Consider the following 115,343-nt stretch of genomic DNA (forward strand, 5'->3'; position numbering starts at 1 on the left):
AAGTTCGAGCAACTGACGCTGGATAAAACCCAGGTCAGCACCGAAGTTACCGACGAGCCAGGTTCGGGTACCCCGGGGACGGGTAACCAAGGCGATTTGGTGCTGGTCACTATTACTGCTGACCAGAACTCCGTTGCTGAGAACGTCAAGCCGACGTTCACTGTTCAGATCAACAAGGCTCTGGCCAACGACCTGGTCGTTACTCTGAGCAACAACGCTCAAGTCACCATCAAAGCCGGCCAGACTGCTGTTTCCTATGAGCATGCCGCTCAAGGCGACGACGTCTACAAAGACTCGGGCGAAATCAGCCTAGGTATCAAATCGGCAGCCGATGCAGGCGGTCGTACTTTCGAAAATCTGCAACTGGGCAACGATGCTTCGGTCAAAGTGACCGATACCATCGACGAAGTTGTAGCCAAGCTCACCGCCACCGATTCGGTCACCGAAGGTGGTCAGATCACCTACACCGTGACCCTGACCAACAAAGACGGCTTGCCGATCGACAAACACGGTGCTCTGACCTTCACGCTGGACGACGGCAAGACCGTCATCACCATCCCAGCCAACGGCACTACCGGTTCGGTCACTGTAACCGCGCCAGACAACGACTATGTCGGTGCTAACGATCCGGTCGTGAAATCGATCGCCTCCGTCACTGGCGCAGATGTTGGCAAGTTCGAGCAACTGACGCTGGACAAGACTCCAGTCAGCACCCAAGTTAGCGACGAGCCAGGCTCGGGTACTCCAGGCACGGGCAACCAGGGCGACCAAGTGCTGGTCACCATCACCGCTGACCAGACATCTGTTGCCGAGAACGTTAAACCAACGTTCACCGTCCAGATCAACAAAGCCCTGGCTAACGACCTAGTCGTGACTCTGAGCAACAATGAAAAGGTCACCATCAAGGCCGGCGAAACCAGCGCTCAGTACACCCACGCGGCACAAGGTGACGACGTCTACAAAGACTCGGGCGAAATCAGCCTGGGTATCAAGTCGGCAGCAGACGCTGGCGGCCGCACGTTCGAAAACCTGCAACTGGGCGGCGAGGCCTCGGTGAAAGTCACCGATACCATCGACGAAGTTGTAGCCAAGCTCACCGCGACTGATTCGGTTACCGAAGGCGGTCAGATCACTTACACCGTGACCCTGACCAACAAAGACGGCTTGCCGATCGACAAACACGGCGCGCTGACCTTCACGCTGGACGATGGCAAGACCACCATCACCATCCCGGCGAACGGCACCACTGGTTCTGTCACCGTAACTGCCCCGAACAACGTTTACGTCGGCGCGAACGACCCAGTGGTCAAGGCTATTGCGACCGTCACTGGTGCTGATGTTGGTAAGTTCGAAAAGCTGACCTTGGACACTACTCCGGTTAGCACTGCTGTCACTGACGAGCCAGGTTCGGGCACGCCAGGCACCGGTAACCAAGGTGATTTGGTCCAGGTGACAATCACTGCCGACCAGACTTCCGTAGCCGAGAACGTCAAACCAACGTTCACCGTGCAGATCAACAAGGCCCTGGCCAACGACCTGGTCGTGACCCTGAGCAACAATGCTCAAGTCACCATCAAAGCCGGCCAGACTGCTGTTTCCTACGAGCACGCGGCGCAAGGCGACGACGTTTATAAAGACTCTGGCGAAATCAGCCTGGGCATCAAGTCGGCAGCAGACGCTGGCGGTCGCACCTTCGAAAATCTGCAGTTGGGCAATGATGCCTCGGTCAAAGTCACCGACACCATCGACGAAGTCGTGGCCAAGCTGACTGCTACCGATTCGGTCACCGAAGGCGGTCAGATCACCTATACCGTGACCCTGACCAACAAAGACGGCTTGCCGATCGACAAACACGGTGCGCTGACCTTCACGCTGGACGACGGCAAGACCGTCATCACCATCCCAGCCAACGGCACTACCGGTTCGGTCACTGTAACCGCGCCAGACAACGACTATGTCGGTGCTAACGATCCGGTCGTGAAATCGATCGCCTCCGTCACTGGCGCAGATGTTGGCAAGTTCGAGCAACTGACGCTGGACAAGACTCCAGTCAGCACCCAAGTTACCGACGAGCCAGGCTCGGGTACTCCAGGCACCGGTAACCAAGGTGATTTGGTCCAGGTGACAATCACTGCTGACCAGACTTCCGTAGCCGAGAACGTTAAACCAACGTTCACCGTCCAGATCAACAAAGCCCTGGCTAACGACCTGGTCGTGACCCTGAGCAACAATGCTCAAGTCACCATCAAAGCCGGCCAGACTGCTGTTTCCTACGAGCACGCAGCGCAGGGCGACGACGTTTATAAAGACTCCGGCGAAATCAGCCTGGGCATCAAGTCGGCAGCCGATGCTGGCGGTCGCACCTTCGAAAATCTGCAGCTGGGCGGCGAGGCCTCGGTGAAAGTCACCGATACCATCGACGAAGTTGTAGCCAAGCTCACCGCCACCGATTCCGTCACCGAAGGTGGGCAGATCACCTACACCGTGACCCTGACCAACAAAGATGGCTTGCCGATCGACAAACACGGTGCGCTGACCTTCACGCTGGACGACGGCAAGACCGTCATCACCATCCCAGCCAACGGCACTACCGGTTCGGTTACTGTGACCGCGCCTGACAACGACTATGTCGGTGCTAACGATCCGGTCGTTAAATCGATCGCCTCCGTTGCCGGTGCAGACGTTGGCAAGTTTGAACAGCTCACTTTGGACAAAACGCCGGTCAGCACCCAGGTTACCGACGAGCCAGGTTCGGGCACTCCGGGCACTGGCAACCAGGGCGACCAAGTTCTGGTCACCATTGCGGCGGATCAGACTTCTGTTGCTGAAAACATCAAGCCGACGTTCACCGTCCAGATCAACAAAGCCCTGGCTAACGACCTGGTCGTGACCCTGAGCAACAACGCTCAAGTCACCATCAAGGCTGGTCAGACTGCTGTTTCCTACGAGCACGCAGCGCAAGGCGACGACGTTTACAAAGACTCCGGCGAAATCAGCCTGGGCATCAAGTTGGCAGCGGACGCTGGCGGCCGTACCTTCGAAAACCTGCAGCTGGGCGGCGAGGCCTCGGTGAAAGTCACCGATACCATCGACGAAGTTGTAGCCAAGCTCACCGCCACCGATTCGGTTACCGAAGGTGGTCAGATCACCTACACCGTGACCCTGACCAACAAAGATGGCTTGCCGATCGACAAGCATGGCGCGCTGACCTTCACGCTGGACGATGGCAAGACTGTCATCACCATCCCGGCCAACGGCACTACCGGTTCGGTCACTGTGACCGCGCCAGACAACGACTATGTCGGTGCTAACGATCCGGTCGTTAAATCGATCGCCTCCGTTGCCGGTGCAGACGTTGGCAAGTTTGAACAGCTCACTCTGGACAAGACTCCGGTCAGCACCGTCGTGACCGACGAACCAGGTTCGGGCACTCCAGGTACAGGCAACCAAGGCGACCAAGTGCTGGTCACCATCACCGCTGACCAGACTTCTGTTGCTGAAAACGTTAAGCCGACGTTCACCGTTCAGATCAACAAGGCTCTGGCCAACGACCTGGTCGTGACCCTGAGCAACAACGCTCAAGTCACCATCAAAGCCGGTCAGACTGCTGTTTCCTACGAACACGCAGCACAGGGCGACGATGTCTACAAAGACTCCGGCGAAATCAGCTTGGGCATCAAGTCGGCAGCGGACGCTGGCGGCCGTACCTTCGAAAACCTGCAGCTGGGCGGCGAGGCCTCGGTGAAAGTCACCGATACCATCGACGAAGTTGTAGCCAAGCTCACCGCTACCGACTCGGTCACCGAAGGCGGTCAGATCACTTACACCGTGACCCTGACCAACAAAGACGGCTTGCCGATCGACAAACACGGTGCGCTGACCTTCACGCTGGACGACGGCAAGACCGTCATCACCATCCCAGCCAACGGCACTACCGGTTCGGTCACTGTAACCGCGCCAGACAACGATTATGTCGGTGCTAACGATCCGGTCGTGAAATCGATCGCCTCCGTCACTGGCGCAGATGTTGGCAAGTTCGAGCAACTGACGCTGGACAAGACTCCAGTCAGCACCCAAGTTACCGACGAGCCAGGTTCGGGCACTCCGGGCACTGGCAACCAGGGCGACCAAGTTCTGGTCACCATCACTGCCGACCAAACTTCTGTTGCCGAGAACGTCAAACCAACGTTTACCGTGCAGATCAACAAAGCCCTAGCTAACGACTTGGTCGTGACCCTGAGCAACAATGCTCAAGTCACCATCAAAGCCGGCCAGACCGCTGTTTCCTACGAACATGCCGCTCAAGGCGACGATGTCTACAAAGACTCGGGCGAAATCAGCTTGGGTATCAAGTCGGCAGCAGACGCTGGCGGCCGCACGTTCGAAAATCTGCAGTTGGGCAACGATGCCTCGGTCAAAGTGACTGACACCATCGACGAAGTTGTAGCCAAGCTCACTGCAACCGACTCGGTCACTGAAGGCGGTCAGATCACCTATACCGTGACTCTGACCAACAAAGATGGCTTGCCGATCGACAAGCATGGCGCGCTGACCTTCACACTGGATGATGGCAAGACTGTCATCACTATCCCAGCCAACGGCACTACTGGTTCGATCACTGTAACCGCGCCAGACAACGACTATGTCGGTGCTAACGATCCGGTCGTTAAATCGATCGCCAGTGTTGCTGGCGCTGATGTTGGCAAGTTCGAGCAACTGACTCTGGACAAGACGCCAGTCAGCACTCAAGTTATCGACGAGCCAGGTTCGGGCACTCCGGGCACTGGCAACCAGGGCGACCAAGTTCTGGTCACCATCACTGCCGACCAGACTTCTGTTGCTGAAAACGTTAAGCCAACGTTCACTGTTCAGATCAACAAGGCCCTGGCCAACGACCTGGTCGTGACCCTGAGCAACAACGCTCAGGTCACCATCAAAGCCGGCCAGACCGCTGTTTCCTACGAGCATGCCGCTCAAGGCGACGACGTCTACAAAGACTCGGGCGAAATCAGCTTGGGCATCAAGTCGGCAGCAGACGCTGGCGGCCGCACCTTCGAAAACCTGCAGCTGGGTAACGATGCATCGGTGAAAGTCACCGACACCATCGACGAAGTTGTAGCCAAGCTCACCGCTACCGATTCGGTCACCGAAGGCGGTCAGATCACTTACACTGTGACCCTGACCAACAAAGATGGCCTGCCAATCGACAAGCACGGCGCGCTGACCTTCACGCTGGACGACGGCAAGACTGTCATCACCATCCCGGCCAACGGCACTACCGGTTCGGTCACTGTGACCGCACCAGACAACGACTACGTCGGTGCCAACGACCCGGTCGTTAAATCGATCGCCAGTGTTGCTGGCGCTGATGTTGGCAAGTTCGAGCAACTGACTCTGGACAAGACGCCAGTCAGCACTCAAGTTATCGACGAGCCAGGTTCGGGCACTCCGGGCACTGGCAACCAGGGCGACCAAGTTCTGGTCACCATCACTGCCGACCAGACTTCTGTTGCTGAAAACGTTAAGCCAACGTTCACTGTTCAGATCAACAAGGCCCTGGCCAACGACTTGGTCGTGACCCTGAGCAACAACGCTCAAGTCACCATCAAGGCCGGCCAGACTGCTGTTTCCTACGAGCACGCAGCGCAGGGCGACGACGTTTACAAAGACTCGGGTGAAATCAGCCTGGGTATCAAGTCGGCAGCAGACGCTGGCGGCCGCACGTTCGAAAATCTGCAGTTGGGCAACGATGCCTCGGTCAAAGTGACCGATACCATCGACGAAGTTGTAGCCAAGCTCACCGCCACCGATTCCGTCACCGAAGGCGGTCAGATCACCTACACCGTGACTCTGACCAACAAAGATGGCTTGCCGATCAACAAGCATGGCGCGCTGACCTTCACGCTGGACGACGGCAAGACCGTCATCACCATCCCAGCCAACGGCACTACCGGTTCGGTAACCGTTACAGCGCCAGACAACGACTACGTCGGTGCTAACGATCCGGTCGTGAAATCGATCGCCTCCGTTGCCGGTGCAGACGTTGGCAAGTTTGAACAGCTCACTTTGGACAAAACGCCGGTCAGCACCCAAGTTACCGACGAGCCAGGTTCGGGTACTCCTGGCACTGGCAACCAAGGCGACCAAGTGCTGGTCACCATCACCGCTGACCAGACTTCTGTTGCTGAAAACGTTAAGCCGACGTTCACCGTTCAGATCAACAAAGCCCTGGCTAACGACCTGGTCGTGACCCTGAGCAACAATGAAAAGGTTACCATCAAGGCCGGCGAAACCAGCGCTCAGTACACCCACGCGGCACAAGGTGACGACGTCTACAAAGACTCCGGCGAAATCAGCTTGGGCATCAAGTCGGCAGCAGACGCTGGCGGTCGCACGTTCGAAAACCTGCAACTGGGCGGCGAGGCCTCGGTGAAAGTCACCGATACCATCGACGAAGTTGTAGCCAAGCTCACCGCCACCGATTCGGTTACCGAAGGCGGTCAGATCACTTACACCGTGACCCTGACCAACAAAGATGGCTTGCCGATCGACAAGCATGGCGCGCTGACCTTCACACTGGATGATGGCAAGACCACCATCACCATCCCGGCGAACGGCACCACTGGTTCTGTCACCGTAACTGCCCCGAACAACGTTTACGTCGGCGCGAACGACCCAGTGGTCAAGGCTATTGCGACCGTCACTGGTGCTGATGTTGGTAAGTTCGAAAAGCTGACCTTGGACACTACTCCGGTTAGCACTGCTGTCACTGACGAGCCAGGTTCGGGTACGCCAGGTACCGGTAACGAAGGTGATTTGGTCCAGGTGACAATCACTGCCGACCAGACTTCCGTAGCCGAGAACGTTAAACCAACGTTCATCGTCCAGATCAACAAAGCGCTGGCCAACGATTTGGTAGTGACCCTGAGCAACAACGCTCAAGTCACCATCAAAGCCGGCCAGACCGCTGTTTCCTACGAGCACGCGGCGCAAGGCGACGACGTTTACAAAGACTCGGGCGAAATCAGCTTGGGCATCAAGTCGGCAGCAGACGCTGGCGGTCGCACCTTCGAAAATCTGCAGCTGGGTAACGATGCCTCGGTGAAAGTCACCGATACCATCGACGAAGTCGTGGCCAAGCTGACTGCTACTGACTCGGTTACCGAAGGCGGTCAGATCACCTACACCGTGACCCTGACCAACAAAGATGGCTTGCCGATCGACAAACACGGTGCGCTGACCTTCACGCTGGACGACGGCAAGACCGTCATCACCATCCCAGCCAACGGCACTACCGGTTCGGTTACTGTGACCGCGCCTGACAACGACTATGTCGGTGCTAACGATCCGGTCGTGAAATCGATCGCCTCCGTTGCCGGTGCAGACGTTGGCAAGTTTGAACAGCTCACTTTGGACAAAACGCCGGTCAGCACCCAGGTTACCGACGAGCCAGGCTCGGGTACTCCAGGCACGGGCAACCAGGGCAACCAGGTGTTGGTCACCATTACGGCCGACCAAACTTCTGTTGCCGAGAACGTTAAACCAACGTTCACCGTTCAGATCAACAAAGCCCTGGCCAACGACCTGGTCGTGACCCTGAGCAACAATGCTCAAGTCACCATCAAAGCCGGCCAGACTGCTGTTTCCTACGAGCACGCAGCGCAAGGCGACGACGTTTATAAAGACTCGGGCGAAATCAGCCTGGGCATCAAGTCGGCAGCCGATGCTGGCGGTCGTACCTTCGAAAACCTGCAGCTGGGTAACGATGCCTCGGTCAAAGTGACTGACACCATCGACGAAGTTGTAGCCAAGCTGACTGCTACTGACTCGGTTACCGAAGGTGGCCAGATCACTTACACCGTGACCCTGACCAACAAAGACGGCTTGCCGATCGACAAGCATGGTGCGCTGACCTTCACGCTGGATGATGGCAAGACCACCATCACTATCCCAGCCAACGGCACTACCGGTTCGGTCACTGTGACCGCGCCAGACAACGACTACGTCGGTGCCAACGATCCGGTTGTGAAATCGATCGCCTCCGTCACTGGCGCAGATGTTGGCAAGTTCGAGCTACTGACGCTGGACAAGACTCCAGTCAGCACCCAAGTTACCGACGAGCCAGGCTCGGGTACTCCAGGCACGGACAACCAGGGCAACCAAGTTCTGGTCACCATTGCGGCGGATCAGACTTCTGTTGCTGAAAACGTCAAGCCGACGTTCACCGTTCAGATCAACAAAGCACTGGCCAACGACTTGGTCGTGACCCTGAGCAACAATGAAAAGGTCACCATCAAGGCCGGCGAAACCAGCGCTCAGTACACCCACGCGGCACAAGGCGACGACGTCTACAAAGACTCCGGCGAAATCAGCTTGGGCATCAAGTCGGCAGCCGATGCTGGCGGCCGTACCTTCGAGAACCTGCAGCTGGGTAATGATGCTTCGGTCAAAGTGACCGACACCATCGATGAAGTCGTGGCTAAGTTGACCGCGACCACTTCGGTTGCCGAAGGTGGCGAGATCACCTACACCGTGACGCTGACCAACAAAGACGGTCTGCCGATCAACAACCACGCTGAGCTGTACTTCCACCTGAAAGACGGCACCACCGTGGTGGTTCCTGCCAACAGCACCGTAGGTTCGGCCACCGCTACTGCGCCGGACAACGTTTATGTGGGCACGAACCCTGCCGTCGTGAACTCGATCGAATCGGTCAGCGGTGCGGATGCCTGGAAGTTCGAGCAACTGACGCTGGATAAAACCCAAGTCAGCACCGAAGTTACCGACGAGCCAGGTTCGGGCACCCCAGGCACGGGTAACCAAGGCGACTTGGTGTTGGTCACCATTACGGCTGACCAGACCTCTGTTGCCGAGGACGTCAAACCGACGTTCACCGTCCAGATCAACAAAGCCCTGGCCAACGACCTGGTCGTTACTCTGAGCAACAACGCTCAAGTCACCATCAAAGCCGGCCAGACTGCTGTTTCCTATGAGCATGCCGCTCAAGGCGACGACGTCTACAAAGACTCGGGCGAAATCAGCCTGGGCATCAAGTCGGCAGCAGACGCTGGCGGTCGCACCTTCGAGAACCTGCAGCTGGGTAACGATGCTTCGGTCAAAGTGACCGATACCATCGACGAAGTTGTAGCCAAGCTCACCGCCACCGATTCGGTCACCGAAGGCGGTCAGATCACGTACACCGTGACCCTGACCAACAAAGACGGCTTGCCGATCGACAAACACGGCGCGCTGACCTTCACGCTGGACGATGGCAAGACCACCATCACCATCCCTGCCAACGGCACCACTGGTTCTGTCACCGTAACTGCCCCGAACAACGTTTACGTCGGCGCGAACGACCCAGTGGTCAAGGCTATTGCGACCGTCACTGGTGCTGATGTTGGTAAGTTCGAAAAGCTGACCTTGGACACTACTCCGGTTAGCACTGCTGTCACTGACGAGCCAGGTTCGGGTACGCCAGGCACCGGTAACCAAGGTGATTTGGTCCAGGTGACAATCACTGCCGACCAGACTTCCGTAGCCGAGAACGTCAAACCAACGTTCACCGTGCAGATCAACAAGGCCCTGGCCAACGACCTGGTCGTGACCCTGAGCAACAACGCTCAAGTCACTATCAAAGCCGGCCAGACCGCTGTTTCCTACGAGCATGCCGCTCAAGGCGACGACGTCTACAAAGACTCGGGCGAAATCAGCTTGGGCATCAAGTCGGCAGCAGACGCTGGCGGCCGCACCTTCGAAAACCTGCAGCTGGGTAACGATGCCTCGGTGAAAGTCACCGACACCATCGACGAAGTTGTAGCCAAGCTCACCGCTACCGATTCGGTCACCGAAGGCGGTCAGATCACTTACACCGTGACGCTGACCAACAAAGATGGCCTGCCAATCGACAAGCATGGCGCGCTGACCTTCACGCTGGACGATGGCAAGACCGTCATCACCATCCCAGCCAACGGCACTACCGGTTCGGTTACCGTCACAGCGCCTGACAACGTCTATGTCGGTGCGAATGACCCGGTCGTCAAATCGATCGCCTCGGTTGCCGGCGCAGATGTTGGCAAGTTCGAGCAGCTGACGCTCGACAAAACGCCTGTCACCACCCAAGTTACCGACGAGCCAGGCTCGGGAGTCCCTGGCACTGGCAACCAGGGCGACCTGGTCCACGTGACCATCACGGCCGACCAGACCTCTGTCGCCGAGAACGTCAAGCCGACGTTCACTGTGCACGTGAATACCGCACTGGCCAATGATCTGGTCGTGACCCTGAGCAACAACGAGAAGGTCACTATCAAGGCCGGCGAAACCAGCGCCCAGTACACCCACGCAGCGCAAGGCGACGACGTTTACAAAGACTCGGGTGAAATCAGCCTGGGCATCAAGTCGGCAGCCGACGCTGGCGGTCGCACCTTCGAGAACCTGCAACTGGGTAACGAGGCGTCGGTCAAAGTCACCGACACCATCGATGAAGTAGTCGCGAAACTGACTGCGACCGACTCCGTGGCCGAAGGCGGTCAGATCACCTACACCGTGACCCTGACCAACAAGGACGGCCTGCCAATCGACAAGCACGGCGCGCTGACCTTCACCCTGGACGATGGCAAAACCACCATCACCATCCCGGCCAATGGTACGACCGGCTCGGTCACCGTCATCGCACCTGACAACGTCTACATCGGCGCCAACGACCCGGTCGTCAAGTCGATCGCGGCGGTCAGCGGTCCGGATGTCTGGAAATTCGAGCAGCTGACCTTGGACAAGACCCCGGTCAGCACCGCAGTCACCGACGAGCCAGGCTCGGGTACGCCAGGCAATGACAACCAGGGTGATCTGGTTCTGGTTAACATCGTGGCCAATCAGGTCTCGGTCAACGAGGCCACGCCACCCCTGTTCACCCTGACCCTGAACCGCGTGCTGGACAAGGATCTCACCGTCACCCTGAGCAACAACGCCACTGTTGTGTTCAAGGCCGGCGAGACCAGCAAGTCCTATGTCGCACCTGCCCAGGGTGATGACGTCTTCAAGGACGAAGGCAAGATCCAGATCGGCATCGTCAAGGCCGAAGTGCCGAACGCTACCTTCGAGAACCTGGTGCTAGGCGCACCTGCATCGGTCGATGTCACCGACACCATCAGCAAAGTCACGGCTGTGCTGGCTGTGGATAACACCTCGGTTGTCGAAGGCGGGAAGATCACCTACACCGTGACCTTGATCAGCGAAGACAGCGACCTGCCGGTGACTGGCCACGGCGGCGTGACCGTTACCTTGACCGGTGGCACCCAGGTGTTCATCGCCGCTGGCTCTGCCACGGGTACCGTCACCATCAATGCCCCGGATGACGTGTACGTGGGCGGCCAGCCTGCGGTCACCAAGTCGATTACCGACATCACGGTCGCAGGCGCCAAGCAATTCGAAAACCTGGTGGCGGACAAGTCGCCGGTCACCACCACCGTGCACGACGAACCTGCCGGCCAGGGCGACCTGGTGCAGGTCAATATCGTCGCCAACCAGGTGTCGGTGAACGAAGCCACGGCACCGACCTTCACCCTGAGCCTGAACCGTGCACTGGACAAGGACCTGACCGTTACCCTGAGCAACAACGCTACCGTTGTGTTCAAGGCTGGCGAGATGACCAAGACCTACACCGCCGCTGCGCAGGGCGATGACGTGTTCAAGGACGAAGGCAAGATCGAGGTCGGCATCGTCAAGGCAGAGGTGCCGAACGCCACCTTCGAGAACCTGGTCATTGGCGGCCCGGCTTCGGTCAACGTTACCGACACGATCAGCAAGGTTACTGCGGTACTGGCTGTGGATAACACCACCGTGACCGAAGGCGGCAAGATCACCTACACCGTGACCTTGGTCAGCGAAGACAACAACCTGCCAGTGACCGGCCATGGTGGCGTGACCGTCACCCTGACCGGTGGCACGCAGGTGTTCATCGCCGCCGGGTCTGCCAGCGGTACCGTCAGCATCAACGCACCGGATGACGTATACGTCGGCGGCCAGCCTGCAATCACCAAAGCCATCACGGATATCAGTGTGGCCGGTGACAAGCAGTTCGAGAACCTGGTGGCCAACAAGTCGCCAGTGACCACCACCGTGACTGACGAACCTGCTGGCCAGGGCGACCTGGTGCAGGTGAACATCGTTGCGGATCAAGCGTCGGTCAACGAAGCCACGGCCCCAACCTTCACCCTGAGCCTGAACCGTGCGTTGGACAAGGACCTGACTGTCACCCTGAGCAACAACGCTACCGTTGTGTTCAAGGCTGGCGAGATGACCAAGACCTACACCGCCGCGGCGCAGGGCGACGACGTGTTCAAGGACGAGGGCAAGCTGGAGATCGGCATCGCCAAGGCCGAGGTGCCGAACGCCAAGTTCGAGAACCTGGTGCTGGGTGCTCCTGCCTCGGTCAACATCACCGACACCATCAGCAAGGTCACCGCTGTGCTGGCTGTGGATAACACCACTGTGGCTGAAGGCGGCAAGATCACCTACACCGTGACCTTGGTCAGTGAAGACAACAACCTGCCGGTCACCGGCCATGGTGGCGTGACCGTCACCCTGACCGGCGGCACCCAGGTGTTCATCGCCGCCGGGTCTGCCAGCGGCACCGTCACCATTAATGCGCCGGACGACGTGTACGTCGGCGGCCAGCCTGCAATCACCAAGGCCATCACGGATATCACCGTTGCCGGTGACAAGCAGTTCGAGAACCTGGTGGCCAGCAAGGTGGCAGTCACGACCACCGTCACCGACGAGCCGGCTGGTCAGGGCGACCTGGTGCAGGTGAACATCGCTGCAGACCAAGTGTCGGTCAACGAAGCCACTGCGCCGACCTTCACCCTGAGCCTGAACCGTGCGCTGGACAAGGACCTGACCGTCACCCTGAGCAACAACGCTACCGTTGTGTTCAAGGCTGGCGAGATGACCAAGACCTACACCGCCGCGGCGCAGGGCGATGACGTGTTCAAGGACGAGGGCAAGCTGGAGATCGGCATCGCCAAGGCCGAGGTGCCGAACGCCAAGTTCGAGAACCTGGTGCTGGGTGCTCCTGCCTCGGTCAACATCACCGACACCATCAGCAAGGTCACCGCTGTGCTGGCTGTGGATAACACCACTGTGGCTGAAGGCGGCAAGATCACCTACACCGTGACCTTGGTCAGTGAAGACAACAACCTGCCGGTCACCGGCCATGGTGGCGTGACCGTCACCCTGACCGGCGGCACCCAGTTGTTCATCGCCGCCGGTTCTGCCAGCGGCACCGTTACCATCAATGCGCCGGACGACGTGTATGTCGGTGGCCAGCCTGCAATCACCAAGGCCATCACTGACCTCACCGTCGCCGGTGACAAGCAGTTCGAGAACCTGGTGGCGAGCAAGAACACGGTCACCACCGCGGTGACCGATGAGCCGGCCGGCCAGGGTGACCTGGTACTGGTCAACATCGTGGCCAACCAGGCCTCGGTCAATGAAGCCACGCCGCCTCTGTTCACCCTGACCTTGAACCGCGTGCTGGACAAAGACCTCACCGTCACCCTGAGCAACAACGCCACCGTTGTGTTCAAGGCCGGGGAGACCAGCAAGTCCTACGTCGCGCCAGCTCAGGGTGATGACGTGTTCAAGGACGAGGGCAAGCTGGAGATCGGCATCACCAAGGCCGAAGTACCAAACGCCAAGTTCGAGAACCTGGTGCTGGGCGCGCCTGCCTCGGTCAACATCACTGACACCATCAGCAAGGTCACTGCTGTGCTGGCTGTGGATAACACCACCGTCGTCGAGGGTGGCAAGATCACCTACACCGTGACGCTGGTCAGTGAAGACACCAGCCTGCCTGTGACAGGCCACGGCGGCGTGACCGTGACCCTGACCGGTGGCACGCAAGTGTTCATTGCGGCGGGTTCCGCAAGCGGTACGGTCAGCATCAATGCGCCGGATGACGTGTACGTCGGTGGCCAGCCTGCAATCACCAAGGCCATCACCGACATCAGCGTTGCCGGTGACAAGCAGTTCGAGAGCCTGGTGGGCAGCAAGACTGCCGTGACCACGACCGTGACCGACGAGCCGAGCGGCCAGGGCGACGTGACCACCGTCGGTATCAGTGGCACCACCTCGCTCACCGAAGGCGAGACGGCGCACTACACCTTAACGTTGAGCAACCCGTCCCAGTCCGAAGTAACTGTGACCCTCAGCTACTCGGGCACGGCCAAGAACGGCGAAGACTTCACGGGTGTCACCACCGTGAAAATCCCGGCCAACAGCTCCGGCGTGACCTTCGATGTGCCGACGATCGACGACAAGCTGGTCGAAGGCACCGAGAACTTCACGGTCAAGATCGAAAGCGCCACCGGTGGCAACTTCGAGAACCTGCAGGTAAACGGCAGCAAAGGCAGCGTCACCACCGCCATCCTCGACAACGACAACCTGCCGGTATCTCAAGGCGGTGCCGTGTATGGCGTGGAAGACACCGACTACGTATTCGCCTGGGGTGACTTCAAGGTCACCGACCCGGATGGCAATACCGGTCTGGCCGTGACCATCACCTCGCTGCCGGCTGCAGGCAGCCTCAAGTACTTCAACGGCAGCAGCTGGACCAACGTTACTGTCGGCCAGGTGATCAGCCAGGCCGATATCGCCGCCAGCAAACTGAAGTTCGTGCCGCTGCTCAACCAGTCCGGCGCTGATGGCTACGGTGGCACCGGCGTTGGCAACCAGCAGGCTGACTACGCGCAGTTCAAGTACAAGCCCAACGACGGGACCAACCTGGGTACCGAAACGACCATGAAGGTCGACATCAGCCCTGTGGCAGACATGCCGACGCTGGCCATCGGCAGCGCCGATGTAGTGTCCAAAGGCTTGAACAAGGAAGTGTGGACCAGCCTGAAGGACCTGGGCACCAACGGCAATGGCATCACCGGTGATGCACTGAAGACGGTCTTTGCCAACTCCGGCAGCGCCACCTCCAGTGCCACCACCACCAACGTCCAGTCCGACGGCAGCGTGAATGGAGGCAGCGGTTCGAAGACCTCCGGCCTGATCTACCTGGAAGCTGGCAAGACCTACACCTTCAGTGGTACTGCCGACGACAGCTTCCTGGTCAATATCGGTGGCAAGACCGTGGTCACGGCCACGTGGGGCGGCGGCGGCCAGGTGACGGGGTCGTTCACGCCTACGGCGACCGGCTACTACCCGATCGAGGTCTACCACGCCAACCAGTCCGGCCCGGGCAGCTACGACCTGAATATCCAGGTGGGCGCTGGCAACCCAGTGGACCTGAGTAGCTCGAACATCCGCATGTATCAGAACGTGACCGAGATGGCCAACGCCGGCCTGACCGTGTCCGACGTGCACACGGTCAATGGTCAAACCTACTACGATGGCTACAAGCTCAACGAAGGCCAAGAGAACGGTACGGTGAAACTGGTCGGTATCTCGACTGCCCTGACCGATACCGACGGTTCCGAGACGCTGAAAGTGACGTTGGGTGGCTTACCAAAAGGAACGGTGGTAACTGACAATGCAGGCCATACGGCTACAGTCAGCGATGGGCCGATCAACGTAACAGGGTGGAAACTCAGTGGCTTGACCCTTACCCCCCCTGCCTACTTCAAAGGCTCGTTTGACATAACGGTCACTTCAACTGCTACTGAAAGTCTGGGTGACTCCGCCAGCACCGTGGGCCGTATTCCGGTTACGGTTTATGGCGGCGTTTACAAAGCCAGTGTTGGTACATCGGGCAGCGACGTACTGAATGGCAGTGAAGGTCACGACATCATCGTGGCGGATGTATCTGGCCTGAACGTGGTGGCCGGTAAAAACTACAATATTGCATTCATTGTCGACAGCTCCGGCAGTATGACCGACGACTCAGTGGCTGCTGCGAAGACACAGCTGGAGTCTGTATTCAAGACACTCAAAGCGAGCGTGGGGGCCGACACGTCGGGAACGGTTAATCTCTTCCTGGTAGATTTCGATACTCAGGTAAACCAAAATATAGCCGTCAATCTATCGGACGCGGATGCTTTGAGCCAACTTCAGAATGTTCTGAATTCCATGCAAGGCGGCGACTACGGCGGCGGTACTAATTATGAGGATGCGTTTAAAACTACAGCCAACTTCTTCAAGAGCAAGATGGCGGTGGGCAACACGAACGCTGAGAATCTGACGTACTTCATTACCGATGGTAAGCCGACCTTTTACCAGCGTGGCGAGCAGACCGATGCTCGACTGTGGACGAATGGCAAAATGCTGGATGAGGTTGTTAATGTTAACAACTACAAGGTTGGTACCACGTTCAGTGAGTGGGCTGACTCAACTCACAGGGTTGACATAAACAGTGCTGGACAACTAAAAGTCACAACGTACGGCTACAATTTTTGGGGTTCACTTGTTGCCATTTCCTCAAACACTATCGGGACAATACATGCCCAAGGGGATGGCACCTACGAGTTGTCCAGTTTGGGCGGCACTGGCAAGAATTCATCCACTAATTGGAGCGATTCGGCCACAAATACAACTGATAGTTTCATGTTGCTCGGTGGTAGTTCTACCGTACCTGGACTGAGTAAGGTGCAGGCTATTGGATTGAATTCTGAGGTCAGCCTCGCTGATCTCAAGCCGTACGACACGGCGGGCAAACCGCAGATCAATATAGATCCATCCAAACTGGCAAGCGCTATCCTTGGACATACTGAGGCGACGTTGCCTGGTGCCGATACTGTCGACGGTGGAAATGGCAACGACATCATCTTTGGTGACTTGATTACCTTGAACGGTGTTGTCAGCGAGGGCTATCAAGCCTTGCAAACGTATGTCGCCCAGAAAACAGGGGTAGATGCCAGTGCTGTCACGACTAGTAATGTCCACCAATACATCGCTGAGCACTACACCGAGTTCGATATTTCCGGGCCCAACGGCGGCAACGACATCCTGTCGGGCGGCAACGGTAACGACATCCTGTTCGGTCAGGGCGGTAACGACATCCTCGATGGCGGCAAAGGCAATGACATCCTGTTGGGTGGCTCAGGCAACGACACACTCATCGGCGGCCCGGGTAACGACATCCTGATCGGCGGCAGCGGTGCCGATACCTTCGTCTGGAAGGCCGGCGATTATGGCAATGACGTCATCAAGGACTTCAACCGCTCCGAAGGTGACCGCATCGACCTCAAGGACCTGTTGCAAGGCGAGAAAGGCAGCACCATCGACAACTACCTCAAGCTGTCGACCGTGGAGGGCACCACGACGCTGCAGGTCAGCAGCGAAGGCAAGCTCAACACCGATGGCGGGCTGGCCAATGCTGACGTCACCATCAAGCTTGAAGGTGTGAACTGGTCCAACCAGACGATCAACTCGTTGATCAGCGGTGCCGACCCGACCATCATCATCCACAACAAAGACAGCTGATGGCCCATCACCGGGGCAACCGTAAAAGGTTGCCCCGGTATGCCTTGACCTGGCGCAACTGCCTGGGCAGGCCTTCCCGCCACGCACTCCCACAGCGCATACTTTCGCGCCGCATCCACGCGTGCGGCGCTTTTTGCCTATGCTGCTGTCTACCCTGAAGGAATCCATGTGACGAGGGACATCGCCATGTTCTACGTGCAACGCGACGCCGCTGGCCAGTTGCAGCGAGTGGAAGCTGCTGCGTTCGACGAATTTACCGAAACGCTTCCGGCCGACCATGCCGACATCCAGGAATGGTTTGCCGATGACGTCGTGGAAAATAGCCTCAATCAGCTCAAGCAAAGCGACCTGGACATGATCCGGGTGCTTGAAGACCTGATCGATGTCCTGACCGCCAAAGGCGTGTTCAAGATCACCGATCTGCCACCTGGCGCCCAGGCCAAACTGCTCAACCGTTCGACGGCGCGCAAGGCGCTGAGCAGCCTCAACAACCTGATAGAGGAAGAAGAAGAGGGTGGCCTGATCTGACACCCAGCCCATGCACCGGCCGGACTATGGTTATGCTTTAAAGGTATTTAAAATATCTTTCTTATGACCTTATAGTTCACCCACTGCGTACCCGTCGACCAATCGATGCGCCGCACGACTCGAACCCACACGGGAGTCCCCCGTGCGTTTCCGATCGTCGCGCGTCATGAAGTCGCGCACTGCGTGGGAGTGAAACATGCCAGCCGCCTTGAACGCCCTGTCGCTCATCGATAGCGCGCCGTCACAACTTTTTGAAGTCCACCCGTTCGCCGGCGCCGTCGGCGCTGAAGTCATCGGCCTCGACCTTTCCAGGCCGCTCAATGCCCAAGACTTCGCGCGTATTCATCGCGCTCACCTCGATCATCATGTTCTGGTTTTTCGCGATCAGCGCATCACGCCTGAGCAGCAAATCGCGTTCAGCCGCCGCTTTGGCGAACTGCAGATTCATGTGCTCAAGCAGTTCCTGCTCCAGGGGCACCCTGAAATCCTGATTGTTTCCAACATCATCGAGAACGGCCAGAACATCGGCCTGGGCGATGCGGGCAAGTTCTGGCACTCGGACCTCTCCTACAAGGCACTGCCCAGCTTGGGCTCGATGCTGCATGCCCAGGAACTCCCTGACGAGGGCGGGGACACGTTGTTCGCCGACATGCACAAGGCCTGGGACGCAGTACCCGCTGCGCTACGCACGCTGATAGCCGGGCGCAGTGCCGCTCATTCCTACACCGCCCGCTATGCCGAAACCCGATTCGAAGGCAATTGGCGCCCTGCACTGACAGCCGAGCAACTGGCTCAGGTGCAGGAAGTCATCCACCCCATCGTGCGTACCCACCCCGAAACCGGTCGCCAGGCATTGTTCGTCAGTGAAGGGTTCACCACCCGCATCGTCGGGTTGCCGGAGGACGAAAGCCGGGATGTCCTGCAGCAGCTGTATGCCTTGAGCGTGCTGGAGCACAACGTCTACCGCCATCAATGGCAGCCCCACGACCTGGTGTTCTGGGATAACCGCTCCTTGATCCACTTGGCTGCCGGTTGCCCTGCACACCTGCGGCGCAAGCTCTACCGCACCACCATCCAGGGCGATGCCCCGTTCTGACGACAAGGATTCCATCATGCGCAAATCCATCAGCCGCCTGGCGGCAAGCATCGGGCTGGGCGCAAGCCTCGTCATTGGCAGTCTCGCGGCCCCCGCCGCCGCCCAGGCAGAAGGCAAGATTCGTATCGCCGAACAGTTCGGCATCGTCTACCTGCTGCTCAATGTGGTGCGTGACCAGCACTTGATCGAAAAGCACGGCAAGGCGCAGGGCATCGACATCGACGTCGAGTGGGCACAGCTTTCCGGTGGCTCGGCCATCAACGACGCATTGCTGTCCGGCTCGGTGGATATCGCAGGTGCTGGCGTAGGCCCGCTGCTCACCGTCTGGGATCGAACCCACGGGCGACAGAACGTCAAGGCCGTGGCTTCGCTGGGCAACTTCCCGTATTACCTGGTCAGCAGCAATCCGGCTGTGAAGACCATTGCGGATCTTTCCGACAAGGACCGCATCGCCGTGCCGGCGGTGGGGGTGTCCGTGCAGTCGCGCTTGCTGCAATACGCCGCGGCGCAGCAATGGGGAGACAAGCAATACAACCGCCTGGACAAGTACACCCTGGCGGTTCCTCATCCTGATGCGACGGCCGCCTTGCTGGCAGGCGGTACCGAACTCAACGGGCACTTCTCAAACCCGCCGTTCCAGGACCAGGCGCTGGCCAACAAGAACGTGCACATCGTGCTCGACAGCTACGACTTGCTCGGGCCGAATTCGCCCACGCTGCTGTTTGCCACCGAAAAATTCCGCAAGGACAACCCCAAGACGTACAAAGCCTTCGTCGATGCCATCGCCGAAGCGGCCACGTTTGCCCAGAACGACAAGGCAGCCGCCGCCGATACCTACATCCGGGTGACCAACGCCAAGATCGACCGCGCAAGCCTCATCAAGCTGATCGACAACCCTCGGTACGAATTTACCGTCACGCCAAAGAACACCTACAAGCTCGCCGAATTCCTCTACAGGGTCGGCGCGATCAAGCACAAGCCAGCGTCGTGGAAGGATTATTTCTTCCAGGATGAACGCCCGCTGCAGGGGAGCTGAGCCATGACTGCGCCATTGCCAGGCCACACGGTCAGCACCTTGAGCCATCCCATAGCACCGCCGTTGTTGAACGTGCAGGGCCTTACCCTTGAATACCGGACCCGGGAACGGGTGGTACGCGCTACCCATCAGGTCAGTTTCGAGGTGGATCAGGCTGATCGCTTCGTCCTGCTGGGGCCATCCGGTTGTGGCAAGTCAACCTTGCTCAAAGCTGTGGCCGGCTTCATCGAACCTCGTGAAGGGCAGATCCTGCTTCAGGGGCAACCCGTCAGCGGCCCGGGGCCGGACCGCATCGTGGTGTTCCAGGAATTCGACCAGTTGCCGCCTTGGAAGACGGTCAAGCACAACGTCATGTTTCCACTGTTGGTATCGGGCCAATTGAAGCGGGCCGACGCTGAAGAACGGGCGCTTCACTACCTGGAGAAAGTCGGTCTTGCAGCCTTTGCCGATGCCTACCCGCATACGCTGTCAGGCGGCATGAAAGCGCGCGTGGCGATTGCCAGGGCCTTGGCCACGCAGCCGAAGATATTGCTGATGGACGAACCGTTCGCCGCCCTTGATGCACTTACCCGGCGCAAGATGCAGGAAGAGTTGCTGCTGCTGTGGGAGGAAGTACGCTTCACCTTGCTGTTCGTCACCCACTCCATCGAAGAGGCCTTGGTGGTGGGCAACCGCATCTTGCTGCTCTCGCCTCACCCCGGCCGGGTACGCGCCGAGGTGCACAGCCACCAATATGACCTGGGCAGCCTGGGGGGCAGCGATTTCCAGGCCAGTGCCCGGCGCATACACCGTTTGCTGTTCGATGAAGCGGCCGACCCCGCTCAAGTCGATGACATTGGTTTCAACGACATCCGCATTGCCTACTGATCAGGAGCTTGAGCCATGACCACAACCCCTGTGCGCCAGGAATACGAGGTGCAGCTGGAGCCTTTGCTCAGCGTGTCTGTGGAACGCGACCTGTCGTTGAGTCAGCGCCTCTGGCAGCACGGTTGGCTGCGCAAGGCCGTCATCCTGATAGTTATCGCATTGCTGTGGGAAGCCGTCGCCCGTTATCAAGACAACGACCTGCTGCTACCGACCTTCCTGCAGACCGCTGCCGCGCTGTGGGAAGGCCTGGTCAGTGGAGAGCTGCCGGCCAAGGTCGGCGTGTCGCTGGTGATCTTGCTCAAGGGCTACCTGCTAGGGATTATCCTGGCCTTTGGTCTCACCAGCCTGGCCGTCTCCACCCAGCTTGGGCGCGACCTGCTGAGCACCTTGACCTCGATGTTCAACCCCCTGCCTGCCATCGCCCTGTTGCCATTGGCCTTGCTGTGGTTCGGTCTAGGCGACAACAGCCTGATCTTCGTCCTGGTGCATTCGGTGCTCTGGGCCCTGGCGCTCAATACCTATGCAGGGTTCCAGGGTGTTTCCGACACCCTGCGCATGGCCGGGCGCAACTACGGCCTCAAAGGGCTACGGCTGGTGATGCACATCCTGGTGCCGGCGGCGTTGCCCTCGATTCTGTCCGGGCTCAAGATCGGCTGGGCGTTCGCCTGGCGCACGCTGATCGCCGCAGAACTGGTCTTTGGTGCCAGCAGCGGCAAAGGTGGCCTGGGTTGGTACATCTTTCAGAACCGCAACGAACTCTATACCGACAAGGTGTTCGCAGGCCTTGCGGTGGTCATCCTGATCGGGCTGCTGGTTGAGGGGCTAGTCTTCAACACCCTGGAGCGCCTGACGGTCAAGCGCTGGGGCATGCAGCGCTGAGCTTGCAAGCGCCGGCGTTGGCCGGTCGCCATTGGCCAAGGCCAATGCGAGCGTCCCTGGTCATGGCGTTAGATACTGGGCTGCGGCGTTGCTGAGAATCTTGCCGATCTCTTCGCGCAACTGCGCAGGCTGCTCGACCACCAGTTCGTCCCCACGGCTCAAAAGCCACCAGCGCAACGAGCTCCCGTCGCTCACCGTGGCCCGCAGCCGATGCCCCTGGTCATGGGCGGTCAACTGCATGTCGCTGCTCAGTGGAGCCTCTCTGAGCTGGCGCGCCAGTGGGTCACTGATGCGCGCCACCAATTCAATGCCTTCGCCCGGTGGCGCTTGCAGCGCTTCTCCTTTGAGATGCGCCAGCAGATCGGTGGTGCCGCGCAGCTCGCTCACAACGCTCGCGGCCCAGTGCCACCCGTAGGGAATGCTCTTGTCATTGCGCTCCAGCGGGAAGATCAACGACAGGTCATTGAGGTCGCGCTCCACGGTGCGCTTGCTGACGGTAAAACCCAGGTCTCGTAGCCGACAAGCCAGCTCGGAACTGGTGAGGCCTGGAGAACGGCCCGGTAGCTGGCGCAGCAGCGCCCACTGACGGCTGAGGGTGGCGCGAGTGGTGGCGAACGGCAAAAGGTAACGTCCTTGTCTAGGCTTGCCGCTCTAGGATGGCGGCACGCGAGGGGCATGGCAATTGGCCACGGACCGCTCAGATCAAGTAAGTGACGGTTGGTTGCCTGCCGCCGAATCGTTCGCGACAGGTTTTGACGTCCTGTTGCGCAGAATCACGCCTCATCACAGCCGAAGGTTGAGGTTGTGCGTCGTTCAATGAGGATGAACATGTCTGCTGTCGGCAATATCCATTCGCTGCTCGCCCGCCTGCTTCCGCCACAGGTGATCGTTCCGCCCGCTGTCGCCCGACGCCAGCGGCTGTTTGCAGGTGTCGGCATGCCCAGTCAACGGACGATGCTGGTCAGCCGCCTGGACGAAGCCAGTGACTTGCAAGCGGTCTACCAGGATCTGCGCCTGCAAGCCCTGCAGGGGAATGTGGCAGCGCTGAACGACCTGGGTTGGATCTGGCTCAATGGCAAGTACTGGCGTGCTGATACCGTGTTGGCCGGGCACCTTCTGCGCATGGCGGCATTGCAGGGCAGTGCCGTGGCCTGGTTCAACCTGGGGCAGCAGCACTACTTCGGCAAAGGTGTGGATCGTTCCTACACGCAGGCCGCCGAATGCTACCGCCAGGCGTTCGAGCGAGGCATGCCGCATGCGGCCGCTGCGCTGGGAGACTTGTACGAAGAAGAAGTGTGCGACGGCCGTATGCAATGGCAGATCGATCCGCAGCTTGCCTACCGATGGTTCCTGCAGGGTGCCGAACAGGGTGAGGCACGCTGTCGTTTCGAGGTTGGCTACCGGCTGATTCACGGCCTGAATGTGCAACCGGAGCTCAAGCCGGCATTGTACTGGCTCGAACTGGCGGCCGCTGCGGGTGTGGTGCAGGCGGCAGAAGAACTGGCCGTGCACTTCAGTCGACGCGATCAGGAGCGGTATCAGCAATGGCGCGATCGCGCCGTGCAGATGGGCAGTACCTTGGCCCTGACCATGAAGCTGGAAGATCAGGTTCAGCCTTGAAGTAGTAGCGTGGGTAGCGTTTGGTATGGCCGTGTGAACAAGATTTCATGCAGGCGCTTCGTCGCCCCCGGTTGACGGAAGGGGGAGCACCAGGCGTATATTGATAGTTAGCAAACTATGAATATATGTGATTCCCATGTCCCTTGATCTTCTGCGTCTTCAGGTCAGCAGTGGCCTGGTCGTTGCCGCTCGGCACTGGCGCCGCATCTGCCACATGGCACTGACCGGCTACGGCATTTCCGAAGCCTGTGCCGCGCCACTGCTGATGATCGTGCGCCTGGGCGATGGCGTGCACCAGGTGGCGGTCGCCCAGGCGGCCGGGCTGGAAAGCCCGTCCCTGGTGCGCTTGCTCGACCAGCTGTGCAGGGCCGGGTTGGTGTTGCGTAGCGAAGATCCGATGGACAGGCGCGCCAAGGCCCTGAGCCTTACGGCTGAAGGGCGCGTGCTGGCCGAGGCCATCGAGGCGGAGTTGGTGAGGGTGCGCGGTGATGTGCTGAGTCGGCTCGACCCAGAGGACCTGCAGGCCACGCTGCGTGTACTGCGCGCATTCGAAGCAGCCGGGCTGGGCAGCACGGGCGGGGTCGCATGAACGGCTTCTTCAGCTCGGTGCCACCGGCGCGCGATTGGTTCTACGGCGTGCGCACATTCGCCGCCTCCATGATCGCGCTGTATATCGCCCTGCTCATGCAGTTGCCGCGTCCTTACTGGGCCATGGCGACCGTCTACATCGTTTCCAGCCCCTTCCTGGGGCCTACCAGCTCCAAGGCGTTGTACCGCGCCCTGGGCACCTTGCTGGGCGCCGCTGGGGCAGTGCTGCTGGTACCGCCCCTGGTGCAGTCGCCGCTGCTGCTGAGCATCGCAGTGGCCCTGTGGACGGGGACGTTGCTGTTCCTCTCGCTGAATGTGCGCACGGCCAACAACTACGTGTTCATGCTGGCCGGGTATACCTTGCCGATGATCGCCCTGGCAGTGGTCGATAACCCATTGGCCGTGTTCGACGTGGCTTCCTCGCGGGCCCAGGAAATCTGCCTGGGGATCGTCTGCGCAGCCGTAGTTGGGGCCATTTTCTGGCCACGACGGCTCGCGCCTGTGGTGGTAGGGGCGACCGGCAACTGGTTCAACGATGCCATTCGCTACAGCGACAGCTATCTCGCCCGGCAGCAGAGCGCGGTCGATGTCGGTGGCATGCGCGGGGCGATGGTGGCGACCTTCAACTCACTGGAGTTGATGATCGGCCAGCTCGGCCATGAAGGTACCGGCCCCCATACCTTGAAAAACGCCCGCGAGCTGCGTGGGCGCATGATCCACCTGCTGCCGGTCATCGACGCGCTGGACGATGCATTGGCGGCCTTGCAAGGGCGCGCTGCGCAGCAATTTGAACACATCCTGCCTGTGCTTGATGCTGCACGTGAATGGCTCAAGGGCACCGCAGACAGCCCCTCTGTCCAGCGGTGGGCAGCTCTGCATCAAAGGATCGACGACCTGCGCCCGGATGCGGCTGCACTGGACCAACGGGCCGAGCTGTTGCTGTCCAACGCGCTCTATCGGCTTACCGAATGGGTAGACCTGTGGCAGGACTGCTGTACCTTGCAGCATGCCCTGCGTACCGACGACGCCACCCCCTGGCGCGCCGTTTACCGGCACTGGCGCCTGGCGCGCTTGCGGCCATTCTTCGATCGGGGCCTGATGCTCTACTCGGTCACCTCCACCGTCCTGGCCATCATCGTTGCCTGCGGCCTGTGGATCGGCCTGGGCTGGAATGATGGCGCCAGTGCGGTGATCCTGGCGGCCGTCTCCTGCAGCTTCTTCGCGGCAATGGACGACCCGGCCCCACAGATCTACCGTTTTTTCTTCTGGACCCTGCTGTCGGTCATTTTCTCGAGCCTGTATTTGTTCCTCGTGCTGCCCAACCTGCATGACTTCCCGATGCTGGTACTGGCCTTCGCCGTGCCTTTCATCTGCATCGGCACGTTGACGGTACAGCCACGCTTTTACTTAGGGACATTGCTGACCATCGTCAACACCTCGACCTTCATCAGCATCCAGGGTGCCTACGACGCCGATTTCTTCACCTTCCTCAATTCCAACCTCGCCGGCCCTGTTGGCCTGCTCTTCGCGTTCATCTGGACTCTGGTCATGCGCCCCTTCGGTGTGGAGCTGGCCGCCAAGCGCATGACCCGTTTCGCCTGGCGCGACATCGTCGAGGTGACCGAGCACGCAACCTTGGCCGAGCATCGCAAGGTGGGTGTAAAAATGCTCGATCGCCTGATGCAGCATTTACCTCGCCTGTCGCAAACCGGCCAGGACAGCAGCGTGGCGCTACGGGACTTGCGTGTTGGGCTGAACCTGCTCGACTTGCTGGCGTACATGCCGCGTGCTGGTCAGGTCGCCCGCGAGCGACTGGCCCTGGTGATCGCTGAAGTGGGTGCCCATTACGCGGCCTGCCTGCGCGCCGGTGAGCGGCTGCACGCGCCACCTGCACTCTTGCGCAACATGGAAAGGGCCCGGCTGGCGCTCAGTCTCGATGAGCCCTGCGAACGCCTCGACGCCCGCCCGCATTTGTTGCATGCGCTGGCTGGCCTGCGCCTGGCGCTGCTGCCAGGCGTCGAGGTCATGCTCGAGCCTGCGGAGCAACTGCAACTACCGTCTGGCCTGGATGGAGCACCCCTGTGATCGGTGAACTGGATATCAGTGGGGTATTCCTGCCCACGCTGCTGGTGATGATGATTGGAACCTACTTGCTGTTTCTGGGTGTCCACGCCGTACTGGTGCGTGCGCACTTCTATCGCCTGGTCTGGCACCGGGCATTGTTCAACGTTGCCCTCTACGCCGTGCTGCTCGGTGCGGTGGACCACTTCTGTCGAAGCCTGATGCTGCCATGAAAAAACCTTTGCTGACCCTGGGCCGTGTGGTCCTTACTCTGTTGGTCGTGACATTTGCCGCCGTACTCGTCTGGCAAATGGTTGTGTACTACCTGTTCGCACCCTGGACGCGCGATGGCCACATTCGCGCCGATGTGATCCAGATCGCCCCGGACGTATCCGGGTTGATCCAGAAGGTCGAGGTGCGCGACAACCAGACCGTCAAGCGTGGCGATGTGCTGTTCACCATCGACCAGGACCGTTTCACCCTGGCGCTGCGTCAGGCCAAGGCCACGCTCGGCGAGCGTCAGGAAACCTTGGCCCAGGCCTCGCGGGAGGTGAACCGTAATCGCAAGTTGGGCAACCTGGTCGCGGCCGAACAGCTCGAAGAAAGCCAGTCGCGCCAAGCGCGCGCCCGCTCGGCGGTCAGCGAGGCGCAGGTGGCTGTCGACAGTGCCCAGTTGAACCTGGATCGCTCGGTGGTGCGCAGCCCCGTGGACGGTTATCTCAACGATCGCGCGCCGCGCAACCATGAGTTCGTAACCGCCGGGCGACCGGTGCTGTCAGTGGTCGACAGTGCCTCTTATCACGTCGATGGCTATTTCGAGGAAACCAAGCTGGGGGGCATTCACATCGGGGACGTGGTGGATATTCGTGTGATGGGCGACAACACCCGCCTGCGTGGGCATGTGGAAAGCTTTGCAGCCGGCATCGAGGACCGCGACCGCAGCAGCGGCACCAACCTGCTGCCCAACGTCAACCCTGCCTTCAGCTGGGTGCGGCTGGCCCAGCGGATTCCGGTGCGGATCGCCTTTGACGAAGTCCCGCAGGATTTCCGCATGATTGCCGGGCGAACCGCCACCGTCTCGATCGTCGAGGACATGCACCCATGAAACGGCTGATGCTCGCAGGGCTATGCCTGTCGCTCGGCGCCTGCATGACGGTCGGGCCAGACTACGAGCTGCCCAAAGAAGCGGCAATCCAGCGCACTGACCTCAATGGCCCCCTGCGCCAAGATGCCGACAGCGTAGTGTCGGCACCGGTGCCGGAAGATTGGTGGCAGCTGTATCACGACCCGCGGTTGAACGCGCTGGTACGCCAGGCTCTGAGTGCCAATACCGAGTTGCGGGTGGCTGCGGCGAACATCGCCAAGGCCCGTGCGCAGGTCGACATCGCTGAATCTCAAGGGGGCTTCGACGGTGGGGTGAAGCTAGGTGCCCAGCGCCTGCAGGAATCTGGGGAGGCTTTCTTGCAGCCCGAGAAGGTGCCTGTGGCGAACATCGGCGAGGCGATCATAAGCGCGTCCTACCAGTTCGACCTGTGGGGCACCTTCAAACGCGGTACGGAGGCTGCCAGGGCCAGTGCCGATGCGGTACAGGCCGCAGCGGACACGGCGCGGATCACGCTGGTGGCGGATGTGGTCAAGGCCTACACCCAGGTGTGCTCGGCCAACGAGGAATACCACATTGCCCGTGAATCGCTCGATTTACAGGCGCAAAGCGTCAAGCTCAGCCAGCGCCTGCGCGATGCGGGGCGGGGTGATGAAACTCAGGTGACGCGGTCGCAAACCCAGTTCAAGTCGTTGGGCGCCGAGCTGCCGCGATTCAAGGCCGAACGTGAGACAGGCCTGTATACCCTGGCCGCATTGCTGGCGGTCCCCGTGCAGAAGCTGCCAGCAGGAACTGCCGATTGCTCTGAACTGCCGCAGCTGACCCAGTTAGTGCCGGTGGGCGATGGCGCCGCGTTGCTCAAACGTCGCCCCGACGTACGCCAGGCAGAGCGCCAATTGGCGGCTGCCACCGCCAATATCGGTGTAGCGACCGGCGCGCTTTATCCACAGATCAGCATCGGCGCGCAGGTCGGGACCATCGGCATCCTGGACAACCTGGGCGAGCCTGCGACCAACCGCTGGGGCTTCGGCCCGCAGATCAGCTGGAGCATCCCCACCAACGGCACGCGGGCCCGAATTCGCGCAGCTGAAGCATCTACCCAAGCAGCCTTGGCGAATTTCGATGGCGTAGTACTCAATGCCATACGCGAAACCCAGACACGGCTGGCTCAATACAGCGCATTGCTGGACCGGCGCGATGCACTGGCCGAGGCAGAGAAGTCTGCTCGGGAAGCGGCCGACCAGACGCACCGGTACTACCAGGCTGGGCGTGCGTCGTTCCTGGCGGACTTGCAGGCGACGCGGACCTATACCGACATGCGTGCGCAGTTGGCGGCTGCGAACAGCCAGGTTGCAATGGGACAGGTTGGCGTGTTTCTGGCGCTTGGAGGCGGTTGGAAGCGTCCCATCGAGCACTGAGGGGAAAATAAAGTCTGTGTGAAAAGTATCGAGACAAGAGTCAGGCAAAGCGCGCGCAGCCGAGAAAACAGAGTTTACGGCTTGTGAATGAGCGTTCCGCGGCCAATGTACAGCAGGGGCTGCAGCGCAGCCCCAGCAATGACAAGGTCAGGCCGGCTGAGGCGCTCTCAGAATGTTCTGCAGTAACTGAACACTTTCGACCGCATCGTGACCCAGGCTGGTCAGGTAGCCACCGTCGGGTTGATCGGTCAGGCCTTTTTCGTGCAGCCGCTGCGCGGCGGCGATGAGCGTCGGGGATGCGGTGTTGTGAATCTTGATGCCTTCCTGGCTGCTGTCGAGATTGAACAGTGCAAGCACTTCCAGTTCAGCGATCAGTTCGGGTGAAAAGGACATGGCGACTCCTGACTTCCAGACGAGGATAGCGGCACCGCGGGGGTGCCTGAATCTGGAGTGTAGCCGGGTTATTCGCCGTCGCCTTGATCCATCTCAGGAGGCAGTTCGGGTAGCGCGCGCAAGGCGTTTTCATACCACTGGCTATCGAAGGCTCGGTCCTGCGCCAGCATGTTGTCGATCTCGAAGGCCAGCACGTGGGCCATCAGGTTGAGGATATCCTCGCGCTCATACCCGACCAGTGTCAGCTTGTTGAACGTAGCCTTCGCCGCAGCCGGCTCGCCGCTTTCAATCTGGTTTTCGATGGCCTGGGTCAGCGTGGCTTCGGCGAACGCTTCATCGTCATTGTCGATATCGGTGGGCTCGCTCATGGGTTTACTCCTGTCGTGGGCGCTACAGTTTGCCACGTCCGTGGTGGCAATGCCTGGTCATCGACCAGGTGCATGACGCTGGTCAGCCGATGGCCAAAGGGCTATAACAGCCCTGCCATTCCCATACGGCCCGGAGGCTGTCGAACCATGCTCAAGCTCCACGGATTCCCTGTCAGCAACTACTACAACATGGTCAAATTGGCCTTGTTGGAAAAGGGCGCGCCTTTCGAAGAAGTCCTGTTCTTCAGCGGTCAGACGCCTCAGGTGCTGGAAGTCAGCCCACGGGGCAAGGTGCCGGTACTGCAGACCGAGCACGGCTTTCTCAGCGAAACCACGGTGATCCTCGACTACATCGAGCAGACCCAGGGCGGCAAGGCGCTGCTTCCCGCTGATCCGTACGCAAAGGCGAAGGTGCATGAGTTGGTCAAGGAGATCGAGCTGTACATCGAGCTCCCTGCGCGTACATGCTACGCCGAAGCATTCTTTGGCATGCCCGTGGAACCATTGGTCAAGGAAAAGGCGCGCACTGAGCTTCTGGCAGGTTTCGCCACGCTCAAGCGCAACGGGCGTTTTGCACCTTACGTGGCAGGCGAGCAATTGACCCTGGCCGACCTGATGTTCTGCTTCTCGGTCGACCTGGCATGCGCCGTAGGCAAGAAAGTGCTCAACATCGACTTCCTTGAAGATTTCCCTCAGGCCAAGGCATTGCTAGAACTGATGGGGCAGAACCCCCACATGGCGAAAATCGTCGCAGACAAGGAAGCGGCAATGCCGTCATTCCTGGAAATGATGCGCAACAGGCGCTGAGGCGGCGGGCTAGTCCGACCGGATTGGGGCTTGTGTTACAGCCCCGTCAACCTGAGTATTTTTGGCAAAGCGACGGGGCAGGGTGGCCCTCGCCCCGTCACTCAGCGCCGTTAGCGTGCGGCCAGCAACGCCTTGCCGCGCGCCACCGCTGCACGTACCTGCGCCGGTGCCGTACCACCGATGTGATCACGGGCATTTACCGAGCCTTCCAGCGTAAGGACGGTGAATACGTCCTGTTCGATCTGGTCACTGAATTGACGCAGCTCTTCCAGGCTCATCTCTGCCAGGTCCTTGCCGCTATCGACCCCGTACTTCACCGCGTGGCCCACGATTTCGTGGCAGTCACGGAACGGCAGGCCACGGCGCACCAGGTAGTCGGCCAGGTCCGTTGCGGTCGAGAACCCGCGCAAGGCGGCCTCGCGCATGATGGCATGCTTGGGTTTGATGGCCGGGATCATGTCGGCGAAGGCACGCAGCGAATCGCGCAGCGTGTCTGCGGCATCGAACAGCGGTTCCTTGTCTTCCTGGTTGTCCTTGTTGTAGGCCAGCGGCTGGCCTTTCATCAGGGTCAGCAAACCGGTCAGTGCACCGAAGACGCGCCCGCTCTTGCCACGCACCAGCTCGGGCACGTCCGGGTTCTTTTTCTGCGGCATGATCGAGCTGCCGGTGCAGAATCGGTCGGGCAGGTCGATGAACTGGAACTGGGCACTGGTCCACAGCACCAGTTCTTCGGAGAAGCGCGAGAGGTGCATCATCGCCACACTGGCGGCGGCGCAGAATTCAATGGCGAAGTCACGGTCCGACACGCCGTCCAGGGAGTTGCCTGCCACGGCTTCGAAGCCCAGCAGTTTGCAGGTCAGCTCACGGTCGATCGGGTAGGTCGTGCCGGCCAGCGCAGCACTGCCCAATGGCATCCGGTTGGTACGCTTGCGGCAGTCGACCAGGCGTTCATGGTCGCGGCTGAGCATTTCGAACCAGGCCAGCAGGTGGTGGCCGAAGGTGACCGGCTGCGCGGTCTGCAGGTGCGTGAAGCCAGGCATGATGGTTTCGGCTTCGCGTTCGGCCTGTTCCAGCAGCCCTTCTTGCAGGCGGGTGATTTCGGCCAGAATCAGGTCGATTTCGTCACGCAGCCACAGGCGAATGTCGGTCGCGACCTGGTCGTTGCGGCTACGGCCGGTGTGCAGTTTCTTGCCGGTGATACCAATGCGGTCGGTCAGGCGCGCTTCGATGTTCATGTGCACGTCTTCCAGGTCGACACGCCAGTCGAAGGTGCCAGCCTCGATTTCGCCCTGGATGGTCTTGAGCCCATCGATGATGGTGTCGCGCTCGGCATCGCTGAGCACACCGACTTGCGCCAGCATGGTGGCATGAGCGATGGAGCCCATGATGTCGTGGCGGTACAGGCGCTTGTCGAAATCGACCGAGGCCGTGAAACGGGCAACGAAGGCGTCTACGGGTTCACTGAAGCGGCCGCCCCAGGACTGATTGGTCTTGTCAGTGCTCATGGTTTCACTCATTGCAGGCGTGAACGAAAAATTGCCGCGATGATAACAGGGTTAGGGCTAGTGCCGCAGGGCGCCTGCAGGGTGGACGCGAGGAAAAGGCATAGCGCGGTGTAGGCAACGGAGATTTCACGGATTGAACGGCAGTGTTCCATGGACCGTCTACAGTTTGACAGAGGCGGGCAGCTAATCTGCCAGCCACAGTGAATCTTTGGCTATCGCACCGGTCTAGAGCGTGACACGCAGCGTCGCTTCAAACACAGCTGTCTACGCTTTTAACCGTGCGAGACTCACTCAGGAATCCAGCGCAATTATGAATGTCCTGATCGTTGATGACGAACCCCAAGGCCGCGAGCGCCTAAGCCGAATGTTCGGTGAACTCGAGGGTTATACCGTGCTGGAGCCAAGTGCCACCAATGGTGAAGAGGCCCTTGCGCTGATCGAAAGCCTGAAACCCGACATCGTCCTGTTGGATATCGGAATGCCTGGCCTCGATGGTCTGCAGGTCGCCGCCCGACTGTGCGAGCGTGAGGCGCCGCCTGCGCTCGTGTTCTGTACCGGTGATGACGAGTATGGGGAAGATGCCTTCAAGGAAACCCCCCTCAGCTACGTGACCAAGCCTGTTCACGGGCAGGCGCTTCGCGAGGCACTGCGCAGGGCCGACCGGCCCAACCGCAGCCAGCTGGCCGCGCTCACGCGTCCAGGCCACGAGGGCAGTGGCCCCCGCAGCCATATCAGCGCCAGAACCCGCAAGGGCATCGAGCTGATCCCTATCGCTCAGATCATCTATTTCATTGCCGATCACAAGTACGTGACCCTGCGCCATGAAACGGGCGAAGTGTTGCTCGACGAGCCGCTCAAGGCGCTCGAGGATGAATTTGGCGACCGTTTTGTGCGTATCCACCGCAATGCGCTGGTTGCGCGGGAACGGATCGAACGCCTGCAACGTACACCTCTGGGGCATTTCCAACTGTACCTTCGAGGGCTAGATGGTGATGCCCTGACCGTGAGCCGGCGTCATGTAGCAGGCGTGCGCAAGATGATGCAGACCCTCTGAGCGCTTGAGGCAGTAACGCGCCATCGCTAATGAGAGTTGCGCGCAGGCCTCCAGCCGGGCTGTCATTGGCAGCTTCGACCCATGCTGTTGATCCGTATCTGCTAGTGCCGCCGATGATGCTGCTATCATCGGCGGCATTTCTCTGGTTCGGGGCGTTACATGTCCACTCGCGAAATCCGTATTGCCACTCGTAAAAGTGCCCTGGCCCTGTGGCAGGCCGAATACGTCAAGGCGCGCCTGGAACAGGCCCACCCTGGCCTGAAAGTCTCCCTGGTGCCCATGGTCAGTCGGGGTGACAAGCTGCTTGATGCACCCTTGGCCAAGATCGGCGGCAAAGGGCTGTTCGTCAAGGAACTGGAAACCGCTCTGCTCGAGCACGAAGCCGACATTGCCGTGCATTCGATGAAAGACGTCCCCATGGACTTTCCCGAGGGCCTTGGCCTGTATTGCATCTGCGAGCGTGAAGATCCGCGCGATGCCTTCGTTTCCAACCGGTTCGACAGCCTCCAGTCGTTGCCCGCCGGCAGCATCGTCGGAACCTCGAGCCTGCGTCGACAGACCCAACTGCTGGCCCGTCGTCCCGACCTGCAAATTCGCTTTCTGCGCGGCAACGTCAATACACGCCTGGCCAAGCTCGACGCGGGTGACTACGACGCCATCATCCTGGCGGCAGCCGGGCTCATCCGCCTGGGCTTCGAAGCGCGAATCACCGACAGCATCAGCGTCGACGATAGCCTTCCTGCCGGGGGGCAAGGCGCCGTCGGCATCGAATGCCGCAGTGCCGATGCAGAGATCCACGCACTCCTCGCGCCTTTGCATCATCTCGATACCGCCGATCGTGTGGTAGCCGAACGCGCCTTGAACAAGCGCCTCAACGGCGGTTGCCAGGTGCCGATCGCCTGTTATGCCGTGCTCGAACAAGACCAGCTGTGGCTGCGAGGCCTGGTAGGGCATCCAGATGGCGGTACCCTGTTGGTCGCCCAGGCCAGGGCACCTCGTCTGCAAGCCGAAGCACTCGGTATGCAAGTGGCCGAAGACCTGCTCAACCAGGGCGCCGAGGCCATTCTCAAGGAAGTCTACGGCGAGGCAGGGCATTCGTGAGCCCTTGGCGCCTGCTATTGACCCGGCCCGCCGAGGAGTGTGCAGCGCTTGCCCACACACTGGGCGAAGCCGGCATAGCCAGCAGCTGCATGCCTTTGCTTGCAATCGAACCTGTCATGCTGCAGCGGCCGCAGTTGGAATTGCTCAAGGAACTGTCCACTTACCAGGGGTTCATCGTGGTCAGTAAACCGGCCGCCCGGCTGCTGCTGGCGGCAGCGGAGCAGCGGCAGCTATCCCTGCCGCCCCAGGGTTGGTTCACGGTAGGCGCGGCTACTGCTGCGGTGCTGCAGGATGCACAGCTGGATGTCAGCTTCCCCGCATGCGGGGACGACAGTGAAGCCCTGCTCGAATTGCCTGCGCTGCAACAGGTACTGGCGAACCCAGCGCCGCGCATCTTGATCGTGCGGGGTGTCGGAGGTCGCGAACTGCTGGCAGAGCGTCTTGCTCAGCTAGGTGCTACCGTCGATTATCTGGAACTGTATCGCCGCAACCTGCCGCCGTACCCTGCAGGCTACCTGTTGCATCGCATCGAAGCGGAACGCCTTAATGGCCTGGTGGTCAGCAGTGGACAGGGTTTCGAACACTTGCAGCAACTGGCTGGTAGCCAATGGCCGCAGCTGGCACGCTTGCCGGTGTTCGTACCAAGCCCGCGGGTCGCTGAACAGGCCCGGGCCGCAGGTGCCCAACACGTTGTGGATTGCCGTGGCGCCAGCGCCACGGCCTTGCTGGCAGCCGTGCAGCGCAGCGCTGCACCTGCCGACCCAGGCGCCAAGCTCTAAGGCGGCGCGCCCCCATGCAAAGGATGGATACGTGAGCGAGACTGTCTTGTCCAACAAGGATCAAACATCGGCACAGGCGCCGACGGAGCCTGTCACCCCAGTGCCCGCCAAGCGCTCCGGCAATGGCTTGGCCGCGCTGGCCCTGTTGTTGGGCGCTGCCGGCATCGCTATCGGTGGTTGGGGCGCTTGGCAAGTGCACCAACTGCAAGGCAGCGAGTTCGATCAGGGCCAGCACCTGGAGGCGCTGAACCAGCGTGCCGAGGCACTTCAGCAGCGCGAACAGAAAATCAGCGCGCAGTTGGCAGGTCTGCCGGCAGCCAGTGAGCTTGAAGACCGCCGTCGCCTGGTGGCGCAGCTCCAAGGCGATCAACAGCGTCTGAGTCAGCGGCTTGAGACCGTACTCGGTGAAAGCCGCAAGGAATGGCGCCTGGCCGAAGCCGAACACCTGTTGCGTCTGGCGACCCTGAGGCTGTCGGCCTTGCAGGACATCACCAGCGCCAAGGCACTGGTCGAAGGTGCGGACGAGATTTTGCGCGAGCAAAGCGACCCTGGCGCCTTCGCCGCGCGCGAGCAACTGGCCCGCAGCCTCGCCACCCTCAACAATACCCAGCAACCTGACCGCACCGGCCTGTTCCTGAAATTGGCGGCCCAGCGTGAGCTCGTCCAGCAACTGAGCGCCCAGTCGCCCGAATTCGACAATGACGCCAATGCCATGGGTGCGCTGACCAGTGACGGCGATAGCGCCAGTCGCCTGGCCAAATGGTGGTCGGAAATATCCAAGTATTTCCAGATTGAATTCAATGCCGACGAGAATGTGAAACCGTTGCTCGCCGGTCAGCAGCTCAACCAGCTGCGCCTGGCGCTGAGCCTTACGCTGGAGCAGGCGCAATGGGCAGCGCTCAACGGGGATGCGAAGGTTTATGCCCAGGCATTGGATGATGCACGCAGCGTGCTGCTGGCCAACTTCAACGCCGACAACCCGCAGAGCAAAGCCATGCTCGACAGCCTCAACGCACTGGCCGAGCAACCCGTTTCGGTCGTGACCCCTGATCTCAGCGAAAGTCTTGCCTCCGTTCAGGCCTATATCCAGCGCCGACATCTGCCTGCCGAGGATAAGGGAGACAAGCCATGAAGCGTGTCTACCTGTTGGCGGTATTGGCCATTGTTGTAGCGGCGGCCCTCGGCGTGGCCGTTGCCAAGCACAGCGGCTACGTGATGATTTCCTATGGCAGCTTCCGTTACCAGTCCGGGCTTTGGGCCGCGCTGTTGGGGCTGCTGGCCGTCATCCTGGCGCTGCTGGTGTTGCGTTTTCTGGTCGGCCTGGTCCTGGCCTCTGGCGGGGCGGTCAACCCCTGGTCCCGGCGCAACCGCAGCCGGCGTAACCGCGTTGCCATCGAACAGGGCCAGCTGGACTTGGCAGAAGGGCGCTGGGCCAGCGCCCAGCGTCATCTGCACAGGGCCGCAGAGGCTGAACGCCAACCGCTGATGTATTACCTTGGCGCCGCCAAGGCCGCCAACGAGCAGGGCCGTGTCGAGGAAAGCGACGGTCTGCTGGAGCGTGCGCTGGAGCGGCAACCTCAGGCGGAGCTTGCCGTAGCCCTGACCCATGCCCAACTGCAAATGGACCGTGGCGACAACGACGGGGCGCTTCAGACGTTGCTGGCCATGCAGGAGCGTCATCCGCACAACACTCAGGTACTGCGTTTGTTGCAACGCTTGCAGCTCGAGCGCGGCGACTGGCCTGCGCTCATTCGCCTGATGCCGGACCTGCGCAAGAACAAGGTGCTGCCCGCTACCGAGCTTGCCACGCTCGAACGTCGTGCCTGGGGGCAAAACCTGAGCCTGGCACAGACCCGGGGCGAAGATGCGCAAACGGCTCGCCAAGCCTTGGAGCGTGCCTGGCAGCAATTGACCTCCGCCCAGCGTCAGGAGCCGCAACTGGTCCTGGCCTATGCCGAACAACTGCGCCAGCTCGGTGCCCAGGGCGAGGCCGAGCAGGTGTTGCGTACGGCGCTCAAGCGCAGCTACGAAAGCCATCTTGCCCGGCTGTACGGTCTGGTGCGCGGTGAGGATCCCGCGCGCCAGCTGCAGACCGCCGAAGCTTGGCTCAAGGACCATCCCCAGGATGCCAGTCTGCTGCTGACGCTGGGTCGACTCAGCTTGCAGAATCGGTTGTGGGGCAAGGCCCGTGACTACCTGGAAAGCAGCTTGCGCATGGAGCGCAACCCCGAAGCCTGCGCTGAGCTGGCGCGTCTACTCGCTGGCCTTGGCGAAACCGAACGCAGCAATCAGCTTTTCCAGGAAGGACTTGGTTTGCTTGATGAGCGTTTGCTCGCGCTGCCTTTGCCGGAGACGGTTCGCGCTTGACCTGACCCTGGCCCGCGGGAAGCCGCGGGCTTCATGGGCAGGTAATCTTTCGGTTTGGGGTGGAGAAATCCTGACGTATTTTCTTAAGGTGCGTCTTACACGGCAGTTGGATATTTCCTAGGCAACGCTGGGAATTGTCTCGACTGTTGTGCCTTGAAACAAAGGATGTGTTTCCTCTACCGTTTCAAGTCACGACCATCGATACCGGGACCCCCACTGCCCATGCTGCCGGCCCGCCTGCGTACTTTCTTCTTCCCTGCCTGCCTGGTGGCGCTCACTGCCCTGGTCACTGCATTCAAGCTGCAGGATGCGCTTGGGCTCTTGCCGTGCCTACTGTGCCTGACGCAACGGGTGCTGCTGGCAGGGTATGTCCTGGTGTGTCTAAGCGCGGTGCTGCATGGGCCGACACTTGAAGGCCAACGCCGCTATGCCCAGCTAGCGCTTGGCTTTGCTCTGGGTGGCGCTGCAGTAGCCGCAAGGCATGTCTGGTTGCAGGGGGTTGTTGTCGATGATCTGGTGTGCCCCGTCGCCATCGACCACAACGCCGGGCAGTACTGGAACGAGCTTGCCCGGCAACTGTTTTCCGGGGCCCCTGATTGCAATGCCCTGACCTGGAGCTTCATCGACTTGACGCTACCCGAATGGAGCCTGATGGCCTTTGTGCTCCTGGCTGCGTTGGCGCTTGGCCATCTACTTGCAAGTCGCCTGCATGCCTTGGTCACCCATGACCTCGAGCAACGCTGAACCGCCGCACGACCGGTGGTGCTAAGGCGGTTTATTAAACACTTGTACGAAGTTATTACCCTGCGTACCTTGAAGGGCAGCTTGCGTGGGAATAATCTCCGAGCACGCATACCGAAAATCCAAGGTTTGATGCTGTCCTGCTGATTTAGTCTCGTGCCATAGAAGCGCTACGCGAGGAGCAGCGGCATCAGCCCACAGGGGAAGAGATCGCCATGCTCGATAGTTGTCAGAATGCACAGGAACGCTGGGGCGGGGTCAACACGCTGATCGACCGTTGGCTGAGCGAGCGCGAGCAACTGGTTCATGCCTATCGTTCTTTGCGCGATGCCAAGCCTGCCTTTGCAGACAAGGACACCAACGGCGACTTCTGTGCGCTGCTGGTGGATTACGTCTCGGCGTGGCATTTCGAAATCTGTGAACAACTGGTCAGCGAGGCCAAGGCATTCGGAGACACCCGAGCCCTTGACCTTGCAGGCGAGATCAGCCCACGCATCGATGACATTACCCAGATTGCACTGGCGTTCAACGATCACTGCGTCAAGGCTCAATGCAGGGACACCGAGCGCTTCGCCGAGAAGCTCGGCAAGCTTGGCAGCTTGTTGCATGAGCGCTTCGAGCTTGAAGACTGTCTGATTGAAGTGCTGCACAACGCGCATAAGGAAGAAGGGCTGGCGCCCGTCTGAGGGTCATTCAGTCCTTGGTTTGCAGCAATTGGATTTCAAAAACCAGCGGCGTGTAGGGTGCGATCAAATCACCCGCGCCGTCGGCGCCATAGGCCAGTGCAGACGGAATCACCAGTCGCCATTTTGCCCCCACCCGCATCTGCGGCAGCGCCACCCGCCAGCCCTCGATAACCGAGGCGAGGCTGAACCACTGCGGTTCACGGCTTTGGTCGAACACGTCCCCGCTGGGCAACCGCCCCACGTAATTCACCAGTACTTTGGCTCCTGCCTTGGGCTGCGGGCCATTGCCTGCTTGTAGCTCGCTGTACAGCACGCCTTGCATCAGCTCACGCACACCAGCACGCGCCCGCTCATTGGCCATGAAACGTACCTCTGCGGCTTCAGGCGCCTGGGGCACAGCGTCTTGCTGCTGCGGTTGGTGCTGTTCGAGCAGCGCCTGCATGCGGGCCTGGCTCAACTTCAAGGGCTGTTGCTGGTACGACTGGCGCAAGCCTTCGATAAGCGTATCGAGCGGTAGCCCTGGCATTTCGTGTCGCAGCCGTTCACCCAGGCTGGCGCCCAGGCTGTAGGCGAGGTCCTGATCATCGGTGTTGGCCACGGCCAACATCGGCAGTAGGCAAAAACCTAGAACAATGGATCGAAGCATGACCAATTCCTACGGCGGTGGGTGGTGAAGTATGTCAGTGTTCAGGGCGGTACGGGCTCGGCCCGTGCCGGGCACATGATGCATTCAGCAACGGCAGTTAGCGCCAGCGATGAGTTGTTGATTGCAGTGTTTGCGATGCGCAATGTGCTCAGAGGTTGATATCCAACAGTGTATGGATATTGCGGTCAAGATGCCCTAGCGGCCTGCGCAGCGGAAGCATAGTATGAGTCGCACTCTCATCAGTCAGGAGGTAAGTCATGTCGGCCAAGAAAAAGCCAGTCAGCACGCCGTTACACCTGCTTCAGCAACTTTCGGGTAGCTTGCTTGAACATTTGGAAGAGGCCTGCTCGCAAGCGCTGGCTGATGCAGAGAAGCTGTTGGCCAAGTTGGAAAAGCAGCGCGGCAAGGCCCAGGAAAAACTGCATAACGGTCGCTTGAAGTTGCAGGACGCAGCAACGGCGGGCAAAACCAAGTCGCAAAACAAGGCCAAGAAGTCAGTTGCCGAGCTCGAAGCGCTGCTCGACTCGCTCAAAGACCGTCAGACCCAGACTCGCGGCTACATCCAGCAGCTAAAGCGCGATGCTCAGGACAGCCTGAAACTGGCCCAGGGTGTTGGCAAGGTGCGTGAAGCTGCCACCAAGGCCCTCGACCAACGTGCAGCCCAGGCTGCCGCCCCAGCCGCTACCAAGCCTGCTGCCAAGACCACAGCCGCCAAATCGTCCACCCAGGCCACCGGCAAGGCCAAACCAGCCGCGCGAACCGCAGCGACCAAGCCTGCGGCCAAGGCCGCCGACGCTAAAACCGTGGCAGCCAAACCTGCTGCAAGATCGGCCTCGAAGCCTACCGCGGCCAAGGCTGCCGCGAAGCCGGCCGCGACCAAGTCCCCTGCCAAAGCAACGGCGGCCAAGTCTTCCGTGACCGAATCTTCTGCAGCCCGTCCCCAGGCGGCCAAGTCTGCATCAGGCGCTGCGGGTGCAAAAGCCACAAGCAAGCCCGCACCTGCCAAACCCTCCACCCGTGGCACCGCTACCAGAACGGCGACTCGCACTGCCAGCAGCCGCTCCGCGAGTGCCAAGCCGGCAACAACTGCGCAAGATAAAGCCCCACCGTCCGGCAACTCGGTGAGCCCTGCCACACCAGTATCCGATGTAAGTGCTGCTCAGTCGTCGTCCACCGACGCCTGATGCGCAAGTGCCGCCGCGCGCAATTGTTCAAGCGCGCGGTGATCTTGCAGCTGGCTCGGCGCAAGCCCAGCCAGCCAGTCGCCCGTTTGTCCAGGTCTGCCAGCGGGCCACTGTGATGCACAGGCTTGCAAGCGCTCCAACAGCGCTCTTTCGGCCGAAAGCTCCAGCTTTTTGAGTTGCTCTCGAAGTTCAGCCAACGGTTGATCGTCTTTGGCTGATTCTCGCCATTGTTCGCGCAGGCTTCGCAAGGGCGATACCACATCCCGTTGCCAGGGCCCTGCACAGCCCTGCAATGCCTCGATGCGCTGTTGCTGCACCTCGATTGACCTGGCCTGCAGCCAGGTGGCGCACAGTAGCAGGCACACATCGCCCCCTTGCCGTTGCAGGTCGAGGCAAGCCGCTTCCACACCGGGCCTGGCGTACAGGCTCAGGGCGTGATCCCACAAGTCGCTTTGCATGGTTCCACTCGCGCTATGGGCCGAGGAAGCTGGTAGACTCCGCGACCATCATGATCAGACTATCCAACCTCACTTTACAGCGTGGTCCTCAGCGCTTGCTAGATGGCGCCGAGATGACCCTGCACACCGGTCACAAGGCCGGCCTCATCGGTGCCAACGGTGCCGGCAAATCCAGCTTGTTCGCCTTGCTGCGCGGTGAGTTGTCGCCCGATGGCGGTGATTGCCACCTGCCGGCAGACTGGCGGATCGCACACATGCGCCAGGAGGTCGATACCCTCGACCGGGTGGCCGTGGACTATGTGCTCGACGGCGATGTGCGATTGCGCAGGGTGCAGGCTGCGTTGGCAGAGGCCGAACAGGCCCATGACGGTACGGCACTGGCCCGGCTGCACAGTGAGTTGGACAGTGCTGACGGTTATACCGCCGATGCGCGAGCGCGCAAGCTGCTGGCGGGGCTGGGCTTTACCAACGAGCAGATGGACCGCCGCGTCGGCGACTTCTCCGGTGGATGGCGGATGCGCCTGAACCTGGCCCAGGCATTGATGTGCCCCTCCGACCTGTTATTGCTCGACGAACCGACCAACCACTTGGACCTGGACGCCATCCTCTGGCTGGAAGACTGGCTCAAGGGTTACCCGGGCACGCTGTTGTTGATCTCCCACGACAGGGATTTCCTCGATGCCGTGGTCGATCACGTGCTGCATGTCGAACAACGCAAGCTGAACCTGTACAAGGGCGGCTACAGTGCCTTCGAGCGCACCCGTGCCGAGCGCCTGGCCCAACAGCAGCAGGCCTACGAGAAGCAGCAGGCGCAGCGCGCGCACATGGAAAAATACATTGCGCGCTTCAAGGCCCAGGCCACCAAGGCGCGTCAGGCACAGAGCCGCATAAAGGCCCTGGAGCGCATGGAGGAGCTGTCGGCCGCTCACGTGGATTCGCCGTTCGATTTCGTGTTCCGCGAGTCGCAGAAAATCTCCAGCCCCTTGTTGAGCTTGTCCGAAGGGCGACTGGGTTACGGCGACAAGGCCATCCTTGAGAAGGTCAAGCTGCAGCTGGTGCCAGGTGCACGCATCGGCCTGCTAGGCCCCAACGGCGCAGGCAAGTCCACCTTGATCAAGAACCTTGCCGGTGAACTCGAGCCGCTGTCCGGGCGCCTGGTGCGGGGTGAAAACCTCGCCGTCGGCTATTTTGCCCAGCACCAGCTCGACTCGTTGGACGACAAGGCCAGCCCCTTGCTGCACCTGCAGCGCATTGCCCCAACCGAGCGCGAGCAGACACTGCGCGATTTCCTCGGTGGTTTCGATTTTCATGGCGATCGCGTAGACGAGCCGGTCGTGAACTTCTCAGGTGGCGAAAAAGCACGGCTTGCGCTGTCGCTCATCGCCTGGGAGCGGCCGAACCTGCTGCTGCTCGACGAACCCACCAACCACCTGGACCTGGAAATGCGCCTGGCCCTGACCATGGCCTTGCAGGAATTCGCAGGGGCAGTGGTAGTGGTGTCCCACGACCGGCACCTGCTCAAAAGCACCACCGATGACTTCTTGCTGGTCGCCGATGGCAAGGTCGAACCCTTCGACGGGGACCTCGATGACTATAGCCGCTGGCTCGTGGACTATCGTCAGCGCAACGCGCCGGTCAGTAGCGCGATAACCAATCCCGACAAGACCGACAAGAAGGCCATGCGCCAAGCTGCGGCAGCATTGCGCCAACAATTGGCGCCGCACAAGAAGACCGCTGACAAGCTTGAAGCTGAACTCAACCAGGTGCATGCACAGTTGGCCGAGATCGAGACTGCGTTGGGTGATGGTGGTCTCTACGAAGCTGCGCGCAAGGAAGAGCTGCGTGAATTGCTGGCCCGGCAAACTGCGCTCAAGCAGCGTGAAGGTGACCTTGAAGACGCTTGGATGCAGGCATTGGAAACGCTTGAAGCCATGCAGGCGGAACTCGAAGCGCTCATCTGACGCGCGCTCTGCGAGCTTTGCTACCGGCCCCTCGGAAGCAGAGCTGCAGAATCGTTCAAATTGCGCTGGTCATTTTTTCATCGGCACCTTAGCTTAATGTTTTGAAACATGTGCATGAGCGAGGTGTGGGATGTCGATGGAAGTGTGGTTGGGCTTTTTTGCCGCCTGCTGGGTAATCAGTCTGTCTCCCGGCGCGGGCGCTATCGCCTCGATGTCCAGCGGGCTGCAATACGGGTTCTGGCGCGGTTACTGGAATGCGCTGGGCTTGCAGATCGGCCTGGTGATGCAGATCGCAATCATTGCTGCAGGCGTCGGGGCCATCCTGGCTGCCTCGGCCACCGCCTTCCATGTGATCAAATGGTTCGGCGTCGCCTACCTGGTGTACCTGGCCTATAAGCAATGGCGCGCCCTGCCCATGGACATGAGCGATGAATCCGGTATACGACCCATCGGCAAACCGCTGAGCCTGGTGTTCCGGGGTTTTCTGGTGAACGTCAGCAACCCCAAGGCCCTGGTGTTCATGTTGGCGGTGCTGCCGCAGTTCATCAATCCCCATGCGCCTTTGCTGCCACAGTACATCGCCATCGCCGCGACCATGGTTGCCGTCGACATGCTGGTGATGGCGGGCTATACAGGGCTTGCAGCTCGCGTGCTGAGGGTGCTGCGCACACCCAGGCAGCAAAAACGTCTCAACCGCACCTTTGCCGGGCTGTTCATCGGTGCGGCCACGTTCCTGGCCACCTTGCGCCGCGCGCCGCTGTAAATCCAGGGCAGGGGTGGCTGCGCCTTTTGGCTCACAGCCATCTGCTCAGGGTATTACTGGGATTTATCGAGTCTTCTGCGTTAGCGCGCTGTCTATTCCCCAGGCACGATGATCGCGATCATCCTGCCTGGGGCGCTGATGCCCACCCTTGAGCGCAAGCTCTCAAACAGGACTGGCGCTTACACCAAGGCGCATGCCGGCACTGCGGAGGAATCATGGACAAACCGACTCATCACTTTTCCGAATTGTTCAAGCAGCTTGGACTGGACGACGACCCGGTCGAGATCGAGCGCTTCATCACCACCCATTCGCCGCTCGACGAAGACGTGAAGCTGGTCGATGCACCGTTCTGGAGTGAAGGCCAGCGTGCTTTTCTCAAGGAAAGCTACACTGCCGATGCCGACTGGATTCCCATGATCGACCAGTTGAACGAAGCACTTCATCCGGCCAAGAAATAAGTTACCCGCAGCGAAAGAGTAAGTGGCCGTGAGTCGCCCCAGTCAATGCGCCGTTACCGCCGTTCAAGCGGCATAGGGTGTGGACCGTTCTGGATTCGGCTGACGGCCAGCCTTAACTGTGGCGCGTGCGGGCAAACGCGTTTCCAAGGGTTTTACTCACCGCGGATGTACTGCTCGAGCTGCAAGATCAACCCTGCCTGCTCCGCAATGGTCTCCTTGACCAGGTCGCCAATCGACAACAGCCCCAACAGCTCACCGTTGCTCACCACCGGTAGATGGCGCAAATGCCGGTTGGTCATCAGGTTCATGCAGTATTCAAGGTTGTGCTTCGGTTCCACGGTGACCACCGGTGCGCTCATGATATCGCGCACCGGCGTGGCGGCCGACGAGCGTCCCTTGAGCACCAGCTTGCGCGCATAATCGCGTTCACTGACGATACCTACCACCTCGTTGCCTTCAACGACAGGCAATGCGCCGATGTTCATCTCGGCCAACAGTCTGAGGGCGTCGAGCACTGAGTCGTCCGGGCCGATGGTATACACGGTCTGGTGTTCGGACTTGCTCTTGAGGATTTGTTCGACGTTTTTCATGGCGGCCTCTGCGGGTGGAGGGAAACACTGGCGATGGTCATGCAAGCATCGACCACCCGGCGCCGTCCGGCAATGCAGGAAACGGCATCGAGGTGATTGAAAAACGTCATGAGCATGCAGTGAGCGTTTGCCTCAACCCTCTCGGGTAATCAGCTGTCGGTGACAGTCCTCCGGGCTCAACTGCCGGCCTGTACGGGATCGAACGATGATCGTCTCGATGGGTTCATCCGTCGCGTTATCCAGCATGATCGAATGGCACTCGCCTGAACCGTACAGGAAACGCTCTCCCCACTGGCGCATGCTGATGACAATGGGGAAGGCGGCCCGCCCCATCTCGGTCAGCACATACTCCTTGTAAGCGCTCCCATCCGAAGCAGGCCGGACCTCGAACACGCCCAATTCGACCATTGCCTTGAGCTTTACGGTGAGGATGTTCTTGGCGACACCCAGTCGCTTCTGAAAATCACTGAACCGCCGTACGTCGTCGAACGCTTCGCGGATGATCATCAGTACCCATCGGTCCCCAATCGCTTCAAGGGTGCGCGCTACTGGGCATTCACTGCGCGCTAGCTGTTCCTGTTTGGCCATGTTTGTCCGTAAGCAGATGGTGAAAAGCGCTAACCATATGAGAAAACGTTCGTGGTCACTCGTTGCATTTTAAAACCTGTTTTGTTAAAAAATCGCTACAAGTGGTTTCTTTTTAAAACTAGGTTCAAGGATGGAGTGCATGTCGTACAGGCTGGGCAGCCCGAACAAGCGTGCGGCGATAGCCGAAGCGTCTGGCAACCGCTACGGCACGGCGCGCTGCGACATACCGCGTAGTACCACACTCAGCCCTTTCCAAACCTTCCTCTTTGCCATCACCTGCGCAATGGCCGTGGCAAATGTCTACTTCGCCCAACCGCTGCTCGAGTCCATGGCCAGCAGCCTGGCGGTGCCTGCCAGCACCATCGGCATCGTCGTCACGGCCACCCAGGCAGGTTATGCGGCCGGTTTGCTGTTCATCGTGCCGCTGGGCGACTTGGTCAACCGGAAAAAACTCATCCTTTGCCAAATGCTCCTCAGCGCCTTGGCCCTCTGTGCCGTAGGGCTGGCGCAGGCCTGGGCCGTGCTGCTGGGTGCCATGGTTCTGGTGGGATTGATGGCCGTGCTGGTGCAAGTGGTGGTGGCCTACGCTGCGGCACTGGCAAGCCCCGAGCAACGTGGCCAAGCCGTGGGGACTGTGACCAGCGGCGTGGTCCTGGGGATTCTGCTTGCACGTTTCGTGTCTGGCGCGATGGCCGATCTGGCCGGGTGGCGCAGCGTGTATTTCGTGTCGGCAGCGCTGATGGCGGGGATGGCCTTGGTGTTGTGGCGCATGCTGCCCGCGCCTCCACGGGCTTTGGTCAGCGGCGGCTACTTTGCCTTGCTCCGTTCGGTGCTGCAGCTGTTTCTCAGCGAACGTACCCTGCGCGTGCGCGGGGTGTTCGCGTTGCTCATCTTCGCAGCCTTCAGCGTGCTCTGGACCTCCATGGTCCTGCCGCTCACTGAGCCAGACCTTGCGCTTTCGCATACCCAAATCGGGCTATTTGGCCTTGCCGGCGTAGCAGGGGCCCTTGCCGCGGCGAGGGCCGGACGACTGGCAGACCGTGGCCTGGGCAATCGCACCACAGGCATTGCGCTGGTCTTGTTGACCCTGTCCTGGCTCCCGACGGCGTTCGTCCACAGCTCGCTGCTGGCAATGGTGCTGGGCGTGGTGATGCTCGACTTTGCGGTGCAGGCCGTGCACGTCACCAACCAAAGCCTGATCTTCGCCGCACGACCAGACGCACAAAGCAGGCTCGTTGGCGCGTACATGTGCTTCTACTCGCTAGGCAGCGGGCTCGGCGCCATCGCGGCGACCTATACCTACGCCCAGGCGGGTTGGGTAGCCGTTTGCATAGTGGGCGCATCAATCAGTGCCGCCGCCTTGATCTACTGGCTGTGGTTGATGTTCGAAACGCGCTGACGCAGGAGGGGCGCGGTCTAGTGGCGTCGAAACGTTGGTCTACGGCCGGTTTGAATATGCATTACCCCCGGGCGAAGGCGTACGAATTGAAAGGTGCCAAATTTCCAAGGCCCATACCTAAGGTGACCCGATAATGAAACCCTTGCATGGAGTGCTGGCTGTACTGGTGACATTGATATGGGGTATCAATTTTTCGGTGATCAAGCTGGGCTTGGCAACGATTGACCCGCTCATTCTTGCCGGCTTGCGTTTCGGGCTATGCGCGTTGCCCGCTATCTTCTTTGTCCGTAAACCCGACGTACCCCGGCGCTTCATCATCTTGTATGGCTTGGTTTTCGGGGTCGGGCTTTGGGGTATGGTGAACCTCGGCATTCAAGCCGGGTTGTCAGCGGGTATCGCTTCGCTGGTATTACAGTTCAGCGCTTTTTTTACACTGCTGCTAGGTGGCGTGGTTTTCAAGGAAGCACTGACCCGTTTTCAAGTGCTCGGTATGCTGATCGCCAGCACAGGCTTGCTGTGCATCATAAAGATCAGCGGTGGATTGGTGAGCTGGCCTGGTCTGGCGTTCGTGCTGGCCGGTGCTGCCTGTTGGAGTATCGCCAATACCATCGTCAAGAAGGCCCAAACCAACGACGTGTTCGGATTTCTGGTGTGGTCCAGCGCGGTCGCGCCGGTTCCGTTGTTCATACTCGATTATGCAATGCATGGCGGCGCAGGCTATGGCGCGCTATTGCGCCAGATGAACAGCACTGCTGTCTTTTCGCTTCTGTTTCAGGTCTATCCCAATACATTGTTCGCGTATTGGATCTGGAACTCTTTGCTCAAGACTTATCCCCTGTCTACGATTGCACCGCTGTCGCTGCTGGTGCCGATCTTCGGCCTGGTTGGGTCGGTTCTGGTGTTCGGTGAACGCTTGACGGCAGGCATAGCATTGGCTGCAACGTTGATCATGCTCGGTCTGGTTGTAGGGCTTTATGGTCGCCGGCTCGTCACCGCCTTGTTCGCACGCGCTCGCGCTGCATGACGATCCCAACGCGAAGGTCGGTCGTCATGCACAAGCGGGCAGAGCCCAGGCTCAAGAAGGCAGATGCCTCAGAGCTTCGGCATTTGCCCGATCCGCGCGACCATTTCGCTGACCACCTGCAAGTCCAGCATGAACTGGTCCACGGTCTTGAACTCGTTGTCGTTATGCCCGGTGTACTTCACACCGGGCATGGCCAAACCAAACTGCACGCCGTTGGGCAGGTCATGCACCGAGGTGGCCCCGGCGGACGTACCGAACGTGTGCTCCATGCCCAGGTTTTCGCTGGCCACGGCCAGCAGTGCCTTGACCCACTCGCCCTCAGGGTTGCGGTACATCGGCTCATCCAGGCTGTAGTCATAGGCTGGGGTGATATGGCTTTGCTGCGACCATTGGCCGAGCTTGTCAGCGATTTCATCCTTGATCGTTGCGACCGCCTTGCCCTTGGGAATGCGCAGGTTTATCGCCAGCTTCAAGCCTTTGTCATCCACACCGACGAAGGTTGGCGAGGCGGTAAGCGGCCCCATGAACGCATCGTCATAGGCGATGCCCAGCTTCTTGCCCAGGTAGTCCAGGCCCCAGTTGTCCGCCGCATAGCGGGCAGCATCGGTGAACTGGTTCTGCTTCAATGGCACCGTTTTGCCCACGCCATTGATGAAATCCAGCATGCGCGCGACAGGGTTCACGCCCGATTCGGGTTCTGAGGAATGAGCTGACACACCGGTCACGGTGAGTACCACCTGCTTGCCGTCGGGTTTGGCAACGATGCTGAAGTCGCCACCGTTTTGCTTCACGTACTCGGCACCCGCCGTGTTCAGTCGCTGCGCCAGGGCGCTGGAGTCGTCGGTGAGCAAGGTCGCTACCGAGGTGGACGGGATTTGATTGGTAGCAAGCCCACCGGTGAGGTTGACGATTTCGGCCCCCTGGCCGCTCGCCGTACGCTTGGCAAAATTCGCCATCACGGTGCCGTAGCCTTTTTCCGCGATGACCACCGGGTATCCGCCATCCAGGGCGAGGTTGTAGTCAGGCGTGGGATTGCGCTCGAAGTAGTACGGGATGGCATCGCCGCTGGTTTCTTCGGTGGTGTCGATCAGCAGTTTGAATTGCCGCGCCAGGGGCAGGTTTTCATCCTTGGCGACCTTCAGGGCATACAGCGCTACGACGATGCCATTCTTGTCGTCCTCGGTACCACGGCCGTACATGCGATCACCGACCAGGGTGACCTTGAACGGGTCCAGGCGCGTGCCGTCGGCAAGCTTCCAGTTTTCCGGTGTGACAGGAACCACGTCGGCATGGGCATGGATACCGACCACTTCCTTGCCGCTTCCCAAGGAGATTTCGTAGACGCGGTTGTCGACGTTGCGAAAAGTCAGCCCAAACCCGTCGGCCAGTGCCTTGATCTTGTCGGCGATTTTCAGGAACTCGGGGTTTTCATGCTGAGGTGTGCCCTCGACGGTGACCGTGGGAATGGCCACCAGTTCGCGCAGGGTCTGGGTGGCAGCCTTGCCGTACTTGATGCGGGTGTAGAGCCCGAGCAGGCGATTGATCTCGTTCTGCTGCTCGGCGTCCAACGGCTTGCCGGCCAGGTAGGTGTCCAGGGTGGCGCCCAGGCCATCGGCCTGGCTCAGGTCGCTGCCTTTGAGCTTGCCGAGAAACTGCTTGAAGTCATGCGGATCGCTGCCGTCGAACGCCTTGACGATCGCCGCAGACTGCTGCTGGGTGAGGTTGGCCTGGGCAGGCAATGTGAACAAGCCGATGCTGGCCGCCAGCAGGGAAACAGAGGTGAGCTTTTTCAGGTGCATGAGTGTACGCATTCCTTCGCCAGTCATTGATGAGGCCCCGTCGTGCGGGAAGGCCCTCACGCTAACACCAATGACCTGTGGTACGGCAGTACCAGGCGTGTGACATGGCGCACAAACGAAAAAGCCCCAGGCGTTGGCCTGGGGCTTTTCATGTATGGCGCACTCGGCGGGATTCGAACCCACGACCCCTGCCTTCGGAGGGCAGTACTCTATCCAGCTGAGCTACGAGTGCAACGCGCACGCATGATACCTATCTCGTTCGTCGGCGTCCATCGCCTTGATCTGTAGCCCTTTTTACCTGTTGCCGTGTTTCGCCTCCATGGTGCTGCTGCCTGGGGCTACTATTTTCGATTCGTGCTCGCCCAGGTCCGGCGGGCTGCATTACGCCAGGCCAGCGGGCCGATTTCAGATTAAGGTGTTCAACCGCTCGTTCTTTTTTTCGAACAGCCTATTGTCCAACACCCCAGCAGACGCTTAGCATTCGTTTGAGATTTCAAACGCTCGGAGCCCTGCGCTGGGCGCTTTCAACAATCAACAATTCGGGAAGCCGACATGCAGCTCAAAGACGCTCAGTTGTTCCGCCAGCAAGCCTTCATCAACGGTGAATGGCTGGATGCGGACAGCGGCCAGACTATCAATGTGACCAACCCTGCCACGGGCGAAGTCATTGGTACCGTGCCGAAGATGGGTACTGCGGAAACCCGCCGCGCCATCGAGGCAGCCGACAAGGCCCTGCCGGCCTGGCGTGCCCTGACCGCCAAGGAGCGCTCGACCAAGCTGCGTCGCTGGTTCGAACTGATGATCGAAAATCAGGACGACCTCGCTCGCCTGATGACCACCGAACAAGGCAAGCCGCTGGCTGAAGCCAAAGGCGAAATCGCCTATGCCGCCTCCTTCATCGAGTGGTTCGCCGAAGAAGCCAAGCGCGTCTATGGCGACACTATCCCGGGCCACCAGCCTGACAAGCGCCTGATCGTCATCAAGCAGCCGATTGGCGTCACTGCGGCCATCACCCCGTGGAACTTCCCGGCTGCCATGATCACCCGTAAAGCCGGCCCGGCCTTGGCCGCTGGCTGCACCATGGTGCTCAAGCCTGCCTCGCAGACGCCGTACTCCGCGCTGGCCCTGGTCGAACTGGCCAACCGTGCCGGTATTCCGGCGGGCGTGCTGAGCGTGGTCACCGGCAGTGCTGGCGAAGTCGGCAGCGAGCTGACCGGTAACGCCTTGGTGCGCAAACTCTCCTTCACAGGCTCCACCGAAATCGGTCGCCAGCTGATGCAGGAATGCGCCAAGGACATCAAGAAAGTATCCCTGGAGCTGGGTGGCAACGCCCCGTTCATCGTGTTCGACGACGCCGATCTGGATAAGGCAGTCGAAGGCGCGATCATCTCCAAATACCGCAACAACGGCCAGACATGCGTCTGCGCCAACCGTATCTACGTGCAGGACGGCGTCTATGACGCGTTCGCGCAGAAGCTGGCCGCTGCTGTCGCCAAGCTCAAGATCGGTAACGGCCTGGAAGACGGCACCACCACTGGCCCGCTGATCGACGGCAAGGCCGTGGCCAAGGTGCAGGAGCATATCGAAGACGCAGTGAGCAAAGGCGCCAAGGTCCTGTCCGGCGGCAAGCTGATCGAAGGTAACTTCTTCGAGCCGACCATTCTGGTCGACGTGCCCAAGACCGCTGCCGTTGCCAAGGAAGAAACCTTCGGCCCGCTGGCGCCGCTGTTCCGCTTCAAAGACGAAGCCGAAGTCATCGCCATGTCCAACGACACCGAGTTCGGCCTGGCCTCCTACTTCTACGCCCGCGACATGAGCCGTGTGTTCCGTGTCGCCGAAGCGCTGGAATACGGCATGGTAGGCATCAACACCGGCCTGATTTCCAACGAAGTGGCGCCATTCGGCGGTATCAAGGCTTCTGGCCTGGGCCGCGAAGGCTCCAAGTACGGTATCGAGGATTACCTCGAAATCAAATACCTGTGCATCAGCGTCTGATCGCACGGTAAAGGCTTTACCTCTGCCAGCGGGGCGCGAGAGCGACGTTCCGCTGGCCTTTTTTACATTGCAGCACCTGGTTGCCAGGGCGCTCGCGGCAGTCGATCAACGAATACTGAATGCGGGCAACCCCAGCTACCCCCGAATAAAAGCGCCAAGTTCAACGGCGCAATGAGGGCATTATGAGCAAGACCAACGAATCCTTGATGCAACGCCGTGTCGCCGCCGTTCCACGTGGCGTCGGCCAGATCCACCCGATTTTCGTTGAATCGGCCAAGAACTCCACCGTCATCGACGTCGAAGGCCGCGAACTGATCGACTTCGCTGGCGGTATCGCCGTGCTGAACACCGGGCACCTGCACCCGAAAGTGGTTGCAGCGGTGCAAGAGCAGCTCACCAAGGTCAGCCACACCTGCTTCCAGGTGCTGGCCTATGAGCCCTACGTAGAGCTGTGCGAAAAGATCAACAAGCTGGTGCCAGGTGACTTCGACAAGAAGACCCTGCTGGTATCCACCGGCTCCGAAGCGGTCGAGAACGCCGTCAAGATCGCCCGTGCCGCAACCGGTCGCGCTGGCGTGATCGCCTTCACCGGCGGCTACCACGGCCGTACCATGATGACACTGGGCCTGACCGGTAAAGTCGTGCCGTACTCCGCAGGCATGGGCCTGATGCCAGGTGGCGTCTTCCGTGCACTGTTCCCGAGCGAGCTGCATGGCGTCAGCGTCGACGATGCCATCGCTTCGGTCGAGCGCATCTTCAAGAACGATGCCGAGCCACGTGACATCGCCGCCATCATCCTCGAGCCCGTACAAGGCGAGGGCGGCTTCCTGCCAGCGCCTAAAGAGTTGATGAAGCGTCTGCGTGCCCTGTGTGACCAGCACGGTATCCTGCTGATCGCCGACGAAGTGCAGACCGGTGCAGGCCGTACTGGCACCTTCTTCGCCATGGAGCAGATGGGCGTCGCGCCTGACCTGACGACCTTTGCCAAGTCCATCGCTGGCGGCTTCCCGCTGGCCGGTGTGTGCGGCAAGGCCGAATACATGGACGCCATTGCACCGGGCGGCCTGGGCGGCACTTATGCCGGTTCGCCAATCGCCTGTGCTGCGGCCCTGGCCGTCATCGATGTATTCGAAGAAGAAAACCTGCTGGACCGCAGCAAGGCCGTGGGCGAGCGCCTGACTGCCGGCCTGCGTGAAATCCAGCAGAAGCACCCGATCATCGGTGACGTGCGTGGCCTGGGTTCGATGATTGCCGTCGAAGTCTTCGAGAAAGGCACTCATACCCCTAACGCTGCAGCTGTCGCCCAGGTTGTTGCCAAGGCACGCGACAAGGGTCTGATCCTGCTGTCCTGCGGTACCTACGGCAACGTCCTGCGTATTCTGGTGCCACTGACCGTCGAAGACGCCCTGCTGGACAAGGGCCTGGCCATTATCGAAGAGTGCTTCGCTGAACTCGCTTGATGTAGCTGGCTTTAAAAAAACCCGCTTCGGCGGGTTTTTTCATGTCAGCAATATACAAACGGCAGGGGGCGGCGATGCTCACCCCTGAACGATCTGGTTCTTGCCTTGGCGCTTGGCTTGATACATGGCTGCGTCGGCGCGGGCATACAAGCTGTTCAGGGTGTCATCGTCATCCAATAAACCCGTCAGGCCCTGACTCACCGTCACGCTGTAGGTCTGGCCCTCCTGGCCGAAGCTCAGCCGCTGAACCTCCCGCTGCAACCGTTCGGCGATCTGTTCTGCCACTTTGGCCGTACAGCCCGGGAACACCGCGGCAAACTCTTCGCCCCCGATCCGACCGAACAGATCACCTCGGCGCAGTACCGTCCTGCCGCTGTGGGCGATGCGCTGCAGCACCTGGTCGCCTTCCTGGTGGCCATAGCTGTCATTGATGTTCTTGAAATCGTCGATGTCCAGAAGCAGGAACGTCAGCGGTGTACCGTCCTCACGTGCCTTGTCAAAAGCCTGCTTGGCGCATTCGAAGAAGTGGCGACGGTTACTGCTCTGGGTCAGGACATCGGTAGTGGCCAGGCGCTGAAGCTCGCCTTCCAGTCGTTTCTTGTCGGTGATGTCTTCGGCGATGCCGACGATGGTTACCCGGTCGCTACCTGGCTGCTGGCTGACGTAGCACTTGTCGCTTAACCAGCGCAATTCGCCATCGCCATTGAGAATGCGGTATTCGCGGTGTTCCACGGAGCCTGTGGACAGCACCTGGGCCAGGCTCTGTTCGGCAAATTCAAGATCATCCGGATAGATGCTGTCGCGCCATACGTTGAAGTCGGCCATGACCCGGCAGACAGGGCGACCGAAGATGCGCTCGAACGCAGGGCTTACGTAGAGCACTTGCCGCGTTTCCCAATCGAAGGCCCACAGTACGGCGTTGACACTTTCGAGCAGCGAACTGAACAACTGCTCACGTTCGCTGAGGCGGGCGACTTCGCCTTGGGCATGCATCAGTGCCAGCAGGGTTTGAGCAGCGTCGGGGGGAGGAGTACCGGGCAGAATCTTGGGATTGTTCTTGGCCATGTGCACAGAGCGCGCTCGACGGGTAAAGGTGCGGCCACCTTCCGGCCGATGTGGGCAGTTCGAGTCTTAACAGAGCAGTGAAGTTCCTGAGCTTACGCCCCAGAACGGGGCGTATCGATCAACGGAAGTCAGACAGCGGTCGGGCGCAGGGAATAGGTTTTCAACTGTGACGCAAAGTCGCGCAAGGCGTGGATGCCACTGGTCTCGGCCTCATGCACCCAATCCTTCATGGCGGCAAGCATGTCGTGGCCGTTAGCGCTTGTCCGCGCCCAGATCTGCTGCAGGGCCAGGCGTTTCTCGTAAATGGTCTTCAATGCCTGGCTGTGCGCCAGCATGGACTCGATACGGACATGGTGGCGATCCTCCAGCAAGCTGGTCTCACGGGAGAGCAGGCGCTTGGCGCGCCGGAAGTGGTGGCTGACCGAGGCATCGACGCGGTCCAGTTCCTGTTTGACCAGCGGGCCGATCACAAGCTTGCGGTACTGGGCCATGATCTGGAAGCGGTTATTCAGGATGGCCATGGCGGTGTCCATGTCCAGGCTGGCCTTGCCGGCAACGCGGTGGGCGATGGGGGCCACGCGCTGGACCTTGGCCAGCCGCAGCAGGCAGAACAGGCGAATCCACGCCCAGCCCATGTCGAATTCCCAGCGCCTGACCGAAAGCTTGGCCGAGTTGGGGTAGGTGTGGTGATTGTTGTGCAGCTCTTCGCCGCCAATGACGATGCCCCAAGGCACCAGATTGGTCGCAGCGTCGCGGCATTCGAAATTGCGATAGCCCACGGCATGGCCCAGGCCATTGACCACCCCGGCTGCCCAGAAGGGAATCCACATCATCTGCACGGCCCAGATCGTGATGCCGGCGGTACCGAACAGCAGCAGGTCGATGAGCGCCATCAGCACGATACCGCCCAGCTTGTAGCGGGAGTAGAGGTTGCGTTCGACCCAGTCGTCCGGGCAGTTCTTGCCGTAGATGCGCAGGGTCTCGGGGTTGCGCGCCTCTTCGCGGTAGAGCTCGGCCCCTTTACGAAGTACCGTGCTCAAGCCCTTGTAGACTGGGCTGTGCGGGTCGTCCGGGGTTTCGCACTTGGCGTGGTGCTTGCGATGAACAGCGGTCCATTCACGGGTGTTCTGCGCCGTGGTGAGCCACAGCCAGAAGCGGAAGAAATGCTTGAGCCCGGTATTGAGCTCCAGCGCGCGATGCGCGGAATAGCGATGCAGGTAGACCGTGACGCTGACAATGGTCACATGGGTCATCAACAAAGTGATGCCGACCAGTTGCCAGGCCGACAAGTCGAGCAGGCCGTTGTACCACATAGGTAGAGATACCCTCGAAATTCAGGGGAAAGGTGCGATTATCCCTGGGTCGGGAAATAAAACCAGTCAAAGCTGACCACGCGATGTTTCAGCGGGGCGTCGGTGCCCGGCATGCCTTGGCGCGAGGCCTTTGCGAAGCGGCAACCGCACGTCGGGCAGCAGAAGCTTTATAATCCCCCAACACTTTCCATGGGCAATTCCACCCGACATGTCTGTTTCCGTTCGCGACGCCTTGCGCATGGCAGCGCTCTATGTGGTGCTCTCGATCCTCTGGCTAGTGCTGGCCGAGGTGGTGCTGCACAGCATGACTGAAGACCCCCTGGCCCTGACGGTGGGGCGCCAGATCAACGTCGTGGTCTGGGTGTTGCTCAGCGCCTTGCTGATCTATGTCTCGCGCGTGCGGCTGTTGAACTTCATCGGCGCCGGTGCGCGCCTGCGCGGCGAAGACCGTGAGCGCCTGCGCATGGCCGCCGCGGTGTTCGACTGCACCCTGGAAGGGGTCCTTGTGACCGACCGGCAGGGGGTGATCGTGCACGTCAACCGCGCGTTCATGCGCATCACCGGCTATCAGCAGGATGAGGTCATCGGCCAGCGCCCGAGCAAGTTCAAGTCGGGGCACCATGGCGCCGCCTTCTACCAGCAGATCTACGCGGCCCTGACCGAGACTGGGGAGTGGAGCGGCGAGATCTGGAACCGCCGCAAAAGTGGTGAAATTTACCCTCAATGGCAAACCATTCGCGCCATTCGCGATGACGAAGGCGAACTGAGCCATTACGTGGCGGTATTCAGTGACATCAGCGCCATCAAGCATTCGGAGCAGGAGCTGGCCTACCTGGCCCACCATGATCCCCTGACCGACCTGCCCAATCGCCTGTTGTTCACCGACCGGGTCCAACAGGCGTTGGCCGCGGCCCAGGCCAAGAAGCGCGGTTGTGCGCTGCTGCTTCTGGACCTCGATCATTTCCAAAGCATCAACGACGGGCTGGGTCATACGATCGGCGATCAGTTGCTTAAGTTGGTGGGCGCACGCCTGGGCGAAGTGGTGAGCAGCGGGGTCACCCTGGCGCGCCTGGGCGGCGACGAGTTCGGCGTCCTGGCTGAGCACTGCCAGGACCTGGGGCAGGCGGCAAAGCTGGCCCAGCGCATCATCGAACGCATGCGCGAGCCCTTCCTGTTCGAGGGCCATCGCTTGTTCATCAGCGTCAGCGCAGGCATCAGCCTGTTCCCAAGCGACGCCCTGAGTGCCGAGCAGTTGCTGCGCAATGCCGATTCGGCGCTGTACAAGGCCAAGACCAACGGTCGCGCCTGCTACGCTTTGTACACCGAGGAGCTGACCGCGCACGCCCAGTTGCGCGTGGAAACGGCCGGGGAATTGCGCCGCGCCCTCGAGCAGGATGAGCTACGCGTGTTCTATCAACCGGTGCACGACCTGGCCTCGGGCAGCCAGGTGGGGGTCGAGGCGCTGGTCCGCTGGCAGCATCCCCAGCGGGGCCTGGTGGCGCCGGGCGAATTCATTCCGATTGCCGAACGCACCGGTCTGATTGCCGAAATCGATGCCTGGGTGCTACGCCAGGCGTGCCTGCAGATGGTGCGCTGGCAGCAGGAAGGCCGCCCACTGGCATTCGTGGCCGTGAACATCTCGAGCCGGTTGTTTGGTCAGCATGAGTTGTACCGGCAGGTGGCCGATGTGCTGCATGAAACAGGCCTGGCGCCAGCGCTGCTTGAGCTGGAGGTCACGGAAAGTGCAGTGATGGAAGACCCGGAAGTGGCCCTGGAGCAGCTTCACCGTCTGCGCGAGCTGGGGGTGACTTTGGCCATCGATGATTTCGGCACCGGGTATTCCTCGCTGCTACGTCTCAAGCGCATGCCGGTGCAGAAGCTCAAGATCGACCAAGGCTTCGTAACCGGGCTGCCGTGCGATGAAGATGATGTCGCGATCGTACGTGTGATCATCGCCCTTGCCCGCAGCATGGGCATGCAAGTGCACGCCGAAGGCATCGAGCAGCAGGAGCAGGCCAGCTTCCTGTTGCAGGAGCAGTGCCAGCTGGGGCAGGGCTACTGGTTCGGCAGGCCGGTCGCCGCAAGGGACCTGCGCTGGGAATGAGGCCAGGGGCTGGCTTGGCGCCAGCCCTTAGCCTTCGCTCATCGCTTGTTCAACCCTCGGGCCAGCCGGTCGCCACCGAGCTGGATCAGTGCCACCAGGGCCACCAGCATGGCGATCACCGTCAACATGATCTGGCTGTCGAAGCGCTGGTATCCATAGCGGTAGGCGATGTCCCCCAACCCTCCGGCACCGATGGCGCCCGCCATGGCGGATGAATTGATCAGTGTCACCAAGGTGATGGTGAAGCCGCCGACGATGCCTGGCAGGGCTTCTGGCAGCAGCACGTGCCAGACGATGTGCCAGCGTCGGCACCCCATGGCCTGCGCCGCCTCCACCAGGCCGTGGTCGACCTCTCGCAGGCTGACTTCGGCAATGCGGGCGAAAAAGGGCGTCGCCGCGATGGTAAGGGGCACGATGGCCGCCCAGACGCCATAGGTTGTGCCGACCACCCACCGCGTAAAGGGGATCAGGGCAACCATCAGGATCAGAAACGGCACCGAGCGAAACAGGTTGACGAACGCGCCCAGCACCCGGTTGAGCAGCGGCGCCGCATAGATGCCGCCCTTGTCGCTGGTCACCAGCATGACGGCCATCGGTACGCCCACCAGCAAGGCCATCAGCGAAGAAACGCCCACCATCAGCAGCGTGTCGAGCAAACCCTCCAGCAGACGATCAACCCACATGGCCCAGCACCTCCACGTCTTCGGCCCAGCGCCGACTGCGTTCCAGGAGGCGGTTGGCGTCATGGGGCGAGTGCTGCACCGACACGATCAGTTGCGCCAGCGTATGCGCGCCGATGGATTGCACACCCCCCTGCAGCAACCGCACGCGTCCGCCCAACGCGGCGAACAATGCCGACAGGTCGGGCTCGCCGAACGCTGTCAGCTTCAGCACGATGGCGCTGTCGGGGCTCGATGGCGCAGCCTTGATGTTCGCGGTCAAGGCCTCTGGCAAGGTGGGTTGCAGGGGCGCCAGCAACGTGCGAGTGGTGGCGTGCCGCGCCGCGCCGAACACCTGCCAGACCTCGCCCTGCTCGACCAATTGGCCACGCTCCAGTACCGCAACCCGATGGCAGGTGTCGCGCACTACGGCCATTTCATGGGTGATCAGCACGATGGTCAGGCCCAGGCGTTGGTTGATGTCGCGTAGCAGTTGCAGGATTGAGGCGGTAGTCTCCGGGTCCAGCGCCGAGGTCGCTTCGTCGCACAGCAGGATACTTGGGTCATGCACCAGGGCGCGGGCAATGCCCACGCGCTGCTTCTGGCCGCCGGACAATTGCGCAGGGTAAACGTGGTGCTTGTCCTCGAGGCCAACCAGTTGCAGCAGCTCGCGCACCTTGTGCTGGCGCTGCGCTTTGGCGACGCCGGCCACCTTCAGGGGCAGCTCGACGTTCTGCCATACGGTCTTGGCTGACATCAGGTTGAAGTGCTGGAAAATCATGCCGATGCTTCGGCGCAACCCCACCAGTGCGTCCTCGTCGTAGCTGGCAATGTCTGCCTGGTCAATCAGCACCCGGCCTTGCGTAGGCTGTTCCAACCGGTTGATAGCGCGCAGTAGCGACGACTTACCCGCCCCGCTGCGGCCGATGATGCCGAAGATTTCACCGCGCCGGATGTTCAGGTCGATGCCTTGCAGGGCTGGCTGGCTCTGGCCTGGATACGTCTTGCCCAGCCCGATGAACCGCACATGGGCGTGGCTGACGTCAGGGCGCAGGTCCAAGTGTTCAGCCTGACGGGGTGGTGCAGGGGACTCGAGTGCTCGCCGTGCAGTGGACTGGCTCATCGCTGTCACTCCCAACCGGCCTGGTAGAGCGTGCCATGAGCCTTGTCCAAGGCCGCACGTACAACTGGCGAGTGCTGGTAGATGTCAACGAACTTGGCCAGGCGAGGGTCATCCTTGCTTTGTGGGCGAATGACGAACTGAATCACGTATTCCTTGTTCTCCAGGCCATCGAAAAGCAGGGCCGAGGTGGCGTCAAAACTGTTGGCCAGCCGAATGTAGGCGGGGTAGCCCTGCACCAGGTCCGCGTCGTCATACGCCCGTACCAGCTGGACCGCTTCGACCTGAATGATCCTGAGCTTTTTCGGGTTGGCCGTGATGTCCTGTTCGGTGGCCTTGTAGCCCACACCCGGTTTGAGCGTGATCAAGCCAGCCTTGGCCAGCAATTGCAGGCCGCGTCCGCTGTTGATCGGGTCGTTGGCGATGGCGACGCTGGCCCCTTCGGGCAGGTCGGCGAAGCTTTTATAACGCTTGGAATACAGGCCCACGTTGTTGATGATGCCTGGGGCGTAGGGCACCAGATCGAAACCGGCAGCAGCCTTGGCGTTTTCCAGAAAGGGAATGTGCTGGAAGTAGTTCACGTCGATGTCGCCACTGTTGAGGCTGACATTGGGGGCTATCCAGTCGCTGAATTCGATCAGCTTCACTTCGAGCCCTTGCTTGTGCGCCTCTTCGACGGCGGCTTCCAGCGGGATGGCAAAGGCTGAGGTGGTGCCGACCTTAAGCGGCTCAACGGCCAGGGCTGCGCTGGAGAAGCCCAAGGCAATCGCGACGGCCGCAATGGGACGAAATAGTTTTTCAAGCATGGTGCAAGGCTCCAGTCGAGGCGGGGGCAGGCGCAAAGCGGTAGGTCGAGCCAGGGTGATCGGCTGGCAAGTAGGGATGGTCGGTTGCGAACAGCTTTTCGCGCAGCGTGCCGCCGGCGTAGGCGGTCTTGTAGCGGCCGCGAGCCTGTAGCGGCGGAATCACCAGGTCGATGAAGTCCTCAAAGCTTTCCGGTGTGACGGTGCGGGTCAGGTTGAAGCCGTCCAGGCCGGTTTCGTCGGCCCATGCGATCAGCTCATCAGCCACCTGCTCGGGGTCGCCGATCAAGGTGACATAGCGACCGCCCAAGGCGTGCTGTTGCAGCAGGCGGCGTCGGGTCCAGGCATTGTCCTGCAGTTGGCGGGTGGCCGACTGGATGGCGTTGCCTTGGGTAAAGGCAATCGGCTCGTCCAGATCGAAGGCCGCAAAGTCGATGCCGGTGGAGGCGGCAAAATGCGCGACGCCGGCTTCGGGGCTGGCATGGCGCAGGTATTCGGCGTGCTTGGCCAGGGCTTGTCGCTCGGTGGGCGCCACGATCACCGTAATGCCCATGAAAACCTTGACTGCCATTGGGTCGCGACCCGCAGCGCTGGCCGCGGCGCGCACCTTGTCCACCTGGGCGCGGGTTGAAGCCTTGTCCTGGCCGCTGATGAACACGCACTCGGCATGGTTGCCCGCAAACGTCAGGCCGCGCGGCGAGCTGCCAGCCTGGAACAGTACCGGCGTACGTTGTGGCGACGGCTCGCACAGATGATAGCCTTCGACATCGTAGAACTCCCCGTGGTGATGGACCTTGCGCACTTTGTCGGGGCGCGCGTAGATGCGTTGGCCGCGGTCAGCCAGCACGGCATCGTCGGCCCAGCTTCCCTCAAGCAGTTGGTACAGCACCTTGAGGTATTCATCGGCCTGGTCGTAGCGACGGTCATGCTCAGGCTGCTGGGTCAGGCCCATGGCGCGCGCAGCGCTGTCCAGATAGCCAGTGACGATGTTCCAGCCGACTCGGCCATTGCTCAGGTGATCCAGGGTCGAGAGACGACGTGCAAACAGATAAGGCGCTTCATACGTGAGGTTGGCCGTGAGGCCGAAACCGAGGTTGCGGGTAACGGCGGCCATGGCAGACACCAGCAGCAGAGGGTCGTTGACCGGCAACTGGATGGATTCCTTTAACGTTACGTCCAGCGACTGGCCGTAGACATCGTAGGTGCCGACGATGTCGGCGATGAACAGACCGTCGAACAGGCCCCGTTCCAGCAGACGCGCCAAATCGGTCCAGTATTCGAGGGTCTTGTACTGGGTCGAAGTGTCGCGCGGGTGCGTCCACAAGCCATGGTTGATGTGCCCCACGCAGTTCATGTTGAAGGCATTGAGCAGGATCTGCCGGGCCATCAGATGGTCCCCCGGCGCGGTGGGTTCTGCTCGTTGAGGTAATAGTTGCCGATGGCGTGGTATTTCCAGCGCACCGGGTCGTGCAATGTGTGTACCCGGGCGTTGCGCCAGTGGCGGTCGAGATTGTGTTCGGCCAGCGTGGCCTGACTGCCACCGAGCTCGAACAGCGTGGTGCCTGCGGACAGGGCGATTTCCGTGCTGATGGCCCGTGCCTCTGCTACGGCAATGGAAGCCGCGGCTACGCTTTCGGCCGTGCTGTCGTCACGCGCGCTGTCCAGGTAGTGGCCTGCGCGTTCGAGCAAGGCTTCGGCAGCGTGCAGGCGGATAGCCAACTGCCCGAAGCTCTTGATGGTCAACGGATCGTCGCTCGCCTGCTCTACGCCTGAGTCCACCCATGGCCGGCTGCGGGTCCGCACGAAATGCAAGGCGTCCTCGTAGGCTGCCCGGGCGATGCCGGTATCGATGGCGGCATGAAGAACCTGCGCCAGCGGGCCTACCGGGGTGGGGCGATCGAAAACGCTCTGGAACGGCACGACGTCCTGTGCGCTGACGGGGACGTTATCGAACACCACCGAACCGCTGCCGGTGGTGCGCTGGCCGAAGCCACTCCAGTCGTCGATCACCTGCAGGCCGGGGCTGTCGGCAGGCACGAATGCCAGGTGCTGGACGCCTTGGTCATCAACCACCGAGGTGGGTATGCGCTGGGCGTATAGCGCGCCAGTGGCGTAGAACTTGCGACCGTTGATGCGAAAGCCATCGCCTTCGCGGCTCAGGCGTGTGGTGCGGTCATTGGCTGTCTTGGTGCCCAGTTCTGCCAGGGCATTGCCGAACCGCCGGCCTGCCAGCACTTCGGCGTACAGACGCTGCTGCTGTTCGGGCGTGCCGTTTACCCGCAGCACTTCCAAGGCATAGAAATGGTTTTGCGGAATCTGCCCGAGCGAGCCGTCGGCCTGCGCGATGATGGCGATGACCTTGGCCAGGGTGACGTTGGATACGCCCGCCCCGCCGTAGGCCTTGGGAACGCTGATACCCCATAGGCCCGAGCGTGTGAACAGCGCCAGCTCAGGGTGTGGCAGACGCCGTTCACGGTCGCGCACCGCGCTGTCGGGGCGTAGCTGGCGGGCGATGTCCAAGGCAACGGCCAAGGCTTCGCCGTCGCTGGTAATGATGCGTGTGGTCATGGTGTGTCTCCGGTACCCCGGACCGCGCAGCGGTCCTGCAGGCTACCCATCAGATCCAGGAATGCCGCGCGGGCAGGGTGCCGTTGAGGTGGTACGCGCCAACCGCGTGGTATTTCCAGCGCACCGGATCGTGCAGGGTGTGCACGCGGGCGTTACGCCAGTGGCGGTCGAGGTTGAACTCGGCCAGGGTGGCGCGGCTGCCAGCTAGTTCGAACAGTTTCTCGCTGGCCTGCAGGGCAATCTCGGTGGTCAGTACCTTGGCCTCGGCCACCGCAATCGACGCACGGGTAGCCGACTCGGCATCCACCGGCGCTGCGTTGACCTCGTCCAGCACCTGCCCGGCCCGGCGCAGCAGCGCCTCGGCGGCATGCAGTTCAAGCTTCAGGCGGCCGATGTCGGCGATGACATAGAGGTCGTCGCTGGCGCGCTCTACCTGGGCTTCGATCCAGGGGCGCGACTTTGTGCGCACGAAAGCAATGGCGTCATCGATGGCGGCCTCGGCAATGCCTGCGTCGATGGCCGCCTGGATGAGCTGCGAGGCGGCGCCCTGGGTATTGGGTACCTCCCGCTGACGCCAGTTGTCGATAACCAGGTCTGCCTCTACCGGAACGTCATCGAGCAGTACCGTTCCGCTGGCCGTGGTGCGCTGACCAAACCCCGACCAATCGTTGACGATGCGTAACCCGGGGGTGCCGCGGCGCACGAAGGCCAGGCGCTGGCGACCTTCCTCGTCCAGCGCCTTGACCGCCACCCAGTGGGCGAACAACGCGCCGGTGGAGTAGAACTTCTCGCCACTGATGCGATAGCCGTCACCTGCGCGGTTGATCCGTGCCTTGAGGGTGAGGGTGTCCTTGGTACCGCGCTCAGGGCCTGCATTGCCGATGCGCCAGCCGTCCAGCACGCTGCGAAACAGCACTGCCTGTTGCGCCGGCGTGGCTGTCAGGCGCAGCAGTTGCAGCATGCCGAACTGGTTCTGCGGGATCTGCCCCAGCGCAGGATCGGCAGCGCTGATCAGGCGGAACACTTCGGCCACGGTTTCGAACGACACATCAGGGCCGCCGTAGGCCTTCGGAACGCTGATGCTCCCCAGGCCACTGCGGGTAAACAATTCGATTTCGGCCCAGGGCAGTTCGCGTTGCTGATCCCGACGGGCAGCCTGTTCGCGCGCGACAGCGGCGACTTCACGTGCAGCTTGCAGCGCTTGGGCATCGCTGTGCAGAACCTTGGCTGGCAGCAAGGGCGGTGCACTGTCGAGCACGCTGCGGGAGGAGATAAGGGCTTGGCTGGACATCAGTGCCGCTCCTTGGCTGCACTCAATGCCCTGGCGTTATGCACTGGGGTGATGGTGATCCTGACCATTGCTGACCTCACATGTGGGTTATGCCGCTACAGCTGATCGCGACAGACGTATGCTGGTCCGGTGGTCCGGTGTATATACCGTAAGGGTTTATAAAATATTTATGAACTAACGCTTTGGAATATATATAGAAGCGCGTCGCCTGCCCCCACGCGACATGGATTCAGGTGTGAGCTGAATGACGTATGGGCTACTACAGCGGGGGCTGGCTTTGCAGGCTTACTCAGAAGCAGCCGTGCCCAGAAACTTGCGCAGGAATTGCCGCGTTCGCTCCTGTTGCGGGGCCGCGAACAACGCCTTGGCCTCACCTTGCTCCACTACCACACCCTTGTCGAAGAAGATGACCCGGTTAGCCACGTCGCGAGCGAAGCTCATTTCATGGGTAACGATGATCATGGTGCGTTTTTCTTCTGCCAGGCTGCGAATGGTCGCCAGGACCTCGCCTACCAGTTCCGGGTCCAGCGCCGAGGTGGGTTCATCGAATAGAATCACCTCCGGCTCCATGGCCAAGGCACGGGCAATGGCCACCCGTTGCTGCTGGCCCCCGGACAGGCGACGCGGGTAGGCGTCTTCCTTGCCTGCCAGGCCCACCTTGGCCAATAGACGCCGGCCAAGGTCCACCGCTTGGTCGCGCGGTGTTTTCTTGACGATCACCGGCCCTTCGATCACGTTCTCCAAGGCCGTGCGGTGGGGAAACAGGTTGAAGTTCTGGAACACGAAGCCTGCCTGTTGGCGCAGGCGACGTATGGCGCTGTGTTGCGGGCCGAGGGGGCGGTTGGCGTCGATGCTGATGGCGCCGATCTTGATTTGCCCGGCATCGGGCGTTTCCAGCAGGTTCAAGCACCGCAGGAAGGTGGTCTTGCCCGACCCGCTGGGGCCGATTATCGCTACCACTTCACCCGGCTGCACCGTCACATCGATGCCATCGAGCACGGTCTGGCCCTTGAAGCGTTTGGTCAGGCCTTTGACTTCGATCATGCTCAGTGCTCCTGGTCATGTTGGTTGACCCGCGCTTCCATGCGGTTCTGGAAGTAGGCCAGGATGCTGCACAGCACCCAGTAGACCACGGCCACTGCCACGTACATGGTGAACACCTCGAACGTACGTGCTGTGATCAGCTGGGCCTGACGGAACAGCTCCGGCACCTGGATGGTGGCGGCCAGCGCGGTGTCCTTGACCAGCGAGATGAAGCTGTTGCCCAACGGCGGCAACGCGGTGCGCAGCGCCTGGGGCAGTATCGCCCGGCGCATGGCTTGTACGCGGGTCATGCCGATGCTGGCCGCTGCTTCCCACTGCCCACGGTCGATCGAAGAGATCGCGGCGCGCAGGATCTCGCAGATGTAGGCGGCCATGTTCAATGACAGCCCGATCAGCGAGGCTGGGATCGGGTCGAGCTCGATGCCGATCTGGGGCATGCCGAAGTAGATGACGAACAGCTGCACCAGCAGGGGCGTGCCTCGGAAAAACGATACGTATATCCGTGCAAGCCAGTTGAGCGGCAGCACTTTGGACAAACGCATCAACGCCAGGGCAAAGCCCAGCACCAATCCGAAAAACATGCCCCCTACGCTGAGCAGCACGGTGTAACCCGCACCCTTGAGCAGGAAGGGTGCTGAGTCGGCGACCAGTTGCAGGCTTTCAGCGATCATCGGGTGACGTCAGCACCGAAGTACTTTTCGGACAGCTTGGCCAGCGTCCCGTCCGCCTTGAGCTTGTCGATGGCCGTGTTGATGGCGGCCAGCAGTTCAGGTTCGCCCTTGCGCATGGCAACCCCGCTCTCCAATCGCGAGAAGGCATCGCCCGCCAGTTGTGTGTCCTTGGCTTTCTGCGCGTATTCAAGCGCAGCCAGGCGGTCGATCAGGATGGCATCGATGCGGCCATTGCGCAGGTCTGCAAACTTGCTGGGGTCGTCCTCATAGGTCCGCACTTCGGCCTTGGGCACATCCTGCTTGACCCATTGCTCGTAGTTGGTACCCAGGCCTACACCGACTTTCTTGCCTGCCAGGTCCTGAGCGCCCTTGATGCCGAGCTGGTCAGCCTTCTTCTTCAGCACCAGCGCCTGGATACCCGAGACGGTGTAGGGTTCGGAGAAATCGTATTTCTTCTTGCGCTCTTCGGAGATGGTGACCTGGTTGACGACGATGTCCAGCCGCTTGGATTCCAGTGCAGCCAGGATGCCGTCCCATTTGGTCGGCTGGATCTTGGCCTTCACGCCCAGTTCCTTGGCCAGCAATTCGGACAGCTCGACTTCGAAACCGGTCAGCTTGCCGTTTTCATCCTGGAAGCTGAACGGCGGGTAGGTGCCTTCTAGGCCGACGCTGATCACGCCTTTTTCCTGGATGGTCTTCAACTCTTCGCCGGCAAAGGCCTGGCCAAGCAGGCCCGTGCCCAGCAACAGGGCCAGGCTGGCATTGAGTAGCGGTTTGGCGAACTTCGACATGTCTGAGCCCCGAGCGTGTTGTGAATGAAGTGATGGCGACTATAGGGTTGGATGCGCAACGCAGGAAATAGTCAAAAATTATCGCACCTTGCCTATTTATGCGTTTGGAAATTGTCCATTGATCTTGAGGGTAGGCGAGGCCGGCATGGCTGTCATCGCCCTTGCCTTGCGATGCAGTGTGAAGAGGCAGAGGTGAGGGCCTGGTCCACGGGCTTGCCCGTAGAATGACGGCATCGACAACAGAACAGATAGCCTAAAAGGCAGGAGAACACACCGTGAGCGAACAACCCGCCTCCGGGCACTGGCAACTGCAAGGGATCGTGGCCGGCTTGCGCGGTGCCCGTGAGCAATGGCGCACCCGCAATGGCCGCAGCAGCGGCGAGCAGGGTGGCCGGGAGCTGCCCTCGCGCGAAGCGGTACGACAGATCCTCGAACAGCTCTGCGGCGCGTTGTTCCCCATGCGTCTCGGCCCGGTGGACCTGCGCGAGGAGAGCGAGGATTTTTATGTCGGCCATACCCTGGACGCCGCGCTCAATGCGTTGTTGGTGCAGGCACGCCTGGAACTGCGCTACGCCGCCCGGCAAGGCAAGGAGGACCTGGCGGGTGTCGATGCCCATGCCCTGAAGCTGATCCAGGGCTTTGCCGCGGCGCTGCCAGGCATGCGTGTGCTGCTCGATACCGACGTGCTGGCGGCCTATCACGGCGATCCGGCGGCACGCAGTGTCGATGAGGTGTTGCTGTGCTATCCCGGCATCCTGGCGATCATCCATCATCGTCTGGCCCATCACCTGTACACGGCCGGGCTGCCATTGTTGGCACGGATCATCTCGGAGCTGGCGCATTCGGCGACGGGTATCGATATTCATCCCGGGGCTCAGATCGGCCCAAGCTTCTTCATCGACCACGGTACCGGCGTGGTCATCGGCGAAACTGCGATCATCGGCGAGCGCGTGCGGATTTATCAGGCGGTGACCCTTGGCGCCAAGCGCTTCCCGAGCGATGAGTCCGGCACGTTGCACAAGGGCTTGGCCCGTCACCCGATCGTCGAGGACGACGTGGTGATCTATGCCGGCGCCACCGTGTTGGGGCGTATCACCATCGGGCAGGGTTCCACCATCGGTGGCAACGTGTGGTTGACGCGCAGCGTACCGCCGCACAGCAACATCACCCAGGCCAACCTACAGCTCGATTGCCAGGACAAACAGTGATCCTAGACGGTGCCTTGTGTAGGCACCAGACCGTTACATGCCCTTTCAGCCGGGGGGGCGACAGGGCAAGTCAGGCTGGCCAAAGGGTGCTTCCAGGGCATTACCAATCGGCGCTTCAATTCGCAATGAGGCTCAAACCATGGTTAACTTGAACGCTTGTTCAATTAAAAAAACGCTGGTCCGCTGCCGGTGTTCATCAGGAGGATTCCTTTGCTGAACCCGTTAATTATGCGTCTTTCGTCCTTTGACGAGGTGCACACGCGATGAGTGCACCGACCCCTTCGCTTGCCCCTGGCAAGATCCGCATGAACCCCCCGGTGTTCTATTTCGCGGCAAGTTTCATCCTTATCTTCGGCCTTGTGGTCATTACCAATCCGCAAAGTGCGGGCCAGTGGTTGCTGGCGGCGCAGAACTGGGCTGCCAACACGGTAGGCTGGTACTACATGCTGGCAATGACGTTGTACCTGGTCTTCGTGGTGGTCACCGCCGTATCGGGCTACGGCAAGATCAAGCTCGGTGCCGACCACGACGAACCCGAATTCAGCTACCTGTCGTGGGCGGGCATGCTGTTCGCTGCGGGGATCAGCATCACGCTGTTCTTCTTCTGCGTCTCCGAACCGCTAACCCACATGTTGCAACCACCCCAGGGTGAAGGGGGCACGGCTGAGGCGGGCCGGCAGGCAATGCAGATCCTGTTCCTGCATTGGGGCCTGCATGGTTGGGGCGTCTTTGCCTTCGTCGGCATGGCGCTGGCCTATTTCGCCTACCGGCACAACCTGCCGCTGGCCTTGCGCTCTGCGCTCTATCCGCTAATCGGCAAGCGCATCAACGGGCCTATCGGCTATGCGGTCGACGGCTTCGGCATCATCGCCACGGTGTTCGGCCTGGGGGCCGACATGGGCTTTGGCGTGCTGCACCTCAATGCCGGCCTGGATTACCTGTTCGGCATCAGCCACAGCCAGTGGGTGCAGGTGGTGCTGATCACGCTGATGATGGGCGCGGCGGTGGCCGTGGCAGTAGCCGGTGTGGAAAAAGGCGTACGGGTGATGAGCGACATCAACCTGTTCCTGGCCTGTGCGCTTTTGCTCTTCGTGCTGTTCGCAGGCCCCACCCAGCACCTGTTCAACACCCTTATCCAGAACCTGGGCGACTATTTGGGCGCCTTGCCGCGCAAGAGCTTCGATGTCTATGCCTATGGCGATAACCGTGAGTGGCTGGGCGGCTGGACGGTGTTCTACTGGGCCTGGTGGATCGCATGGGCGCCATTCGTGGGCTTGTTCATCGCGCGCATCTCCCGTGGGCGGACCATTCGCGAGTTCGTCTTCGGTGTGCTGCTGATTCCGCTTGGCTTCACCCTGGCGTGGATGTCGATCTTCGGCAACAGCGCACTGGACCAGGTCATCAATCACGGCATGACCGCGTTGGGCCAGGCCGCGTTGGACAATCCATCGATGAGCCTGTACCTGCTGCTGGAGACCTATCCGTGGAGCAAGGCGGTAATCGCCATGACGGTGTTCGTCAGCTTCGTGTTCTTCGTGACGTCGGCAGACTCCGGTACCGTGGTGCTGTCCACGCTGTCGGCCACCGGCGGCGATGCCGACGAGGACGGCCCGAACTGGCTGCGCATCTTCTGGGGTGCCATGACGGCGCTGGTGACCAGTGCCTTGCTGTTCGCCGGCAGCATCGATTCGCTGAAGTCGGCGGTGGTGCTCACCTCGTTGCCCTTCTCGCTGATCCTGTTGTGCATGATGTGGGGGCTGCACAAGGCCTTCTACCTGGAGTCGCAGCGCCAGATCGCGCAGATGCACTCGCTGGCTCCCTTCGCCCAGTCGCGCCGAGGCCGTGGGGGTTGGCGCCAGCGCCTGAGCCAGGCCGTGCATTTCCCTTCGCGGGACGAGGTGTACCGGTTCATGGACGATGTGGTGCGCCCGGCCATCGCCGATGTGCGTGAGGTGTTCGAGCAAAAAGGGCTGGTGCTGATCACCCAGGACGACCCGAGCCATGACAACGTCAGCTTGAAAGTCGGCCATGGCGATGAGCAGCCGTTCATCTACCAGGTGCAGATGCGCGGTTACTTCACGCCCTCGTTCGCCCGTGGTGGCCTGGGTGCCCATGAGTTGAAGAACCGCCGCTATTACCGGGCGGAGGTCTACCTCAGCGAAGGCAGCCAGAATTACGACCTGGTGGGCTACAGCAAGGAGCAGATCATCAACGACATCCTCGACCAGTACGAACGGCACATGCAGTTCCTGCACCTGGTGCGCTGACCTTCCGCGCCAGACCAGCCCTGAAAAGGCGAACCACCAGGTTCGACCTTTCAGGGCTAGGCAGGGCTGGATCATCGGCTATCCCTCTCGATAATAGGGCGCATCGCCCAGGATCGTTGCCCTATGCATCACCCGCCGGCTTGGCCGGTAGTCATCCACCGCGTAGTGCTGGGTGACGCGGTTGTCCCAGAACGCCACGTCGTTTTCCTGCCAGCGCCAGCGGATCGTGAACTCCGGCCGGGTGGCATGGGCGAAGAGCAGCTTGAGCAGCGCTTCGCTTTCCAGCTCGCTCAGCTCATTGATGCGTGTGGTGAACCCCTCGTTGACGAACAGTGCCTTGCGCCCACTCACCGGGTGCGTGCGCACCACCGGATGCGACAGCGGCGGATTCTCGCGCCGGGTCTGCTCCCAGCGCGCCAGCTCCTGTGGCGTGGTGCCAAAGCGCTCCAGCGGGAATGACTTGGTGAAGTCGTGGGTCGCCGTCAGCCCGACCAGCATCGCCTGCAGTGGCGCTGACAATCCCTCGAAGGCTGCAATGCCACTGGCCCACAGGGTATCGCCGCCATAGGCCGGCAACTGCTTGGCACTGAGCACTGCGCCCAGGGCTGGTGTCGGTAGGAAGGTCACGTCGGTGTGCCAGACGGCATTGTCACGGACGTCGGTGACCGCAGTATCGAGCACCAGCACCTGGGGCGTGCCGGGTACGTTGGGGTAGATGGGGTGGATATGCAGGTCGCCAAAGCGGGCGGCAAAACGCGCCTGCTGGACGGGGGCGATGGGCTGGTCGCGGAAGATCAGCACCTGGTGGCGAAGCAACGCGTGCTCGATGGCATCGCGCACCTCGTCGCTGATATCGCGGGCAAGGTCCACGCCGCTGATCTGTGCGCCCAGCGCCGGGCTGAGTGGGGTAATGGTCAGGCTCATGTCGGTCTCTTCAGGCAGGCGCCCTGGTGGGCGCACGAGCGGTAGGGTTCAGTGGCTTTGCCCGTGCCAGGGCACCAGTCGGCGTTGCAGCGCGCGCAGGCTCATCTCCAGCGCGAAAGCGATCAGCGCGATCAGCAGGATGCCCAGCACCACCACATCGGTGACCAGAAACTGCGCGGCCGACTGCACCATGAAGCCAAGGCCGCTGGTGGCGGCGATCAGTTCGGCCGCTACCAGCGTCGACCAACCGACGCCCAGGCCGATACGGATGCCCGTCAGAATGTCGGGCAGCGCACTGGGCAAAATCACGTGGCGAATCAGCTGGGCCCTGGTCGCGCCCAGCGATTGCGCGGCGCGCAGCTTGGCAGGGTCGGTGGTGCGCACACCCGTGGCAGTGGCGATGGCGATGGGCGCGAAGATCGCCAGGTAGATCAGCAGCACCTTCGACAACTCGCCGATCCCACACCAGATGACGATCAGCGGCAAGTAGGCGAGCGGGGGGATGGGCCGGTAGAACTCGATCAACGGGTCGAAGATGCCCCGTGCCACCCGGCTATACCCAATGGCGATACCCACCGGAATGGCCGTGAACACCGCAGCCAGCAATGCCGTGCCGATACGCCCGAGGCTGGCGCCAAGGTGCTGCCACAGGCTGGCGTCCATGTAGCCCTGGGTAAGCAAGACCCAGGCTTTGGCCATGATGTCAGCAGGTGATGGCAGAAACAGGGGCTCGACCCACTCGGCGGCCGTGACCAGCCACCAAGTCAACACCAGGCTGGCCAGGGTCAATGCGCTGATCCAACGGGTGGACAGCAGACGAGCCCCGCGGGCGGCAGGTGCTGATTGAACAGTGGGCTCACTGGCCGCTGGCATATCAAGGCTGCTCATGCGCGCTCCGGGTATTGACGGTGGGAAAAGACCTGGGCCAGCACGTGCTCGCGAGCCTCGATGAAGCGTGGGTCGGACTTGATCGCCCGCGCCGACTCGCCGTTGGCGTAACGCTGGCCGAAGTCCAACTCAAGCCGCTCGACGATGCGCCCTGGGCTGGGCGCGAGCAGCACCAATTCAGTGGCGAGAAACACGGCTTCCTCTATGTCATGAGTGATCAGGAATACGGGTTTATCGGTGCGCTGCCAGATATCCAGCAGCAGCGTCTGCATGTGCTCGCGGGTGAACGCATCCAGTGCGCCGAACGGTTCATCCATCAGCAGTACGCCAGGGTCGGCTGCCAATGCACGGGCCAGGCCCACGCGCTGCTTCTGGCCGCCTGAAAGCTGCCAGATGCGCCGCTCGGCGAAATCCGCAAGGTCGACCAGGGCGAGCATCTCGCGTGCCTTGGCTTCACGTGCCGCGCGTGGCATACCGGCCAGTTCCAGGCCGAAGGCGACATTGCCCAGCACGTTCTGCCAGGGCAGCAGGACATCGTCCTGAAAGACCACGCCACGCTCGGCACCTGGCCCCTGCACAGCAACGCCGTCGAGCGTGATGCGTCCCGCGCTGGGGCTGACGAATCCTGCGACCAGGTTCAGCAGCGAGGTCTTGCCGCTGCCCGAGGGCCCGAGTGCCACCAGCAATTGCCGCGGCCCTAGGCTCAGGGTGATGTTGGCCAGCACCGGGCTCGCGGCACCCGGGTACTGTGCGCTGATGCGCTCCAGTTCGAGCAAGGCCATGTCAGGCTCCTGTGGTTGTCTGCAAATTCAGTGGGGGAGGTACTGGGCACTGACGTAAGGGCTGTAGTCCGGCAGTACGGCCTCGACCTTGCCTTGTTGCTTGAGGAACGTGGCCGTGTCGGTCAGGGCCTGGGTAGTGGGCGTGCCCAGGGCGCTGGCCTGGTCTGCGGCCAGCGGGTAGACGTTGCCTTGCAGCAACACCGGGATGTCCGAAGGCTTGGCGCCGGACAGCTTGGCCAACTTGGCGACGTTGTCCTGGTTCGCCAGCCAGGCTTGCGGATCCTTTCGGTAGTCTGCATACGCCTCTAGGGTGACCTGCGCGAAAGCCCTGACCACGTCGGGGTGCTTGGAGGCAAAGTCTTTGCGCACGATCCAGGCGTCGAAGGTGGGGGCCCCTACCTTGGCCAACTCGCCCGAGGTGATCAGCACCTTGCCGCTTTCCTTCGCCACGCCCAGCGCAGGGTCCCACACATAGGTCGCGTCGATGTCGCCACGTTTCCATGCCGCAATGATCGCTGGCGGTGCCAGGTTCAGGATCTGCACCTTGGCAGGATCGATGTTCCAGTGCTTGAGCGCTGCCAGCAGGCTGTAGTGCCCGGTCGACACGAAGGGTACGGCGACTTTCTTGCCCACCAGATCCTGCGGGGTCTTGATCGCGTCGCGCACCACCAGGGCTTCGCCAGCCCCGATCTGCGTGGCGATCAGAAACGTCTCGATCGGCAGCTTGCGGGTTGCGGCGGCTGCCAATGGGCTGGAGCCCAGGTAGCCGATCTGCACATCCCCACTGGCAACGGCGGTGATTACATCGGCACCGTTGTCGAACTTGCGCCAGTCGATGCTGGCTTTGGTCGCCGCCTCATAGTCGCCATCGACTTGCGCCACCTTGGCAGGGTCGACCGTTGTTTGATACGCCACCGTCAAGTCTGACGCCTGGGCTATCCAGCTGGCGCCAGCAAGCGCCAGGGTACTGAGAATTCGCAGGGTGCGGTGCGGGTTCATGGTGAGCTCTCATCGGGCAAGGGATGCATGAGCTAAGGCTAATTGATCTAAAAAACTAAAAATAAATAACTTTTAAGAATTAGCTTAGCGCTTATTTGGCACCCTTGGTCGATGATTGACCACGCGCAATGGCAAAGTCAGCCTACGCTGCTAGGCTCAGCCCCCCTATAGATCCAATTGGAATGAGGTTATGAGCAAACGATTGCAAATAGCCGGGGGTTATGAGAAACCCATTTGCTACAACAAAATGCAGTAATGGTTCCTTACATATTCCTTAAAAGTCTTACCGATTCGCAAAACAGTCATTTTGGATTTATAGGATTGTCATTATCCTGTAGCCCAGGTTGGCGCCTTAGACCAAAGTCGCGAAACGTTTAGAAATGATTGACTAAAGGGTCACGCTTTAGGACTAAATCGCCCATCCATGGTGAGCGGGGCAATAGACCCGGCCGCCTGAGATACACAAAAATTAGAACGTAGAGGAGCAAAGCATGTACAAGTCCAGCCTGGCCATGGCCGTGGCACTGGGTGTTCTCGCCCAACAAGCAGGTGCTGCCGGTTTCGTGGAAGACAGCAAGCTGTCGGTCAGCTCGCGCACCATGTACTTCAATGGCGACAACCGTGACGGTGGCGCCGACAACCGTGAATCGGGCCAGGGCTTCAAACTGGACTACCTGTCCGGTTTCACCCAGGGCACCGTTGGTTTCGGTGTAGACGCCCAGGCCCTGTGGGGTATCCACCTCGACGGCGGCCGTGGCAAACACCCTGACAACAGCAGCTTCTTCCCGAGCGACTCCGACGGCTCTGCCGTAAGCCAGTGGGCTCGCCTCGGCGCCAACGCCAAGGCCAAGTTCTCCAAGACTGAAGTCCACTACGGTAGCGCCCTGGCGCCGAACCTGCCGATCCTGGTCTCCAACGATGGCCGTCTGCTGCCGCAGACCTTCGAAGGTGGCACCATCCAGTCGAAGGAAATCGACAACCTGACCATCAACGCCGGTCAGCTGACCCACGCCATGGGCCGCGCCTCAAGCAACCGCACCGGCCTGTCGGTCAACGGCGCCTTCCGCGACAGCAACAAGTTCCGCTATGGCGGCCTGGACTACAAGCTCACCCCAGACCTGACCCTGCAGTACTACTACTCGAACCTGGAAGACTTCTACAAGCAGCACTTCCTGGGCGCTACCCACGTCTTCAAGATCGCCGACGACCAGTCGTTCAAGACTGACCTGCGCTACTTCAACAGCAGCAGCGACGGCCGCAACGGTGACTCGGGCTACACCTTCAACAACAACGGCGGCTTTGCCAAGACGCCTGGCGAGGTCGACAACAAGACCTGGTCGGCGATGTTCACCTACACCCTGGGTGGTCACTCGCTCATGCTCGGTCACCAGCGCGTCAACGACGACGGCGGTTTCGTATGGTTGAACCAGGGTAGCGTGCGCAAGGACGGTTCGCGTTCCTCGCTCGAAGGCGCCGGCGGCGCCAGCTTCTACCTGTTCACCGACAGCATGATCAACCAGTTCGCCAAGGCCGGTGAGAACACCACCTTCGGTCAATACGCCTACGATTTCGCGCGCCTCGGCGTACCGGGGCTGAAGGCTTCGGTGTCCTACCTCAAGGGTGAAGACGGCAAGAACGCCAGCGGCAATGGCCACTTCAGCGAGTGGGAGCGTGACGCCCGGATCGACTACGTCATCCAGGAAGGCACGTTCAAAGGCCTGGGTGCGAGCCTGCGCCACGGTGTTTACCGCGGCAGCGGTGAAAGCTCGGTGGCCGATCAGGACCAGACCCGTTTCATCGTGAACTACACTTACAACTTCCTGTAAGCCGTAGCCACATAAAGAGCCTCGCTTGATGCGAGGCTTTTTTGTGATCGAAATTTGTTATGCATAAAAAGCATTAACAAAGCTTTATTTATTCTTTTTAAGGTTGATGAAATTCAGGCACATTCATTCCACAGGCACCCCAGCACAGGAGCTGCATCCCATGAGCCTCAAACTCGGCGATATCGCCCCGGATTTCGAACAGGACTCCAGCGAAGGCAAAATCCATTTTCACCAATGGCTGGGCGACAGCTGGGGCGTGCTGTTCTCGCACCCTGCCGACTTCACCCCGGTGTGCACCACCGAATTGGGGCTCACGGCCAAGCTCAAGGATGAATTTGCCAAGCGCGGGGTCAAGGCCATCGCGCTGTCGGTCGACCCGGTGGACTCGCATCACCGTTGGATCGACGACATCAACGAAACCCAGCAGACCGTGGTCAATTTCCCGATCCTCGCCGATGCCGACCGCAAGGTGTCGGATCTGTACGACCTGATCCACCCAAACGCCAGCGATACCCTGACCGTACGCTCGCTGTTCGTCATCGACCCGAACAAGAAGGTTCGCCTGACGATTACCTACCCCGCCAGTACCGGGCGAAACTTCAACGAGATTTTGCGGGTAATCGACTCGCTGCAACTGACCGATTCGCACAAGGTAGCCACGCCAGGCAACTGGCAGGACGGTGACGATGTGGTGATCGTTTCTTCGCTCAAGGACGAAGAAGAGATCCGGCAACGATTTCCAAAAGGCTACACGGCGGTCAAACCCTATTTGCGTCTGACGCCTCAACCGAACCGAGCGTAAATACTGTGTTGCATAACGCTTAGCCAAGCAGGGATTTTCGGGCCGTTTCGACGGCCCTTTTTTTTGACTTAGATTTGCATGCAAATATCTAAATCGAATAAATAAAGAATTAAATATGATTTATAGATATATACGAAAACTGCTAATGTCATTCCACCGTAACCCAAGGAAGCGCAGCAATGCTGGTCGTATCAATCGGTGGTAGCCCAAGTCCTCGTTCACGCTCAGGCGTGCTGCTAGAACGTTCGCGGCAGTGGCTCGAGCACCGTGGTGTTGAAGTCGTCACCTTGCAGGTGCGCGACTTTCCTGCCGAAGACCTGTTGCATGCCCGCTTCGACAGCCCACACGTGCAGCACTTCCAACAGTTGGTGGCCCAGGCCGATGGCCTGATCGTTGCCACGCCGGTGTACAAGGCGTCGTTCGCCGGTGCGCTGAAAACCCTGCTTGACCTGCTGCCCGAGCGCGCACTGGCCAACCGGGTCGTGCTGCCCATCGCCACCGGCGGCAGCATCGCCCACATGCTGGCCGTGGATTACGCCCTCAAGCCCGTACTGTCGGCTCTCAAAGCCCAGGAGACCCTGCAAGGGATCTTTGCCGATGACAGCCAGATCGCCTATGCCGAAGGCAGTAAGCCGGCCCAACTGGCGCCTGCCCTTGAAGAACGACTGCACGACTCGCTGGAAACCTTCCACCTGGCCCTGGCCAGGCGCCCGCGCCCGGTTGCACCCGGCGTGCTCAATGATCGCCTGATCAGTGCTCGCTGGAGCATCTGACCCGGCAAACCCGCTGTATCACCTTACTCGCCCGTCAACGAGGCAAGCAGGTGCAACCCGAACCCCATCGCACAGGAGAGCGCCATGCGCACAATCTTCTTGCGTCGTGGTCTGGTCGCCCTGTTTGCGGCGGCTGTGTCCCTCGGCGCCATTACCCAGGCACAGGCTGAAACCCTGCGCATCGGTTATCAGAAATACGGCACCCTGGTGCTGCTCAAGGCCAAGGGTACGTTGGAAAAGCGCCTGGCCGAGCAGGGCGTGCAGGTGCAGTGGACCGAGTTTCCCGGTGGTCCCCAGCTGCTTGAAGGGCTGAACGTCGGGTCTGTCGACTTCGGCGTGACCGGCGAAACGCCTCCGGTATTCGCACAGGCCGCCGGGGCCGACTTGCTGTACGTGGCCTACGAGCCGCCCGCGCCCCACAGTGAGGCCATCCTGGTGCCCAAGGACTCGCAGATCCAGTCGGTGCAGGCACTCAAGGGCAAGAAGGTCGCCCTCAACAAGGGCTCCAACGTTCATTACCTGCTTGTGCGGGCGCTCGAAGATGCAGGCCTGAAGTACACCGATATTCAACCGGTCTATCTGCCCCCGGCCGATGCGCGCGCAGCGTTCGAGCGTGGCAGTGTCGATGCCTGGGTCATCTGGGACCCGTACCAGGCCGCCGCCGAGCAGCAGCTGCAAGCCCGCACCCTGCGTGACGGCCAGGGCCTGGTCGACAACCATCAGTTCTACCTGGCCACGCGCAGTTATGCGAATCAGCACCCGGCCGTCATCAATACCGTCATCGATCAGGTACGTGCGGTCGGTGAGTGGTCGCAGGCCAACCCGCAGGAAGTCACCGACCAGGTCGCCCCGCTGCTCGGGCTCGCGCCCGACATCACCCTGACGTCCGTCAAGCGCCAAGGCTACGGCGCAGCGCCCTTGACGTCGGACGTCGTGGCGGCCCAGCAGAAAATCGCAGACACCTTCCAGGCGCTCAAGCTGATACCCAAGCCGCTGCGCATCAAGGACGTGATCTGGACACCCCCGGCCAAGGTTGCCAGTGCGCCTTGATTGATCTGCCCGGGCCGGGCGTTCCCCGGCTCAGCTACCCCTTAGGAGACAACTCCAATGAGCCTCAACATCTTCTGGTTCCTCCCCACGCACGGTGATGGCAAATACCTGGGCACCGCGCAAGGCGCCCGGGCGGTGGACCATGGCTACCTGCAGCAGATTGCCCAGGCGGCCGACCGCCTGGGGTTCGGCGGCGTGCTGATACCCACCGGGCGTTCCTGCGAGGATTCCTGGCTGGTGGCCGCGTCCCTGATCCCTGTTACCGAACGCCTGAAGTTCCTGGTGGCCCTGCGCCCTGGAATCATCTCGCCGACGGTCGCCGCGCGGCAGGCCGCCACGCTCGATCGCCTGTCCAATGGCCGGGCGCTGTTCAACCTGGTAACCGGTGGCGATCCGGACGAGCTGGCCGGTGACGGCCTGCACCTCAATCATCAGGAGCGCTACGAAGCGTCTGTCGAATTCACCCGCATCTGGCGCAAGGTGCTTGAAGGCGAAGAAGTCGATTACGACGGTAAACACATCCAGGTCAAAGGCGCCAAGCTGCTGTACCCACCTATCCAGCAGCCTCGTCCACCGTTGTATTTCGGTGGTTCCTCCGAAGCCGCCCAAGACCTGGCTGCAGAGCAGGTCGAGCTGTACCTGACCTGGGGCGAGCCGCCCAGCGCGGTGGCTGAAAAGATCGCCCAGGTGCGTGATAAGGCAGCTGCCCAGGGCCGCGAAGTGCGGTTTGGCATTCGCCTTCATGTGATCGTACGTGAGACCAATGCGCAAGCATGGGAAGCGGCTGAAAAACTGATATCCCATTTGGACGACGACACCATCGCTCGCGCCCAGGCGTCGCTCGCCCGTTTCGACTCGGTAGGGCAGCAGCGCATGGCCGCGTTGCACAATGGCCGCCGCGACAAACTTGAAGTCAGCCCTAACCTGTGGGCAGGGGTAGGTCTGGTTCGCGGAGGTGCAGGCACTGCGCTGGTGGGCGATGGCCCGACCGTCGCCGCGCGGGTCAAGGAATATGCCGCCCTGGGCATCGACACCTTCATCTTCTCTGGCTACCCGCACCTAGAAGAGTCATACCGGGTGGCCGAACTGTTGTTCCCGCACCTGGACGTACAACGGCCTCAGCCTGCGACCAGCGGCGGCTACGTGAGCCCGTTTGGCGAGATGGTTGCAAACGACATCTTGCCCAAGTCCGTGGCCCAGCGATGAGGGGCATTGTATGAGTCGGAAAACCTCGAATACCGTGATAGAGCGCTTGGCGCCCTGGGCGCTGCCGGTACTGCTGCTAGTCGCGTGGCAACTGGCGGTCAGCGCGGGCTGGCTGTCGACCCGCATTCTGCCAGCGCCCAGCGCCGTGCTGTCAGCCGGCGTCGACCTGGTACGCAGCGGAGAAATCTGGACGCACCTGGCCATCAGCGGCTGGCGTGCCGGGCTGGGCTTTCTGATCGGTGGCAGCATCGGCCTGGTGCTGGGCTTCATCACTGGGCTGTCCACCTGGGGCGAGCGCCTGCTCGACAGTTCGGTGCAGATGATCCGTAACGTGCCGCATCTGGCCTTGATCCCGCTGGTAATCCTGTGGTTCGGCATCGACGAGTCGGCGAAGATCTTTCTGGTCGCGCTGGGCACGCTCTTCCCTATCTACCTGAATACCTACCACGGCATCCGCAATGTCGACCCGGCCCTGGTGGAAATGGCACGCAGCTATGGGCTTTCGGGGTTCAGCCTGTTTCGCCAGGTGATCCTGCCCGGTGCCTTGCCTTCGATACTGGTGGGCGTGCGCTTCGCGCTGGGCTTCATGTGGCTGACCTTGATCGTCGCCGAAACCATTTCGGCCAACGCCGGCATTGGCTACCTGGCGATGAACGCCCGGGAGTTCCTGCAGACCGATGTGGTGGTGCTGGCCATCGTGCTGTACGCCGTGCTTGGCAAGCTCGCCGACCTGGCTGCCCGTGGCCTGGAACGTGTGTGGCTGCGTTGGCATCCGGCTTATCAAGTTGCCAGGAAGGAGGGCGCATGACCGTGCTCAAGGACAATCCGCCACATCTGCTGCGTGGTACCCCATTGGCCGCCAAGGGCCTGCGTAAGGCCTTCGGCTCGCGCGAGGTGCTAAAAGGCATCGACCTGCATGTCCCGGCCGGCCAGTTCGTCGCCATCGTCGGCCGTAGCGGCTGCGGCAAAAGTACCTTGCTGCGCCTGCTGGCCGGGCTCGACCAACCGACGGCAGGGCAACTGCTGGCAGGTGCTGCACCGCTGGACGAGGCGCGGGAGGAAACCCGCCTGATGTTCCAGGACTCGCGGCTGCTGCCGTGGAAAAAGGTCATCGACAATGTGGGGCTTGGCCTGTCCGGCGATTGGCGTGCCAGGGCGCTGGAAGCGCTGGAGGCAGTGGGCCTGGCCGACCGCGCCAACGAATGGCCCGCGGGCCTCTCGGGCGGGCAGAAGCAGCGCGTTGCGCTTGCCCGCGCATTGATTCATCAACCGCGTCTGCTGCTGCTGGACGAACCGCTAGGTGCGCTGGATGCACTGACGCGCATCGAAATGCAGCAACTGATCGAGCGCCTGTGGGGCCAGCATGGTTTCACCGTGCTGCTGGTCACCCATGACGTCAGCGAAGCGGTTGCGGTGGCTGATCGTGTGATCCTGATCGAAGACGGCGAAGTCGGGCTCGACCTGACGATCGACCTGTCACGGCCACGACCGCGCGCCTCGCACCGCCTGGCCGCGCTTGAAAGCCAAGTGCTCAACCGAGTCCTTTCTGCGCCGGGCGCTGCGCCCGAGCCGGAGCCTGTTGCCCCCCTGCCCACGCAGTTGCGTTGGGCGCACTGAACCCCCAGAAGCCATCGAAAAGGAAACACGCCAATGACCATCAAAGCCATCAACGTCCGTAATCAGTTCAAAGGCACCGTCAAGGAAATCCTCGAAGGCCCGGTGCTGTCGGAGATTGACGTCCAGACCGCCTCGGGTATCGTTACATCGGTCATCACGACCCGCTCCGTACGGGAACTGGAACTGCAAGTGGGCAGCGAGGTGATCGCCTTCGTGAAGTCCACCGAGGTGTCCATCGCCAAGCTGTGATCGAGCACGGGGCCGCCTTGCGGCCCCTCAGTGCGAGCGCTTGACCAGAAAAGGTGGCAGGTACAAGCCCAGGTAGGCTTCGAACACCCGCTTGCCTTCTTCGGCCATGCGCGGGGTGATGGTCTCGTGCAATTGCATCGACCGGGCATACACCCGATCGCTCAATTCCATGGCCAAGGCGAACACATCCACATCCGCAGGCATCACCGGCAAATGAAAGTGCTGGTCGAACAACCTGTGCATCAGGGCGCCGAGCTCCATGTCGTGCTGCCGGTCGGCCTGCATGACCTCGCTGAGCCCATGCTGCGCCAGGATCAACTGCCGCGCAGCGGCATCCCCGTTGTAGATATCCAGCATGCGTTGCTCGATCAACCGCGACAGCTCATGCCAGCGGGTGAGCGTGCTGCTGTCGATCGGCGCGCCAAGCGCCTCGCGGAAAACCCTGTGCACATCGGCAGTCAGCGCTTCGAGCAGCGCAGGCACGCTGGCGAAGAAGTGGTAGACCGACGACGGCGGGATTTGCGCGCGCTCGGCCACGCTGTAGATCGACAGGCCAGCCACCCCGCCCTCTGCCAGGAGCTCGCGGGCAGCTGCCAGGATCGCTTCGATCCGGGCCTGGCTGCTGGCGCGTGGCTTGCGCGCTGAGGTGTTGCGGGTCATCAGTTGCTGATTGCCAGGATACTGGCCTGGTAGGCGCCCACGAAGGTATCGAACTCGCCCACTTCTTCCTGTTCCATCTGGGATTGCTTGGCCAGGGACTCGCGTGCCTGTGTTTCGAAGGCCTGCTGCTGGTCGGGGCTCAGGGGCTGCTCGCGCAGTGTCTGGGCGTGCAGACGACTTTGCCGCAGCGAGAACGCGATGAAACTCTCGTCATGCTCGGTCATGCGCGCCAACACCTGGGCCGATGGGGTCAGCTCAGGGTCGTCGACTTTCGCCTGCTGGGCTTGCAGGGCCTGGACGTGATCATCCCCGCCCTGGGCCTGGTCGAGCAGGTTGGCCAATTGACCGATCTGAGCAATCAACTCGCTGGCCCAGTCTTTGAGAGGTACAGGCTGCCCATCACGCTGCAACTTCAGGCCTGGACGCCGGCCTTCTTTGACCACGCTCAGGAAATTGCTGGTGCACTGGCCGCATTCGTTGTTGTTGAGCTGCGGGCTGTCGTCCAGCGCGCAGAACAGCAGAAACGCATCGAGAAAGCGTGCCTCGGTGAGGTCGATGCCCACCGGCAGGAGCGGGTTGATGTCCAGGCAGCGCACCTCCACGTACTGCACACCGCGCGAGGTAAGCGCCTGGATTGGGCGCTCGCCTGAGTAGGTCACCCGCTTGGGACGGATGTTGGAGTAGTACTCGTTCTCGATTTGCAGAATGTTGGTGTTCAGCTGTACCCACTCGCCATCGACATGGGTGCCGACCTCCACATAGGGTGGGTACGGCGTGCCTACCGCCTTGCGCAGGCTGTCGGTATAGCTGGCCAGGTTGTTGTAGCAGGGCGTCAGGCCCGCCTGGGCATTGCTCTGGTAGCCCAGGTCGCTCATGCGCAGGCTGGTGGCGTAGGGCAGGTAGAGGGTTTCGCCATCGAGCTCTTCGAGCTGATGGGCGCGACCCCGCAGAAAGCCCTTGTCCAAGGCGGGCGAGGCGCCGAACAGGTACATGAGCAGCCAGCTGTAGCGACGGAAATTGCGGATCAAGGCAATGTAGGCGGCCGATTGGTAATCCCGTTCGTTCTCAGTGCTGCCTTCGGCTTCGCGCAGCAGTGGCCACAGGGCCTCGGGCAGCGAGAAGTTGTAATGGATGCCGGCGATGCACTGCATGGTGCGGCCGTAGCGCAGGGCCAGGCCCTTGCGATAGACATGCTTGAGCTTGCCGATGTTGGAGGTGCCGTACTCGGCGATGGGGATATCTTCTTCAGCCGGCAGCGAACACGGCATCGACGGGCTCCACAGGTACTCATCGCTCAGCTTGGTATAGACGAACCTGTGAATCTGCTCGAGGTTTTCCAGCACCGCAGCGGCGTCAGGCAGCGCGGGGGTGATGAATTCAAGCAGTGATTCGGAATAATCGGTAGTGATCTGTTCGTTGGTCAGCGCCGCGCCCAGTGCTTCAGGGTGCGGTGTCTGGGCCAGACGGCCACTGTCTGTCACGCGCAGGCATTCGCGCTCAATGCCGTGCAGACACTGCTTGAGCAAGGGGAGATTGGCGCCGAGCAAGCTCAGGCGGCGGTTGAGGAGTGTGCTCAAGATGTATTCCTTCACGCGTCAGTCGCCCCAATATGGGGGTAGAGAGGACGGTCTACAAGGGTAGGGGGAAGGGAACGGGCGTTGTCGCCTGGTTTACCGCGGCCCCAGCAGTGCGCGCGCACTGCCGAAGTTACCGCAGATAGTGCTTTGTGAGCTAGAGAGCGACGAAGGTTCCTTGCGCCTTGGCCACCAGCTTGTCGCCCTGGACTACGTCAGCGTCGACCACCAGCGTGCGCTTTCCTGCGTGCAACACCCGAGCGGTGCACAGCACCTCGCCATCGCTGACGGCGCGCAGGTAGTTGATCTTGCATTCGAGGGTGACGCTCTGCTGGTCGAAGCCGTGGCTGGACGAGCAGGCCAGCCCCATGGCGATGTCCACCAGGCTGAAGATCGCCCCGCCATGAAGCTTCTGGCCACGGTTGCGCAGGTGCGGCGCCACCGCCAGGCTAACCTCGGCAACGCCCGCTTCCAGGCGTTGCAGGCTGCAGCCCAGCAGTTGGCTGAAGGCGCTTTGTACGTACTCCGGCGCCACGTCCATCACTTCTTCTTCAACTGCTTGGCGTTGGCGAACAAGGCAGCCATGGCGTTGTTGGCCGGCGCTGCAGTGGCGGTCTCGCGCTGACGGGGCGCCGGTTGCTGACGGCCACCCCCCTGGCCACGTCCGCCACCCCGGTTGCCTTCGACCTTTTCGCCCGGCGTGTCGCTCATGCGCATGGATAGGCCAACACGCTTGCGCGGGATGTCCACTTCCATGACCTTGACCTTGACCACATCGCCAGCCTTGACCGCTTCGCGTGGGTCCTTGACGAACTTTTCCGACAGCGCCGAGATGTGCACCAGCCCATCCTGATGCACGCCGATATCCACGAACGCGCCGAAATTGGTGACGTTGGTCACCACGCCTTCCAGGATCATCCCAGGCTCTAGGTCCTTGAGGTCCTCGACCCCGTCCTGGAAGGTGGCCGTCTTGAACTCCGGGCGCGGGTCGCGGCCAGGCTTGTCCAGTTCCTGCAGGATGTCGGTCACCGTGGGCAGGCCGAAGGTTTCGTCGGTGAACTTCTTCGGGTCCAGGCGCTTGAGGAAACTGCTGTCCCCGATCAGCGAGCGGATGTCTCGGTCGGTATTGGCAGCAATGCGCTGCACCAGCGGGTAGGCTTCGGGGTGCACGGCAGAGGCGTCCAGCGGGTTGTCGCCGTTCATCACGCGCAGGAAGCCTGCGGCCTGCTCGAAGGTCTTCTCACCCAGCCGGCTGACCTTCTTCAAGGCCGCACGGGTGGCGAACGGGCCGTTGGCATCACGGTGGGCCACGATGTTCTGTGCCAGGGTGGTGTTCAACCCCGAAATACGCGTGAGCAGGGCGACCGACGCGGTGTTCACGTCCACGCCGACGGCGTTCACGCAATCCTCGACGACGGCGTCGAGGCCGCGTGCCAGCTTCACTTGCGACACGTCGTGCTGGTACTGGCCCACGCCGATGGACTTGGGATCGATCTTGACCAGCTCGGCCAGTGGATCCTGCAGGCGACGTGCAATCGAGACCGCGCCACGGATCGATACATCCAGGTCGGGAAATTCCCGGGCCGCCAGCTCCGATGCCGAGTACACCGAGGCGCCGGCTTCGGAGACCATGACCTTGGTGATCTTCAGGGCAGGGTACTGCTTGACCAGGTCAGCCACCAGCTTGTCGCTCTCGCGGCTGGCGGTGCCATTGCCGATGGCGATGAGCTCGACCGAATGCTTGGCGCACAGCGCAGCCATCACCGAAAGCGTGCGGTCCCATTCGTTTCTGGGGGCATGGGGATACACGGTGGTGTAGTCGAGCAGCTTGCCAGTGGCATCGACCACGGCGATCTTGCAGCCTGTGCGCAGGCCAGGGTCGAAGCCCAGTGTGGCGCGCGGGCCAGCAGGCGCTGCCAGCAGCAGGTCATGCAGGTTGTGGGCGAAGACGTTGATTGCCTCACCCTCGGCATTGTCGCGCAGTTCCCCGAACAGGTCGGTCTCCAGGTGGGTGTAGAGCTTGACCTTCCAGGTCCAGCGCACCACTTCGCCCAGCCATTTATCGGCCGCGCGGCCGCGGTTCTCGATGCCGACGTGCTCACCGATCATCAATTCGCACGGGTGCAGGGTACCCGGCAGCTCTTCGCCCACTTTCAGCGAGGCGTTGAGCACGCCTTCGTTGCGCCCGCGGAAGATCGCCAGCGCGCGGTGCGACGGCGCGCTGCGCAGCAGCTCGTCATGGGCGAAGTAGTCGCGGAACTTGGCGCCTTCTTCTTCCTTGCCGGGCACCACGCGCGCGCTGAGCACCGCCTCCTGCTTGAGGAAGCTGCGCAGTTTGTCGAGCAGGGCTGCATCTTCGGCGAAACGCTCCATGAGGATGTACTTGGCTCCTTCCAGCGCAGCCTTGACGTCTGCCACGCCCTTGTCGGCGCTGACAAAGCGCGCCGCTTCGCTTTCCGGGGCCAGGGACGGGTCGGCGAACAGGCTGTCGGCCAGCTCGCCCAGGCCAGCTTCCAGGGCGATCTGGCCCTTGGTGCGGCGCTTTTGCTTGTAGGGCAGGTAGAGGTCTTCGAGGCGCGTCTTGGTGTCGGCCAGCTTGATCTCGCGCGCCAGTTCCGGCGTCAGCTTGCCTTGCTCCTCGATGCTGGCAAGGATGCTGATGCGGCGCTCGTCGAGCTCGCGCAAGTAGCGCAGGCGCTCTTCCAGGTGGCGCAGCTGGGTGTCGTCCAGGCTGCCGGTCACCTCTTTGCGGTAACGGGCGATGAAAGGCACGGTAGAGCCTTCGTCCAACAGGCCCACGGCCGCCTCGACCTGTTGTGAGCGTACGCCCAGTTCCTCGGCGATACGGCTGTTGATGCTGTCCATGTAAACCACCTGACGTTCTTGAATACGGAGTCGCCGGTGGGCCTTTCGCCCGGCGGCGCTGGATGAAAGCGGCGCATTATACCCATCGCAAACGGCTTGCGGTGATGGCCTGGCGCCAGTTGGAAGTGGCGTCCCGGGAAAAATCTGCTAACAATGCTCACGGCACGCGTTGCAGCGGCTACGCCATAATGCGCAGCGATACCAGAGGAGTAATTCATGACCGGCACGCCAACTACCGCTGAAGGTGAAAAAATTCTGATCGTCGATGACGATCCAGGGCTCAGCAGCCTGCTTGAACGTTTCTTCACCAGCAAGGGTTATCGTGCCCGCGCGGTCCCCAACACCGAGCAGATGGACCGCCTGCTCCAGCGTGAAGTGTTCAACCTGGTGGTGCTCGACCTGATGCTGCCGGGCGAAGACGGCTTGTCCGCCTGCAAGCGCCTGCGCCAACAGAACAACCAGATCCCCATCATCATGCTCACGGCCAAGGGTGACGAGCTCAGCCGCATCAAGGGCCTGGAACTGGGCGCCGACGACTACCTCGGCAAGCCGTTCAACCCCGACGAGCTGATGGCCCGGGTCAAGGCCGTGCTGCGCCGCCAGGCGCCTTCGGTACCCGGTGCGCCGGGCAGCGAGGACGAGTCGGTCACCTTCGGCGACTACGAGCTGTCCCTGGCCACCCGCGAACTCAAGCGTGGCGACGAAGTGCACATGCTCACCACGGGCGAATTCGCCGTGCTCAAGGCCCTGGTGATGCATGCCCGCGAACCGTTGACCCGCGACAAACTCATGAACCTGGCACGCGGGCGTGAATGGGACGCGCTGGAGCGCTCCATCGACGTACAGATCTCGCGCCTGCGCCGCATGATCGAGCCAGACCCGTCCAAACCGCGCTACATCCAGACGGTATGGGGTGTGGGCTATGTGTTCGTACCGGATGGAAACGCCGGCAAATGACGCTGCTGTCTAGATGAAGACGCCGCTGTGGTTTCCGCAGAGTTTCTTCGCGCGCACCTTGTGGCTGGTGCTGATCGTCGTTCTGTTCTCCAAGGCGTTGACCCTGGTCTACCTGCTGATGAACGAGGACGTTTTGGTCGATCGGCAGTACAGCCACGGCGTGGCATTGACCTTGCGCGCCTATTGGGCGGCCGATGAAGAGAACCGTGACCAGATCGCCGAGGCGGCAGGCCTGATCCGGGTAACCGGTGCTGGCGTACCGGAGGGCGAGCAGCACTGGCCCTACAGCGAAATCTACCAACGGCAGATGCAGGCCGAGCTTGGCGAGGACACCGAGGTACGGCTGCGCATCCATGCACCGCCTGCCTTGTGGGTCAACGCGCCTAGCCTGGGTCCGGGCTGGCTGAAAGTGCCGTTGTACCCGCACCCGTTGCGCGGGCAGAAAATCTGGAACGTGCTGGGCTGGTTCCTGGCCATTGGCTTGCTGTCCACTGCCTCAGCCTGGATATTCGTGCGTCAGTTGAACCAGCCGCTCAAACGCCTGGTGTTCGCCGCGCGCCAGCTTGGCCAGGGGCGCAGTGTGCGCCTGCCGATCAGCGACACGCCCAGCGAAATGACCGAGGTGTACAAAGCTTTCAACCAGATGGCCGAGGATGTCGAGCAAGCCGGGCGCGAGCGCGAGTTGATGCTGGCTGGCGTGTCCCACGACTTGCGTACCCCGCTGACCCGGCTGAGGCTTTCACTGTCCTTGCTCGGCAGCGACAGTGAGCTGAGCGACGACATGGTGCGCGATATCGAAGACATGGACGCCATTCTCGATCAGTTCCTGGCGTTCATTCGCGACGGGCGGGACGAGCCCCTTGAAGAAGTCGATCTTGGCGCGTTGGTGCGTGAAGTGGTCGCACCCTACAACCAGCCCGAGGAACGTGTTCGCTTGTGCCTGGAGCCCATACCGCCGTTTCCACTGCGCCGGGTATCGCTCAAGCGCATGCTGGGCAACCTGATTGGCAATGCCCTGCACCATGCGGGCAAGGGCGTCGAGGTTGCAGCCTATGTCTCGGGGGACGAAAGCGCCCCGTATGTGGTGCTGAGCGTGCTTGACCGAGGGGCAGGGATCGACGAATCCGAGCTCGAGACCATCTTCAACCCGTTCATTCGGGGTGACCGTGCTCGAGGCGGCAAAGGCACCGGGCTGGGCCTGGCCATCGTCAAGCGAATCGCCGCCCAGCATGGCGGCAACGTCGAGCTGCGCAATCGTTCCGGGGGCGGTATCGAAGCGCGGGTACGGTTACCCTTGGGGCTGCTGTTGCCGCGCAACGCTGTCTGATCGCAAGTCTGACCTGGCGCGCTTCCAAGGGGCCGATCAGCCACCGAGGAAGCAGGCTGGCACGGCAGGCGGCCAGCGGGGCGATCAGCCCTTGCCCTTGGTTCGGGTCTGGTTGGGCCCGCCGTTTTTCTCCAAATGTTCGAAGATCATGCCGGCTACGTCCTTGCCGGTAGTTACCTCGATGCCCTCCAGCCCTGGTGACGAGTTGACCTCCATCACCAGTGGGCCGTGGTTGGAGCGCAGAATGTCGACGCCGGCCACACTCAAGCCCATCACCTTGGCTGCGCGAATGGCCGTCATGCGCTCTTCCGGAGTGATCTTGATCAGGCTGGCAACCCCGCCACGGTGCAGGTTGGAGCGAAACTCGCCGGGTTTGGCCTGGCGTTTCATCGACGCGATCACCTTGTCACCCACCACGAAGCAGCGGATATCAGCGCCACCGGCTTCCTTGATGTACTCCTGGACCATGATGTTCTGCTTGAGCCCCATGAAGGCTTCGATCACAGATTCGGCTGCCTTGGTGGTTTCGCACAGCACCACGCCAATGCCTTGGGTGCCCTCGAGGACCTTGATCACCAGCGGGGCGCCGTGGACCATCTGGATCAGGTCCGGAATGTCATCGGGCGAATGGGCGAAGCCGGTTACCGGCAAGCCAATGCCGCGGCGCGACAGCAATTGCAACGAGCGCAGCTTGTCGCGCGAACGTGCGATGGCGACCGACTCGTTGAGCGGGTACACCCCCATCATTTCGAACTGGCGCAGCACAGCGCAGCCATAGAAAGTGACAGAGGCACCAATGCGCGGGATGACTGCATCGAACCCTTCCAGTGGCTTGCCGCGGTAGTGAATCTGCGGCTTGTGGCTGGCGATGTTCATGTAGGCCCGCAGGGTATCGATCACCACCATCTCGTGACCACGCTGGGTACCGGCTTCGACCAGGCGGCGGGTGGAATACAGACGCGGATTACGCGAAAGCACAGCGATCTTCATGCAGCACCTGTCAAGGTAGTGTGGGTGGCCGGAAAGGCAGGTTTGTCTTGTACGTACTTCAGGCCCGGATTGACGACCAACTGGCCGTGAATCAGGGCCTTGGAACCCAGCAACAGGCGGTAACGCATGCTCTTGCGGCAAGCCAGGGTAAATTCGACGGCCCATACCCTGTCACCCAACGCGAGCGTGGTGCGAATGACATAACGGGTTTGGGCGTGGCCATTGGAGCTTCGAATGGTTTTCATGCTCACCAGCGGCGCCTCGCAGCGGCGGTGACGCAATTGCACGATCGAACCCAGGTGCGCAGTGAATCGGACCCACGGCTGGCCATTGCGTTCGAAAGGTTCTATCTCGGTGGCATGCAGGCTGGAGGTGCTGGCGCCGGTGTCGATCTTGGCGCGTAGCCCTGCCACGCCCAGCTCGGGCAAGGCTACCCATTCCCGCAGGCCAATTACAGTCAGATGATCAAATGTCTTCACGAAACGCACCCAGCGGATGAGAGAGTGAACTGTAAGCATGGCGGGGAATTTTTGCATCCGATGCTTACGGTAGTACAGTTCCCCCAATCACGGAATTCGAGGTATCGGGATGGCACAGAAAGTCGAAGATGACGACAAGGTTCGCCTGGACAAATGGCTGTGGGCGGCGCGTTTCTACAAGACGCGTGCGCTGGCCAAGGCGGCCATCGAAAGTGGCAAGGTGCATTGCCGTGGCGAGCGATGCAAACCGGGCAAGGAGCCGCGGGTGGGCGATGAATTCGTCCTGCGTACGGGCTTCGACGAGCGCACGGTGGTGGTGAAAGCGCTGTCGGCGGTGCGCCGCGGTGCACCGCAAGCGCAGGCCCTGTATGAAGAAACCGAAGAAAGCGTGCGCCGGCGCGAGCAGGCTGCGGCGCTGCGCAAGGCCGGTGCCACCGGTGTCACCACCGATGGGCGGCCGACCAAGAAGCAGCGCCGCCAGATACATCAATTGCACGGAAGCTTCGAGTAGCCGGGGCCGCCAGGCGGCCCAGGCTTAGCGCAGCACGGCCATCCGACCGACCAACGGCAACCTGCCCAGCAGCCTGAACAGCGGGGCGGTCCAGCGCACCAGCGCAGCACTGCTTCTGGCCGCCAGGGGCGTGTACAGGCTCCAGCCCAGAGCCAGCACCGCCATCAACAGGCCGCCGATGTAATCATCCTGCCCCCAGTGTGCGCCAGCGACCAGGCGTGGCAGCATGAACAGCACCGCCAGCCCCCAGATCACCAGGTACTGCCCGACGCGGCGACTGAAGACGCTCATGAACAGCGCCCAGATGAGCAGTACCGAAGCATGATCGCCCGGGAAGCTCTTGCTGGAACGGTCCTTGAGCTCCCAGGTTGCCTCCAGGTGTGGGTAGTAGTCACTCAGGTGCACGGCGCCATCGAGCATCATCGACGGGCTGTTGTGTTGCCAACCGGCAGCGTCGACCCACTTGGAAAACAGTGCTCGAATCACCACTAAGAGCAGTAGCGTGACCAGAAAGCCGAAAAATGCCTGGCGAACCTGGGCGGCCTTGAATACCCAGTCACCCCGGATCAGCGTGGCCAGCAGGATCAGGCCGACGACGATGTCGAACGGGCGCAGGCTGCCGACGGTCCAGATGTAGCGCCAGGCGGTGCTTTCAGCCAGCGGTGCGTTGAGGCTGTGGAACAGCCATTCGTCGAATGCCAGGCACAGCATCTGGCCAACAGGCCATAACCAGAAACACAGTAGTGCGATGGGCAGTAGCGTACAGGCTACCAATGGCCCCCAGGACCACCTCGCTTGGAACAGTGGTCGATTGTCCATAAGATACCTCGATCTCCTAACGGGAATGAGCGCCCGAAACGCTCGACGACGGGATTGCAAATCCCGGCAATTATCTTGTCATTATTTTCAGATAGCCAGACAACCATGAGCGATTTGCCAGATACAGATTTCACCCAACGTTTCATCTTCGACGAGCGCGATGTGCGCGGCGAGTGGGTGTCTCTCGATGACAGCTACGCCGCGGTGTTGGCGCGTCACGAGTACCCGGCGCCGGTCAAGACCTTGCTCGGCGAGCTGATGGCCGCCACCGCGCTGCTGGTCGGTGCCCTCAAGTTCGACGGCCTGCTGATCCTGCAGGCGCGCTCGGCAGGGCCTATTCCATTGCTGATGGTCGAGTGCTCCGGGGACCGAGACATCCGCGGCATGGCCCGCTACGAGGCCGACCAGATTGCAGCCGATGCCACCCTGTCCGAGCTGATGCCAGGTGGGCACCTGACGCTGACCATCGATCCGGTCAGGGGCCAGCGCTACCAGGGCACTGTCGAGCTCGACGGTGCCGACCTCTCGGAATGCTTCACCAACTACTTCGTGCAATCCCAGCAGCTGAACACTCGGTTCTGGCTGCACGCCGAGGGGGGCAAGGCCCGTGGCCTGCTGCTGCAGCAACTGCCGCGCGACCGTCAGCCCGACGACGAGGAACGTGAAGATAGCTGGCAGCATGTAGTGGCCCTGGCCAAGACCCTCAAGCCGCAAGAGTGGGCCGAAGCCAACGAAACCCTGCTGCACCGCCTGTACCACGAAGATGCCGTGCGCCTGTTCGACGTCCAGCCCCTGCGCTTCAACTGCAGCTGCTCGCGCGAGCGTTCCGGCAATGCGCTGGTAAGCCTGGGTGAAGCCGATGCCAAGGCGTTGGTAGAGGAATGCGGGGGTACTGTGGAGATCGACTGCCAGTTCTGCAATGAGCGGTATTTCTTCGATGCCAGCGATGTCGCACAGCTCTTTGCGGGCGGCGGCACGGACTCAGCCTCAGAAACTCTTCACTGAAACGTTTCACTACAGGAGATTCTCCTGTCGAATTGCGCAAAAGCTCGGTTCTGACAGGAGGGGCCTACTTTTTTTGGGCGTTTCTGGCATAATCCGGCCACTTTTTTCGCTGTAGTAGTTTTTCTGAAACGACTACAAAACGTTTGGAGCACTCGGCCTCGGGCCGGATGGGGTATCTCATGACGCAAGCCAACAACACCGTGTACACCGACCTGAGCGTCGATGAGCTGGTAAAAGAAGCGCTGCAACGCGGTGAAGGTGTACTAGCCGACACGGGTGCACTGGTCGTGGAGACCGGCCACCGTACCGGCCGTTCCCCGGCTGACCGTTTCATCGTCGAAGAACCTTCCACCCAGGACGCCATCGCCTGGGGCCCGATCAATCGCAAGTTCCCGGCCGACAAGTTCGATGCCCTGTGGGACCGCGTCGAGGCGTTCAACAACGCCCAGGATCACTTCGTTTCCTACGTCCACGTAGGGGCGGCGGCCGAGCACTACCTGCCGGTCAAGATGACGACCCAGACAGCCTGGCAGAACCTGTTCGGGCGTTGCCTATTCATCAACCCGGAGCAGTTCAACCCGGCTGGCCGTGGCGAGTGGCAGATCCTCAACGTCGCCAACTTCGTCTGCGAGCCTGAGCGTGATGGCACCAACTCCGATGGTTGCGTGATCATCAACTTCGCCCAGAAGAAAGTGCTGATCGCTGGCATGCGTTACGCTGGCGAAATGAAGAAAGCCATGTTCTCGGTACAGAACTTCCTGCTGCCGGCTGCCGACGTACTGCCAATGCACTGCGCGGCCAACATCGGCGAAGAGGGTGATGTCACCTTGTTCTTCGGTTTGTCCGGCACCGGCAAGACCACGCTGTCGGCCGACGAGAGCCGTTACCTGATCGGTGACGACGAGCACGGTTGGGGTGAAGGTGTCGTCTTCAACATGGAAGGTGGCTGCTACGCCAAGTGCATCGACCTGTCCGAGAAGAACGAGCCGGTCATCTGGAAAGCCATCAAGCATGGCGCCGTCCTGGAAAACGTCGTGCTCGATGCCAACAAGCACGCCGATTACAGCGACGTCAGCCTGACCCAGAACAGCCGCGCCGCCTACCCGCTGGAACACGTGGCCAAGCGCTCCGAGGCTAACCTGGGTGGCGAGCCGAACGCGGTCATCTTCCTGACCTGCGACCTGACTGGCGTACTGCCGCCCGTATCGATCCTGAACAACGAGCAGGCGGCCTACCACTTCCTGTCCGGCTACACCGCGCTGGTCGGTTCCACCGAAATGGGCTCGGGCGGCGGCATCAAGTCGACCTTCTCCACCTGCTTCGGCGCGCCGTTCTTCCCGCGCCCTGCTGGTGAGTACGCCGAGCTGCTGATCAAGCGCATCAACGGCTTCAACTCCAAGGTCTACCTGGTCAACACCGGCTGGACGGGCGGTGGCTACGGTGTGGGCAAGCGCTTCAGCATTCCGACCACCCGTGCCGTGATCGCTGCCATCCAGGGCGGCGCGTTGGTCGGTGCTGAAACCGAGCACCTGGACATCATCAACCTGGACGTGCCGAAGTCGGTACCAGGCGTCGAGACTGACCTGCTCAACCCGCGCACCAACTGGGCTGACAAGGCTGCCTACGACGAAGCCGCCAAAGGCCTGGCCAACCTGTTCATCGAAAACTTCAAGAAGTTCGATGTATCCGACGCCATCAAGGCTGCGGGTCCTCAGCTGTAAGCTGAAGCAGGTTGTAGTAAAAGAGCCGCCCTTCGGGGCTAATGCTGTTCACTTGGGGCCGCTTCGCGACCCGTCGCGGCACAAGGCCGCTCCCACACTGTCCTGTGAGCCCTTAACTCAAGCGCCACGCAGTCAGGGTGGGAGCGGCCTTGTGCCGCGATGGGCCGTGAAACGGCCCCAACGATCTTAAGTGAACAGCATTAGTCCTTCGGGGCGGCTTTTTGCTGGGGGCTTCAAAAGGGTTAATTCGATCAAGCGGCTCATTTTCTGGTTCACTGTGTACACCCAATGTGAAGCCGCGAGCCCGTCCGATGATCCAGCCTCCCCAGCGCACTGCCTTTTCCCACGTACATCCGATCCTGACCCGCGCGCAAGACAACGACGCCAACGGCCATATCGCCGGCTCGACCGTGCATGCGTACTTTGAAACGGCCATCCAGTCTTTTCTGATTGAACACGCGGAACTGGACCTGCGCGACGGCGAACTGGCGGCGTTCGTGGTCAGCTCGGCGGCAGACTTCTATGCCCTGCCGGGCTTTCCGGACGTACTGGAGGTGGCGCTGGGGGTGACGCGTCTGGCTGGGAGCACCGTGGAGTACCGGCTGGCGCTCTATCGCCCTGGTGAGGCCCAGGCTTGTGCGGCGGGGACGGTGGTGCAGGTATTCATTGACCGAGCCAGTGGCCAGCCGGTAACGCTACCGGCGCAATTGGCGGCGAGGTTAGCGGCGCTTGCAGAGCGGGCTCAATAAAAACCCCGCCATCAAGGCGGGGTTCTGTGCGCAGCGGCTACCCTGACTCATCAAGGGTGGCGATGGCGGCCGTGCTTGCGGTGGCCATAATGGTGACCACGGTCCCAGTGACGACGGTCGTCGTAGTCGCGGCGGTAGCGGCGATGGTCGCGGCGATCATCCTGATCGGCCTTGTTGCCCATGTAGTTGCCCAGGGCACCGCCTGCGCCACCGCCAGCGGCTGCACCAATGTAGCTGCCGGTGGTGCCACCAACGCTACGGCCTACTACGTTGCCACCTGCTGCGCCGAGCGCACCGCCGATGGCCGCTTCGCCGCGCTGACGCTTGTCGGCGCCGACCGCACTGCCGGCGGCGCCGCCCAGGCCTGCGCCAATGGCGCCGCCAGTGCTACCACCAATGGACTGGCCTACGACTGAGCCCAGTACCCCACCCAATGCGCCGCCAATGCCGGCCTCGGTGGAGCTGCCTGCCATGGCAACGCCGCTGAGCAAGCCAAAAGACAACAACAGAATCGAGGAGTACTTCTTCATTCAAGAGAGCCTCAGAGGGATGACGAGGCGAATGTGCTTCTATCTGCATCCAGTGGCAATGAATATCCGACGAATTGCACGGGTTGTACACAATTCGTCAACTCATTGATTTGTAAGTGAAACTTTATCTTTTTCCTGCGGTCTTATGCTCTTGTGACAGAGCCCTGATCCTGCATTGGACCAGGGCTTTTTCATTCAGAGAATTCGTCCGTCGTCCTCGGCGCGTTCCAGCCTGATGGCAATGAACTTGGACGTTGGCGTGTGGCTACCCTCGCCAATGCTCTCCAGCGGTACCAGCGGGTTCACTTCTGGATAATAGGCCGCTGCCTGCCCGGCAGGTATGTCGAACGCCAGCAGGGTAAAGCCGCGCACTCGGCGAACATGCTCATCCCCCCACAGTGAAACGATGTCGACCTTCTGGCCAGGCTTGAAGCCCAGCCGAACGATGTCGGCTTCGTTGGCGAACAACACGTCGCGCTGGCCGCGTACGCCTCGGTAACGGTCGTCCAGGCCATAGATGGTGGTGTTGTACTGATCGTGCGAGCGCATCGATTGCAATACCAAGTCCGGCACCTGGCCGCTGGCACGCACGCGCTCGTCAAGCAACGAATCTGGCAGCAGGTTGGCCTTGAAGTTGGCGCGGCCATTGGCCGTGGCCCACTCGCGCCGGCCGGCGCTATTGCCCAGGTAGAATCCCCCAGGCTGCCGCATGCGCTGATTGAAATCAGAGAAGCCTGCAATAGTGTCGGCGATCAGAGCTCGAATACGGTCGTAGTCGGCCACCAGCCATTGCCAGTCCACAGGGTGTTTGCCCAGGGTGGCAGCAGCGATGCCAGCGATGACCGCGGGCTCAGACCGCATCTGCCGGGACAGTGGCTTGAGCTGGCCGTTGGAGCCGTGGACCATGCTGAACGAGTCTTCGACGGTGACCGCTTGAGGCCCGTCCGCTTGCATGTCGATGTCGGTACGGCCCAGGCAAGGCAGGATAAGCGCCTGCTTGCCGTGAACCAGGTGGCTGCGGTTGAGTTTGGTGCTGATGTGCACGGTCAGTTCGCAGTTGCGCAGCGCTCGCGCCGTGCGTTCGGTGTCAGGTGTGGCCTGGGCGAAGTTGCCGCCTAGTCCGATGAACACCTTGGCGTGCCCCTGGAGCATGGCATGGATGGCTTCGACGGTGTTGTGCCCGTTCTTGCGCGGCACCGGGAAGCCGAAGCGCGCTTCGATGGCGTCGAGCAGGGCGGCCGGCGGACGCTCGTTGATACCCATGGTGCGGTCGCCCTGCACGTTGCTGTGACCGCGAACCGGGCACAGCCCGGCCCCTGGCGCGCCAATATTGCCGCGCAGCATTTGCAGGTTGACCAGTTCCTGGATGGTCGGCACCGAGTGACGGTGCTGGGTGATGCCCATGGCCCAGCACATGATCACGCGCTGGCTCCGGCAATACATGCGGGCGGCCAGTTCGATGTCTTCGAGTGCCAAGCCCGACTGCTGCTGGATATGCGCCCAAGGCGTGGCATCGACCACCGCCAGGTAGTCGTCCAGGCCGTGCCCGTGCTCGGCGATGAAGGCGTGGTCGAAGACCGCCGGCTCACCCTTGGCCTGCGCTTCACGCTCCCATTGCAGGGCGAACTTGGCCATGCCGCGCAGCATGGCCATGTCGCCACCCAGGGCCGGGCGGAAGAACGCGGTATTGGTGGGGCGGTCGCTGTTGGTCAGCATCTCCAGCGGGTTTTGCGGGTGCTGGAAGCGTTCCAGGCCGCGCTCCTTGAGCGGGTTGATGCACACCACCTGAGCACCGCGTTTCACTGCATCGCGCAGCGGGTCCAGCATGCGCGGGTGGTTGGTGCCCGGGTTCTGGCCCCAGACGAAGATCGCGTCGGCGTGCTCGAAATCCTCGAACGTGACGGTACCCTTGCCCACCCCCACGCTCTGCCCCAGCGCCACACCGCTGGCCTCGTGGCACATGTTCGAGCAGTCCGGGAAGTTGTTGGTGCCGTAGGCGCGCACGAAGAGCTGGTAGAGGTACGCCGCTTCGTTGCTGGCGCGCCCGGAGGTGTAGAACTCGGCCTGGTCAGGGCTTGCGAGCTTGTTCAGCTCTCGGCCGATGAGGGCGAACGCGGCGTCCCAGCTGATGGGCTGGTAGCGATCAGTGGCGGCGTCGTACACCATCGGCTCGGTCAGTCGGCCTTGGTACTCCAGCCAGTAATCGCTTTGCTGCAGCAACGAGGTGACGCTGTAGCGGGCGAAGAAGGCAGCGTCGACGCGGCGTTTGGTGGCTTCCCAGTTGACCGCCTTGGCGCCGTTTTCGCAAAACTTGACCATGCCGCTTTCAGGCGAGTCGCCCCAGGCACAACCTGGGCAGTCAAAGCCGCCGTTCTGGTTGGTCTTGAGCAGGGCACGGATGTTCTTCAGCGGGTTGTCGCTGCCAACCCAGGCTTTGGCCACGCTGCGCAGTGCACCCCAGCCGCCGGCAGGGCCGTGGTAGGGCTTGTAGCGAGGAGAGGAGGCTGGGGCGTTTTTCGGAATAGGCTGGTACGAGGTCACGGCTGTTACGACTCCGCCGCCGGGCTGTGGACCCGCGGTGCGCTGTGTTTGGGCAAATGAATGAGGTTGAGGTTGTGCCTGCGTGCCCATTGCAGGGCCAGGCCCGTAGGCGCCGACAGGCTGACCAGGGTCTGGATGCCGGCACGCAGCACCTTCTGGATCAATTCCAGGCTGCAACGGCTGGTGACGACGGCCAGGCCGCCGTCGCTGTCGATCCCCTGACGCAACAGTGCGCCGATGAGCTTGTCGAGGGCGTTGTGCCGGCCAATGTCTTCGCGGCCCAGCAGCAGTTCGCCATTGCGGTCCATGAACAAGGCCGCATGCACGGCGCCGCAGTGCTGGCCCAGCGGCTGGAAGGCGTCGATCCGCTGGCGCAGGCCGACCAGCCACTGGGCAGGGGGCAACGGTGCGCCCGGCAATTTGGCCAGGTCCGGCAGCGCCTGCTCCAGGGCTTCGACGCCGCACAGGCCACAGCCGCTGGTGCCGGCCAGTTGGCGGCGTTGGTTCTTCAGGTTCCAGAAGGCACGGCTGGAGATTTCCAGGTCTGCATACATCGAAGCGCCGCTTCCCGACAGTTTGACGTCGTAGATTTCGGCAGTGCTTGCAACGATGCCGCTGCCCACACTGAAGCCAACGGCAAAATCTTCCAGGTCGGTCGGGCTGACGAGCATGACGGCCTGGTTCAGGCCGTTGTACACGATCGCCAGGGCCACTTCTTCGGCCAGTGGCGTGCTGCCGGGCTGGCCATCGCCGAGCTGGACGTAATCATAGGTAGTGCTGGCGGCGGGCATGGCTAACGGTAACGAGGCCGCACACAGCGGTGGCTTGCTGTTCATCCAGGCGTGCTCTTGATCGGCGACGGGCGCCGGCTTACTGAGGCTACAAGCCTAGGCTTGCCTGCCGGCGACGTCTAATTGCTAGGGTCTATACCGTGATAGACCGCGTCGATAGGTCGCAGTGCGATGACCGATTGAGTCTTGGCCCAGACTTCATTGTCCAACGGTTTCACATCAACAAGGAGAGCGTCATGAGTCTATTCAGCTTTGTGAAGGAAGCAGGCGAGAAGTTGATCGATCTGCTAACCCCCGGCAATGCCAAGGCCGAGGAGCAGTTGAAGAAGCACGTTGAAAGCGTCGGGTTGGGTAACCCCAACATCACTGCCACCGTGGAAGGCGACAAGGTCACCCTCAAGGGCGAAGTGGCCAGCCAGGAAGAGAAAGAGAAGATCATTCTGGCAGCTGGCAACATTGAAGGCGTGGCCAGCGTCGACGACCAGATCACCGTCACCGGCCCCGTAGCCCAGGCTGCGCGCTTCGTGACCGTGGAGAAGGGCGATACCCTCAGCGCCATCTCCAAGAAGGTCTACGGCGATGCCAACAAGTACCAGAAGATCTTCGAGGCCAACAAGCCCATGCTGTCGGATCCGAACAAGATCTATCCGGGCCAGGTGCTGCGTATTCCCGAGTAACCGATAGGCCCATCCAGAGGCTTGTCATCGCAACCCGCGCCCATGGCGCGGGTTTGCGCTCAAAGACCGTTCAGCAATTCCCGATAGTCTTCGACAGCTGCGAACTCTGCGGTGTCTCGAGGCTGCGCCTGGCTGTCCGGCTGGCGCACCGCCAGCAAGTGGCCCACGCCGAATTGCCGGGCACTGCGCAAGATGGGCAGCGTGTCGTCGATGAACAGGCTGCGGGCAGGTTCAAAGCCGATATCGGCCTGCAAGGCATCCCAGAACTGCGGGCTCTCCTTGGGAAACCCGTAGTCGTGGGAGCTGATCATGCGGTCGAAGTAGGGTGCCAGTTCGATGCGTTCGAGCTTGAGCGAGAGTGAATCGCGGTGTGCATTGGTGATCATGATCACCCGCTTGCCTGCCTGGCCGATCGCGGCCAGAAAGGTATCGGCATCGGGCCGCAAGGCGATCAGGTCGGCGATCTCGCGCTTGAGCTCGCGGATCGGCAGGCGCAGCTCACGGCTCCAGAAGTCCAGGCAATACCAGTTCAAGGTACCGGCGTTGCGCTCGAACAGCGGTTCGAGTTCCAGCTGTGCCATCGCCCGGCTCACGCCGTGCAGCTCTGCATAGCGCTGCGGCAGGTGCTTCAGCCAGAAGCGGTTGTCGTAGTGCAGGTCAAGCAGTGTGCCATCCATGTCCAGCAGGACGGTATCGATGGCGGACCAGGGAAGAACAGGCATGGGAAACTCTCGTTCGGTCGGCAAGCCACGGTATAGTAACCCGTTCACGCCAAGGAGCCCCCCATGCGCCAGAAACCTACCGTCCTCAGCCGCGAGATCGTCGCCAGCAGCCGCCTGTTCCGAGTCGAGGCCGTCGAGTTGCGCTTCAGCAACGGCGTGGAGCGCACCTACGAGCGGCTGGTGGGCCGGGGCAATGGCTATGGTGCGGTGATGATCGTGGCCATGCTCGATGCCGAGCACGCAGTGCTGGTGGAAGAGTACTGTGGCGGGACTGACGAATATGAACTGTCGCTACCCAAGGGCTTGATCGAACCGGGCGAGGACGTGCTGGCGGCAGCTGACCGGGAGCTCAAGGAAGAAGCCGGCTTTGGTGCACGGCAACTGGAGCACCTGACCGAGCTGTCCCTGTCCCCGGGCTACATGAGCCAGAAGATCCAGGTGGTACTGGCCACCGACCTGTATGAGGAACGGCTGGAGGGCGATGAGCCGGAGCCGATGGGCGTGGACAAGGTCAACCTGCGGGAGCTGTCGGCACTGGCCATGCACCCGCAGTTCAGCGAAGGGCGTGCGCTGGCTGCCTTGTACCTGGCGCGTGACCTGCTGATCCAGCGCGGGGTACTGGCACTATGAACGATCAGCAATTGATGCAGGACGTGGTGGCGTTGGCGCTGTCGGCGGGCGAGGCGATCCTGCCGTTCTGGCGCGCTGATGTGGCCGTCGTCAACAAGGCCGACGACTCGCCCGTCACGGCTGCCGACCTGGCTGCACACCAGGTGATTGCAGAGGGCTTGCAAGTCCTGGCCCCGCACATTCCCGTCCTGTCCGAAGAAGACTGCGATATTCCGCTGGCGGAGCGTCAGAAGTGGCGCCGTTGGTGGTTGGTCGACCCGCTCGACGGCACCAAGGAGTTCATTGCCGGCAGCGAGGAATTCACGGTCAATATTGCCTTGATCGATCAGGGCGAGGTGGTGTTTGGGGTAGTATCGATGCCCACTTCGGGGCGTTGCTACTTCGGAGGACGGGCACTGGGTGCCTGGCGAGCGGAGCGGGGTGAAACCGCGCAGGCCATCCGGGTACGCGCCACCCCGCCTGCCGGATCGCCGTTCACCGTGGTTGCCAGCCGCCGGCACTCCAGCCCTCGGCAAGAGGCTTTGCTGAACGGGTTGGGTGCTGCTGTGGGGCCGCTTGAGCTGGTTTCGGTGGGCAGTTCACTGAAGTTCTGCCTGTTGGCCGAAGGCAGCGCCGACTGCTACCCACGCTTGGCGCCGACCTCCCAGTGGGACACGGCGGCTGCTCAGGGTGTGGTCGAGGGTGCCGGGGGCGAGGTGATTGAGGTCGACGGCCAACCCTTCCGGTATCCGGCGCGCGAATCGCTGCTCAATCCCTACTTCCTTGCCCTGCCGGCGGGGGCTGGCTGGCGAGAGGCCTTGCTTGGGCTTGTTTGACTGGCGAGGGCAAGTGTGGCGTTGGGGGTGGAAAACTGCTCATGGGTAGAGGTCCGAAGGGGCCGCTTTGCGGCTCCAGGTGCTCGGCGTCAAGGCCGCCTGTTGATAACCCGCGATCAACCCGCCGCTCACCTGTGCAACACATACTGCCCGCTGAACACCACCGCCGCTTCATCACTGCCAACATTGCTCACCGTCGTTTTCAGCACCAGCCGGGCCCGTCCACGCCGCTGATACATTGCCAGGAACCGCGACCAGTCCTTCTCGTCCGGTGCAGCGCAACTGGCCACGGCAGCACCGGTAACCGGCAGCGGGTAGCTGATCTGCCCCTCCTGAATGACGATATGCCCATCATCGATGCCCAGTTCCTGTAGCCGCAGGTGCAACCAGCCCCAGCCGGCCAGTACCGCTGCGCAGTAGAGGCTGCCGCCGAACATGGTGTTCTTGTGGTTGACGTTGGCGGCCAAGGGCAGTTGCAGGCGCAGGGTATGCTGTTGCCAGTCCAGTACCTCCAGGCCCATCTCCCGGGTCAATGGAATATCGGTGTGAAGCACTGTCTGCAGAGGGTGAATCGGCTCGCTCATCAACGGGTTTCCTCATGGTCGTCGTGGCCACCGCTACCGCCTTCGAAGCTCAGGCCATGCTTGCGCAACTTGTCGTGCAGCGTCTTGCGTGGAACACCCAGCGCTTCGGCAAGGCTACGCAGCGAGCCGTGCGGCTGAGCAAGTTCAGCCGTGATCAACGAGCGCTCGAAGTGCTCGACCTGCTCGCTCAGGTTGCCGGTGACCGGGGCGGGAGCGTGGGTTGCAGGCGGCGCCTGGCCATCGAGCGCCAGTTCCAGCCCGAGGGCGAAGCGTTCGGCCGCGTTTTGCAGTTCGCGCACGTTGCCCGGCCAGTCATGGCGCAGCAGCAAAGCCCGTTGCGCGGGTTGCAGGGCGTGCGGCCCCAGGCCATGGCGCTGACTGGCCGCATCGGCGAAATGCTGGAAGAGCATCAGGATGTCGTCGCCACGTTCGCGCAGCGGCGGAATGCGCAAGGGGGCGACGTTCAGGCGGTAATACAGGTCGGCGCGAAAACGCCCCTGGTCGGCGGCCTGGCGCAGGTCTTCCTTGGTGGCGGCGATGATGCGGATGTCCAGCGGTATCAGCTGATTGCCACCCAATCGCTCGACGACGCGCTCCTGGAGCATGCGCAACAGCTTTACCTGCACATCCAGGCTCATGCTTTCGATTTCATCGAGGAACAACGTACCGCCATTGGCAAATTCGAACTTGCCGATGCGGCGTTTTTGCGCGCCCGTAAAGGCGCCGGGCTCGTGGCCAAACAGCTCGCTCTCGACCACCGATTCGGCCAAAGCGCCAGCGTTGATGGCCACGAAGGGCCCGTCCCGGCGGCTCGACAGGTCGTGTAGGGCGCGGGCGACCACTTCTTTGCCAGCCCCGGTCTCACCAAGGATCAATACGTCGGCTCGCGTGCCGGCCAATGCGCCGATCTGCTCGCGCAGACGCTGCATGGCCGCAGACTGGCCCACCAAACGTGTGGCCAGTTGCTGGCGGTCGCTCAATGCCATGCGCAGGCTGCGGTTCTCCAGCACTAATTGGCGCAGTGCCAGGGCGCGGCGCACGCTGTCGAGCAGGGCGTCGCTGGCGAAGGGCTTTTCTAGGAAGTCGTAGGCACCGGCGCGCATGGCTTGTACCGCCAACGGGACATCGCCGTGCCCGGTGATCAACAGCACCGGCAGCTCGCTGTCCAGGCCATGCAGTTGTTCAAGTAGCTGCAGGCCGTCGATACCCGGCATGCGGATATCGCTGACTACAACGCCTGGCCAGTCTGCCGGGATACGTTCGGCCAGGCCATGGGCATCGGCCAATGCCACCACCTTGAGCCCGGCCAGGTCCAGCGTTTGGCTCAGGGCCTGGCGCAGGTGTGCGTCGTCGTCGACCAGGATCACCTGGGCGCGACAGTCGATCAGTGTCTCGGGGCTCATGCCGAAGAATCCTCTGAATTGGGCAAGGTGGCACCCGGTGGGGCCACGCGCATTTTCAAGGTCAGCAACGCACCGCCCTCGGGGTGGTTGGCCAGCAGCAGCTCACCCCCTAGGGTGCGCATCAGGCTGTCACAGATGGCCAGGCCCAAACCCAGCCCCTGGGTGCGGGTCTTGGTGGTGAAAAAGGGCTCCCTGGCATGCTCCAGTGCCTGGCGGCTGAAGCCGGGGCCGTTGTCGCGAATGTACAGATAAACGTAATCGTCTTGCTGTTCGGCACTTATCCACAGCCGGCGTGGGTTAGCCTTCTCGGTCAACGCGTCCAGGGCATTGGCCAGCAAGTTGCCCAGTACCTGGCGCAGGCGGGTTTCGCCCGCCTGCACCCACAGCGTGGCTTCCGGCAGGTCGCGCACCAGCTCAACCGCCATTGCCCGGCGACGTTTGGCAAGCAGGGCCAGGGCGTCGTCCAGGGCCGGTTGCAGGGCTACGCTCTCCGGAGCGTGGCGGTCGCGGCGGGCAAAGGCGCGCAGGTGGGCAATGATCGAGGCCATGCGCCCGGTCAGTTCGCCGATCAGTTTCAGGTTGCCGCGCGCGTCTTCGGTACGTTGGTGGTCCAACAGGATCTCGGCGTTTTCGGCATAGCTGCGAATGGCTGCCAGGGGCTGGTTGAGCTCATGGCTGATACTCGCCGACATGGTGCCCAGCACCGACAGCTTGCCTGCCTGCACCAGTTCGTCCTGGGCCCTCACGGCCTCCTGCTGGGCATTCTCGCGTTCGAGCACGGCGCTTTTGAGACGCGCATTGAGCCCTTCGAGGTCGGCGGTACGCTCGGCCACGCGCTGTTCGAGTTGCTGGCGCCCGCGGGCCTCGAAATCGATGCGGTCCATATAATGACGGCGCCGCTGCATCACCAGGCCGGTCAGCAGCACGATGACCAGCAGAGCGCCGGCACCGATGGCCGTGACCGTCTGCGCGGAGCGGTCCACCAGGATGCGCGGCGCAAGTATGCTGACCTGCCAGCCGGTTTCTGGAATGGCCCGGGTCTGGGTGATCCAGGCATCGTCATTGATCACCAGCGGCTGGGGGGCCTGGGTGGGGTACGGCTGGATGGCGATGATGGCCTGGCGCTCGGCCGCGGTCAGCGGCCGGGTAGCGCGAAAACGCCACTCCGGGCGTGACGTGAGGATGACCACGCCGTTGTGATCGGTCAGCAACAGTTGCTCGGGCGTGCGGCCCCACAAGGTCTCGGTATGATCGAGGTCGACCTTGACCACCAGCACACCGACGATGCGTTCGCCGTCGCGCACGGCGGCGGCGAAGAAATAACCCCGCTTCGCGGACGTGGTGCCCTGGCCGAAGAAACGACCGAGGTGCCCGGCCATGGCTTCGTTGAAGTAGGGGCGAAACGCGAAGTTGCGCCCCACGAAGCTGTCGTGTTTGTCCCAGTTGGACGCCGCCAGGGTGTTGCCGCTGACGTCCATGAGGTACATCACCTCGGCGCCGGTCTGCTGCACGATGTTTTTCAGCAGGCGGTTGGCATTGGTGACCGCTTCCAGGCGAAACGGGTCGGCCAGCACCCCGCGCAGGGCTGGCAAATCGCCAAGGATCTGCGGCAAGGTTTCATAGCGGTGCAGCGTGCCCAGCAGGTTGGCGACATACAGGTCGAGGGTCTGCCGGTTCTGCGAGGCCAGCTCTTGCCGGTAATAGCGCTCGGCCAGGTGATGCAGCGGCCACAGCAGCGGCACCAGGCACAGCGCCAGTAAGGCCAGGCTGCGCCAGCGAGGGCGGCGAGGAGGTGTGTTCTTGGCGATCATCACATCATTGCGTCAGAAAGTCTGAAGCAATTATGCGCTAGTTAAGGCAGCACTTGTGCTTCTGCCCACGACACGCCCAGCTTGTCCTTGTCTGAGAGCACAGGTGGCTGTTGCAGGCCCCAGTCGATGGCCAGTGTCGGGTCGTCCCAGCGGATGCAGCGGTCGGCCTGTGGGTTGTAGTAGTCGGTGGTCTTGTACAGAAACTCCGCCGAATCGCCCATCACCGCGAAGCCATGGGCAAAGCCTGCCGGGATCCACAGCTGACGATGGTTTTCCGCCGACAGGTGCACTGCCACCCACTGGCCGAACGTGGGCGAATGCCTGCGCACATCCACGGCCACATCGCGGATCTCACCCTGTACCACGCGCACCAGTTTGCCTTGGGTATTGGCCACCTGATAATGCAGCCCACGCAGCACGCCCCGGCCGGAGCGCGAGTGGTTGTCCTGGACGAACTCGACCTCGGCGCCGGTCAGCCGGGCAAACTCGCGGGCGTTGAAGGACTCGAAGAAAAATCCTCGGCTGTCGCCGAAGACCTTGGGTTCGATGATCAGCACTTCGGGGAGGGTAGTGGGTATCACGTTCATCGGGGAACACTCTGCATACTGTGCGTTATGACCCTAGCTGGCAGAAGCGTGCTTGTCCTGTCGAGCAAGGCGCGCGGCACTGCTCTGGCCAATGCTAGGGTGAAGGTTGCGCCTGACCGGCGTCACGTATTTGCCGATTATTATCGAAATATCGGGTCGGACTTATCAGGGTCATGCGGAATTATTCTGTTTCAACACGGATTTATATCGGTTATAAACGCTTTTTACGCCCATACCCTTCCGGGCAGGGCCATGACAGAGGTCAACGATGAAAACCCTCACTTCCACGCCCCGTGCCGATGGTTTCCACATGCCCGCCGAATGGGCCCCGCAAACCCAGGTCTGGATGGTCTGGCCCGAGCGGCCGGATAACTGGCGCCTGGGCGGCAAGCCGGCACAGGCGGCCCATGTCACCCTGGCCAAGGCGATCGCGCGCTTCGAACCGGTCACCGTGGGCGTCTCGGCCGGCCAGTATGAAAACGCGCGTCGCCTGCTGGACCAGCCCAATATCCGGGTTGTCGAACTCAGCAGCGACGATGCCTGGGTGCGTGATACCGGCCCCACGTTCGTGGTCAACGACAACGGCGAAGTGCGCGGCGTCGACTGGGACTTCAACGCCTGGGGCGGCTTCGAGGGTGGCCTGTACGCACCGTGGAACAAAGACGAGGCGTTGGCTGGCAAGGTGCTGGAGATGGAGCGCTGCCAGCGTTATCGCACCGAAGGGTTCGTGCTCGAAGGGGGCTCGATCCATGTGGACGGCGAAGGCACGGTGATCACCACCGAAGAGTGCCTGCTGAACCACAACCGTAATCCACACCTGAACCGCGAGCAGATCGAAGCCGTGCTGCGCGACAACCTCGCGGTCGATACCGTGGTCTGGCTGCCGGACGGCCTGTACAACGACGAAACCGATGGCCATGTCGACAACTTCTGCTGTTACGTGCGCCCAGGCGAAGTGTTACTGGCCTGGACAGATGACGTGAACGACCCCAACTACGCACGTTGCCACGCGGCCATGGAAGTGCTGCAGACCACCCGCGACGCCAGGGGGCGGGCCTTCGTCGTGCACAAGATGCCGATTCCCGGGCCGCTGTACGCCACCGAAGAGGAGTGTGCCGGCGTCGACCAGGTGTCGGGCAGCCAGGAGCGTGACCCTTCGGTGCGTCTGGCAGGCTCGTATGTCAACTTCCTGATCGTCAACGGCGGCATCATCGCGCCGAGCTTCGACGACCCGGCCGATGCCGAGGCCAAGGCCATACTGTCGAGCATCTTCCCTGACCATGAGGTGGTGATGATCCCTGGGCGGGAATTGCTGTTGGGCGGCGGTAACATCCATTGCCTGACCCAGCAGCAGCCGGCGCCTGTGCACCGTTGATGGCCCGTGGGGCGCGGCGAGGGAGTACGCTCGCTTCCCCACCCGGCGACGCCTGGCATGTGTAGTGGCATAGCTTTTGTATTGTTTTCAAACAGATAGCCCGGTATCACCGGGTTATCTGCTTGTAACACTACTTGCGTAGGTTAGCTGCTCACGGACCAGGAGTACGTGTAGAAATGAATGCAGCAAGTGAGTCGGCATTGCGCCCATTGGCAATAGACCATGCATCGCTCGAGCGTTTGGCGAAGTGGTTGAAGCACCATGGAAGCAGCAGGGTCAGGACGACCGACCCACGACGGCTACTTGCCGGGCGTTACCCCGAAGGGCTGATCAGCGAGGCTGAGCTTCATGCGTTGATGGCGGTATGGCGTTAGCCGCGATCCAACGTTCCTCAAACCCTGTAGCACACGGGCAGGGGCAGCCTCGCAAAGGCTGCCCCTGCTGACGTTCAGAAGCTGTAGGTGCCTGTGACAACCAGGCTGCGCGGGTCGCCGACCTGGATCTGCGCTGCACTGGTCGCCGAACTGTAGTAAGTCCGGTCGGCAATGTTGCTCAGCGCTGCCCGCACATCCCACTCCTGGGTGCGGTACCCCGCCAGCGCATCCCAGCGGCCATAACCTGGCAGGACCGTGGTGTTCTGGTTGTCGGCATACCGCTGACCGACCAGCGTCAGGCCTGTTTCTGCGTACCAGCCCAGTTCTGGTTTCCAAGTGACGAACAGGCTGGCGTTACGCTTGGCCACGTCATTGATCCGGTTACCCTGCTGGCCATTGTTGTCCTTGACGATCGTGGCATCTTGCAGACCGACCCCGCCACGCACGTACCAGTTGCCAACCACATTGCCCATGGCGGTCAACTCGATGCCGCGCGAGCGCTGCAGGCCACTGAGCAAGGTGACTTCCGGGTCAAGCAGGTCGCGGGTCCGACGGTTGTACAGCTCCAGTTCATAGACCGCCAGGGTGGTGGTCAGGCGTTGGTCGAACCAGTCGCTCTTCACGCCAACCTCCTTTTGCCGCGTCAGCTCGGGTGCTGTCTCGTTGCTGTTGCCCGGTGCGCCCGGCGTTATACCGATCAGGCCACCGCCTACTGGCGAGAAGGTCTTGCTCCATGACGCATAGAACGAGTGGTCCTGCCACGGGGTATACACCACCCCGATGCGAGGGCTGGTAGTGCGACTGCTCTGTTTTTCGGACAGGCTGCGCACCTTGTTGGTGGTCTGAACGTCGAATTCATCGAAACGCACGCCTGCCAGCAACTGCCATTGATCGTTCAGGCGAAGCTGGTCTTGCAGGTACAGGCCTCGGCTTTGCACCACGGTGTGGTTATTGCTCGACATCATCATGCGACCGTTGTGCTGCCTGCTCCGGTCAGGGTCGTACAGGTCCACGGGCGGCACAGGCCTGCCGCCGGCGTTTGCCGCAGCCGCGGTGTACAAAGTGGGGTCGCGGCGTTGGCTGCCGAATTCCAGGCCCAGCAGTAGCGTGTGCCCCAGGCCCAGTGTGTCGAAGGTGCCTTCGGCTTCCAGGGTATTGAACAGGTTGCGGGTGTTCAGGTCCTGCTGCCAGCGCTGGCGCGTCACCGTGCCATTGCCGGGGTTGTAGGCGGTGGGGTAGGTGTTGTCGAATTCGCTGTCGAGCTTGAACAGGCTTAGGGTATGACGCAATTGCCACGCATCGTTGAGCTCGTAGTTAAGGCGCGACCGCAAGGACTGCGCCTGGTCATCGATGAAGTCACGCTGCGTATCGCCGTAGGTCGTGCTGCGGCTGACATGCGCGGGGCGACCATCGACGCCGGGGATACCGCGGTCCGGCGTGCGGTTGAAGCGGCTGTACTCGTATTGCATCAGCCAGTTCAGCGCCGGCGTGACCTGCCAGCTGACCGAGGGTGCGAACAGCTGGCGGCTACCGTCGACACCGTCACGGAAACTGTTGTTGTCCTGGTTGCCCATGTTCAGGCGCAGGCTGACCGTGTCGCTGGGGTCTGCGCTGAGGTCGGCATACAGGCTGCGCAGGTCCTCGCTGCCTGCCCGTGCCTCCAGGGTGGAGCGACGGCCTGCCTCGGGCGCCTTGCTGATGCGGTTGACGATACCCCCCTGGCCGCCCCGCCCATACAGCACGGCCGCAGGGCCTTTGAGCACATCGACCCGTTCGATGCTGTGCAGGTCGCGGATGTACTGACTGTCATCGCGCACGCCGTCCAGGTAGAAGTCATTGCCGGCTTCGAAGCCGCGAATGCGCACGCTATCGAAGCGCGTGTCGGCACCACTGCTGACGTTGGGGATACCTTCGAGTGCCTTGCCCAACGTGTTGCTGCCGTAGTCCAGCACCTGCGAGGTCTTGACCGTATCCACGGCCTGCGGCACGGCGCGTACGGCGGTGGCGGTTCGGGTCGCAGTACTGACCTCACGCACCCGCGGGCTGTCTTTGTCCCGCTCGCTGTCGGCGGTGACGGACAGCTCAGGCAGTGTGGTAGTGGCGGCACTTGTGGGGCTGGCAGCCAGCAGGCATGAAATGGAGAGCGTGATAGGAGCGAGGCGGGAAGGGGCAGGCATGGCGCGCGTTTGACCGGGCAGTAATGAAGGCGCGAATGATAATGGGTGCTATTTGCTAATGCTCGACTATTCTGGTTTCTGGATTTTTACGTTTGTATCACTTTGTAACTATCTAGAATGGGTGCTAAGTGAACTTGTCGCCTTGATCAAGATGAGTTTTCAATACCGAGAAGGAATATCCTCCTACAGCTTTAGTTCTAAAGAAAATGCCTCATGAGCGCCCGGTTTTTTAGTTATATCAACCTGCATTTCACGTTTTTTTGACATTTGTAATCGCGCGCCGCTAGGATTCGGCCACGCCTGCTGGCCAATCCGTTTGGCCATGCTGTTGCCAGGGCCGGCCGCGTTTACCGGCAAAGGGCCTTCTGGCAGAACCTGCATAGCGTCGAACCTACGAAGGGGCGTTGGTTCATGGCGTCATTACGCAGCGCGTTTTCGATCAAGAAATAAGGAAAATAACATGTTGAATACCAGGATCAGCCTGGTCGCCCTGGCGATGATCGCCGCGACCCAGGCCCAGGCCAATGACCAGGCTGCCAGCAACGGCTTCATCGAGGACAGCCACGCCAACGTCCTTCTGCGCAACGCCTACATCAACCGTGACAAGAAGCACGGCACCGATGACCAGATCGAGTGGGGCCAGGCCTTCATCGGCAACTTCTCGTCCGGCTTCACCCAAGGCACCGTCGGTGTCGGCGTCGATGCATTCGGCCTGTACGCCTTGCGCCTGGACGGCGGCAAGGGCCACAACGGTGGCGGCGGCGTCGACTTCTTCAAGCCGCACGAGACCACCAACGCCGAGGGCAATGCCCGCTCGCCGCACAACCTGGCCCGTGCCGGTGCCGCCGTGAAGTTCCGCATTTCCAACACCGTGCTCAAGTACGGTGACCAGATGCCTGCACTGCCAGTGCTCCAGTACGACGATGCGCGCCTGCTGCCGGAAAGCTTCACCGGCACCCTGATCACCTCCAAGGAAATCGAAGGCCTGGAGCTGAACGCCGGTCGCTTCACCCAGGAAGCGCGCAAGAGCGCCGAACGCCGTGATGGCGGTGGCCTGAAGTCGATCAACGTGTTGGGCGGTAGCTACAAGTTCAACGACAACTTCACCGCGTCGCTGTACACCGCCGACACCGAAGACGTGATGAAGAAGCACTACCTGGGCCTGAACTACGTCTATGCCATCGCCGACGATCAGTCCCTGACCCTGGACTTCAACGGCTACAAGTCGAGCATCGACAACAAGTATGTGCGTGAAGCGGGCCTGAACGGTGACTCGAACACCATCTGGAGCCTGGCTGCTACCTACGCCTACGGCGCCCACTCGTTCACCCTCGCTCACCAGCGCAGCACCGGTAGCACCGGCTACAACTACGGCTGGTACCAGAACCAGGGCGGCGTGGGTGACGGTGGCTCGACCATCTTCCTGGCCAACTCTTACTGGTCCGACTTCAATGCCGAGGACGAGCGTTCCTGGCAGCTGGGCTATGGCCTGGACTTCGGTGCCTACGGTATCCCTGGCCTGACCTACAAGCTGGCCTACGTGGTGGGTGACAACATCAATACCCGCAACGTCGCCAACCCACAGGGCTTCGGCGAAGGCAAGGAGCGCGAGATCTTCAACCAGATCCGCTACGTGGTCCAGGAAGGCCCGGCCAAGGACCTGTCGGTCAAGCTGCGCAGCTCGTTCCTGCGCACCAACAATGCCGTGCGCCAGAACGGTTACAACGACGACGGCAACGAAGTCCGCGTATTCGTCGAGTACCCGATCAGCATCTTCTGATCCGGTCACCCACGCAGGCCACCTTCGCACCGCGTGCGCCGGTGGCCTGAGCCCACGGGCTGCCCACGTCTAGACAGGCAGCTCGATGGTCACGCGCAACCCGCCCCCCTCACGGTTGTGCATCCGCAACGCCCCCCCATGACTGGTCATGATCCGCTCGACGATACTCAGCCCGAGCCCATACCCGCCGGATGCCTGGTTACGCGAACTCTCGCCACGTACGAAGGGTTCGGTAACGGTCGCCAGCAGGTGCGGCGCAATGCCTGGGCCTCGATCCTCGACGTGAACCAGCACCCGTGGCCCTACGCGCTCCACCGACACACTCACCTGACTGGCATAGCGCAGTGCATTGACCAGCAGGTTTTGCAGACAACGCTGCACCATCAGGGCATCGACGCTCACCACCCCGCCATGACCGTGCACAGGGATGGGTTCGTCGGCAGTGGCCAGCTCCGCACACTGGCGTGCAACCAGGCGATCAATGTCGACCGGCTGCAGGTTTTGCTGCTCACCCGCACGCAGGTAGTCCAGCACCTGACCGATCATGTCGTCCATCTGGGCGATGTTCTGCCGTAAACGCTGCCGGTGTTCGTCATCGGGCATGCGCTCCAGGCGCAGGCGCATGCGCGTCAGCGGGGTGCGCAGGTCATGGGAGACGGCGGCGAGAAAGTAAGCCTTGTCGTTGACCATGGCGATCAGGCGCTGCTGCATGGCGTTGAAGGCTTGCGCGGCCTGACGAACCTCGTCGGGGCCGTCGAGCGCCAGCGGCGGTTGTTCCAGGTTGCTGCCCAGCGCCAGCGCTGCGTCCGCCAGGCGGCGTAGCGGACGCAGGCACAGGCGCACGGCAATCAGGCACACCACCAGCACGGCGACAATGCGCAGCGCATACACCCGCAACAGGTAGTCGCTGATCAGCAGCCAGGCGGACTCGCCGCTCCAGCCTTGCAGTTCCTGCCCGTCGATGGTCAACCAATGCCCGTCTGCCAACGGCACCGCAAACTGAAGATGGGCCTGGGCCGTGCGCAGGCCGAACAGGCTGCGCCAGACGATCGGCTGGCCCAGTTCGTCGGTCAACTGCACCTTCATCAAATGCACCTGCGGCTCACGGCCAAGCTCGTATTTCAGTGCCTGGTGAAGCAGCAACTCGACCCGTTTGCGCCCGCGCCGCTCGTCCTGCTGCGGTGAAGGCAGCTGCTCGGCGCAGCGTAACTGGTAATGGGCCGGCACCTTGAGCACGCCGGCATGACAGCTGGCCTGCTGGATGAGCGGTGCGCTGCGCGCCGCAATCAAGCGCACGGGGGCTTCGAACACCTGGGCGAAGCGCACATCGAACCAGATGCTGCTGGACATCAACTGGATGGCCAGCGTGCCGCCCACCATGATCAGCATCAGCTGCCCGAACAGCGTGCGCGGCCACAGTCGGCGAGCCCAGCGCATGTCAGGCCGTGGCCTGGCTCTGAGCAATGCTCAGCAGATAACCTTCATTGCGGATGGTGAGGATCTGCGCCACATCGCCGGGCGCATGGCGCAAGTGCTGGCGCAGGCGGCTGACGCACATGTCGACCGAGCGGTCGTCGGGCAGGTGGTCGCGGCTGAAGGCACTGCGCGTCAACTGGTCGCGAGACACCACACGGTTGTTGGCTTCGAGCAATTCGCGCAGCACCCGGTAGTCGGAGCGCGGCAAGGTCAAGGTCTGCCCATCGGGGCGCGTCAGCAGGCGCTTGATGTGTTCCAGGCGAAAGCCTGCAAAGACATGAGCTTCGACCTGGGTCGGCTCCTGTACGGCAGCCTCCAACCGATGGGGCCTGCGCAGCACGGCCTTGATCCGGGCAATGAGTTCCCGGGGTTCGAAAGGCTTGGCCAGGTAATCGTCGGCCCCTACTTCCAGGCCGATGATGCGGTCCAGTGCACTGCCCTTGGCCGACAGCATGATCACCGCCAGCCCCGGCAGGGCCTGTAACTGACGGCACAGGCTCAGGCCATCTTCACCGGGCAGCATCAGGTCCAGCACCACAAGGTCTACCTTTTGCCGCGCCAGGTGCTCGTGCATCTGCTTGCCGTCGGCAGCCGCCAGTACGGCATAGCCTGCATCGGTCAGGTAATCGCACAGCAGCTCGCGAATCTCGTCGTCGTCATCAACAACCAGCAGGGTTGTGCTCATCTGAAAAAACACCTGTGAGGCGGGCGTCATTAGCGCCCATTACGTTGCATTACATCCCCGTACATGTCGGGTGTAGAGCCCGGAGGACTGATCCCTAGAATCCTAACAAAAAATCATCTGCAAATACGAAGCCTTCCCAAATGAATCCCTCAAGCATCGCCAACACCTTCACCACGTTCACCTGTGGCGGCACTCGCCTCAAGCCCATTGCCTTCTTCGTCGGCCTCGCCATCAGCGGTAGCGTCATGGCCGCCGACAGCGCACCCTTGGTGCTCGATGCCACGCAAATCGAAGACAGCGCCCTGCTGCCCCAGGACGATGCCGGCCAGCTGGGCTACACCGTCGAACGCACGCGCAGCTCCACCGGCCTGGCGCTGACCCCACGGCAAACGCCGCAGTCGGTCACCACCATCACCCGCCAGCAGATGGATGACCGCGCCATCCACAGCATCGAGCAGGCGCTGGAGACCACCCCAGGGGTGACTGCCAGCAAAGCCGAAGTGGGCGGACGCACCGATTACCGTGCCCGTGGCTACTCCATCACCAACTGGAAAATCGATGGCCTGCAGGCACCCGGCGCGTCGGACTTCAGCGGTAGCGGCAACGCCCTGAACATGGACCTCTACGAGCGCATCGACATCGTGCGTGGTGCCAACGGCTTGCTCGGCGGAACCGGTGACCCGTCCGCCACCATCGACCTGATTCGCAAGGCGCCCACTCGCACCTTCGGCGGCAGCGCGTACGCCACCTACGGCAGCTGGGACAAACGCCGCCTGGGCGCCGACCTGAATCTGCCGCTGTCCGAAGACGGCCGCCTGCGCTCGCGTTTCGTGGTGACCCAGCAGGACGCCAACTCGTTCCGTGACTACCAGTCCGACCGTTCACGCGCGGCCCTGGCCAACTTCGAGTTCGACCTGGACGATGCCACCACCCTGGGCGCCGGCTACCAGTACGAGTACAACAAGGTAGTGGGCGGCGGTTGGGGCGCGAACATCCCCATCTGGTACCGCGACGGCAGCAAGACAGACCTGCCACGCAGCTCCAACCTGGTACCGAGCTGGAGCTTTGGCGAGTACACCACCCGCACCGCCTTCGGCTCGCTGGTGCACCGCTTCGACAACGACTGGTCGCTGGACTTGAAGGCGTCCCAGAGCACGACCGATGCCCTCAACCACCGAGGCCTGGGCAAGGTCAACTCCGCAGGGCGCGGCCGCGGGTTCGGGGGTTACTGGGATCAGGACGGCAGCGGCGCTGTGCTCAACGGCCTGCACAGCTCGAGCGACACCACCCAGCAGTCGGCGCAGATCGACCTGTCTGGCCCGTTCCAATTGTTTGGCCGTATTCACCAGGCCATGGTCGGCTACAACGACAGCCGTAGCGTGCAGTGGTCTCCGGAGTACCGTTGCAGCATGGTCGGTGGCGGCAAGGTCACCGATCCAGTGGTGGGCTGCCTGTTCCGCGCCAACAACGGCTTGCCCATCAGCGACTGGCGCAATGGCGTGAACGGAGACTATGACATGCTGGCTTCGCAGACCGGCAAGCACAGCAAGACCACCACCCGCCTGCAAGGCATGTACGCCGCGACCCGTCTGAGCATCACCGACCCGCTGTCGGTGATCCTGGGCGTGCGCACCACCGACTACTCGGCCATCACCCGCAGCGTGAATGCCGAGCGCACCAGCCAGGAAGAAAACGGCGTCGTGACCCCCTACCTGGGTGCGGTCTACGACCTCAACGACACCTACTCGCTGTACGCCAGCTACACCGACATCTTCAACCCGCAAACCCAGGAAACCAGCGCTGGCAGCCGGGTCGAGCCGATTCGTGGGCAAAGCTACGAGACGGGCATCAAGGGCGCCTGGTTCGACGGTCGCCTGAACGCCTCTGCGGCGTACTTCCGCACCAAGCAGGAAAACAAGGCGGTGCTGGACGGCGGCCTGTCGACCCCGACCGGTGGCGATGC

General features: G+C 61.5%; 94 protein-coding genes and 1 tRNA gene (1 of these 95 running past the window's edge). 52 read left to right on the forward strand and 43 right to left on the reverse strand.

The annotated features are described in order from the left end of the window. From FS767_RS12955 to FS767_RS12980, 6 genes are all read left to right on the forward strand, one after another. A partial coding sequence (locus FS767_RS12955; RefSeq protein ID WP_144966037.1) for an immunoglobulin-like domain-containing protein occupies positions 1–17,424 on the forward strand: 17,424 nt, incomplete at its 5' end. Between the two features lie 186 nt (positions 17,425–17,610). Beyond that, a complete protein-coding gene (locus tag FS767_RS12960) occupies positions 17,611–17,952 on the forward strand; it encodes a tryptophan synthase subunit beta (protein WP_144966174.1) in 342 nt (113 codons plus the stop codon). Positions 17,953–18,148: 196 nt separating this feature from the next. Beyond that, on the forward strand, positions 18,149–19,048 hold the full coding sequence (locus FS767_RS12965) for a TauD/TfdA family dioxygenase (RefSeq protein WP_144966040.1): 900 nt from the start codon (positions 18,149–18,151) through the stop codon (positions 19,046–19,048). Positions 19,049–19,064: 16 nt separating this feature from the next. Next, a complete protein-coding gene (locus FS767_RS12970) occupies positions 19,065–20,084 on the forward strand; it encodes an ABC transporter substrate-binding protein (protein WP_144966042.1) in 1,020 nt (339 codons plus the stop codon). Positions 20,085–20,087: 3 nt separating this feature from the next. Next, entirely contained in the window at positions 20,088–20,951 is an 864-nt protein-coding gene (locus tag FS767_RS12975; protein ID WP_144966044.1) for an ABC transporter ATP-binding protein, read from the forward strand. A 15-nt stretch (positions 20,952–20,966) separates the two neighbouring features. Beyond that, positions 20,967–21,830, forward strand: coding sequence for an ABC transporter permease (locus tag FS767_RS12980; protein WP_144966046.1), 864 nt, complete (start codon positions 20,967–20,969; stop codon positions 21,828–21,830). Positions 21,831–21,890: 60 nt separating this feature from the next. On the opposite strand, the gene FS767_RS12985 is transcribed toward FS767_RS12980, so the two are convergent. Continuing rightward, positions 21,891–22,451, reverse strand: coding sequence for a WYL domain-containing protein (locus tag FS767_RS12985; protein ID WP_144966048.1), 561 nt, complete (start codon positions 22,449–22,451; stop codon positions 21,891–21,893). Between the two features lie 207 nt (positions 22,452–22,658). Here FS767_RS12985 and FS767_RS12990 point away from each other — a divergent pair, with 207 nt between their 5' ends. From FS767_RS12990 to FS767_RS13015, 6 genes are all read left to right on the forward strand, one after another. Beyond that, positions 22,659–23,450: a tetratricopeptide repeat protein gene (locus FS767_RS12990; RefSeq protein WP_144966050.1), complete on the forward strand. Its 792-nt coding sequence runs from the start codon at positions 22,659–22,661 to the stop codon at positions 23,448–23,450. 136 nt (positions 23,451–23,586) lie between these two features. Continuing rightward, positions 23,587–24,039, forward strand: coding sequence for a MarR family winged helix-turn-helix transcriptional regulator (locus tag FS767_RS12995; protein WP_058604673.1), 453 nt, complete (start codon positions 23,587–23,589; stop codon positions 24,037–24,039). Continuing rightward, positions 24,036–26,123, forward strand: coding sequence for an FUSC family protein (locus tag FS767_RS13000; RefSeq protein WP_144966052.1), 2,088 nt, complete (start codon positions 24,036–24,038; stop codon positions 26,121–26,123). The genes FS767_RS12995 and FS767_RS13000 overlap by 4 nt, the downstream gene beginning before the upstream one ends. After that, a complete protein-coding gene (locus FS767_RS13005; RefSeq protein ID WP_144966054.1) occupies positions 26,120–26,332 on the forward strand; it encodes a DUF1656 domain-containing protein in 213 nt (70 codons plus the stop codon). Before FS767_RS13000 ends, FS767_RS13005 begins: the two co-directional genes overlap by 4 nt. Next, entirely contained in the window at positions 26,329–27,204 is an 876-nt protein-coding gene (locus FS767_RS13010; protein WP_058604675.1) for an HlyD family secretion protein, read from the forward strand. The genes FS767_RS13005 and FS767_RS13010 overlap by 4 nt, the downstream gene beginning before the upstream one ends. After that, entirely contained in the window at positions 27,201–28,619 is a 1,419-nt protein-coding gene (locus FS767_RS13015; protein WP_144966055.1) for an efflux transporter outer membrane subunit, read from the forward strand. Before FS767_RS13010 ends, FS767_RS13015 begins: the two co-directional genes overlap by 4 nt. A 147-nt stretch (positions 28,620–28,766) precedes the next feature. On the opposite strand, the gene FS767_RS13020 is transcribed toward FS767_RS13015, so the two are convergent. Then, positions 28,767–29,012 carry a TIGR02647 family protein gene (locus tag FS767_RS13020; protein ID WP_023535777.1) on the reverse strand — a complete coding sequence of 82 codons (246 nt, stop codon included), beginning with the start codon at positions 29,010–29,012 and terminating at the stop codon, positions 28,767–28,769. A gap of 68 nt (positions 29,013–29,080) precedes the next feature. Beyond that, positions 29,081–29,380, reverse strand: coding sequence for a hypothetical protein (locus FS767_RS13025; protein WP_144966057.1), 300 nt, complete (start codon positions 29,378–29,380; stop codon positions 29,081–29,083). Positions 29,381–29,527: 147 nt separating this feature from the next. On the opposite strand from FS767_RS13025, the gene FS767_RS13030 reads away from it, so the two are divergent. Then, positions 29,528–30,187, forward strand: a complete 660-nt coding sequence (locus tag FS767_RS13030) for a glutathione S-transferase (protein ID WP_144966059.1) — start codon at positions 29,528–29,530, stop codon at positions 30,185–30,187. Positions 30,188–30,297: 110 nt separating this feature from the next. Here FS767_RS13030 and argH read toward each other — a convergent pair whose 3' ends face one another. Next, complete coding sequence (gene argH / locus FS767_RS13035) at positions 30,298–31,692, reverse strand: argininosuccinate lyase (RefSeq protein WP_144966061.1); 1,395 nt, start codon at positions 31,690–31,692, stop codon at positions 30,298–30,300. Between the two features lie 310 nt (positions 31,693–32,002). Here argH and FS767_RS13040 point away from each other — a divergent pair, with 310 nt between their 5' ends. The 7 genes from FS767_RS13040 to rsd all read left to right on the forward strand — a co-directional run bounded on the left by FS767_RS13040 (position 32,003) and on the right by rsd (position 38,420). Next, positions 32,003–32,746, forward strand: a complete 744-nt coding sequence (locus tag FS767_RS13040; RefSeq protein WP_058604680.1) for a LytTR family DNA-binding domain-containing protein — start codon at positions 32,003–32,005, stop codon at positions 32,744–32,746. Between the two features lie 159 nt (positions 32,747–32,905). Beyond that, positions 32,906–33,847: a hydroxymethylbilane synthase gene (gene hemC, locus FS767_RS13045; protein ID WP_023535732.1), complete on the forward strand. Its 942-nt coding sequence runs from the start codon at positions 32,906–32,908 to the stop codon at positions 33,845–33,847. Further along, positions 33,844–34,626, forward strand: a complete 783-nt coding sequence (locus FS767_RS13050) for a uroporphyrinogen-III synthase (protein ID WP_144966063.1) — start codon at positions 33,844–33,846, stop codon at positions 34,624–34,626. Before hemC ends, FS767_RS13050 begins: the two co-directional genes overlap by 4 nt. A 31-nt stretch (positions 34,627–34,657) precedes the next feature. Beyond that, the gene (locus tag FS767_RS13055; protein WP_144966065.1) at positions 34,658–35,758 is read left to right on the forward strand and encodes a uroporphyrinogen-III C-methyltransferase; all 1,101 of its coding nucleotides are present in this window, start codon (positions 34,658–34,660) and stop codon (positions 35,756–35,758) included. Next, on the forward strand, positions 35,755–36,993 hold the full coding sequence (locus FS767_RS13060) for a heme biosynthesis HemY N-terminal domain-containing protein (protein ID WP_058604684.1): 1,239 nt from the start codon (positions 35,755–35,757) through the stop codon (positions 36,991–36,993). The genes FS767_RS13055 and FS767_RS13060 overlap by 4 nt, the downstream gene beginning before the upstream one ends. A 222-nt stretch (positions 36,994–37,215) precedes the next feature. Then, positions 37,216–37,737: a disulfide bond formation protein B gene (locus FS767_RS13065; RefSeq protein WP_144966067.1), complete on the forward strand. Its 522-nt coding sequence runs from the start codon at positions 37,216–37,218 to the stop codon at positions 37,735–37,737. Positions 37,738–37,949: 212 nt separating this feature from the next. Beyond that, positions 37,950–38,420, forward strand: coding sequence for a sigma D regulator (gene rsd / locus FS767_RS13070; protein WP_144966069.1), 471 nt, complete (start codon positions 37,950–37,952; stop codon positions 38,418–38,420). Positions 38,421–38,427: 7 nt separating this feature from the next. On the opposite strand, the gene FS767_RS13075 is transcribed toward rsd, so the two are convergent. Next, positions 38,428–39,066 carry an FKBP-type peptidyl-prolyl cis-trans isomerase gene (locus FS767_RS13075; RefSeq protein WP_144966071.1) on the reverse strand — a complete coding sequence of 213 codons (639 nt, stop codon included), beginning with the start codon at positions 39,064–39,066 and terminating at the stop codon, positions 38,428–38,430. Between the two features lie 257 nt (positions 39,067–39,323). Here FS767_RS13075 and FS767_RS13080 point away from each other — a divergent pair, with 257 nt between their 5' ends. Beyond that, entirely contained in the window at positions 39,324–40,250 is a 927-nt protein-coding gene (locus FS767_RS13080; RefSeq protein ID WP_144966073.1) for an AlgP family protein, read from the forward strand. On the opposite strand, the gene FS767_RS13085 is transcribed toward FS767_RS13080, so the two are convergent. Beyond that, complete coding sequence (locus FS767_RS13085) at positions 40,226–40,708, reverse strand: TIGR02444 family protein (RefSeq protein WP_144966075.1); 483 nt, start codon at positions 40,706–40,708, stop codon at positions 40,226–40,228. The genes FS767_RS13080 and FS767_RS13085 overlap by 25 nt on opposite strands. A 50-nt stretch (positions 40,709–40,758) precedes the next feature. Between FS767_RS13085 and abc-f the strand changes: the two genes are divergently transcribed. The 3 genes from abc-f (at position 40,759) to FS767_RS13100 (ending at position 43,890) form a co-directional block, all read left to right on the forward strand. Further along, on the forward strand, positions 40,759–42,669 hold the full coding sequence (gene abc-f, locus FS767_RS13090) for a ribosomal protection-like ABC-F family protein (RefSeq protein WP_144966077.1): 1,911 nt from the start codon (positions 40,759–40,761) through the stop codon (positions 42,667–42,669). 130 nt (positions 42,670–42,799) lie between these two features. Continuing rightward, positions 42,800–43,432 carry a LysE family transporter gene (locus FS767_RS13095; RefSeq protein WP_058604691.1) on the forward strand — a complete coding sequence of 211 codons (633 nt, stop codon included), beginning with the start codon at positions 42,800–42,802 and terminating at the stop codon, positions 43,430–43,432. A gap of 215 nt (positions 43,433–43,647) precedes the next feature. Further along, complete coding sequence (locus FS767_RS13100; protein WP_144966079.1) at positions 43,648–43,890, forward strand: DUF2789 domain-containing protein; 243 nt, start codon at positions 43,648–43,650, stop codon at positions 43,888–43,890. A gap of 152 nt (positions 43,891–44,042) precedes the next feature. Here the strand turns inward: FS767_RS13100 and FS767_RS13105 are convergent, their stop codons facing one another. Next, on the reverse strand, positions 44,043–44,480 hold the full coding sequence (locus FS767_RS13105; RefSeq protein WP_023535729.1) for a CBS domain-containing protein: 438 nt from the start codon (positions 44,478–44,480) through the stop codon (positions 44,043–44,045). A gap of 132 nt (positions 44,481–44,612) precedes the next feature. Continuing rightward, on the reverse strand, positions 44,613–45,068 hold the full coding sequence (locus FS767_RS13110; protein WP_144966081.1) for a helix-turn-helix domain-containing protein: 456 nt from the start codon (positions 45,066–45,068) through the stop codon (positions 44,613–44,615). A 283-nt stretch (positions 45,069–45,351) separates the two neighbouring features. Between FS767_RS13110 and FS767_RS13115 the strand changes: the two genes are divergently transcribed. Beyond that, positions 45,352–46,467: an MFS transporter gene (locus FS767_RS13115; protein WP_371921591.1), complete on the forward strand. Its 1,116-nt coding sequence runs from the start codon at positions 45,352–45,354 to the stop codon at positions 46,465–46,467. Positions 46,468–46,600: 133 nt separating this feature from the next. After that, positions 46,601–47,491 carry an EamA family transporter gene (locus tag FS767_RS13120; RefSeq protein ID WP_144966085.1) on the forward strand — a complete coding sequence of 297 codons (891 nt, stop codon included), beginning with the start codon at positions 46,601–46,603 and terminating at the stop codon, positions 47,489–47,491. A 68-nt stretch (positions 47,492–47,559) separates the two neighbouring features. Here FS767_RS13120 and FS767_RS13125 read toward each other — a convergent pair whose 3' ends face one another. Together FS767_RS13125 and FS767_RS13130 are read right to left on the reverse strand one after the other, a co-directional pair. Beyond that, on the reverse strand, positions 47,560–49,290 hold the full coding sequence (locus FS767_RS13125) for a dipeptidase (RefSeq protein WP_144966176.1): 1,731 nt from the start codon (positions 49,288–49,290) through the stop codon (positions 47,560–47,562). A 155-nt stretch (positions 49,291–49,445) separates the two neighbouring features. Then, positions 49,446–49,522, reverse strand: a tRNA-Arg gene (locus tag FS767_RS13130). 320 nt (positions 49,523–49,842) lie between these two features. Here FS767_RS13130 and gabD point away from each other — a divergent pair. Next, positions 49,843–51,285, forward strand: a complete 1,443-nt coding sequence (gabD, locus tag FS767_RS13135) for an NADP-dependent succinate-semialdehyde dehydrogenase (protein WP_058604696.1) — start codon at positions 49,843–49,845, stop codon at positions 51,283–51,285. Positions 51,286–51,467: 182 nt separating this feature from the next. Next, a complete protein-coding gene (gabT, locus tag FS767_RS13140; RefSeq protein ID WP_144966087.1) occupies positions 51,468–52,745 on the forward strand; it encodes a 4-aminobutyrate--2-oxoglutarate transaminase in 1,278 nt (425 codons plus the stop codon). Between the two features lie 78 nt (positions 52,746–52,823). Here the strand turns inward: gabT and FS767_RS13145 are convergent, their stop codons facing one another. Together FS767_RS13145 and desA are read right to left on the reverse strand one after the other, a co-directional pair. After that, positions 52,824–53,810 carry a sensor domain-containing diguanylate cyclase gene (locus tag FS767_RS13145; RefSeq protein ID WP_144966089.1) on the reverse strand — a complete coding sequence of 329 codons (987 nt, stop codon included), beginning with the start codon at positions 53,808–53,810 and terminating at the stop codon, positions 52,824–52,826. Between the two features lie 128 nt (positions 53,811–53,938). Then, on the reverse strand, positions 53,939–55,123 hold the full coding sequence (gene desA, locus FS767_RS13150; RefSeq protein WP_144966091.1) for a delta-9 fatty acid desaturase DesA: 1,185 nt from the start codon (positions 55,121–55,123) through the stop codon (positions 53,939–53,941). A gap of 208 nt (positions 55,124–55,331) precedes the next feature. Between desA and dibA the strand changes: the two genes are divergently transcribed. Beyond that, entirely contained in the window at positions 55,332–57,227 is a 1,896-nt protein-coding gene (gene dibA / locus FS767_RS13155) for a phosphodiesterase DibA (RefSeq protein WP_144966093.1), read from the forward strand. Between the two features lie 38 nt (positions 57,228–57,265). Here the strand turns inward: dibA and FS767_RS13160 are convergent, their stop codons facing one another. From FS767_RS13160 to tcyJ, 9 genes are all read right to left on the reverse strand, one after another. Beyond that, positions 57,266–57,910: a methionine ABC transporter permease gene (locus FS767_RS13160; RefSeq protein ID WP_144966095.1), complete on the reverse strand. Its 645-nt coding sequence runs from the start codon at positions 57,908–57,910 to the stop codon at positions 57,266–57,268. Then, positions 57,900–59,009 (reverse strand): methionine ABC transporter ATP-binding protein, encoded by a 1,110-nt coding sequence (locus FS767_RS13165; protein ID WP_144966096.1) that lies wholly within the window; start codon positions 59,007–59,009, stop codon positions 57,900–57,902. Before FS767_RS13165 ends, FS767_RS13160 begins: the two co-directional genes overlap by 11 nt. Before the next feature lie 5 nt (positions 59,010–59,014). Next, entirely contained in the window at positions 59,015–59,812 is a 798-nt protein-coding gene (locus FS767_RS13170) for a MetQ/NlpA family ABC transporter substrate-binding protein (RefSeq protein WP_144966098.1), read from the reverse strand. Further along, a complete protein-coding gene (locus FS767_RS13175) occupies positions 59,805–61,196 on the reverse strand; it encodes an LLM class flavin-dependent oxidoreductase (protein WP_144966100.1) in 1,392 nt (463 codons plus the stop codon). The genes FS767_RS13170 and FS767_RS13175 overlap by 8 nt, the downstream gene beginning before the upstream one ends. Next, positions 61,196–62,377: an SfnB family sulfur acquisition oxidoreductase gene (locus FS767_RS13180; protein ID WP_144966102.1), complete on the reverse strand. Its 1,182-nt coding sequence runs from the start codon at positions 62,375–62,377 to the stop codon at positions 61,196–61,198. The genes FS767_RS13175 and FS767_RS13180 overlap by 1 nt, the downstream gene beginning before the upstream one ends. A gap of 49 nt (positions 62,378–62,426) precedes the next feature. Then, positions 62,427–63,668: an SfnB family sulfur acquisition oxidoreductase gene (locus FS767_RS13185; protein ID WP_144966104.1), complete on the reverse strand. Its 1,242-nt coding sequence runs from the start codon at positions 63,666–63,668 to the stop codon at positions 62,427–62,429. A 285-nt stretch (positions 63,669–63,953) separates the two neighbouring features. Beyond that, positions 63,954–64,712, reverse strand: a complete 759-nt coding sequence (tcyN, locus tag FS767_RS13190; RefSeq protein WP_058637062.1) for an L-cystine ABC transporter ATP-binding protein TcyN — start codon at positions 64,710–64,712, stop codon at positions 63,954–63,956. 2 nt (positions 64,713–64,714) lie between these two features. Continuing rightward, complete coding sequence (tcyL, locus tag FS767_RS13195; protein ID WP_023535780.1) at positions 64,715–65,383, reverse strand: cystine ABC transporter permease; 669 nt, start codon at positions 65,381–65,383, stop codon at positions 64,715–64,717. Then, positions 65,380–66,174 carry a cystine ABC transporter substrate-binding protein gene (tcyJ, locus tag FS767_RS13200; RefSeq protein ID WP_058604706.1) on the reverse strand — a complete coding sequence of 265 codons (795 nt, stop codon included), beginning with the start codon at positions 66,172–66,174 and terminating at the stop codon, positions 65,380–65,382. The genes tcyL and tcyJ overlap by 4 nt, the downstream gene beginning before the upstream one ends. 275 nt (positions 66,175–66,449) lie before the next feature. Between tcyJ and epsC the strand changes: the two genes are divergently transcribed. After that, positions 66,450–67,382, forward strand: a complete 933-nt coding sequence (gene epsC, locus FS767_RS13205) for a serine O-acetyltransferase EpsC (RefSeq protein ID WP_144966106.1) — start codon at positions 66,450–66,452, stop codon at positions 67,380–67,382. Between the two features lie 305 nt (positions 67,383–67,687). Further along, positions 67,688–69,649: a choline transporter BetT gene (betT, locus tag FS767_RS13210; protein WP_167339081.1), complete on the forward strand. Its 1,962-nt coding sequence runs from the start codon at positions 67,688–67,690 to the stop codon at positions 69,647–69,649. Between the two features lie 78 nt (positions 69,650–69,727). Here the strand turns inward: betT and tauD are convergent, their stop codons facing one another. Genes tauD through tauA form a run of 4 tightly spaced genes read right to left on the reverse strand, consistent with a single transcriptional unit; the run spans position 69,728 to position 73,242 of the window. After that, complete coding sequence (tauD, locus tag FS767_RS13215) at positions 69,728–70,573, reverse strand: taurine dioxygenase (protein ID WP_144966108.1); 846 nt, start codon at positions 70,571–70,573, stop codon at positions 69,728–69,730. A 48-nt stretch (positions 70,574–70,621) separates the two neighbouring features. Continuing rightward, positions 70,622–71,461: a taurine ABC transporter permease TauC gene (tauC, locus tag FS767_RS13220; protein ID WP_144966110.1), complete on the reverse strand. Its 840-nt coding sequence runs from the start codon at positions 71,459–71,461 to the stop codon at positions 70,622–70,624. Further along, positions 71,458–72,243, reverse strand: a complete 786-nt coding sequence (gene tauB / locus FS767_RS13225) for a taurine ABC transporter ATP-binding subunit (protein ID WP_144966112.1) — start codon at positions 72,241–72,243, stop codon at positions 71,458–71,460. Before tauB ends, tauC begins: the two co-directional genes overlap by 4 nt. A 27-nt stretch (positions 72,244–72,270) precedes the next feature. Further along, positions 72,271–73,242: a taurine ABC transporter substrate-binding protein gene (gene tauA, locus FS767_RS13230; protein WP_144966114.1), complete on the reverse strand. Its 972-nt coding sequence runs from the start codon at positions 73,240–73,242 to the stop codon at positions 72,271–72,273. Between the two features lie 491 nt (positions 73,243–73,733). Here tauA and FS767_RS13235 point away from each other — a divergent pair, with 491 nt between their 5' ends. From FS767_RS13235 to FS767_RS13270, 8 genes are all read left to right on the forward strand, one after another. Next, entirely contained in the window at positions 73,734–75,068 is a 1,335-nt protein-coding gene (locus tag FS767_RS13235; protein WP_144966116.1) for an OprD family porin, read from the forward strand. 160 nt (positions 75,069–75,228) lie between these two features. Next, the gene (locus FS767_RS13240; RefSeq protein ID WP_144966118.1) at positions 75,229–75,870 is read left to right on the forward strand and encodes a peroxiredoxin; all 642 of its coding nucleotides are present in this window, start codon (positions 75,229–75,231) and stop codon (positions 75,868–75,870) included. A 179-nt stretch (positions 75,871–76,049) separates the two neighbouring features. Next, positions 76,050–76,643 (forward strand): NADPH-dependent FMN reductase, encoded by a 594-nt coding sequence (ssuE, locus tag FS767_RS13245; RefSeq protein ID WP_058604715.1) that lies wholly within the window; start codon positions 76,050–76,052, stop codon positions 76,641–76,643. A gap of 84 nt (positions 76,644–76,727) precedes the next feature. Next, on the forward strand, positions 76,728–77,693 hold the full coding sequence (locus FS767_RS13250; RefSeq protein WP_144966120.1) for a sulfonate ABC transporter substrate-binding protein: 966 nt from the start codon (positions 76,728–76,730) through the stop codon (positions 77,691–77,693). A gap of 57 nt (positions 77,694–77,750) precedes the next feature. After that, positions 77,751–78,899, forward strand: coding sequence for an FMNH2-dependent alkanesulfonate monooxygenase (gene ssuD, locus FS767_RS13255; RefSeq protein ID WP_058637072.1), 1,149 nt, complete (start codon positions 77,751–77,753; stop codon positions 78,897–78,899). Between the two features lie 10 nt (positions 78,900–78,909). After that, entirely contained in the window at positions 78,910–79,707 is a 798-nt protein-coding gene (gene ssuC / locus FS767_RS13260) for an aliphatic sulfonate ABC transporter permease SsuC (protein ID WP_144966122.1), read from the forward strand. Next, the gene (gene ssuB, locus FS767_RS13265; RefSeq protein ID WP_144966124.1) at positions 79,704–80,516 is read left to right on the forward strand and encodes an aliphatic sulfonates ABC transporter ATP-binding protein; all 813 of its coding nucleotides are present in this window, start codon (positions 79,704–79,706) and stop codon (positions 80,514–80,516) included. Before ssuC ends, ssuB begins: the two co-directional genes overlap by 4 nt. 33 nt (positions 80,517–80,549) lie before the next feature. Then, positions 80,550–80,765, forward strand: coding sequence for a molybdopterin-binding protein (locus FS767_RS13270; protein WP_003255829.1), 216 nt, complete (start codon positions 80,550–80,552; stop codon positions 80,763–80,765). Positions 80,766–80,792: 27 nt separating this feature from the next. On the opposite strand, the gene FS767_RS13275 is transcribed toward FS767_RS13270, so the two are convergent. The 4 genes from FS767_RS13275 to FS767_RS13290 all read right to left on the reverse strand — a co-directional run bounded on the left by FS767_RS13275 (position 80,793) and on the right by FS767_RS13290 (position 85,864). Beyond that, on the reverse strand, positions 80,793–81,425 hold the full coding sequence (locus FS767_RS13275; protein ID WP_058604720.1) for a TetR/AcrR family transcriptional regulator: 633 nt from the start codon (positions 81,423–81,425) through the stop codon (positions 80,793–80,795). After that, on the reverse strand, positions 81,425–83,017 hold the full coding sequence (gshA, locus tag FS767_RS13280) for a glutamate--cysteine ligase (protein ID WP_144966126.1): 1,593 nt from the start codon (positions 83,015–83,017) through the stop codon (positions 81,425–81,427). Before gshA ends, FS767_RS13275 begins: the two co-directional genes overlap by 1 nt. Before the next feature lie 139 nt (positions 83,018–83,156). Further along, the gene (locus tag FS767_RS13285; RefSeq protein WP_058604722.1) at positions 83,157–83,540 is read right to left on the reverse strand and encodes a PaaI family thioesterase; all 384 of its coding nucleotides are present in this window, start codon (positions 83,538–83,540) and stop codon (positions 83,157–83,159) included. After that, entirely contained in the window at positions 83,540–85,864 is a 2,325-nt protein-coding gene (locus FS767_RS13290) for a Tex family protein (protein WP_144966128.1), read from the reverse strand. Before FS767_RS13290 ends, FS767_RS13285 begins: the two co-directional genes overlap by 1 nt. 216 nt (positions 85,865–86,080) lie before the next feature. Here FS767_RS13290 and ompR point away from each other — a divergent pair, with 216 nt between their 5' ends. Continuing rightward, entirely contained in the window at positions 86,081–86,821 is a 741-nt protein-coding gene (gene ompR / locus FS767_RS13295; RefSeq protein ID WP_058637080.1) for a two-component system response regulator OmpR, read from the forward strand. 13 nt (positions 86,822–86,834) lie between these two features. Continuing rightward, positions 86,835–88,148, forward strand: coding sequence for an ATP-binding protein (locus tag FS767_RS13300; RefSeq protein WP_144966131.1), 1,314 nt, complete (start codon positions 86,835–86,837; stop codon positions 88,146–88,148). 84 nt (positions 88,149–88,232) lie between these two features. Here the strand turns inward: FS767_RS13300 and rimK are convergent, their stop codons facing one another. Both rimK and FS767_RS13310 read right to left on the reverse strand, forming a co-directional pair. Next, a complete protein-coding gene (rimK, locus tag FS767_RS13305) occupies positions 88,233–89,138 on the reverse strand; it encodes a 30S ribosomal protein S6--L-glutamate ligase (protein ID WP_027914119.1) in 906 nt (301 codons plus the stop codon). Beyond that, positions 89,135–89,617: an ATP-dependent zinc protease gene (locus tag FS767_RS13310; protein WP_023535750.1), complete on the reverse strand. Its 483-nt coding sequence runs from the start codon at positions 89,615–89,617 to the stop codon at positions 89,135–89,137. The genes rimK and FS767_RS13310 overlap by 4 nt, the downstream gene beginning before the upstream one ends. A gap of 109 nt (positions 89,618–89,726) precedes the next feature. Between FS767_RS13310 and FS767_RS13315 the strand changes: the two genes are divergently transcribed. Then, the gene (locus tag FS767_RS13315; protein WP_058604726.1) at positions 89,727–90,128 is read left to right on the forward strand and encodes an RNA-binding S4 domain-containing protein; all 402 of its coding nucleotides are present in this window, start codon (positions 89,727–89,729) and stop codon (positions 90,126–90,128) included. Between the two features lie 24 nt (positions 90,129–90,152). Here FS767_RS13315 and FS767_RS13320 read toward each other — a convergent pair whose 3' ends face one another. Continuing rightward, positions 90,153–90,947: a phosphatase PAP2 family protein gene (locus tag FS767_RS13320; protein ID WP_144966133.1), complete on the reverse strand. Its 795-nt coding sequence runs from the start codon at positions 90,945–90,947 to the stop codon at positions 90,153–90,155. Positions 90,948–91,052: 105 nt separating this feature from the next. Here FS767_RS13320 and hslO point away from each other — a divergent pair, with 105 nt between their 5' ends. The 3 genes from hslO to FS767_RS13340 all read left to right on the forward strand — a co-directional run bounded on the left by hslO (position 91,053) and on the right by FS767_RS13340 (position 94,422). Further along, positions 91,053–91,952 carry an Hsp33 family molecular chaperone HslO gene (hslO, locus tag FS767_RS13325; RefSeq protein WP_144966134.1) on the forward strand — a complete coding sequence of 300 codons (900 nt, stop codon included), beginning with the start codon at positions 91,053–91,055 and terminating at the stop codon, positions 91,950–91,952. Positions 91,953–92,131: 179 nt separating this feature from the next. Beyond that, the gene (locus tag FS767_RS13335) at positions 92,132–93,673 is read left to right on the forward strand and encodes a phosphoenolpyruvate carboxykinase (RefSeq protein ID WP_144966136.1); all 1,542 of its coding nucleotides are present in this window, start codon (positions 92,132–92,134) and stop codon (positions 93,671–93,673) included. 311 nt (positions 93,674–93,984) lie between these two features. After that, entirely contained in the window at positions 93,985–94,422 is a 438-nt protein-coding gene (locus FS767_RS13340; RefSeq protein WP_144966138.1) for a thioesterase family protein, read from the forward strand. A gap of 50 nt (positions 94,423–94,472) precedes the next feature. On the opposite strand, the gene FS767_RS13345 is transcribed toward FS767_RS13340, so the two are convergent. From FS767_RS13345 to fdhD, 3 genes are all read right to left on the reverse strand, one after another. Continuing rightward, positions 94,473–94,952 carry a glycine zipper domain-containing protein gene (locus FS767_RS13345; protein ID WP_144966140.1) on the reverse strand — a complete coding sequence of 160 codons (480 nt, stop codon included), beginning with the start codon at positions 94,950–94,952 and terminating at the stop codon, positions 94,473–94,475. A 195-nt stretch (positions 94,953–95,147) separates the two neighbouring features. Further along, positions 95,148–97,493, reverse strand: a complete 2,346-nt coding sequence (locus tag FS767_RS13350; RefSeq protein WP_058637085.1) for an FdhF/YdeP family oxidoreductase — start codon at positions 97,491–97,493, stop codon at positions 95,148–95,150. A 5-nt stretch (positions 97,494–97,498) separates the two neighbouring features. Next, a complete protein-coding gene (gene fdhD, locus FS767_RS13355; protein ID WP_144966142.1) occupies positions 97,499–98,329 on the reverse strand; it encodes a formate dehydrogenase accessory sulfurtransferase FdhD in 831 nt (276 codons plus the stop codon). 191 nt (positions 98,330–98,520) lie between these two features. On the opposite strand from fdhD, the gene lysM reads away from it, so the two are divergent. Beyond that, positions 98,521–98,961: a peptidoglycan-binding protein LysM gene (gene lysM, locus FS767_RS13360; protein WP_144966144.1), complete on the forward strand. Its 441-nt coding sequence runs from the start codon at positions 98,521–98,523 to the stop codon at positions 98,959–98,961. A 59-nt stretch (positions 98,962–99,020) separates the two neighbouring features. Here lysM and yrfG read toward each other — a convergent pair whose 3' ends face one another. Next, on the reverse strand, positions 99,021–99,683 hold the full coding sequence (yrfG, locus tag FS767_RS13365; protein WP_144966146.1) for a GMP/IMP nucleotidase: 663 nt from the start codon (positions 99,681–99,683) through the stop codon (positions 99,021–99,023). Between the two features lie 63 nt (positions 99,684–99,746). Here yrfG and nudE point away from each other — a divergent pair, with 63 nt between their 5' ends. Next, positions 99,747–100,313 carry an ADP compounds hydrolase NudE gene (gene nudE / locus FS767_RS13370; RefSeq protein ID WP_023535727.1) on the forward strand — a complete coding sequence of 189 codons (567 nt, stop codon included), beginning with the start codon at positions 99,747–99,749 and terminating at the stop codon, positions 100,311–100,313. Continuing rightward, on the forward strand, positions 100,310–101,128 hold the full coding sequence (cysQ, locus tag FS767_RS13375) for a 3'(2'),5'-bisphosphate nucleotidase CysQ (RefSeq protein ID WP_144966148.1): 819 nt from the start codon (positions 100,310–100,312) through the stop codon (positions 101,126–101,128). Before nudE ends, cysQ begins: the two co-directional genes overlap by 4 nt. 128 nt (positions 101,129–101,256) lie before the next feature. On the opposite strand, the gene FS767_RS13380 is transcribed toward cysQ, so the two are convergent. The 4 genes from FS767_RS13380 to rfbC are packed head-to-tail and all read right to left on the reverse strand — an operon-like array spanning position 101,257 to position 105,513. After that, positions 101,257–101,712 carry a YiiD C-terminal domain-containing protein gene (locus tag FS767_RS13380; protein WP_144966150.1) on the reverse strand — a complete coding sequence of 152 codons (456 nt, stop codon included), beginning with the start codon at positions 101,710–101,712 and terminating at the stop codon, positions 101,257–101,259. Further along, positions 101,712–103,115, reverse strand: coding sequence for a sigma-54 dependent transcriptional regulator (locus tag FS767_RS13385; RefSeq protein ID WP_144966151.1), 1,404 nt, complete (start codon positions 103,113–103,115; stop codon positions 101,712–101,714). The genes FS767_RS13380 and FS767_RS13385 overlap by 1 nt, the downstream gene beginning before the upstream one ends. After that, positions 103,112–104,926, reverse strand: coding sequence for an ATP-binding protein (locus FS767_RS13390; protein WP_144966153.1), 1,815 nt, complete (start codon positions 104,924–104,926; stop codon positions 103,112–103,114). The genes FS767_RS13385 and FS767_RS13390 overlap by 4 nt, the downstream gene beginning before the upstream one ends. Before the next feature lie 41 nt (positions 104,927–104,967). Then, positions 104,968–105,513, reverse strand: coding sequence for a dTDP-4-dehydrorhamnose 3,5-epimerase (gene rfbC, locus FS767_RS13395; RefSeq protein ID WP_144966155.1), 546 nt, complete (start codon positions 105,511–105,513; stop codon positions 104,968–104,970). 268 nt (positions 105,514–105,781) lie between these two features. Between rfbC and aguA the strand changes: the two genes are divergently transcribed. Together aguA and FS767_RS13405 are read left to right on the forward strand one after the other, a co-directional pair. Then, positions 105,782–106,888 (forward strand): agmatine deiminase, encoded by a 1,107-nt coding sequence (gene aguA / locus FS767_RS13400; RefSeq protein WP_144966157.1) that lies wholly within the window; start codon positions 105,782–105,784, stop codon positions 106,886–106,888. 176 nt (positions 106,889–107,064) lie between these two features. Further along, positions 107,065–107,262 carry a hypothetical protein gene (locus tag FS767_RS13405; protein ID WP_081322894.1) on the forward strand — a complete coding sequence of 66 codons (198 nt, stop codon included), beginning with the start codon at positions 107,065–107,067 and terminating at the stop codon, positions 107,260–107,262. Between the two features lie 74 nt (positions 107,263–107,336). Here the strand turns inward: FS767_RS13405 and FS767_RS13410 are convergent, their stop codons facing one another. Further along, positions 107,337–109,439: a TonB-dependent siderophore receptor gene (locus FS767_RS13410; RefSeq protein WP_144966159.1), complete on the reverse strand. Its 2,103-nt coding sequence runs from the start codon at positions 109,437–109,439 to the stop codon at positions 107,337–107,339. A 460-nt stretch (positions 109,440–109,899) separates the two neighbouring features. Between FS767_RS13410 and FS767_RS13415 the strand changes: the two genes are divergently transcribed. Further along, positions 109,900–111,219, forward strand: coding sequence for an OprD family porin (locus FS767_RS13415; RefSeq protein ID WP_144966161.1), 1,320 nt, complete (start codon positions 109,900–109,902; stop codon positions 111,217–111,219). A gap of 69 nt (positions 111,220–111,288) precedes the next feature. Here the strand turns inward: FS767_RS13415 and FS767_RS13420 are convergent, their stop codons facing one another. Both FS767_RS13420 and FS767_RS13425 read right to left on the reverse strand, forming a co-directional pair. Beyond that, entirely contained in the window at positions 111,289–112,656 is a 1,368-nt protein-coding gene (locus FS767_RS13420; protein ID WP_144966163.1) for an ATP-binding protein, read from the reverse strand. A 1-nt stretch (position 112,657) separates the two neighbouring features. Further along, entirely contained in the window at positions 112,658–113,380 is a 723-nt protein-coding gene (locus FS767_RS13425) for a response regulator (RefSeq protein ID WP_058638936.1), read from the reverse strand. Between the two features lie 140 nt (positions 113,381–113,520). On the opposite strand from FS767_RS13425, the gene FS767_RS13430 reads away from it, so the two are divergent. Then, positions 113,521–115,343: the 5' portion of a TonB-dependent siderophore receptor gene (locus tag FS767_RS13430; RefSeq protein WP_144966166.1), read on the forward strand. 478 nt of this gene lie beyond the right edge of the window; the window shows 1,823 of its 2,301 coding nt (coding positions 1–1,823); it begins with the start codon at positions 113,521–113,523; its stop codon lies off the right edge, out of view.

The organism is Pseudomonas sp. DE0010 (assembly GCF_007680745.1).
GTDB classification, from domain to species: Bacteria; Pseudomonadota; Gammaproteobacteria; order Pseudomonadales; family Pseudomonadaceae; genus Aquipseudomonas; species Aquipseudomonas parafulva_B.

What these genes read in the sequence shown, in the direction of transcription:
- FS767_RS12960 (WP_144966174.1), top strand. Translation starts at nt 17,611, where the DNA reads ATGTTCTACGTGCAACGCGACGCCGCTGGCCAGTTGCAGCGAGTGGAA.
- FS767_RS12965 (WP_144966040.1), top strand. Translation starts at nt 18,149, where the DNA reads ATGCCAGCCGCCTTGAACGCCCTGTCGCTCATCGATAGCGCGCCGTCA.
- FS767_RS12970 (WP_144966042.1), top strand. Translation starts at nt 19,065, where the DNA reads ATGCGCAAATCCATCAGCCGCCTGGCGGCAAGCATCGGGCTGGGCGCA.
- FS767_RS12975 (WP_144966044.1), top strand. Translation starts at nt 20,088, where the DNA reads ATGACTGCGCCATTGCCAGGCCACACGGTCAGCACCTTGAGCCATCCC.
- FS767_RS12980 (WP_144966046.1), top strand. Translation starts at nt 20,967, where the DNA reads ATGACCACAACCCCTGTGCGCCAGGAATACGAGGTGCAGCTGGAGCCT.
- FS767_RS12990 (WP_144966050.1), top strand. Translation starts at nt 22,659, where the DNA reads ATGTCTGCTGTCGGCAATATCCATTCGCTGCTCGCCCGCCTGCTTCCG.
- FS767_RS12995 (WP_058604673.1), top strand. Translation starts at nt 23,587, where the DNA reads ATGTCCCTTGATCTTCTGCGTCTTCAGGTCAGCAGTGGCCTGGTCGTT.
- FS767_RS13000 (WP_144966052.1), top strand. Translation starts at nt 24,036, where the DNA reads ATGAACGGCTTCTTCAGCTCGGTGCCACCGGCGCGCGATTGGTTCTAC.
- FS767_RS13010 (WP_058604675.1), top strand. Translation starts at nt 26,329, where the DNA reads ATGAAAAAACCTTTGCTGACCCTGGGCCGTGTGGTCCTTACTCTGTTG.
- FS767_RS13015 (WP_144966055.1), top strand. Translation starts at nt 27,201, where the DNA reads ATGAAACGGCTGATGCTCGCAGGGCTATGCCTGTCGCTCGGCGCCTGC.
- FS767_RS13020 (WP_023535777.1), bottom strand. Translation starts at nt 29,012, where the DNA reads ATGTCCTTTTCACCCGAACTGATCGCTGAACTGGAAGTGCTTGCACTG.
- FS767_RS13025 (WP_144966057.1), bottom strand. Translation starts at nt 29,380, where the DNA reads ATGAGCGAGCCCACCGATATCGACAATGACGATGAAGCGTTCGCCGAA.
- FS767_RS13030 (WP_144966059.1), top strand. Translation starts at nt 29,528, where the DNA reads ATGCTCAAGCTCCACGGATTCCCTGTCAGCAACTACTACAACATGGTC.
- argH (WP_144966061.1), bottom strand. Translation starts at nt 31,692, where the DNA reads ATGAGCACTGACAAGACCAATCAGTCCTGGGGCGGCCGCTTCAGTGAA.
- FS767_RS13040 (WP_058604680.1), top strand. Translation starts at nt 32,003, where the DNA reads ATGAATGTCCTGATCGTTGATGACGAACCCCAAGGCCGCGAGCGCCTA.
- hemC (WP_023535732.1), top strand. Translation starts at nt 32,906, where the DNA reads ATGTCCACTCGCGAAATCCGTATTGCCACTCGTAAAAGTGCCCTGGCC.
- FS767_RS13060 (WP_058604684.1), top strand. Translation starts at nt 35,755, where the DNA reads ATGAAGCGTGTCTACCTGTTGGCGGTATTGGCCATTGTTGTAGCGGCG.
- FS767_RS13065 (WP_144966067.1), top strand. Translation starts at nt 37,216, where the DNA reads ATGCTGCCGGCCCGCCTGCGTACTTTCTTCTTCCCTGCCTGCCTGGTG.
- rsd (WP_144966069.1), top strand. Translation starts at nt 37,950, where the DNA reads ATGCTCGATAGTTGTCAGAATGCACAGGAACGCTGGGGCGGGGTCAAC.
- FS767_RS13075 (WP_144966071.1), bottom strand. Translation starts at nt 39,066, where the DNA reads ATGCTTCGATCCATTGTTCTAGGTTTTTGCCTACTGCCGATGTTGGCC.
- FS767_RS13080 (WP_144966073.1), top strand. Translation starts at nt 39,324, where the DNA reads ATGTCGGCCAAGAAAAAGCCAGTCAGCACGCCGTTACACCTGCTTCAG.
- FS767_RS13085 (WP_144966075.1), bottom strand. Translation starts at nt 40,708, where the DNA reads ATGCAAAGCGACTTGTGGGATCACGCCCTGAGCCTGTACGCCAGGCCC.
- abc-f (WP_144966077.1), top strand. Translation starts at nt 40,759, where the DNA reads ATGATCAGACTATCCAACCTCACTTTACAGCGTGGTCCTCAGCGCTTG.
- FS767_RS13095 (WP_058604691.1), top strand. Translation starts at nt 42,800, where the DNA reads ATGTCGATGGAAGTGTGGTTGGGCTTTTTTGCCGCCTGCTGGGTAATC.
- FS767_RS13100 (WP_144966079.1), top strand. Translation starts at nt 43,648, where the DNA reads ATGGACAAACCGACTCATCACTTTTCCGAATTGTTCAAGCAGCTTGGA.
- FS767_RS13105 (WP_023535729.1), bottom strand. Translation starts at nt 44,480, where the DNA reads ATGAAAAACGTCGAACAAATCCTCAAGAGCAAGTCCGAACACCAGACC.
- FS767_RS13110 (WP_144966081.1), bottom strand. Translation starts at nt 45,068, where the DNA reads ATGGCCAAACAGGAACAGCTAGCGCGCAGTGAATGCCCAGTAGCGCGC.
- FS767_RS13115 (WP_371921591.1), top strand. Translation starts at nt 45,352, where the DNA reads ATGGCCGTGGCAAATGTCTACTTCGCCCAACCGCTGCTCGAGTCCATG.
- FS767_RS13120 (WP_144966085.1), top strand. Translation starts at nt 46,601, where the DNA reads ATGAAACCCTTGCATGGAGTGCTGGCTGTACTGGTGACATTGATATGG.
- FS767_RS13125 (WP_144966176.1), bottom strand. Translation starts at nt 49,290, where the DNA reads ATGCACCTGAAAAAGCTCACCTCTGTTTCCCTGCTGGCGGCCAGCATC.
- gabD (WP_058604696.1), top strand. Translation starts at nt 49,843, where the DNA reads ATGCAGCTCAAAGACGCTCAGTTGTTCCGCCAGCAAGCCTTCATCAAC.
- gabT (WP_144966087.1), top strand. Translation starts at nt 51,468, where the DNA reads ATGAGCAAGACCAACGAATCCTTGATGCAACGCCGTGTCGCCGCCGTT.
- FS767_RS13145 (WP_144966089.1), bottom strand. Translation starts at nt 53,810, where the DNA reads ATGGCCAAGAACAATCCCAAGATTCTGCCCGGTACTCCTCCCCCCGAC.
- desA (WP_144966091.1), bottom strand. Translation starts at nt 55,123, where the DNA reads ATGTGGTACAACGGCCTGCTCGACTTGTCGGCCTGGCAACTGGTCGGC.
- dibA (WP_144966093.1), top strand. Translation starts at nt 55,332, where the DNA reads ATGTCTGTTTCCGTTCGCGACGCCTTGCGCATGGCAGCGCTCTATGTG.
- FS767_RS13160 (WP_144966095.1), bottom strand. Translation starts at nt 57,910, where the DNA reads ATGTGGGTTGATCGTCTGCTGGAGGGTTTGCTCGACACGCTGCTGATG.
- FS767_RS13165 (WP_144966096.1), bottom strand. Translation starts at nt 59,009, where the DNA reads ATGAGCCAGTCCACTGCACGGCGAGCACTCGAGTCCCCTGCACCACCC.
- FS767_RS13170 (WP_144966098.1), bottom strand. Translation starts at nt 59,812, where the DNA reads ATGCTTGAAAAACTATTTCGTCCCATTGCGGCCGTCGCGATTGCCTTG.
- FS767_RS13175 (WP_144966100.1), bottom strand. Translation starts at nt 61,196, where the DNA reads ATGGCCCGGCAGATCCTGCTCAATGCCTTCAACATGAACTGCGTGGGG.
- FS767_RS13180 (WP_144966102.1), bottom strand. Translation starts at nt 62,377, where the DNA reads ATGACCACACGCATCATTACCAGCGACGGCGAAGCCTTGGCCGTTGCC.
- FS767_RS13185 (WP_144966104.1), bottom strand. Translation starts at nt 63,668, where the DNA reads ATGTCCAGCCAAGCCCTTATCTCCTCCCGCAGCGTGCTCGACAGTGCA.
- tcyN (WP_058637062.1), bottom strand. Translation starts at nt 64,712, where the DNA reads ATGATCGAAGTCAAAGGCCTGACCAAACGCTTCAAGGGCCAGACCGTG.
- tcyL (WP_023535780.1), bottom strand. Translation starts at nt 65,383, where the DNA reads ATGATCGCTGAAAGCCTGCAACTGGTCGCCGACTCAGCACCCTTCCTG.
- tcyJ (WP_058604706.1), bottom strand. Translation starts at nt 66,174, where the DNA reads ATGTCGAAGTTCGCCAAACCGCTACTCAATGCCAGCCTGGCCCTGTTG.
- betT (WP_167339081.1), top strand. Translation starts at nt 67,688, where the DNA reads ATGAACCCCCCGGTGTTCTATTTCGCGGCAAGTTTCATCCTTATCTTC.
- tauD (WP_144966108.1), bottom strand. Translation starts at nt 70,573, where the DNA reads ATGAGCCTGACCATTACCCCACTCAGCCCGGCGCTGGGCGCACAGATC.
- tauC (WP_144966110.1), bottom strand. Translation starts at nt 71,461, where the DNA reads ATGAGCAGCCTTGATATGCCAGCGGCCAGTGAGCCCACTGTTCAATCA.
- tauB (WP_144966112.1), bottom strand. Translation starts at nt 72,243, where the DNA reads ATGGCCTTGCTCGAACTGGAGCGCATCAGCGCACAGTACCCGGGTGCC.
- tauA (WP_144966114.1), bottom strand. Translation starts at nt 73,242, where the DNA reads ATGAACCCGCACCGCACCCTGCGAATTCTCAGTACCCTGGCGCTTGCT.
- FS767_RS13235 (WP_144966116.1), top strand. Translation starts at nt 73,734, where the DNA reads ATGTACAAGTCCAGCCTGGCCATGGCCGTGGCACTGGGTGTTCTCGCC.
- FS767_RS13240 (WP_144966118.1), top strand. Translation starts at nt 75,229, where the DNA reads ATGAGCCTCAAACTCGGCGATATCGCCCCGGATTTCGAACAGGACTCC.
- ssuE (WP_058604715.1), top strand. Translation starts at nt 76,050, where the DNA reads ATGCTGGTCGTATCAATCGGTGGTAGCCCAAGTCCTCGTTCACGCTCA.
- FS767_RS13250 (WP_144966120.1), top strand. Translation starts at nt 76,728, where the DNA reads ATGCGCACAATCTTCTTGCGTCGTGGTCTGGTCGCCCTGTTTGCGGCG.
- ssuD (WP_058637072.1), top strand. Translation starts at nt 77,751, where the DNA reads ATGAGCCTCAACATCTTCTGGTTCCTCCCCACGCACGGTGATGGCAAA.
- ssuC (WP_144966122.1), top strand. Translation starts at nt 78,910, where the DNA reads ATGAGTCGGAAAACCTCGAATACCGTGATAGAGCGCTTGGCGCCCTGG.
- ssuB (WP_144966124.1), top strand. Translation starts at nt 79,704, where the DNA reads ATGACCGTGCTCAAGGACAATCCGCCACATCTGCTGCGTGGTACCCCA.
- FS767_RS13270 (WP_003255829.1), top strand. Translation starts at nt 80,550, where the DNA reads ATGACCATCAAAGCCATCAACGTCCGTAATCAGTTCAAAGGCACCGTC.
- FS767_RS13275 (WP_058604720.1), bottom strand. Translation starts at nt 81,425, where the DNA reads ATGACCCGCAACACCTCAGCGCGCAAGCCACGCGCCAGCAGCCAGGCC.
- FS767_RS13285 (WP_058604722.1), bottom strand. Translation starts at nt 83,540, where the DNA reads ATGGACGTGGCGCCGGAGTACGTACAAAGCGCCTTCAGCCAACTGCTG.
- FS767_RS13290 (WP_144966128.1), bottom strand. Translation starts at nt 85,864, where the DNA reads ATGGACAGCATCAACAGCCGTATCGCCGAGGAACTGGGCGTACGCTCA.
- ompR (WP_058637080.1), top strand. Translation starts at nt 86,081, where the DNA reads ATGACCGGCACGCCAACTACCGCTGAAGGTGAAAAAATTCTGATCGTC.
- FS767_RS13300 (WP_144966131.1), top strand. Translation starts at nt 86,835, where the DNA reads ATGAAGACGCCGCTGTGGTTTCCGCAGAGTTTCTTCGCGCGCACCTTG.
- rimK (WP_027914119.1), bottom strand. Translation starts at nt 89,138, where the DNA reads ATGAAGATCGCTGTGCTTTCGCGTAATCCGCGTCTGTATTCCACCCGC.
- FS767_RS13315 (WP_058604726.1), top strand. Translation starts at nt 89,727, where the DNA reads ATGGCACAGAAAGTCGAAGATGACGACAAGGTTCGCCTGGACAAATGG.
- FS767_RS13320 (WP_144966133.1), bottom strand. Translation starts at nt 90,947, where the DNA reads ATGGACAATCGACCACTGTTCCAAGCGAGGTGGTCCTGGGGGCCATTG.
- hslO (WP_144966134.1), top strand. Translation starts at nt 91,053, where the DNA reads ATGAGCGATTTGCCAGATACAGATTTCACCCAACGTTTCATCTTCGAC.
- FS767_RS13335 (WP_144966136.1), top strand. Translation starts at nt 92,132, where the DNA reads ATGACGCAAGCCAACAACACCGTGTACACCGACCTGAGCGTCGATGAG.
- FS767_RS13340 (WP_144966138.1), top strand. Translation starts at nt 93,985, where the DNA reads ATGATCCAGCCTCCCCAGCGCACTGCCTTTTCCCACGTACATCCGATC.
- FS767_RS13345 (WP_144966140.1), bottom strand. Translation starts at nt 94,952, where the DNA reads ATGAAGAAGTACTCCTCGATTCTGTTGTTGTCTTTTGGCTTGCTCAGC.
- fdhD (WP_144966142.1), bottom strand. Translation starts at nt 98,329, where the DNA reads ATGAACAGCAAGCCACCGCTGTGTGCGGCCTCGTTACCGTTAGCCATG.
- lysM (WP_144966144.1), top strand. Translation starts at nt 98,521, where the DNA reads ATGAGTCTATTCAGCTTTGTGAAGGAAGCAGGCGAGAAGTTGATCGAT.
- yrfG (WP_144966146.1), bottom strand. Translation starts at nt 99,683, where the DNA reads ATGCCTGTTCTTCCCTGGTCCGCCATCGATACCGTCCTGCTGGACATG.
- nudE (WP_023535727.1), top strand. Translation starts at nt 99,747, where the DNA reads ATGCGCCAGAAACCTACCGTCCTCAGCCGCGAGATCGTCGCCAGCAGC.
- cysQ (WP_144966148.1), top strand. Translation starts at nt 100,310, where the DNA reads ATGAACGATCAGCAATTGATGCAGGACGTGGTGGCGTTGGCGCTGTCG.
- FS767_RS13380 (WP_144966150.1), bottom strand. Translation starts at nt 101,712, where the DNA reads ATGAGCGAGCCGATTCACCCTCTGCAGACAGTGCTTCACACCGATATT.
- FS767_RS13385 (WP_144966151.1), bottom strand. Translation starts at nt 103,115, where the DNA reads ATGAGCCCCGAGACACTGATCGACTGTCGCGCCCAGGTGATCCTGGTC.
- FS767_RS13390 (WP_144966153.1), bottom strand. Translation starts at nt 104,926, where the DNA reads ATGATCGCCAAGAACACACCTCCTCGCCGCCCTCGCTGGCGCAGCCTG.
- rfbC (WP_144966155.1), bottom strand. Translation starts at nt 105,513, where the DNA reads ATGAACGTGATACCCACTACCCTCCCCGAAGTGCTGATCATCGAACCC.
- aguA (WP_144966157.1), top strand. Translation starts at nt 105,782, where the DNA reads ATGAAAACCCTCACTTCCACGCCCCGTGCCGATGGTTTCCACATGCCC.
- FS767_RS13405 (WP_081322894.1), top strand. Translation starts at nt 107,065, where the DNA reads ATGAATGCAGCAAGTGAGTCGGCATTGCGCCCATTGGCAATAGACCAT.
- FS767_RS13410 (WP_144966159.1), bottom strand. Translation starts at nt 109,439, where the DNA reads ATGCCTGCCCCTTCCCGCCTCGCTCCTATCACGCTCTCCATTTCATGC.
- FS767_RS13415 (WP_144966161.1), top strand. Translation starts at nt 109,900, where the DNA reads ATGTTGAATACCAGGATCAGCCTGGTCGCCCTGGCGATGATCGCCGCG.
- FS767_RS13420 (WP_144966163.1), bottom strand. Translation starts at nt 112,656, where the DNA reads ATGCGCTGGGCTCGCCGACTGTGGCCGCGCACGCTGTTCGGGCAGCTG.
- FS767_RS13425 (WP_058638936.1), bottom strand. Translation starts at nt 113,380, where the DNA reads ATGAGCACAACCCTGCTGGTTGTTGATGACGACGACGAGATTCGCGAG.